Origin of the sequence: Kitasatospora sp. NPDC059160, from assembly GCF_042755465.1 — a bacterium.
Taxonomy (GTDB): domain Bacteria; phylum Actinomycetota; class Actinomycetes; order Streptomycetales; family Streptomycetaceae; genus Kitasatospora.
On sequence record NZ_JBHZCN010000016.1, the window covers coordinates 1 to 97,874 of the forward strand.

The following is a 97,874-nucleotide window of genomic DNA, read 5'->3' on the forward strand; positions in this document are numbered from 1 at the left end:
TCGTACTGGACGTACTTGGGCGATTCGGGCGTGCGTCCAGGCGGGATGCCCGGCGTCGCGCGCCTGGCAAGATCCGCCGGACAGGCCCTAGGCCGCGGCACGGATCACGGTGCCCTGCCCGCCCTGCACGCTGACCGTCTGCCGGGCCGCCGCCGGCCCGGTCCAGGCCGCCGACCTCCTGCTGCACCGCTGAACACCCCACCGCCGGAGCGTGGGGAACGCGCGATGAGCATCACCCCCGGAGGCTCCGAGCCCCGGAACCCAGGTCCCCCGGCCTCGGAGCGACACCCCACCGACGTCGAGAAGTCCGTGCACCGGTTGCCCTGCCGCTGAGCCCATGAGCCCCGCAGGCCCGGTGGCCCCACCCGGCGCCGACCGGGAGCGTCAGCCCCGATCGGCGGCCGCGGCCCGCACCTTGAGCGCCGCGTCGATCCCCCGCACGAACTGGTCGAGGTCGTCCGGCGTGCGGGAGGTGATGAGACGCCAGCCGTTCGTGTCGTCCGTGACGAGCGCGGCGTCCGTCCAGTCGGCGCCGGCGTTGGCGAGGTCGGTGCGCAGCGACGGGTAGGAGGTGAGCTCCTTTCCGTACACCACGCCGGCCTCGACCAGCACCCACGGACCGTGGCAGATCGCGGCGACCGGGCGGCCGGAGGTGGTGAAGGCGAGGACGAGGTCGACGGCTTTCCGGTGCGTCCGGAGGGCGTCAGCGTTGAGGGTGCCGCCCGGGACGAGGAGCAGGTCGTAGGCGTCCGCGTCCACGTCGTCGAGGGTGTGCGTCGGTTCCACCGTCTCGCCGCGCTTCTCGTCCCCGACGAGGGTGCGGATGTCGTCCCGGCTCGGGGCGGCGATGTCGACGTGGACGCCGTCGTCACGCAGGTGCCGTACCGGGACGAGGAGTTCGTCCTGTTCGACACCGTGGTTGGTCACGATCGCGAGGACCTTGGTGTGGTTGTTCACGGCTGCCTCCTGTGGCCTCTTCCGGGCCCGGGCCGTCGTCGCCCGGGCCCCCGGACCGCTGCGGGTACCCGGTCTCCGGGCCCCCACCCGGGATTCGCCGGGCCAGGTTCGGGTAGCCGCGCGGCAGCGGCGAACCCCGGCGTCCGCCCCGAGGACCAGGAGGAAGCGGTGAGTGTGAGACGAAGCTCGTGGGCCATAGCGATGCGCGGCCGGCACGGACACGAACGCACGGATCCCGACGGAGCGAGGCCGTTCCCGCCCTCCGTCGTCCGTCCGCACTCCAGGCGGTCCGCCACGGTCGCGGACGCACCGGCGGTCGACCGCCGGAACCCGGACGTTCCGCAGGGGCCGGCCCCGGAACCGGAGCCGCCGGCAGCCGACGCCGTCGCACCGTGAGGCCGACCCCGCCCACCACCGGAGCCCCGGGGGCTCCGCCGTGCCGCCGCGTCCCCCTGTCGTGCCGTCAGTCCTCGCCGGGGTCGCCGTAGCGGGCCCGCCACTCGCGCGCCCTGGCGTTGTGCCACTCGACGCCCTGGGCGGCCTGCTGGATCGAAAGACCGCTGAGCTCGGCGACCGTGCTGAGCGGGACGGGCTCGCCGTCGCACTCTGCGAGCGCGCGGCAGACCTTGCCGGCCCACAGCTCCTCCGGCACGAACGGGCGCTTGCGGTACTGCGCGATCAGATCAGCCAGGTGGTTGACGGTGCAGGCGGTCAGCGCCCGTTCGCCGTCCAGGCTCTGGTCGCTGACGTGCAGCGCGGAGGAATCCGGCACGAGCACGCCGAGCAGGTCGCCCTCGTCGACGGCCCGGCCGCAGAGGTCGCAGAGGTCGAGTGTTCCGGGGATGCCGTCGGACTGGTCGTCCGCTGGGGGGCCGATGTCCTCCATGCGGCGCGCCTACCCGCCGGGTCACAGACCAACCACCTGCCCGAGCAGCGGGGGACGTCGCACCCGGTGACGCCGCAGAACGGTCGCAGCGGTCAGTCGGTGAGCACGGCGGCAGGGTCGATCCGCCCCTCCACGAGGGCGCGGGCCGCGTCGGCGACGCCGGTGCCGCTGCGGCGGGCGTGGTCCCGGAGCGCGTCGAAGGCGCCGTCCATGTCGAGGCCGCCGGCCTCCGCGAGGACGCCCTTGGCCCGCTCGATGGCAGTGCGGTCCGCCGGCGAGGCGCTGATCTCCTCGGCGGCGGTCTGCTCCCGCCCGTAGCGGCGCTGGAGCAGCGCGATCACGGCCAGGTCGGCCAGCGGCTTCAGAACGTCCGGGCCGTCCTCGCCGGGCTCGATCCCGGGGTGGACGTCGAAGACGTTGAGCGCGCCGACGACCCTGCCGTCCAGGCGCAGCGGCACCGCGCGAACCGAGCGGAACCCGAGGTCGAGGGCGCGCGGCACGAAGCGGGGCCAGCGGGCCCCGGCCCGGTCGAGGTCCCGGACGACGACCTGTTCGCCGGTGCGGTGGCAGTCCAGGCAGGGCCCCTCGCCGATGGCGATCTGCAGGGCCTCCAGGCGGCGGACCCGGTCGTTGGAGTAGGCGATGTCGCGCAGCTCGCCACGGCGGTCCGCGACGACGAGACCGGTGCCCGCCGTCCCGCTGAGCGCCGTGCACACTTCGGTGAGCCGGTGCAGGAACTCGACGGTGTCGTAGCCGGGACCGATCAGCGATTCGGTGAGCCCGGCGAACGCCTCGTTCACGCGGGCCTCGCGCGTCATGACCGCCTCCAGTTCCCTTCGGGGCCAGGCTACGCCCGCGCCGGGCCGTCGGTCATCCGTCATCGGTCCTCCTCGGTGAACCGCAGCCGTCGCTCCACGACGTCGTGCGCAACCTCGTCGACCTCGCGGTCGTGGGCGAAGGCGTGGGCGCGGAGCCGGTCGAGGACCTCCTCGGCAGGTGCCCCCAGCTGCACCATGATCATGCCGACCGCCTGGTCCACCTCGACGCCGTTCAGCGGCGGGTCGTCGAGCCACGGCTGGACGGGCACCTCGCCCGAGGGCGTCATGAAGGAGCCGACGATGGCGAGGGTCACGCTGGTGGCGGCGACCTGGATGTCGGCGACCTCACCGGCCGCCGGGAGCCCGGGGGTGGCGCGGTACAGGCTGAGCACGCCGATGCCGGAGGACCCGAGGTGGAGCGGCGAGGCGTAGACGCTGCGAAGGCCCCGGTGGTCGACGACGGCGGTCGAGGCGAGGTCCGTCACCAGGACCGGCCAGCGCACCTCCGCCCGTGCGAGCAGGTCGGCGACGGCCACCGGCCGACGGCTGCGGAAGGCGTCCACGCCGGGGCCCTCGCCAAGGCTGAACTGCCGCTCCTCCAGGTGGCGGGCCCGGCCGTCGCCGGCCCAGACGCCGGCCCGATGGCCGGTGTCGGCCATGAGGGTGATCGAGGCGGCCTCCACGGACAGGGCGTCGACACATGCCGCGCAGAGGCGTTCGGGCAGAGAGGGGCGGCCCGGGCCGTTGACGGCCTCGGCCATGATCTGCGCGATCCGCGTCAGATCGGCCATTTCCGCGCCTCGTTCTCCTCGCCTGCGGCCGACCCGGGCCCTCCGGCTGCCGTCCCGGTCGTCATGGTCGTCCTGGTCGTCGGGTTCTCCCGCACCACGGCGGCTCGCGCCGCGGCATGATCACCGAAGTACAGGTGTCCGGGCCGTCACCACGGGACCACCATCCGTTGCGCGTCTACCCGGATCGGTCCGGCGCACACCCGGGAACGGGTTTCGGCTGCCCCGCCCCGGCAAGCCGCCCGGTATGAACGCTCCCCTGAATCCCTCAGCCCTGCTGAACTCCTCATCCCTGCGCGCGGACCGGTGGGCCCGCCGGCTGCGGCGGGCGCTCGACGCGCCGTCGCACTGGGAGGTCCTCGACCGCCCGGCCGGGCCGATCGCCGATGCTGTGGAGGCCCTCCCGCTCGGCCCGTACCGCGACGCGCTGCACGGCGTCTGGCTCGGGCACCCGCTGCACCCGGTGCTGGTCCAGGTGCCGATCGGCTGCTGGACGTCCGCCGCGCTGCTGGACTTCCTCCCGGGTGCCCGGCGCCCGGCCGACGCCATGGTCACCGTCGGGCTGCTGGGCGCCGCCCCGGCCGCGCTGGCCGGCTGGGTGGACTGGGCCCGGCTGGACGCGCCACGCCGCCGCACCGGTCTGGTGCACGCGCTCGCCAACACCGTCGGCGTGCTGCTGTACGCGGGCTCGCTGTCGGCCCGCTGCCGGGGCCGCCGCGCCCGCGGGCGGCTGCTCGGGCTGGCAGGCCTCTGTGCCGTCACGGCCGGCGGCACGCTCGGCGGTCACCTGGCGTACGCGCAGGCCGCCGGACCCGACCGGACCGCCGCCGTGCCCCGGCTGGCGCCCGCGGACTGGGTCGGACTCGGGCCATTGAACGACTTCCCGCCGGGCGAGCCCGTCCGCAGGACGGCGGGCGGGGTGCCCGTGGTCGTGGTCCGGGTGGGCGAGCGCTGCCACGTGCTCGCGGAGCGCTGCTCCCACCTCTCCGGCCCGCTCGCCGAAGGCACGGTGACCGACGGCTGCCTGCGCTGCCCGTGGCACGGCAGCGAGTTCCGCCTCCGGGACGGCCAGGTCGCCGCCGGCCCGGCCACCGCGCCGCAACCGGTGTTCGAGACCCGGGTGCTGTCCGGGCACCTGGAGGTGCGGCTGCCGGGAGCCGGCTGACCCGTTGATGGAGCCGACGGCTGACCGGCCGTCACCGTTCCGCACCCCGATCAGGGGCTGTCGCCGGGCGATCGAGCAGTCGGATCGAGAGGTCGGAGGATCCATGGCCGACGTCGTCTCCTCACCTCGCGGCACACGCCGCCCGGCCGGTGCACCGTGCCGACGGTTCCGGCGCACGGCCGAGCGACAGTGGCTCGCGATGCGCCACCGGAGCGACTACCGGGAACCGCCCGCCCGGCTCTGCCGGCAAGGGGCCGGCCGCTCACCGGGCCCCTGCACGGCGCAGGCGCGCAGCACCGCGCAGGCGAGGGCGAGGGCGAGGGCCCAGCAGCCGGTCACCGTCAGCGCGAGAGGCGCGGCCGTGGTCCGGAGGCCGGCCGCGAGCAGGCCCAGGGAGAGCAGCCCGAGCGCCAGGACCGTCCGGGTCCGTGCACCCCGGGTGGCCTCCAGGGCCCGGCTGCGCAGCCCGAACACGATTCGACGCCCCAGGGCACCGCGCCGCCGCCCACGCCAAGCCGCTGCCCGCCGCTGCCGTCCGTCCATGACGTCCTGCCTCCTCGCACGCCCGTCCCCCGGTCCGCCGGTCCGGGTTCCCCGTCGGGGCGCGGACTAACGCACGACCTCGTGTCGCGCTCGGAGGCGGACGGCGAGGAGGCAACTGTCGTCCGCGGGGTTGGGGCCGCCCAGCCGGTCCGCGAGGTGGTCGAGCAGCCCGACGAGGTCGGCGGCGGGGTACTCCTCGGCGGCGCGCAGCAGGCGGTCGGGGCGGCCGGTGTCGGCGTCCCGGCGGTTCAGCAGGCCGTCCGTCCAGAGCAGGACGGTGTCGCCGGGGTCCAGCGGCTGGACGGTGTCGCGGTAGCGGCTCTCGGGCAGCGCTCCGAGGACCGTGCCGGTGGGCCCGGCGGCCGGCGCGGCGGCCCCGCCCCGGAGCAGGGCGGGCGGCGCGTGCCCGGCGGCGCTCCAGGTGAGCGTGCGGGCGGCCGGGTCGAGCAGGGCGCACAGCACGCTGGCGATCCGGCGGCCGCCCCGGTGGCAGAGCAGCACGTTGAAGCGGTCGAGCGACCGGGCTGGGCCGGCGCCGACGATGCAGAGCCCGCGCAGCGCGTACCGCAGCTCGGACATGCCGACGGCGGCGGCCAGGCCGTGGCCGCTGACGTCGCCGACCGCGAGCAGCACCGGACCGCCGGGTAGGGCGGTGAGGTCGTACCAGTCGCCGCCCACCCGGCGGTGGTCGCCGGCCGGCAGGTAGCGGGCGGCGTGGTCCAGGCCCGCGAGCGGCGGGTCCGGCTCGTCCGGCGCTCCCATCAGGGCGTTCTGCAGGGCCTGGGTGGTGCGGTGCTCGGCCGCGGCCCGGCGCTGCTGCTCCGCGAGCCTCGTCCGCACTCCGAGCAGGACCTGCTCGGTACGGTGCCGCTCGGTCACGTCCTGGAGGACGCCCCGCACGGCGCACACCCGCCCGGTGGCCGGGTCGACGACCGCCTCCGCAGCGATCCGGACCGTCCGCGCCCCCGGCCCGGGCGGCCCGACCGCGACGTCCACGGCGGGCGGCCGCTGCCCGCCCAGCAGCAGCCGCACCAACGCCCCGACGACGGCCCGGTCGGACGGCCGGACCCGGGCCAGCACCTCGGCCGCGCCGACCGGGCCCGGCCGCCCGGGGTCGAGGCCCAGCAGCAACCGGGCCTCCGGCGAGAGCGACGGGCCCGGCTCCCCGGGCGACCACGCGAAGCTGCCGACGCCGGCCAACCGCTGGGCGTCGCCGGCTCCCGCCGCAGGCTCGGCGGCGCCGTCCGCGGCGCGCCAGGTGAGCAGCAGCCCGTCGAGGAACGGCACCGCCCGCAGGGTGAGCGGCTCCCCCGGACCGGTGGGGCCGTCCGCCCTGGCCGGGTCGTCGGCGCCCGCGCGGTCGTACGTCCTCGTGAAGTCCTCGGTCCGGCCCTCGTACCGGGCGCCGGTGCCGGCCGCGTCCAGGATCCGCGCGAAGGGCCCGGCCGCGACCAGCCCGGGGAACACCTCGGTCAGGCGCCGGCCGATCATCGGGGCGGAGCCGGCCGCGGCGTTCGCGTACCTGATGCGCAGGTCGGTGACGGCCCCCTCGCTGCCGCCCTCCCGGACCACCGACAGCACCAGGACCGGCTCGAACATCGCGTCCAGCACGCCGCGGAACCAGTACTCCCCGCCCGGCACCACCAAGCCCGGCTCGCCGCCCCCGGCCGCGGCGACCCGCAGCAGGTGCCCCGCCGCCAGGCCGGCCAGCGCGTCGAGGTAGCGGGTGGCCGCCCGGGCCCGCTCGGGCGGGCCGTCCCAGCCGAGGCTCATCGCCCCGACGATCCGGTCCCCGCTGCGCAGCGGCACCGCGCAGGCCGTCCGCCCGGGGACGATCCGGCCGGTCTCGGGGGCTCGTCCTCCGGTGTCCTGCGCGTCGAACTCCCAGACCAGGCCGCCGCCGTGGGCGGCGGTGGCCAGCGGCACGCCGGTCTCCGGCGGGATCCGCCGCCACTGGCTGACCCGGCGCGGCTCCACTCCGTGGCTGCCGAGCAGCGTCAGGGCGCCGTCCGGCTCCAGCAGGCCGAGGACGACGGCGACGACGCCGAGCGGTGCCAGCGCCACCTCGTGCAGCAGCCGGGCCAGTTCCTCCGGGGTCTCCGCCGCGGCCAGTGCCGAGACGGCCAGGTGGTAGCGGGCGGCCAGGCCGGGTACCGGGGCCGGGCGGAGGGCGCCGGGCGCCGCCGGGACGGGCCCGGCGGCGGGCTCGACGGGTGCGGGCGGATGCCGCACCGGGCGGACGAACTCCTCGACGGCCTCCTGGAGCGCCGTGTCCGCGGCGAGGTCCGTGATGGGTGCCGCGAGGCCGACCAGCCCGGCGGCGATGTCCGCGACCCGCCGGTTGGTGTCCTGGGAGAGCCGTACCAGGTGGCCGAAGGCCTCGTCCGGCGTGCAGCCCAGTCGCTCGGTGAGCATGCCCTTGGCCTGCTCGATCACGCCCCGGGTGCGCATCGCGCGGCGCAGCCCCTCGGCCTCCGCGCGCAGCCGGTCCACCGCCTCGCGCAGCACAGTGGTCTCGTCGGCCCGGGCGGTCACGGAGGCGCGCCGGTCAGCCACAGGCCGCCGCCACGTCCGGGTAGAGCGGCAGCACCGCCGACACCCCGCTCAGTTCCACGACGTCCCGTACCCGCGGCGCGGCGCCCGCCAGCCGGAGCCCTCCCCCGCCCTCCCGCACCCGCCGGGCGGCGCCGAGCAGGGCGTTGAGGCCGCTGGAGTCGACGAAGCCGACCGCGGCCAGGTCCACGACCAGCCGGGGCGCACCGCCGTCGACCAGCACGTCGAAGAGCCTCCGCAGCTCGGGGGCCGCGAAGTCGTCGAGATCACCGCTGAGCGGAACGACCTTCCAGCCGTTGACCTCGGGAAAGTCCTTCATCCGGATCACCCTCACCACGTGGGCCCCCCTCCAGGCTAGGACCTGAGGAGCCGCTTGGAGCCGGCCCGGGCGGGCAGACGCACCCTCGCGGGCCCGATCCGTGGCGGGTCCGCGCACCGCCGCGCGGAGGAGGACGGCATGAACCCGGTCGAACGCGGGCTGCGCTCGGTGGACGGCTTCCAGCAGCGCCACCGGCCCACCGCCCTGGTCGTCGGCGTGGTCAGGAAGTACGGCGACGACCGCGGCGGGCTGCTCGCCGCGCTGATCAGCTACTACGGCTTCCTCGCCCTGATCCCGCTGCTGCTCCTGCTGAGCACCGTCCTGGGCTTCGTCCTGCACGGCAACCCCGGCGCGCAGAGGTCCGTCCTCGACTCCGCGCTCGCCGACTTCCCGATCATCGGGGACCAGCTCCGCCAGAACGTCCACTCGCTGCGGGGCAGCGGCTTCGCCCTCGCCGTCGGCATGCTGTTCCTGCTCTACGGCGCGCTGGGCGTCGCCCAGGTGCTCCAGCACGCGATGGCCGAGATCTGGAACGTCCCGGGGGTGCGCCGCCCCGGCTACTGGCCGCGGCTGGCCCGCAGCCTGCTGCTCCTGGTGGTGCTCGGCGCCGGCCTGGTACTCGGCACGGGGGCCGCCTCGGTCGTCGCCTCCTCGCTCGGCGGGCCCGCCGCCCGGGTGGGCGGACTGCTCGTCTCCGCGCTGCTGAACGCCGCCCTGTGCCTGGTCTGCTTCCGGGTGCTCACCCCGCGCGGGATCCCGACCCGCGCGCTCCGGCCCGGCTGCGCGATCGCGGGCCCGCTGTTCACCGTCCTCCAGGCCTTCGGCTCCCTGCTCGTCGTGCACGAGCTGCGCCACGCCGGCCAGGTGTACGGCTTCTTCGCCACCGTGATCGGCCTGCTGTCCTGGCTCTACCTGGCCGCGCAGATCACCGTGTACGCCGCCGAGACGAATGTCGTCCTGGCCCGCCGACTGTGGCCGCGCAGCCTGCTCCAGCCGCCGCTCACCGACGCCGACGAACAGGTGCTCGGCGCGATCGCCCGGCAGGAGGAGCGGCGCCCCGAACAACGGGTCGACGTGGAGTTCACCGACCACGCCTCGGAGCAGAACGGCGCCCCCGGTGCGGAAGGTCGTGGCGGTGAGCCCGCCGGACGAGGTGAGCCCTCCGGATGATCCGGAAGGGTCTCACTCGCCCCGCCCGTCGGGGTGCCACTCGACGAGGGCGATCGTGGCGTCGTCGCGCAGCCGGTGGTCCTGGTGGGCGAGCAGCGCGTGGATCAGGTGGCGCAACGCCTCGGGGGCCGGTTCGCCGCTGGCCATGTGCCGGACGACGGTGTCGGTCAGGCGCTCCTCACCGAAGGTCTCACCGGTAACCGAGCGGGCGTCGGTCACTCCGTCGGTGTGGACCAGGAGCCGGTCGCCGGGCTGGAGCCTGAGGTGGTGGACGGCCGGCTGTTCGCGCTCCTGGAAGCCGAGTCCGAGCGGGAGTTCGGCGCGCCGCCGCAGGGCGTCGGCGACCACGTGCCGGCCGCGGATCAGCAGCGGCGTCGGGTGACCGCAGTTGACCCAGGTGAGCTCACCGGTGGCCGCGTCCAGGTCGGCGACGACGGCGGTCAGCAGCCGGTCCGGGATCCAGCGGCAGAGCGTGCGGTCGATGGCCTGCGCGATCTCCGCGAGGCCTCCGCCGGCCCGGCGGGTGCTGCGGCAGGCGGCCAGGGCCACCGAACTGGCGCCGCCGGAGGCGAGGTCGTGCCCCATCGCGTCGAACACGGACAGGTGGAGCCGCCCGGCCGCGACCGAGTGGTCGAAGGCGTCCCCGCCGACCTCGTAGGCGGGTTCGAGGACCGCGCTGGAGGTGACGTCGCGGGTGCCGATGGTGCGGGGCGGCAGGAAGGCCCAGAGGAGTTCGGCCTGGAGGCTCATCGGGCGGTCGCGCGTCGTTCGGACGATCATGTCGCTGAACGCGCCCTTGGAGACCACGAGCAGCGCCACCAGGGCCGCCAGCGACTCCCAGCGGACGAGCACGTCCGGTTCCGGCTGTGGGAGCGCGACCCGCAGGACGCCGATCCGCTCGATCCCGTCGACCAGCGGGAACCAGGCGACGGGCGACGGACCGGCGGAGAACTGGGTGCAGCGCAGCCGGTAGGCGCGCCCCGCGAGCGTGGACTCGATGTCGAGGCGCTCGCCCGGGTCCGGGCCCGACGGTTCGGGCAGCGGTGCGAGCTGCCGTTGCTGGACGTCGGCCAGGAACACCCGCGCCCCGGTGCCGCCCAGCCCGCGGACCGCCTCCTCCACCACACCCGGCAGCTCCCCCGGCCCGCTCGCCCGGGACCGGGCCAGCGCCCGCGCCAGGACCCGGCCCAACGTCTCCTCGTCACACGTCGGCATGTCGCACCTCCGATCACGGTCGCGCCTACCCACTGGCAGCCGGTCCGCACCCGCTCCGGGGCCACCTCCCGGCTCGGCCCGCCGGGCCCGTCCGGCGACCCGCTGCCCGGGCCGCCCGACGCCCCGGAGGTTTCGGCGTGCCGGACCGGGTTAGCCGCTCCGACGAGGAGCCCGAGCCCGCCACGAACGGAGGCTGCCATGACCGCGTTCGGCTACTTCCTGTCCTGCGAGGAGTTCACCCCCGCCCAACTGGTCGAACAGGCCCGGATGGCCGAGGAAGCCGGTTTCACCCGGCTCGCCGTCTCCGACCACTACCACCCGTGGAACGACGCCCAGGGCAGCAGCCCGTTCGTCTGGGGCGTGATCGGCGCGCTCTCGCAGGTGACCCGGCTGCCGGTGACGACGCTGGTCACCTGCCCCACCGTCCGGCTCCACCCGGCCGTCGTCGCGCAGGCGGCGGCGACGGCGGACGTGCAGCTGGCGGGCGGCCTGCGGCTGGGTGTCGGCACTGGCGAGGCGCTCAACGAACACGTCCTGGGCGACCGCTGGCCGCCGTTCGGCGTGCGCGCGGAGATGCTGGAGGAGGCCGTCGCCGTGATGCGAGAGCTCTTCACCGGCGAGGTCGTCAATCACCGCGGCACCCACTACACCGTCGAGAACGCCAAGCTCTACACCGCGCCGGAGAACGGCGAACTGCCCGTGTACGCCTCCGCGTTCGGCCCCAAGGCGGCCGAGACGGCAGCCGGGTTCGCGGACGGGCTGGTCACCATGGCCCCGGACGCCGAACTGATCGGCCGCTACCGGGCGGCAGGTGGCGACGGCCCCGTCCTCGGCGGCGTCAAGGTGTGCTGGTCGCAGGACCGCGAGCGCGCGGTCGAGACCGTCCACCGGCTCTGGCCCAGCGAGTTGCTCCCCGGCGAGCTGGCCCAGGTCCTGCCCACGCCGCGCCACTTCGAGCCGTCGAGGCCGTGCGCCTGGGCGAGGGCGGCGGCGCGCAGCCAGACGGTCAGGCCGCCGCAGCGGGTGGCGTCGGCCTGGAGGCAGTCGACGGCGGGGACCATGCGGGCGAAGTACGGGAGGTCGTAGCCGTACTCGCCGGCGGTGACGTCGGGGGTGACGGCGTCGCGGACGCGGCCCAGACCGGTGAGGTCGTCGGAGGAGACGGGCTCCTCGAACCAGGTGACGCCTTCGTCGGCGAGGGCGTGACCGATCCGCACGGCCTGCTTGCGCCGGTAGCCCCCGTTGGCGTCGGCATAGAGCTCGGTGCGGTCGCCGACGGCGGCGCGGGCAGCACGCACCCGCTCCAGGTCGCGGCGCTCCCGGGTGCCCCAGGACTCACCGATCTTGATCTTGACCCGGGGGATGCCCTGCTCCTCGCTCCAGCCGCGCAGCTGCCGCTCCTGCCGGGCGGCCGAGTAGGTGGTGAAGCCGCCGCTGCCGTACACCGGTACGGGGCGGGCGGCGCCGCCGAGCAGCCGGGCGAGCGGCAGTCCGAGCAGATGGCCGCGCAGGTCCCACAGGGCCAGGTCGAGGGCGGATACCGCCCCGGAGACCAGCCCCGGGCGGCCCGCGTTCCGGACCGCCCGGCTCATGGCCTCCTGGGCCCCGTCGGTGTCGTGCGGGTCACGCCCGGTGAGCAACGGGGCCAGTTCCTCGCGGATCACGGCGGCGGTGGCGGGCGCGCCGTAGGTCCAGCCGAGACCGGTGCACGGGCCGCTGACGGCCTCGGCCAGGACGAGCGTCGTCCTGGCCCAGGCGAGGGTGCCGTCGGCCTCGGGGGCGTCGGTGGGAACGGTGTAGACGCTCACGCCGGTCCGCTCGATCTCGGTCATGCCCGGCCCGCGGTTCGGTCCGCGGAGCCGGGGCCGCTCCCGTCCGGCGGGTCCTCGAACGGCTCGTCCGACCAGCCGGGCGCGTCATGGTCCTCCAGCCGTTCGCGCAGCCCGTTCAGCGTGGTGCTGAGCAGTCGGGAGACGTGCATCTGGGAGACGCCGATGCGGGCCGCGATCTCGGACTGGGTCAGGCCGTCCCAGAAGCGCAGTTTCAGCACGGTCTGCTCGCGTTCGGGGAGGTGGGCGAGCAGGGGGCGGACGGCGGTGCGGAAGTCGGCGAGGTCGATGCCGGGGTCGCAGTCGCCGAGGCGGTCGAGCAGCGCGCTGCCGCTGTCGTCGGTGTCCTGCTCGCGCAGCGCGTCCAGGGAGTTGGGGCGGTAGACCCGGCCGGCCACGAGTCCTTCGGTGGCCTGCGCCACGGTGAGGTGGAGGTCCTCGGCGATCTCCACCGGGTTCGGGAGGCGCCCGAGCTCCTGCTCCAGCCGGTCGGAGCCGCGGGCGACGCTCAGATAGAGCTCCTGCATGCTGCGCGGCACCCGGACGGGCCAGGAGGTGTCGCGGAAGAAGCGCTTGATCTCGCCGGCGATGGTGGGGATGGCGTAGGTGACGAACTCGACGCCGCGCTGCGGGTCGTAGCCGTCGACGGCCTTGATCAGGCCGATCGTGCCGACCTGGAGGATGTCCTCCATGTCCTCGGCGCGGTGCCGGAAGCGGGCCGCGATGAAGCGCACCAGCGGCATGTTCAGTTCGATGATCGTGCCGCGGACGTAGCTGTACGCAGCGCTCTCGCGGGCCAGGCCGATCAGCCGCTGGAACAGCGCGTCGCTCAGCTCGCGCGCTTCGGTCTTGCCCATCGCGCGCAGCTCGGCCTCGGTGAACCGGGGCGGCAGCTCGGACGGGGAGGGCTCGGACGGGAGGCCGGCGGTCGTCCGCACGGCACGGTGAACGGTCTCCGGAAGGGTGGACACTTGCTTCTCCTGGGCATCGGGGTGAACGCCCAGCTCCGCGAACGGGACCGCTCGCGTGCTGTGGACTTCTTCCCCCAGGACCTGTACCCGGCTTCTTCAAGCGAAGGTCCCGGTGGCACCCGGTGGGTGCCGGCGCGGCCACCGGATTCGGCTACGACCGCTGCAACAGGTGTTCTACCCCCACATATGACATGGAATTCACGTTTCAGCTGACTTTTTCTGATTCGTCCGATTCCCCGTGCCGGCAGACGGTTCGATTCCGTGTACAGGGAGGTCACGGTGCGGTCGGGGGCACCGCCTGCTGCTCGCCCACGGCGCGCGTTTGCCCGTGCCCGGCGCGGCTACACGCACGGACGGGCGGGGGCGGAAAGGAGACCGGCAGGAGACGGAGACCCGGGGCTGCGGTCCGACGCAGGGCGCGCCCCCGTGTCCCTCCCGGAGGCGACCCCTCATGGCGACGACGAACACAGGACGGACCGGGCGCGCCCACGCGCCGCGGACCGGGCGGCGGGAGTCCCCCGACGAACGGGCCGACCGGCGCTGGACCGACCTGCTCCAGGAGGTGCGGGTCGCCCAGACCGGCTCCCAGGTGCTGTTCGGCTTCCTGCTGAGCGTGGTCTTCATGGCCCGTTTCCCCCAGCTCGACGGGTTCGGGCGGGGGCTGTACGTGGTCACCGTCGTGCTCGGCGCTCTCGCCACCGGCGCGCTCACCGCACCGGTCGCCTACCACCGGATCTTCGCCGGGCACCGCCTCAAGCCCCAACTGGTCGACGCGGCCGCACGGTTGGTCGCGACCGGCCTGATCCTCCTGTCGCTCACCATCGGCTCCGCGCTGCTGCTCCTGCTACGGGTGGCGGCCGGATCCGCGGTAGCGGCCGGCATCGTCGGAGCCGTGCTGCTCTGGTTCGCCTTCTGCTGGTTCCTGCTGCCGGTCCGGCACCTGCGCCGCACCGACGGGCACTGCGCGCCACCGCTCGCCGATCCCGGCGCGCAGGACCCGCCCGGGCATGAGCCGTGACCGCTACGGCCCTGGCGCCGCAACCCGGGTGTCCCGGCCGCGAGGTTTCGGCTCCCCACCTCCGGCAAGACGCCCGCCATGAGGATCCGTACGCGCTCCGAACCCCGTACCGTCGTCATCACCGGCGCGACCGCAGGCGTCGGCCGGGCCTGCGTCCGCGCCTTCGCCACCGGCGGCGACCGCCTCGTCCTGGTCGCCCGCGGCTCGGCCGGGCTGCACGCCGCGGCCGCCGAGGCCCTGGCCGCCGGCTCACCGGTACGCACCGTCCTGGCCGACGTCTCCGACCCGGAAGCCTGCGAGGGGGCGGCCGCCCACGCGGAAGCCGAGTTCGGCCCGATCGACGTCTGGGTCAACGACGCCTTCGTGTCGGTGTTCGCGCCGTTCACCGAGATCACCCCCGAGGAGTTCAGCCGGGTCACCGAGGTCACCTACCTCGGGTACGTCAACGCCACCCGCGCCGCACTGCGCCGGATGCTGCCGCGCGACCACGGCACGATCGTGCAGGTCGGCTCGGCCATCGCCTACCGGGGCATCCCGCTGCAGACCGCCTACAGCGGCGCCAAGCACGCCATCCAGGGCTGGCACGAGGCGCTGCGCTGCGAACTGCTCGCCACCGCCTCGGGGGTGCGGGTGACCATGGTGCAACTGCCCGCCGTCAACACCCCACAGTTCGACTGGGTGCTCAACCGGCTGCGCGGCCGGGCCCGGCCCGTCCCCCCGGTTCACCAGCCCGAGCTCGCCGCCCGCGCCGTCCGGTACGCCGCCGACCACCCCGGGCGCCGGGAGTACTGGGTCGGCGCCAGCACCGCCGCCACCCTGCTCGCCAACGCGGTCGCTCCCGGCCCGCTCGACCGCTACCTCGCGCGCAACGGCGTCGACGCCCAGCAGGACGACCAGCCGCGCCGGGACCAGGACCCCGACAACCTGTGGACACCCGCCGACGACGACGCCGACCACGGCGCGCACGGGCGCTTCGACGCCGAGGCCCGCGAACGCAGTGCCCAGCTGTGGGCCTCCCAGCACCACGGGCTGCTCGCCGCCGGCGGGGCGGCCCTGCTCGGCGCCGCGGCGGTCGGTGCCCTGGCCCGGGGGCGGTGACGAGCGGTGACCGGGCAGATGAACTCATGGCCCCGGAAACCGCGTTGACCGAACGCCCCCCCGTAGCCGCGCATGGAACCGCGTTCCCCGGGCAGGCGCCGCAAGGGACGGACTTGCCCCCACCGGCGAAACGACGAACGCCATGGGCTTCTCCCGAAAGCCAGGCGACATGGCCGAGACGGCCCGCGCCAGAACGGCCGCCGGGACGTTCGAGGAGGTGAACAGGATGAACGACGGGAAGGACCGCGTGCCGGTCGAGTCGGTACCCCCGGTCGAGACGCCCGAGTCACGGATGACCGGCGAGGGCGGACCGCCGCCCGAGCACGAGGAGGAGAAGGGACCGCAGGACGGCCCCGAGTACGAAGTCACCGAGCCGGCCCACGAGTCCGCGCCACCCGAGCGGGGGCGACGGGCCGGCCGATGATCACAGGATCCGCTGCCGCACTGCGGCAACCGGGTGGTCCGACAAGGTGATCCCGCACGCGACGGCGTTGCGCGCGGGATCCTCCCGTCGGCCGAACGGTACACCTGGGGCCGCTCGCCATGGTGGCGTGCCCGGCAACGACACATGGGGGTGGTGCGATGCGATCGATGTTCGAACTCATGCTCTGGTGGGGGATGTTGCTGCTCCTCAACACCGTGTTCATCAGCTCGGTGACACCGCTGGAGATCGCGGTCGGCGGCGGCGTCGCGCTGCTCGGTGCGGTCGGCGCCCTCGCCGTCCGGCGCGCCTCCGGCGCCACGCCCGGCGGCCCGGCCCGACTCGCCCGCTCCACCCTGGCATTCCCCTGGACCCTGCTGGCCGACACCGGCCGACTGGTGCTCCTCCTGACGTCGCCCGCCCGCCGACAGGAGGCCGGCTTCCGCACCGTCCGCCTCTCCACCGGTACCGGACCGGCCTGGGCCGCAGCCCTGCTGTCCTCGACCCCCGGCGCGTACGTCGTCTCCCACGAGGGCGGCTGGGATGACGGCGACTCGGGCGGCGGCGTCGCGCTGACCGTACACAGCCTCGGCGGGCGGACCTCGGCGCTGGAAGCCGCCCTGACGGGCAGCGGCCGGTGAACGCCTGGCTGCTGGCGGCGACCCTGCTCGCCGCCGCCGGATTCGGCCCGTGCCTGCTGGTCGGGCTGCGCGGCGAGCCCCACGAGCGCCTGGCCGGACTCAACCTCGCCGCCGCGGTGTGCTCCACCGTCCTGCTGCTGCTCGCCCAGGGCTACGGCCGCCCCTCTTACACCGACCTCGCCCTCGACCTGGCGGTGCTCGCGCCGGCCGGGACACTCGTGTTCACCCGTCTCCTCGCCGGATCGGACGCCGGGAAGCACAGCGGGGAGGAGCGCCGATGAGCCGCCACGTCCTCGCCGTGGTCCTGCTCTGCGCGGGCACCGCCGTCCTTCTGCTGTCCGCCCTCGCGCTGGTCGTGCTGCCCGGCCCGCACCTGCGGCTGCACGCGCTCTCCCCCGCCGCCACCCTCGGCGCCCCACTCGTCGCGCTCGCGCTGGCGATCGACACCGGGCCGGGGCGGGCGGCGGTGAAACTCCTGGTCATCGGCGCGCTGCTGGCCGCGGGGGGCACGGTGACCACCATGGCCATCGGCCGCACCACCCTCCGTGCCGAGCAGCACTCGGACCGGGGGGCCGGACGGTGACCGACGCCCTCATCGTGATCGCCCTGCTGCTCACGGCCGTCACCGCGACCGCCGCCGCGCTCACCCGCGACCCCGTCCGGCAGGCCGCCGTCCTCGCTCTGCTCGGGTTGAGCCTCGCCCTGCTGTTCACCGTGCTCCAGGCACCCGACGTCGCACTGTCCCAGCTGGGCGTCGGCAGTGCGATCACCCCGCTGCTCATCCTGCTGACCGTCCGCAAGGTGAGCCGCAAGGAACACACCGACGACGACCGTCCGGACCGCACCGAGTGAGCCGCACCACGCGCCTGCGGCTCTTCCTGACCGCGGCCGCCGTCCTCGCCGCCGCCCTGGTCGTCGCCGCCGAGCAGCTCCCGGGCTTCGGAGGCACCCAACACCCTTACGGCGAAAGGGCGGTGGCAGCCGGTCTGGCCCGCCGGACCGCCAACATCGTCTCCGCCGTCAACTTCGACCAGCGCGCCTTCGACACCCTCGGCGAGGAGTCGATCCTGTTCGGCTCGGTGCTCGGCGCGGGGATACTGCTGCGCCTGGCCCGGGACGAGCACAAGCGCCGGGCCGCCGCCGAGCGGGTGCTGCCCGCCACCCGGCTGTTCGGCGCCACCCTCCTCCCGGTCGCGGTGCTGACCGGCGGATATCTCGTCGCCCACGGCCAGTTGAGCCCCGGCGGAGGCTTCCAGGGCGGCGTCGTGCTCACCACCGCCCTGCACCTGGCCTACGTCGCCGCCGACTACCGGGTGCTGAAACGGATCCGCCCGCTGGCCGCCCTCGACGTCACGGACGCGATCGCCGCCGGCTCCTACGCCGCGCTGGGCCTGATCGGCCTAATCCAGGGCGCCGGCTACCTGGCCAACACCCTGCCGCTCGGCACCTTCAACGAACTCTCCTCCAGCGGACTGGTGGCCGTCATCAATGCCGCCGTCGGCGTGGAGGTCGGCTCCGCCGTCGTGGTGCTGCTGGCGCACTTCCTCGACCAGGCCGTGGAGGTCACCCCCCGAAGGAGCCCCCGATGACCGTCTTCCCCTACTTGGTGGCCGCCTGGATCCTGCTCGCCGGCCTGTACGGCCTGGTCACCAGCCGCAACCTGGTGCAGGCGGTCGGCTGCCTGGCCGTCGCGCAGTGCTCGACCTACGTGCTGCTGCTCGCCGTCGGCTACCGCCGGGGCGCCACCGCGCCCGTCTACTCCGACCTGCCGACCGACGCGCCGGTCGTCGACCCGGTGGTCCAGGCGCTCGCGCTCACCGACGTCGTCGTCGGCGCGACCGTCACCGCGCTCCTCCTCTCCCTCGTGATCCAACTGCGCAAGCGGCACGGCACGGTGGACCCGGAGGACCTCACCGGACTGCGAGGGTGACGCGCCGGTGAGCACCGCCGACCTCCTACCGCTGGCCGTCGCCGTCCCCCTGCTGGGCGCGGCGCTGCTGGCCGTCGCCGGACGGTGGCTGCCCCGCCCCGGCCGCGACGCGCTCGCCACCGCCTGCTCGGCCGTCGACGTCGGCTGCCTGGCCCTGCTGTGGTGCCGTACCGCCCCGGACGGCCGCGCCGTCTCCTGGCTCGGCGGCTGGACTCCGAGCCAGGGCCACGGCGTCGGCATCGTGCTGGTCGCCGACCGGCTCGGCAGCGGCCTCGCGCTGCTCGCCGCCGTGCTCGTGCTCGCCGTGTTCTGCTACGCCTGGCGGTACTTCGACGAGCCGTCGGGCGAGCACGGCGGGATGTTCCCCGCTCTCCTCCTGCTGTTCCAGGCCGGGATGTGCGGCTTCGCGCTCACCGGCGACCTCTTCGACGCCTTCGTCTTCTTCGAGCTGATGGGCGCCGTCGCCTACGCGCTCACCGGCTACCGGATCGAGGACCCGCGCCCGTTGCAGGGCGCCCTCGCCTTCGGGCTCGTCAACTCGGCGGCGGCGTACGTCTCGCTGCTCGGCATCGGCCTGCTCTACGCCCGGACCGGGGAACTGGGCATGGCCCGGATCGGCGCCGTGCTGGACGAGCGCGCGGCCGCCGGACACGGCCGGGACGCACTGGTCGTCGTGGCCTTCGTCCTGGTCCTCGCCGGCCCGCTGGTCAAGGCCGCGACCGCGCCGTTCCACTTCTGGCTGCCGGACGCCCACGCGGTGGCGCCCAGCCCGGTGTGCATGCTGCTCTCCGGCGTCATGGTCGAACTCGGCGTCTACGGGGTGGCCCGGATCCACCGGGTGGTCTTCGCCGGGGCGGGAGGACTGCCGGACGCCGCCGTCCGGGACACCCTGCTCGCCGCCGGGGTGCTGACCGCGCTGGTCGGCGGCGTGATGTGCTGGCAGCAGCGCCACCTGAAACGGATGCTCGCCTTCTCCACGGTCGGGCACGTCGGCCTCTTCCTGGTCGGCGCGGCGCTGCTCACCCCGGCCGGCCTCGCCGGGACGGCCGTCTACGTGGCCGGGCACGCCGGTGCCAAGGCCGCCCTGTTCGGCCTCACCGGCGTCCTCCTCGACCGGTACGGCTCGGTGGACGAGCACGGCCTGCACGGCCGGGCCCGCGAACTGCGGCTGCCCGGCGCGTTGTTCGTCCTCGGCGCACTGGCCCTCGCCGGGCTCCCGCCGTTCGGCACCGCGCTGGGCAAGGCCGTCACCGAGGAGGCCGCCGGACGCTGGGGTGGTTGGCTGCCCGCCGTGTTCGTCCTGGTGTCGGCCCTCACCGGCGGCGCGGTGCTGCGCGCAGGCCTGCGGGTCTTCGGCGGGATCGGCTCCCCGCCGAAGGAGCACCCCGAGGTCGCCGCGACCACCGGGGAGGGTGAGGAGCCGGAGATCGGCGACCCGAGCCGACGGGTGCCGGTGCCGATGGTCGCCGTCCCCGCCGGCCTGCTGGCGGCCTGCCTGGCCGTCGGCGTCGTCCCCGGAGTCGGCCGGGCCCTCGCGACGGCGGCCGCGGCCTTCACCGACCGCGCCGGCTACCTGGCCGACACTCTCGGCCACCCCGCACCCGCCGCCCTGCCCACCCCCGAGGCGGGCTGGACTCCCGCCGGGGTCCTGCTCGGCCTGCTCTCCGCCGCCCTGGCCGCCGCCTTCGCCACCGCCGCCCTGAACCGCGACCCCCGACGCGGCTCCGGAGTCCTGTACCGGGCCACCGTCCTGCCGCTGCGCCGTCTGCACTCCGGCCTGCTCGGCGACTACATCGCCTGGCTGACCGTCGGCCTGGCCGCCCTCCTGGTCGCACTGGTCGCCCAGCTGTGACCGGGACGGCTCGCGGGCCCGTCCGGCGTCGACTTCCCGTGGCACGGCCACCCTGGCAGGTGCCGGGGCGACTGGCGGGCGAACCGGCCCCCCGGCCGCCCCGAAGGGCTCTCACCGGAGTCATCGAGGGTCACCGGCGCGGCGAACCGCCGTTCTCGCGGCCGACCGGGACCGGCCGCCCCTCGACGGCGACCCGGCTGACCACCGTGTCGAGGTCCGTCCCGAGGCGCTGGGCCGCCCTCGCGAGCAGCGTCAGGGCGGTGTGCGGGGTCACCCCGAACCGCTCCGTGGTGACGCCGATCGCCACGCCGGTGGCGTGCCGGCGGTCGAGCAGGTCGGCGACCGCGCGGGCCAGGGCGGAGCGGTCGAGCGCGATTGAGGCGTGGAGCGCGAGGACCGCCACCAGCCCCGGTGTGGGGCCCGCGGGTTCCGCGGGCGAACCGAGGTAGACGCTGAGGGCGGTGCACCCGTGCGGGTGGGTGCGCAGGTGTGCGGCGACCACCGTCCGCGCCCCGCAGCGCCGGGCCCGGTCCGCGAACCGGCCGGGGCGGCCCGGGTCCAGTCCGAGGACCACCTGTCCGCTGCCCTGGTGGCGGATCCGCGCCAGCGGCCCGGTGCCCGCCTCGCTCTGGGCCCGTTCGAGGGCCAGGAGCTGTGGGGAGCTCGCTGCCAGGACGTCGACGGAACCGTCGTCGTGCCAGGCGCTCACGGCGGCGCCCACGCAGTCCGGGACGGTGGTCCTGGCCAGCTGGAGGACGTCGGGCAGGGTGGAGAACGGCCGGGACCGTCCGTTCTCGCGGGCCGCCAGCTCGCCGAGTACGGTCAGCAGCGGGCCGGACTCGCCGGCGGCCGTCGTCTCGTCGGTCACCGCCTCCGGGCCGGGTTTCCCACGGTCCAGGCCGATCAGGACCCTCGCGCGGGCGACGGCTCGGGCGGGTTCCGTCTCGCCGGTGTACACCGCGATGGTGTAGCAGACGTCGTGCAGCCTCTGCTCGGCCTCCGCGGACCGCAGCGCCGACAGGGCGTCGTACTCCGCGACCAGATGGGCGAGCGCGGCCACGTCCACCAGGGACATGGGCACCTCCGGATGTACGTACGGCTCCGGACTCCGGCCGACGGACGTCGGCCGACCGGCACCGCAGCCGGGGCGGGACCGCCACACCCGGTTCTCCACCGCCACGGCGGCTTCGCGGGCTGGAGTTGATCACCGCAGTACAGGCAGCCCGAGCGCCTCCGCCGCGCGTCCGGCCACGCGCGTCTACCCGGCGCGGCCCCGCGCACACGCCCGACGGATCGCTCCGACCCCATGGAACGGGGCAGAACGGTTTCGCCGCCCCGGACCCGGAAAGCCGCCTGTCATGAAGGTCATCCCCGTATCCCCCGCGCCAACGTCCCCGAAAGGGGGCCGAGCGGCATGCTGCTGATCAGACCGCCGGGCGTCTACCGACCCCAGGGCGACACCGAGTTGCTGGTCTCCTGCCTGCACCGCGAGCGCCTCCGCAGCGGCAGCCGGGTGCTCGACCTCTGCACCGGGACGGGAGCGGTCGCCCTCGCGGCCGCCGAGGACGGCGCCCGGGTGACGGCGGTGGACCTCTCCGGCCGTGCCGTGGCCACGGCCTGGCTCAACGCCAAGCTGCACCGCAGCGGCATCCGGCTGCACCGGGGCGACCTGCTGGCCCCGGTCGCGGAGCTCAGCTTCGACCTGATCACCGCCAATCCGCCCTACGTCCCGGCCGCGGCCACCGCGGCCCCCACGGGTGCCGGAACCGGGCCCGGGCTCGCGTGGGACGCGGGACCGGACGGACGGCTCGTGCTGGACCGGATCTGCCGGGAGGCACCCCGGCGGCTGGCCCGCGGGGGCGTCCTGCTCCTCGTCCAGTCCTCCCTCGCGAACGTGCCGGCCACCCTGGCGTCCCTGGGCACGGCCGGACTGCGGACGACGGTGGCGGCTCGTCGCCGACAGGCCTTCGGGCCGGTGATGGCAGCGCGGGCCGCACGCTTCGAGCGGCTCGGGCTGATCGCCCCGGGCCAGCGGCACGAAGTCCTGGTGGTGGTGCGCGGTGTCCGGGAACGCTGACCGGTCGACAACCCGGGTGGTCGTGGTGCCGGGCGGTCCGCTGCTCGTCGAGGGACCGGTGGAAGTGGTCCTGCCGGACGGAGAGGTCCGGGTGTCCGAGCGACCGGTCGTGGCACTGTGCGCGTGCCACCGGAGCCGGTGCTACCCGTTCTGCGACACCAGTCACCGACGCCCCCGCAGGCCGCGCTCGAACAACAGGGACACCTCAAGCAGCGGGGACACCAGCGGGAAGCGCGGCGGGAAGGGCTGAGCGCAGCGACGTACGGCCGGCTCGCCAGCAGCCGAGCACGTGGTCGGCGAACCGGCCCTCGACGACCTGTGCGGCCGCCAGCCCGAAGGCGATACCCGCTGCCAACTCGGGCTCACTCAGAATCAGTTGCTCCACGACCCCGTGCCGGACCAGCTGCTCGTGGACGGCGTCGGCCTCCACGTGCTCCCGGTAGAACAGTGTCCCGTCCGGCCCGCCGCCCAGCCGCTCCAGTGCGGCCGCCAGCCGCGCGGACCCGGGCGAGGAGGTGATCTCCAGGGCGGCGAACTGCCCGACGGCGGCGCCGCGCAGCGCCCGGTGCAGGCCGAAGAGCGTCATCAGGTTGACCACTGCGAGGGCGGGAGCCGGTACGAGGTCCAGGTAGTGCGCGTAGCCCGGTTCGAGGCCGAACGCCGCCATCATCCGGGCGTACAGGCCCGCGTGGGCACGTTCGGGACGGCCGGCACCGTACTCGTCGTAGACGATCGCCATCAGGACGGCCTGCGCCGGCCCGTGGATCCTCGGCAGCATCCACAGCTGCGGATCGGCCTCCTTGAGGTGGTAGACCGAACGGTGCACCAGGTACTCACGGACGTGCCGAAGCCTGCCCTCGTCACGCAGGAAGTGCGACGGCCCGGTGTCGTCCGGGGATTCCGCCAACAGCTGGTCGAGGGCTTCCCGCACCGGCCGGACGGGCTCCGCCTCGGCGCGCACCGCGGCGAGGAACGATCGCTCCAACTCCCTCCGCAGGTGCAGCAGTTCCGGCTCCCACTCCCAGCCCGGCAGGACCCCGTCCAGCCCCCGGTCATGGAGCTCGTAGCACAGGTGCAGCGCGAACTGGTGGTCCTCGCCCCAAGGTTCGCCGTACGACCCCGGCGACACCAGCAACCGCCCCGCCCCCGGCGGCCCCGCCGTCACCAACCCCAGCACCGCCGCCGACAACGGCCCCCGAACCCCGTACGCCGTGCCCCGCTCATCTCCGTCCATCACTTCCCGCCTCCTCCCGCACCAGTCAGATCTCATCCTCCATGCGGATCGCGTCTCTGAGATCCTGCACGGCCTCGCTCCGATCACCACCCTCCTCCGCGACCAGGGCTGCGGCGATGGCATCGAGCTTGCGCTGGATCGCGTGCTCGGCCCGGCGTTCGGCGTTCTTGAGCAGCGCGAGCAGCAGCAGGGTGACGGCCGACATCATGTCGCCGACGAGGAGCTGCCACGAGGTCGAGAGTCCCGCGGCGTGCACCGCGACGAAGCCCGCCACGAGCAGGACGCACAGCGCGTAGAACAGCGGGGAACTGGTCAGGTTGGACGCGCGCTCCGCCAGCCGCGCGAACCGCCCCCGGCCGCGCTCGGCCGGGTGGTCGAGCGTCATGGTCCCTCACCCGCCCGGCGCGGTTCGGTCGGTGTTCCGCGCCGTGCAAGCGGTGGACCGCGAAGGCCCGTCGTCCGCCTCCCGGCTCAGGACCAGGGTCGGTTCGGGGTGTTCGGTGCGCTGGTCCACCACGCCTCCCGGGCTGTCGTCGGTGCCTCCGGCCGGAGTGCTCCGGCCGGAACGCTCCGGCGGGTACCCAGCCGGCCCCCGTTCACTCCGCACGGGTCCCGACTGCTCCAGTGCCGTTTGACCTCCTCCCCCGGGGGCAGACGCGGGTCGAGCCCGTCCCCGGACGAGGCCCGACAAGGAAACCGGTCCGAGCGGTCCGACCAGCCGCCCGGACCGCTCGCGTGCCGTCGGCACGAACCGGCGACGCAGAACTGGAGTAGCGATCATGGGAACCCCGCCGAACGATCCGGTGCCGCCCAGCCCCACCCCGCTCCCCGGGCCAGGCCCGCAGCCGGGTCCGTTGCCCGGGCCGGTCCCCGGGCCAGGCGGCCCGGACCCGGTCCCGCCCGCGCCGCCCCGGCCGGAGCCCGACCCACAGCCCGCGCCGGTTCCCCCGCCCGATCCGATCACCTGACGACCCGCCGGAGCAGACGCGGACGGCCCGCCTGCGCGCTGCCCGTCGTCCCCCGCCGCAAGCAACGACGCCCTCGGCTCCCGCCACCCTCCGGTTTCCCGCCCACCGCACCGGGCACGCGCGCCGCATGAAGACGTCCAGCTCTGCTCGGGCGGCCAGGCGCCGCCGCTACCTGCTCTGCCCACCACGCCACTTCGCCGTCGAGTACGCCATCAACCCGTGGATGGACCCGGCCCGGCCGGTCGAGCCGGCTGCCGCGCTCCAGCAGTGGAACGGGCTGCGCGCCGTCCTGCTCGACCTCGGACACCGGGTCGAACTCCTCACCCCCGTACGAGGGTTGCCGGACATGGTGTTCACCGCGAACGGCGCCACGGTGGTCGACGGCCGGGTCCTGGTCGCCCGCTTTCGGCACCACCAGCGCGCAGCGGAGGCCGACGCGCACCGACGCTGGTTCGTCGCGGCGGGCTACCGGCCGGTCCACACGGCGGGGCCGGTCAACGAGGGCGAGGGCGACTTCCTGCTCGCGGGGCCGCGGATCCTGGCTGCCACCGGCTTCCGCACGAGTCGGGCGGCACACCGCGAGGCCCGCCGGCTGCTGGACCGTCCGGTGGTCACGCTGACCCTGGTCGACCCGCGGTTCTACCACCTCGACACCGCGCTCGCCGTCCTCGACGACGACCGGATCATGTACTACCCGCCCGCGTTCGCCCCGGCCAGCAGGCGCCTGCTGCACGTGCTCTACCCGCGGGCGATCCTCGCCTCCGAGGCGGACGCGGTGGCGTTCGGGCTCAACGCCGTCAGCGACGGCCGCCACGTCGTCCTGCCCGCCGCCGCCCGCGGACTGGCGGACCGCCTGCATGCCGAGGGGTACGTCCCCGTCCCGGTCCGCATGCCCGAACTCCTCAAAGGCGGCGGCGGCCCGAAGTGCTGCGTACTCGAACTGCGCCCCGCCTGACCGCCTGCTGTGCCTACCCGGCTCACCAGAAGCACCCGGATCCGGGCGGGCGCGGATCGCACGGGTTTGCGCCCCCGGTAGTCGGACAGACGCCGGAGCATCGAACCGTCACCGACCGAGGAGGTACGGCCGATGCACCGTGGCAACGGCACCATGACCGGGCGAACCGCCCTGGTGACCGGCTCCTCCCGGGGCCTCGGCCTGCTGATCGCGGGTGAACTCGCGGACCGCGGGTGCCGGGTGATGCTGTGCGGCCGCGACGAGTTCGCGCTGGAGCGGGCCGTACGACGGCTGAACGGCCGCCCCGGCGAGGTCGCCGCCACCGCTTGCGACCTCGTGGACGCGCAGGCGCCGCTCCGACTGGTCCGCGCGGTCCGCGAACGCTTCGGCGCCGACGTGGACCTGCTGGTCAACAACGCCGGCCTGATCCAGGTCGGCCCGGTCTCCGCGATGCAGGAGCAGGACTTCCGGCGGGCCCACGAGCTGATGACGATGGCACCGCTGCGGCTGGTCCAGGCGGTGCTCCCGTCGATGCGGGCCCGTGGCACGGGCTCGATCGTCATGGTCTCCTCGCTCGCCGGGCGTGTCCCGGCGCCGCACCTGCTGCCGTACGTGGCGGCCAAGTTCGCGCTCACCGGCCTGTCCGAGGGGCTCGCGGCGGAGCTCTCGCCGCACGGGATCCGGGTCACCACGGTCCTCCCGGGCCTGATGCGCACGGGTTCGCACACCGCCGCCGAGTTCGCCGGGCAGGCCGGGCAGGAGTACGCCTGGTTCGCCGCCGCCGCGTCGCTGCCCCTGGTGTCGATGGACGCCGAGCGGGCCGCCCGGCGGATCGTCCGCGCCGTCGAGGGCGGCCGGCGCGAGCTGGTCCTGACCCCCCTCGCCAAGGCCGGCGTGCTCGCCCACGGCGTCGCGCCGGCCACCACCGGCCGCCTGCTCGCACTGGCGTCCCGGCTGCTGCCGCCGGCCGGCGGCGCCCCCGAGCACGGGGTGCCGGGCGTGCGCGCTGCCGCCCGGCACCGACCGGGCGGCCCGGTGCACCGGCTCACCGTGCTCGGACGCCGGGCCGGACGGGCCGACAACCAGCCGACCACGTCCTGAGGGAGTCGCCATGAAGGCCGTGACATGGCACGGACGCCGTGACGTCCGCGTCGAATCCGTCCCCGACCCGGTGATCGAGAAGCCGACGGACGTCCTGGTCGAGGTCACCACCACCGGGCTGTGCGGATCGGACCTGCACCTCTACGAGGTCCTGGGCGCCTTCCTCGACGTGGGCGACATCCTCGGCCACGAGGCGATGGGCGTCGTCCTCGACGTGGGACCCGCCGTCCACGCGGTGTCGGCGGGAGACCGCGTAGTGGTGCCGTTCAACATCTCCTGCGGCACCTGCTACATGTGCGTCCAGGGCCTGCACTCGCAGTGCGAGACCACCCAGGTGCACGAGTACGGCACCGGAGCGGCGCTGTTCGGCTACACCAAGCTCTACGGACAGGTGCCCGGCGGCCAGGCGCAGTACCTGCGCGTGCCGTTCGGCAACACGCTGCCCGTCGTCGTCCCGCACGGGCCGCCGGACGACCGCTACGTGCTGCTGTCCGACGTGCTGCCCACCGCCTGGCAGGCCGTGGAGTACGCGGCGATCCCGCCCGGCGGCAGCGTCGCGGTGCTCGGCCTCGGCCCGATCGGGGACATGTGCACGCGCATCGCGCGCCACCGCGGCGCAGGCACCGTGATCGGGGTGGACCTGGTGCCCGAACGGCTGGAGCGCGCCCGGGAGCGCGGCGTCGACGTGCTCGACCTGGCCCGGCTCGGCGCCCGGGTCGTCGACGCCGTCCGGGAGCGCACCGGCGGCCGGGGCCCGCACGCCGTGATCGACGCGGTGGGCATGGAGGCCCACGGCTCGCCCGCCGCGACGGCCGCGCAGCGCATGACGTCCCTGCTGCCGGGCGCCCTGGCCTCCCGGCTGATGGCCCGGGTCGGCCTCGACCGGCTCCACGCGCTCCACCTCGCGGTGGACCTGGTCCGGCGCGGCGGTACGGTCTCGCTCTCCGGCGTCTACGGCGGCATGACCGATCCGCTGCCGCTGCTGACCATGTTCGACAAGCAGTTGCAGCTGCGGATGGGCCAGGCGAACGTCCTGCGCTGGATGGACGACCTGCTGCCGCTCGTCAACGACGGCGATCCGCTCGGCGTCGAGGACTTCGCCACCCACCACCTGCCGCTGAGTGAGGCCCCCAGCGCCTACGAGATGTTCCAACACAAGGACGACGGCATGGTCAAGGTGCTGTTCCAGCCCTGACACCGTCGCCGAGGCGTCCTTGCCGACGAAGGAGGAGACCATGCCGGCCGGTTCGAGCAGGAAGCGTGAGCGCCAGTACGAGCACATCAAGGAGAGCGCCCTGGACCGGGGGGAGAGCGAGAAGCGGGCCAAGGAGATCGCCGCCCGCACGGTGAACAAGGAACGGGCGCGGCACGGCGAGTCCAGGACGGCCAGCCGCTCCTCGATCCACGACATCTCGTCCGCCCGGCGCGGCGGCCTGCGGTCCCACTCGGGTTCCCAAGGACCGACCAAGGAGCAGCTCTACAACGAGGCCAAGCAGCGCAACATCCACGGCCGCTCGAAGATGAACAAGGAGGAACTCGCCGACGCACTCGGACACTGACACACCCGCTCGACAGCTCGACGACCGCCGCGCGGGCCGCCCAGCGGGGTCCGGGGCGGGCCCGGATCGCGAGCAGGACGAAACCGGCCGGTAGTGCGTAGCCGGCCCCCCAGCCGCTGCCCCGGGCTCCGGACGACCCGGGGCAGCGCCCGGTTCGGACGGCCGGGGCCGAACCGCGTTTCGCAACAGCGTGTGCCCGGACGCGGGGCAGGCAGCTGTGCCGACGTCTCCGGGCCGCCACGTTTTGTCCCTCTTCTGACGGTTACCCGCACTTGGTGGGTGCTCCCGCCACGCCCGACGACCGCCGCCGGGACCAGCTGCGGGGACCACGGAGGAAAGATCATGAAGGTTGCCGACTACCTGTTGCGACGGCTGCGCGAGTGGGAGGTCGAGCACGTCTTCGCCTACCCCGGCGACGGCATCAACGGACTGCTCGCCGCGTGGGGCCGGGCCGAGGACCGGCCGCGGTTCATCCAGGCCCGTCACGAGGAGATGGCCGCCTTCCAGGCCGTGGGGTACACCAAGTTCTCCGGCCGTACCGGGGTGTGCGCGGCCACCTCCGGTCCCGGCGCGATCCACCTGCTCAACGGGCTGTACGACGCGAAGCTCGACCACGTGCCGGTGGTGGCGATCGTGGGGCAGACCGACCGCAGCGCCATGGGCGGCTCCTACCAGCAGGAGGTGGACCTGCTGTCGCTCTACAAGGACGTGGCCTCGGAGTTCTGCGAGATGGTCACCGTCCCCGCACAGCTGCCCAACGTCCTGGACCGGGCGATCCGCATCGCCACCACCCGCCGCACCGTGACCGCGCTGATCGTCCCCGCCGACGTGCAGGAACTCGACTACGAGCCGCCCGCCCACGTCTTCAAGCAGGTCCCCTCCAGTCTCGGGGTCCCCCACTACGCGCCGGTGCCGGGGGACGACGACCTGGCCCGGGCCGCAGAGGTCCTGAACGCGGGCGAGAAGGTCGCCGTGCTCGTAGGCCAGGGCGCGCGCCGGGCCCGCCCCGAGGTCGAGCAGGTCGCGGAACTCCTCGGTGCCGGCGTCACCAAGGCCCTGCTCGGCAAGGACGTCCTCCCCGACACGCTGCCGTACGTCACCGGCTCGATCGGCCTGCTCGGCACCCGGCCCTCCTACGAGATGATGCGCGACTGCGACACCCTGCTCGTGGTCGGATCGAGCTTCCCCTACAGCCAGTTCCTGCCCGCCTTCGACCAGGCCAGGGCGGTGCAGATCGACCTGGACCCGTCCATGGTCGGCCTGCGCTACCCGTTCGAGGTGAACGTCGTCGGCGACGCCGCCGAGACGCTGCGCCGGCTGCTCCCGCTGCTGGAGCGCAAGGAGGACCGCACCTGGCGCAAGACGGTCGAGGAGAACACCGAGCGCTGGTGGGAGGTCATGCAGCGCCGAGCCGAGGTGACCGCGGACCCGGTCAACCCGGAGTACGTGCTGCACACCCTGGACGCGTTGCTGCCCGAGGACGTCATGCTGTCCTCCGACTCCGGGTCGGCCGCCAACTGGTACGCCCGCCACCTGCGGATGCGCGGCAGCATGCGCGGCTCGCTCTCCGGCACGCTGGCCACGATGGGCCCCGGCGTGCCGTACGCGATCGGCGCCAAGTTCGCCCACCCCGATCGGCCGGCCATCGCCGTCGTCGGCGACGGCGCCATGCAGATGAACGGCCTGGCCGAGCTGATCACCGCCGCCAAGTACTACCACGAGTGGACGGATCCGCGTCTGGTCGTGGCGGTGCTGAACAACCAGGACCTGAACCAGGTCACCTGGGAGATGCGCGCCATGCAGGGCGCCCCGCAGTTCGAGCCCTCCCAGCACCTGCCCGACGTCCGCTACGCCGACGTCGCCCGGTCGTTCGGCCTCGACGGCGTACGGGTCGAGCGGCCCGAGGACGTGGGGCCCGCCTGGAGCCGGGCGCTGGCGGCGGACCGACCGTTCGTCATCGACTTCCGCACCGACCCGGCGGTGCCGCCGATCCCGCCGCACGCGACCTGGGACCAGGTCAAGGCCGCCGCCTCCGCCGTGCTGCACGGCGACAGCGACCGGGCCGCCGTCGTCCGCCAGGGGGTCAAGGCCAAGGTCCAGGAGTTCCTGCCCGGCGGCCGGAGCTGACCATGACCGACGCGCGGAAGGTGGACGTGGACCTGGCGGCCCTGGAACGGGCGCTGCGGGAGGAGGTGGACGGCGAGGTCCGCTTCGACCCGGGCAGCCGCGGCGCGTACGCGACCGACGGCTCCAACTACCGGCAGGTGCCGCTCGCCGTGGTGGTGCCCCGGACGGTCGAGGCGGGCGCGACGGCGCTCGCGGTGTGCTCGCGCTTCGCCGCGCCGGTGCTGTCCCGCGGCAGCGGCACCGGCCTGGGCGGACAGTGCACCAACACCGCCGTCGTCATCGACTGGACGAAGTACTGCAACCGCCTGCTGTCGGTGGATCCGCCCGCACGGACCTGCGTCGTGGAGCCCGGCATCGTGCTGGACGAACTGAACCGGCAACTCGCCCCGCACGGGCTCATGTTCGGTCCCAAGCCGTCCACCCACACGCACTGCGCGCTGGGCGGGATGATCGGCAACAACAGCTGCGGCGCCTCCGCCCAGGCCTACGGCAAGACCGTCGACACCGTCCGACGCCTGGAAGTGCTCACCTACGACGGCGTCCGCTTCTGGGCCGGCCCCACCGACGACCAGGAGTACCGGCGGATCGTGGGCGCCGGCGGTCCGCGGGCCCGTCTCTACCGAGGCATGAAGGACCTCGTCGACCGCAACCTGGCCGCCATCCGGCGCGGCTACCCCAAGATCCCCCGCCGGGTCTCCGGCTACGACCTGGACTCACTGCTGCCGGAGAACGGCTTCGACGTGGCCAGGGCCCTGGTCGGCAGCGAGGGCACCCTGGTGGCCGTCCTGCGGGCCGAACTCGAACTGGTCCCGGTGCCGGCCGCCGAAGCCCTGCTGGTGCTCGGGTTCGACGACATCTACCGGGCGGCCGACGCCGTCCCCGAACTGCTCGCCCACAGCCGGCCCAGCCAGCTGGAGGCCGTCGACGGGCGGATGGCCCAGCTCATGCGCGAGGAGCGCGCCTACCTCGACTCCCTGGAGCGGCTGCCCGAGGGCGACAACTGGCTGCTGCTCCAGTTCACCGGCGACACCGAGGCGGAGGCCGACGGCAAGGCCCGGGACCTGCTGCGCGCCCTCGGCCGCTCCGAGGACGACCCGTCCGTGGCACTCTCGGACGACCCGCCGCGCGAGCAGGAGATGCTCAGGGCCCGGGAGGCCGGGCTGGGCGTGACCGCCCGGCCCCCGGACGGCGCCGAGACCTGGGAGGGTTGGGAGGACTCCGCCGTCGCGCCCGAGAAACTGGGCGACTACCTGCGCGACCTGGAACGGCTCTTCGACCGCTACGGCTACCAGCAGGCCTCCCTGTACGGACACTTCGGGCAGGGCTGCGTCCACACCCGGATCCCGTTCGAACTGCGCGAGGGCCGCGGGGTCGAGGCGTTCCGGGCCTTCCTGTTCGACGCGGCCGACCTGGTCGCCTCCTACGGCGGTTCGCTGTCCGGGGAACACGGTGACGGCCAGGCCCGCGGCGAACTGCTGCCCCGGATGTTCGGCGCGCCGCTGGTCGAGGCGATGGGCGAGCTCAAGTCCCTCTTCGACCCGGGCGACCGGATGAACCCGGGCAAGGTCGTCCGCCCGTACCGCGTCGACGACAACCTGCGCCTCGGCGCCCGCTGGCGCCCTGAACCGCACCGCGCGACGCAGTTCGCGTACCCCGACGACGACGGCGACTTCGGGCAGGCCGTCCTGCGGTGCGTCGGCATCGGCAACTGCCGCACCCACCGGGGCGGGGTGATGTGCCCCTCGTACCGCGCGACCCTGGAGGAGGAGCACTCCACCCGCGGACGGGCCCGGCTGCTGTTCGAGATGCTCGGCGGGGTTCTTCGGCCATCCCGAGGTCTACATCGTGGCGCTGCCGTTCATCTCCCTGGCCTCGCTGCTGATCGCCGTGCCGACCGGGGTGAAGTTCTTGAACTGGGTCGGCACCATGTGGAACGGCTCGCTGTCCTTCGAGACCCCGATGCTGTTCTCCCTGGGCTTCCTGGCGACCTTCCTACTCGGCGGCCTGACCGGGGTGCTGCTGGCCCCGCCGCCCATCGACTTCCACGTGACCGACAGCTATTTCGTCGTCGCCCATCTGGACGGCCCGGTGGTCGGCGGTGAGCTGGTCCAGCAGGTCTTCGTCGGAGTGCGCGGCTCAGCCCTCCAGGGCGTCGGCTATGCGGTGCAGCACGCCGCCGGCGGACGGGCGGCGCGGCGCGGTCTCGCGTACGGCCTGCATCCGCTCGCCGATCTCCTGGAGCTCCTTGCGGCCGAGGGCGGCCCGGACCATCGGGAACCACGATGCCTCTTCCTGCTCGATGTGCCGTTCGACGGCGTCGATCAGGACGGCGGTCTTCGCGTCGTAGCCCTCGTCGCCGGGCGACATCCGGCTCAGCTCCTCGCAGAGCACGTCGGCGACGTGGTGTTCCTCCTTGGCCCGGTCCATGTCCTCGGCGAGCCCGGGTACCTCCTGGCGGATCCGGGGGTAGACCAGTTCGTCCTCCAGATAGGTGTGCACGGTCAGCGCCTCGATGATCCGCCGGACCGCATCGGTCCGTGCCCGGTCGTCGCCGTCCTGGGCCAGCCCCCGGTATTCGCGGAACAGACCGCGGACCTCCTTGTGGTCCTCCCGCAGCAGGACGATCGCATCGTTCGACATCGCAGGGCTCCTTCGTCCTCGGCCCCCTGTGTGAACCGGGCGTGTCCCCTGGCAGGGCGGCACCAAACGCGGGCCGTCGGCGGAGCCACCACAGGTGGATCCGCACGGACCGCGCGGTTTACCGCGGCCCTTCCCGGGCAGGCGCACGGTACGTCCCGGCTCCGGAGTGACCACCGGGACGGCCATCGTCACCCGCTGTGGCGGCCGGCACCCCAGGTCGGCCGCCACAGCGGTGCGCTCACCCCGGGCCGGACACGTCGAACGATGCACGAATCCTTTCTCGTGCGTCGGCAATGGTGAAAGACGGGTCCTATCGTGGAGGCATGGACAGCGGCAGGACGACCGACCGGCAGTGGACGTTCCTGACCAACCACGCCCGCGTCCTCGTGCAGATCGCCCGCGACCCGGGCATCCGGGTGCGCGACATCGCCACCTGCTGCCTGCTCACCGAACGAGCCGTCCAACGCATCATCAGCGACCTCGAACAGGCCGGATACCTCAGCCACGAACGCCGCGGCCGCGCCAACCACTACCGCGTGATCGCCGCCAAACAGCTGCGGCACCCCGCCGACGCCGGCCCGACTGTCGCCGAACTCCTCGCCGCCCTGCTGCACCGACCTGCCGACGGCCAGCAGGAAACGGACGGCCATCGGGGCCAGGCGCCGACCACGCCGGAGTCCTCCGGACCGTGACCATGCACGCCTGATGCCGGGCGGGGCCCGCGCCGTCCCGGACGAACCGCGCCGGTGTGACGGACCGATCCGGACGCCGTATCAGGTCCGGCTCTGCCCCGTAACCCGGTTACCCCGTCGGACCGGGCCAGGCGCAGACGCGCTGGGCCGGGTAGCGGGCCCGGTGGCCATCCGCAGGGGCGAGGGTCCAGCCCCGAGCGGGGGCGCCATTGCGAGCACATCAAGGAGAGCCTGCTCGACCACAGGTGGACGAGGAACAGGCCGAGGAGACCGCGGCCACACGGTTGACAAGGAACGTGCCCGACACGGGAGTCGAAGACCGGGAGCCGCAGCTCGACGCACGACATCCCGTCCGGCCGGCGAGGCGGGCCACCGGCGCCCGAGCCGCCGAGTACCGCAGCGGGTGAATCCGCCCTCCGGACACCACCCACAACGGAAGGAGCCCGGAACCATGACCCGCCAACCACCGAACGAGGACGGGTTCACCGTTCAGGTCCACCCGTGGGCCGAAGGAACCGTCCTGGCGCCGTACGGCGAGCTCGACCTGGAAACCGTCGCCGACCTGGAGGCTGCCCTCACCCCGGCGCTGGCCCAGCCCGGCAGGGTCATCGTGGTCGACTGCGCCGGCCTGGAGTTCTGCGACTCCACCGGACTCAACCTCCTGCTCCGGGCCCGGGCCCGCGCGACGGCGGACGGCAGCCGCATCGAGCTGGCCTGCCCCCGGCCGATGATTCGGCGCATGCTCGAACTCACCGGCGTCACGCACGTTCCCGATCCGCGACACCGTCCCCGGCTGATGAGGGAAGGCACCTGACGGCCGGCTGACCACCGTCGAACCGGAGCCGAACCGGCCGAAGAGGCCAGTTCCCGGCCGGTCCGAAGGTCGGCGTTCGCCCGCGCCCTGCGGCCTGATACCTGTCACGGCTGTCACCCTTCGGCCTCCGGTGGCACAGTGGGATCAGGCGACGGCGCTGCCGCCGTCGGGCCGGGGCGCAGTGCACGGCGCCTGGCCGAAGGGCGATCCGGACGGTGGGACGGATGGACGAGCAACTGGCGGCGGGCGGAGAGCAGGCGCTCCGGCAGCTCCTGGCCGGGCTGACGGCCGTCCGCGACGGCGACTTTCGCATCCGGTTGACTCCGGGAATGCCCGGAGTGCTGTCGGAGATCGCGGAGGTCTTCAACGGCATGGCCGACCAGCTGGCCCGGGTGACCTCCGAAGTGACCCGGGTGGCCCGCGAGGTCGGCACCGAGGGGCGTCTCGGCGGCCAGGCGCAGGTGCCGGGAGTGTCGGGCACCTGGTCGGACCTGACCGACTCGGTGAACGCGATGGCGGGCAATCTGACCGGGCAGGTGCGCAACATCGCCCAGGTGACCACCGCGGTGGCCCGCGGTGACCTCACTCAGAAGATCGACGTCGACGCCCGCGGGGAGATCCTGGAGCTCAAGAACACCGTCAACACGATGGTCGACCAGCTGTCCGCCTTCGCCGACGAGGTCACCAGAGTCGCCCGCGAGGTCGGCACCGAGGGCCGCCTGGGCGGACAGGCCCGGGTCGAGGGCGTCGCGGGGACCTGGCGCGACCTGACCGACTCGGTGAACTTCATGGCCGGGAACCTCACCGCCCAGGTCCGCAACATCGCCCAGGTCGCCACGGCCGTCGCCGAGGGTGACCTCACCCGCAAGATCGACGTCGACGCCCGCGGGGAGATCCTGGAGCTCAAGACGACCCTCAACACGATGGTCGACCAGCTGTCCGCCTTCGCCGACGAGGTCACCAGAGTCGCCCGGGAGGTCGGCACCGAGGGCCGCCTGGGCGGACAGGCGGACGTACGCGACGTCTCCGGGACGTGGCGCGACCTCACCGAGTCCGTGAACGTCATGGCGGACAACCTGACCGCCCAGGTCCGCTCGATCGCCGAGGTGACCACGGCGGTCGCCGGGGGCGACCTCACGCAGAAGATCCGGGTGGATGCCCGCGGGGAGATCCTGGAGCTCAAGGAGACCATCAACACGATGGTCGACCAGCTGTCCGCGTTCGCCGACGAGGTGACCAGGGTGGCCCGGGAGGTCGGCACCGCCGGCAACCTGGGCGGGCAGGCCACCGTCCGGGGCGTCTCCGGCACCTGGAGGGACCTCACCGAGAACGTGAACGTGATGGCCTCCAACCTGACCGGCCAGGTGCGCTCGATGTCGGAGGTCGCGACGGCCGTCGCGCGCGGTGATCTCTCGAAGAAGATCACCGTGGAGGCCAAGGGCGAGGTCGCGGCCCTCGCGGGCGCGATCAACACCATGGTCGACACCCTGTCGGTGTTCGCCGACGAGGTGACCAGGGTCGCCCGCGAGGTCGGCACCGAGGGCATCCTCGGCGGTCAGGCCCGGGTGCCGAACGTCGCCGGCACCTGGAAGGACCTCACCGACAACGTCAACTCCATGGCGCACAACCTCACCAGCCAGGTGCGCAACATCGCCCAGGTGACCACGGCGGTCGCCGAGGGCGACCTGACCCGCAAGATCGACGTGGACGCCCGCGGCGAGATCCTGCGGTTGAAGACCACCGTCAACACCATGGTCGATCAGCTGAGCTCCTTCGCCGCAGAGGTCACCAGGGTCGCCCGCGAAGTCGGCAGCGAAGGCCGGCTCGGCGGCCAGGCAGAGGTCGAAGGCGTCTCGGGCACCTGGAAGCGCCTCACCGAGAACGTCAACGAACTGGCCGGCAACCTGACCCGGCAGGTCCGCGCCATCGCCGAGGTCACCAGCGCCGTCGCAGCCGGCGACCTCACCCGCTCGATCAGCGTGGACGCCTCCGGCGAGGTCGCCGACCTCAAGGACAACATCAACGCCATGGTCGGGTCCCTGCGCGACACCACCCTGGCCAACCAGGAACAGGACTGGTTGAAGACCAACCTGGCCCGTTTCTCCGCCGCCGTCCAGGGTCGACGTGACGTCCGGGCCGTCGCCGACATGATCACCGACGAACTGACCGCCCTGGTCGGCGCCCAGTACGGCGCCTTCTACCTCGCCGAGGAGACCGAGGACCACCCCGAGCTCGTCCTCATCAGTGCCTACGGCCGCTCCCTCGCGGACCTCCCGGAACAGCGCCTGCGGCTCGGGGACTCCCTGGTCGGCCAGGCCGCCCGAAGTCGGCGGATCATCGCCGTCGACGACCTGCCGGCCGGCTACGCCGTCATCGGTTCCGGAGCCGGGCGGGCGGACGCCCGGTACCTGGTCGTCCTGCCCATCACCTTGGAGGAACGGCTCCTCGGCGTCCTGGAGTTCGCCTCCGTCCACCCGTTCACCCCGGTCCACCTCGACTTCCTGGAGCAGTTCACCGAGTCCTGCGGCGTCAACATCGGCACCCTGCTCGCCAACGCCCGCACCGACGAACTGCTCGCCGAGTCCCAGCGACTGACCGCCGAACTCCGGGCCCGGTCCGAGCAGTTGCAGAAGGGGCAGGAGGAGCTGCAACGCTCCAACACCGAACTGGGCGAGCAGGCCGCCCTGCTCGCCCAACGCAACGGCGACATCGAGGCCAAGAACCTGGAGATCGAGCAGGCCCGTCAGGAACTGGAGGAACGCGCCCGGCAGTTGAGCCTGACCTCGACGTACAAGTCCGAGTTCCTGGCCAACATGAGCCACGAACTGCGCACCCCGCTCAACAGCCTGCTCATCCTCGCCCAACTGCTCGCCCAGAACACCGGCGGCAACCTCACCGCCAAACAGGTCGAGTACGCGGGCGTCATCCACTCCGCCGGCACCGACCTGCTCCAGCTCATCAACGACATCCTCGACCTCTCCAAGGTCGAGGCCGGAAAGATGGAGATCACTCCCGAGCCCTTCCTCGTGCGCGAACTCCTGGAGTACGTGGAATCCACCTTCAAACCCCTTGCGGACCAGAAGGGACTCCACTTCGAGGTCTCCCTGGACCGCAGCATTCCCGACGAACTCGTCGCCGACCAGGCCAGGCTGCGCCAGGTACTGCGCAACCTGCTCTCCAACGCCGTCAAGTTCACCGACACCGGCCGGGTCGAGCTCCGGATCGAGCGTGCCGAGGGAGCGGACGTGCCGCCCGAGCTCCGCCGGACAACCGCGGTGGCCTTCCACGTCGAGGACACCGGCATCGGCATCGACACCGCCCACCTGGAAACCATCTTCGGCGCCTTCCAGCAGGAGGACGGCACCACCAGCCGCCGCTTCGGCGGCACCGGCCTCGGCCTGTCCATCAGCCGCGAACTCGCCCGGCTCCTCGGCGGAAGCCTCGACGTCACCTCCACACCCGGACGAGGCAGCCGCTTCACGCTCTACCTGCCGGTCACCGAGCCGCAGCAGGAGAACGGCGACCCCGCCGATCCGCTGATCCTCGTGGTCGAACCCGACCCGCCGGGCCTGCTCACCCTTCTCACCCGAACCGCCGTCGAATCCGTGGGCGCGACCGAGGCGGCGGCAAAGGTCGTCAGCGCCGAACACGCACCGGGGCTGCGGGCGGCCCTGTCCGGACCCGGCCCGCAGTGCGTCATCCTCGACATCTCCCGCTCCGGCGAACTCGCACCGACCCTGCTGGAGGAGCTGGCGGACGGTACTCCCGTCCTCGGCTACGCAGGCGACCGGACGCGCCGGCCCCCCGGTGACGCGATCGGAGGCATCGACCTCGTCCACGGACTGGACGACCTGCACGACCGGGTGATCCAGCTGCTCGGCGGGCGCCGTCCCGTACAGCAGAGCCCCGCACCGGCATCCGCCACCGCGGACGAAGCGGTCGCCGGGCGGACCGTCCTGATCGTCGACGACGACATCCGCAACGTCTTCGCCTTGGCCGAGGCCCTCGAACAGGGCGGTCTGAACGTGCTGCACGCCCCGGACGGCAACGCCGGTCTCGCCCTGCTGCGAGCACACCCCGAAACCGCGCTCGTCCTGATGGACGTGATGATGCCCGGGCTGGACGGCTACGCCGCCATCGCCGCCATCCGTGCCGACGAACGCTTCGCCCACCTGCCGGTCGTCACCGTCACGGCGAAGGCCATGCCCGGGGACCGGGAGAAGAGCCTCGCGGCGGGCGCCGACGACCACGTCACCAAGCCGGTCGACACCGGCAGCCTGCTCGACCGGATCCGACAGTGGACGGACCTTCCGTGACCGCCGAGGAGGAGCCCGGGAGGACCACCGCCCGGGCCTTGGCCGCGACCGTCCGCCGACTCCAGGACGCCGCCGCGCGAACCCGGGAGGAGGCCCGACGCAGAACGGTCGTCGACGTGGCCACGGGCATGCTGGCCGAACGGCTCGGGCTCGTGCCCGCCGAAGCCTCCGCACGCCTGGCCCGGCTCGCCCGCGAGGCCGGCGTACCGGTCCCGACCCTGGCCGCCGACATCGCCCGCATCCACGACGCCACGCCCGAGGCCCCCGAGGGCGGCCTGGCCGCCCCGCCGCACCTGACGCCCGCCCTCGCGGCCGAAACCGACCTCCAACGGGCCGCCGACGCGGTCCTGGAACAGACGGACCCGCTCGGCGTCCGCGGCGTGGCACTCTGGCAGCGGCTGCCCGGCGGAGCGCTCGCCCTCGCGGCGCACGCCGGGCTCACCGCCGACGAAGCCGCCGTCTGGAGCCGGGTCCCGCCCCGCGTCGACACCCCCGCGCAGCATGTCGTCCAAGGCGGAACGGCCCTGTGGCCCGGCGACCGGGCCGCAGCACTTCCTTCGATCGGTGCCGCAAACGCGCGGGCCGTGCTGCCGCTGCTGGACGGGGGCCGCTGCCGTGGCGCGTTCGAGGTGCTGTGGTCCGGGCCCGCTCCCGCCCTCGGTCCGTCCCACCGCCGACTGCTGGTCGGGCTCGCCGACCTCTGCGCGACCCTCCTCGGCCCCGTACAGGAGCCCGAACCGGCCGACGAACTCGCCGTCCTGCTGGAGGGGCTGCTCTCTCCCGCGCTGCTGCTGGAACCGGTCATCCGGGGCGGGCAGGCCACTGATTTCACGCTCGTGCGGGTCAACACCCGCTTCGACGACCCGCTGGGCCGCCCCCGGCAGGCGCTGGAGGGTGCCTCTCTCCTGGAGACCTACCCGCTCGCCTGCGCCACCGGGCTCTTCGAACGGCTGCTGCGGGCCCACCGCACCGGCATCCCCCTGCCCGGCGAGTCCGTCAAACTGGGCTTCACCACGGGACGACTCGCGCTTCCCGCCGACACCCAGCTGGCCATCGCCCCGTTCGGTGGCCGGCTGGTGGTCGGATGGCAGCTGGGGACCTCACCGTCCGACGACGACCAGCAGGTCGCACTACTGCGCCAGGCACAACGGCTGGCCCGCGTCGCCGGATTCGAGGAACTCCCCGGCCAGGACGTGATCCGCTGGAGCGACGGCCTGCGAGAACTCTTCGGCCTGCCGCCCGAAGCCGCACCCGTCCCACTGCGCCACCTGACCCGGCTCGTCCACCCGGACGACGAACCCGCCGTACGGCGCCTGGTCGACACGGTCCGACAACGACACCGCACCGCCTCAGGGGTCTTCCGCCTCGCCCTCCCGGACGGCACGCACCGCTACGCCCACGTGATCGCCGAGCCGCTGCTCGACGACGACGGCCGGCTCCTCGCAATCCGCGGCGCCTACCACGACGTCTCCGCGCAGCACCGGACCGAGGTCGCGCTCGACGCCACCCAGGAGCGCCTCGCCGACAGCGAGAAGCAGGCCTCTGAGGGTGAGCAGCTGGCGCTGCGGCTGCAGCAGGCCATCCTGCCCAGCGCACCGCCTCCGCTCGCCGCGATGGGGCTGCGCGCCACCGTACGCTACCGGCCGGCCGCACAGCGCGACCGGGTGGGCGGGGACTGGTACGACGTGCTGCCGCTGCCGGACGAGCGGGTACTGCTCGCGGTCGGCGATGTGGCCGGCCACGGCGTCGGCGCTGCCACCGGCATGGTCGCCCTGCGGCACGCGCTGCGCGGTCTGGCCGTCACGGGTGCCGGGCCGGGCCGACTGCTGGAGTGGGCGAACGCTGTCGCACTGCGCGAGCCGGGCCAGGTGACCGCCACAGCCGCCTGTGTGCTCTTCGACCCGGCGGCAGGCCAGCTGCGCTGGGCCCGCGCGGGCCATCTGCCGCCGGTCCGGTTCAGTGGCGAGGGAGCGGAACTCCTGCCACTGCCCCACGGGGTACTGCTCGGCGCTCTGCAGGAGGCCCGCTACGAGGAGCGGACCGTGCGGCTCGGCACCCACGACGTACTGCTGCTCTACACCGACGGCCTGGTCGAACGGCGGGACCGCCCGGCCGAGGAGTCCGTGGACGAGCTGATCCGGGCCGCCGGGCCGCCCGGCCCCGACCTGGAGCACTACCTCGACCGGCTGCTGGCCCTCAGCTCGGCCGACACCCAGGACGACACCTGCCTGATCGCCGTCCGGGTCGAATAGGTCGCACAGAGCGGGCGGCGGCGTGTGCGCGCAGCGTTAGGAGCGGACGGGTCCGGGTAGGCGCGGCCGAGTGAGGGGGTGGCCGAGACCGGGACCGAAAGGGACTCCCATGTTGCTACTGCTAGGACTACTGCTGACGGCGGCGTCCGGCACATTCGCCGGACTGCTGATCGCGGACAACCTCTCCGGTGGACCCGAGTACCAGGTCACGGTGCTGGGCAACGACCTCGTGACGCTCAACAGCCTCGGCGTCTTCCTGTCCGGCGTCGCCCTCGCCCTGCTCTTCTGCCTCGGCCTCGCCCTGATCGGGCTGACCAGGCGGGCCCCGCGCGGCCGGCCGCGGCCGATCACCCACCGGGCACCGTACCGCCGGGCCCGCCCGGCGCAGCCCATCGGGCCTGTCGAGCCGCTCGCCCCGCCGGTGGAGGCGGAAACCCCGACACCGGAACGGCGGGCCGCCGAACAGGGTGGTCGGGCCGCCGGGATGCCGGAGGCCGAACCCGCACGAGGCGGCCGGATCCGGCACCTGTTCGGACACTGACAACAGAGGAGTGGCAGAGCCCGGACGACACGGCGGAGGAGCTCGGGAGGTGCTGACGGATGACCAGGGCACCGCTGGCCGCCGCTTCGCGCGCTCACGGCGGGGTACGGGCTCGAGGACTGCGGCTGTCGCGGCACGCGGGGGCCTCGGCCGAGGCCCGGGCCCTGACCGTCGCCTTCCTGGCCGACGTGGCCGATCCCGTCATGGCAGTCGACGCCGCGCTCCTGGTGGCCGAACTGGTGGGCAACGCCGTACGCCACACGGGTCAGCCGGGCTGGCTCCTCCTTGTCCGCCGCCCCGACCTCCTACGGATCGAGGTCAGCGACTCCAGCCCCCGTCCGCCGGTGCCGCGTCGCCCGCGCGGCCCCGGTGAACCGGGCGGCCACGGCCTGTTGCTGCTGGACCGCCTCGCACTGCGCTGGGGCTGGCGTCGGTGGGGCCCGGGAAAGGTCGTCTGGTGCGAGCTGCGGATTCCGGCTGGTTGACGGTCCCTGCCAGGCGCCCGGAGCACTCCAGCAGCATCACGTGCACGAACGCCTGCGGCAGGTTGCCCCGCCCACGCCTTGCCTCCGGAACGCACGGACTCGGCCACCCCACGCAACCCCGGCGCGTCCCGGTCGGTTCGTCCCGGCATCCGCGCTTACGACGGCGCGGGCCGGGCAGGCGCTGGGGCGGCCGGGAGGGACCCGGTCGGTGACCCCGAGGAGGCACAGGATGAGCATGGTCAAGGAGTCCGTCGAGGTCGGCGTCCCGCTGCGCACCGCCTACAACCAGTGGACGCAGTTCGAGGAGTTCCCCCGGTTCATGGAGGGTGTCGACTCGGTGACCCAGCTGGACGACCGGCACAACCACTGGCGCACGAGCATCGGCGGCGTCAGCCGTGAGTTCGACACCGAGATCGTCGACCAGCTGGCCGACGAGCGGATCGCCTGGCGCACCATGGACGGGGAGGTGCAACAGAAGGGCGTCGTGACCTTCGAGCGGCTCGACGACCGGCACACCCGCGTCAACATGGCCATCGACTTCCAGCCCGAAGGCATGGCGGAGAGGGCCGGCGACCTGTTCGGCGTCGTGGACCGCAGGGTGAAGGGAGACCTTCACCGGTTCAAGGAGTTCATCGAGCAGCGCGGCCGGGAGGAAGGCGGCTGGCGGGGCAGGATCTCCCCCGCCTGAGGTCCCGACCTCGACCACGACGTCCGGTGGTGCCCGAACGAGCGGGCACCACCGGACGCGGTTGCGCAGAGTCAGCGCTGTGGGAAACGATGCTGCTCGACGAGGCGGGCGAAGTCCCCCCAGAACGCCGGCCCGGTTGCCTCGTCGGCACCGCGGACCGCTACACCCGCCGTCGCGTTCGGAAGGTCGAGGCCGGCCATGCGGGACAGCTCGACGCCGGATCCCAGCAGCGCGACGGGCTTGCCGTGGCGCAGCGTCTCGGCGAGGAACCGGACCGCGTCCGGATCGACGTGACGGGCCAGGTCGCCGAAGTCGGGGACCACCAGCGCGTCGTACAGGACCGAGGCGACGGTCGGCAGCGGCCGGTCCACCGGCACCCGGGCGCCGTCGTGCGCGAGCACGTGGCCGCCGTGCGCGGCCAGTGTCTCCACCACGGCGCCCCGGGCACCCAACTGCTCATGGGCGGAACGGATCTGTTCCCCGTCCACGCCCGGAGCCGCCAGTACGGCGACCTTGCGGGTGCGGATGCCGGAACCGCGCAGGTTCTCCAGGCTCAGCGCGGGGGAAGTCCGAGGCCCGGCCGTACCGCTACCGGCCGATGCCGTCGCCCTGTCTGCGGGCTCGGCCTCGGGTTCGGGCTCGCCGATCCGCCGGGCGACCTCAGCGGCCAGCCCTCCGTCCACGTGCACCAGGTTGCCGACCATGCGGCGGCGGACCTCGTCGCTGCCCAGCTTGCCGAGTTCGAAGGCGAAGGCGGCGGTGATGTGCTGCTGTTCCCAGTCGCTCATGCTGTGCCAGAACAGAGCGGCCTGGCTGTAGTGGTCGGCGAAGCTGGGACTGCGGCGGCGCACGGCCGCGCCGTCGATCCGCTCCTGGTAGTGCTCGAACACCCCCTCGGGCAAGCGGCCGCCGCCCATCGTGAAGGGGCAGCCGCCGCCCACGGAGTTCGGGGTGTAGCTGGTTCCGTCGTGGACGACCTGCTGGCCGTAGCCGTCGCGGTGGTTGGTGCGCACGTCGGCAAGCGGGCGGTTGACCGGCAGCTGGGTGAAGTTGGGGCCGCCCAGGCGGATCAGCTGGGTGTCCAGGTACGAGAAGTTGCGGCCCTGGAGCAGCGGGTCGTTGGTGAAGTCGATGCCCGGGACGACGTTGGCGGTGTGGAAGGCCACCTGCTCGGTCTCGGCGAAGAAGTTCTGCGGGTTGCGGTCCAGGACCATCCGCCCGACCGGGCGCACCGGGACGAGTTCCTCCGGGACCAGCTTGGTCGGGTCCAGCAGGTCGAAGGGGAAGGCGAACTCGTCCTCCTCCGGAATGAGTTGGACGCCGAGTTCGTACTCGGGGAAGTCGCCGGCCGCGATCGCCTCCCACAGGTCGCGGCGGTGGAAGTCGGGATCGCGTCCGGCGGTGAGCTGGGCCTCGTCCCAGACCTGGGAGTAGGTGCCGAGCTTCGGCGTCCAGTGGAACTTCACGAAGGTGCCCCGGCCCCCGGCGTCGACGAGGCGGAAGGTGTGCACGCCGAAGCCCTGCATCATCCGGTAGCTGCGGGGAATGGCCCGGTCGGACATCACCCACATCAGCATGTGGGTGCTCTCGGGCTGGAGTGAACAGAAGTCCCAGAAGGTGTCGTGGGCGGAGGCGCCGGTGGGGATCTCGTCCGCCGGCTCGGGTTTCACCGCGTGGACGAAGTCGGGGAACTTGGCCGCGTCCTGGATGAAGAAGACCGGCATGTTGTTGCCCACGAGGTCGTAATTGCCGTGCCTGGTGTAGAACTTGGTGGCGAAGCCGCGGACGTCCCGCACCGTGTCGGCGGACCCGCGCGGGCCCTGCACCGTCGAGAAGCGTACGAAGACCGGCGTGCGGCGGCCGGGTTCCTGGAGGAAGTCGGCGCAGGTGGACTCTGCCAGCGACGCGTACGGTTCGAAGAAGCCGTACGCTCCCGCGCCGCGTGCGTGCACCACCCGCTCCGGGATGCGCTCGTGGTCGAAGTGGGTGAGTTTCTCCCGCAGCTGGAAGTCCTCCAGCAGGGTGGGTCCCCGGTCGGCGACGGTGAGGGAGTTGTCGGTGTCGTCGACACCCACCCCCTGATCGGTGGTGAGCGGGCCGTCCGGGTCCACCGCGCGGACGGCGTCCAGCGCGCAGTCCTTTTCGTCGCGCTCCGGCTCCTCGGACCGCTGGCGTTCGGGAGTCTCGGTGACGAGCGGGGAATCCGGCTCGTGCTCGGGCTCGGCGGGTGGTTCTGGAGCCGGGGTCTCCGTGACCAGGGGCGAATGCGCGGGGTCGGGGTTCTGAGGGGTTGCGGGATCGGTGCTCATCTCGTGTTCTCCGTCCTGGTGTCGGTGCCGGACCGCCGCGAGCGCACCCCAGGCACCAGAGGTCGGCCGGACCAGCGCGGGATCTCCATTGCGGGCGAGTGCTGGCGACGCGCGCCGTCGCGCCCGAAGCCGCGACGCCTCTGACGTCCGAGGCGAGCGGGCCGTGGGTGAACCGCCGGGGCTCGGCCGAGTCGACGTAGCTGACCGGGGCCTGGGCCGCGCAGCGGTTGGTACGGGTTCCGCCGGATACGCCATGCCCCTGCGGGTTGCCGCCCCCGCCGGAGCCAAACGGTGACTGTCCGGTTGATCGCGGCGGCCAGCTGCGGACGCCTCGCGTTCGACCCGTCACTGAGGGGCCACGACATCTACCGCGACGCGGCCTCCTGAAGCCCGGCCCGGGCGAAGTGCAGCAGGTCGGAGAGCGCGAGCGCGGACAGGCCCGCACTGACGAGCCGGGTCACCTCCGGAGCGAGGACCTGGCCCGCCGTGAGACCCGTGGAGATCCACAGACCGGCGCAGAACGGACAGGTGACCAGCTCGCCGATGGCGCGACGAACGCCCGTGCCCCGGACGTCCTCCGCCAGTTCGGCCGGACCGGCCTGGCCGCGGAAGCGGGCGAACGGCAGCCGGACCGGACTGGTCACCGGATCCTTCGCCACCAGCCGGGACAGCCTGTGCACGGCGCCGGCGGTGAGCAGAACGTCCCACGGGCCAGGTGTCGGCAGCGGCCGTCTCGCCCGTCGGGCGGAGGCCGTGAGCACTCCGACGCAGCCCAGGTAGCCGACCATGACGGCGAGGTAACCGCCGATCGGCTGCTCACCGTCCGGCTCGTACGCCCGGCGTTCACGGCGGAGCGACGATCCAAGGGCATCCAGGCCAGACCTTCCGGAGCCGCTCACGGTCGGATCGGGGTACGCGTGGAGGCCGGTCACCATCGGTACCACCGGCGACCACCGGCGGCTCCGCCGCCCGTGAAGACGAAGCCGAGAACCCAGACGACGAGAACGGCCAGGGCGATCCACCACAGAATGTGGATCGCGAAGCCGGCGCCGCCCAGGATCAGTGCGAGCAGCAGGACGAGGACGAGGAGAAGCATGGGAGTCGGCCCTTCTCACGGTTGGCTGGATGTTCCGGACATCGCGCCTGCCCGATTCGACCCGAATCAAGCCGGGTCCTGGAACCGATCCGTCGTCCTCTGTCGCACCGCTCCCTCCTCCCCTCCAGATGCCACCGTGACCGAGCGCGCGAACCATGGACGTTCCCCGTCTCGCACCCGAGCGACACCATCGTGACCTCCGACGAAGTGACCTCAGAAGCCTGGGCGGCCCCTCCGCGGCGGCTGGGTTCAGGGCTGGGTGGGGCGGGTGGTGGTGTGCCAGGCGTGGTAGCCGCCGAGGAGGTCGGAGACGTCGGGGTGGCCGTGGTGGCGCAGGAGGCTGGCGGCGATGGAGGAGCGGTGGCCGCTGGCGCAGTGGATGACGAGGGGGTGGTCGGTGGGGATCTCGGCGAGGCGGGTGGGGAGTTCGGTCAGGGGGATGTGGAGGGAGCCTTCGATGGCGCCGGTTTCGCGTTCGCCGCAGGTGCGGACGTCCAGGACGGTGGGGGGCTGGTCGGTGGTGAGGGCGGTGCGGAGCTGGTCGGCGGTGAGGCGGCTGGCGGGGGTGAGGTGGTCGGCGAGGGCGGGTAGGGCGGTGTCGGGGTTGCGCAGGTAGCCGGCGATGCGGTCGAAGCCGATGCGGGCGAGGCGGGTGATGACCTCGTTCTCGCGGTCCTGGGGGGCGATGATCGCGATGTCGCTGTCGGGGGTGAGGACGGTGCCGGCCTGTTCGGCGAAGCGGCCGTCGATGGGGACGTTGACGGCGCCGCGCAGGTGTCCGGCGGCGAAGTCCTGGGGGCTGCGGGCGTCGAGGACGACGGCGCCGGCGGTGCGGGCCTCCTTGAGGCCTTCGGGGCACAGCGGGCGGGCTGCGGTGCAGGGGTCGAGCAGGGGGTGGTCCTGGCGGTTGAGGGCGGCGTCGTGGCCGAAGTAGGCGGGGGCGGTGGACTGGCCGGCGGTGACGATGCGGACGAAGGTGTCCTGGTCCATGGGCCGGCAGGCGTAGTTGGTGCGGCGCTGGGTGCCGATGGTGGAGCGCTTCTCGGTGGAGAGGTTCTTGCCGCAGGCCGAGCCGGCGCCGTGGGCGGGGAAGACCAGGGTCTCGTCGGGCAGGCCCATCAGCTTGCGGTGGACGCTGTCGTAGAGCATCGCGCCGAGCTCCTCGGCGGTGACGCCGACCGAGGCGAGCAGGTCGGGCCGGCCGACGTCGCCGATGAACAGCGCGTCGCCGGTGAGCACCCCGTACGGGACGGCGTCGTCGGGCTGCTCGAAGACCAGGATGCTGATCGACTCGGGCGTGTGGCCGGGGGTCTCCATGATCTGCAGGGCGACGTCGCCCAGTTCGATCCGCTCGCCGTCGGCGAGCTTGCGGATCGGGTACTCGGTCTCGGCCCGCTGCCCGTAGCCGATCCAGGCGCCGGTGCGGGCGGCCAGTTCGAGGTGGCCGGCCAGGAAGTCGGCGTGGAAGTGGGTGTTGATGACGGCCTCGACGGTGAAGCCGTGGGCCTCGGCGTCGGCGACGTACTCCTCCACGTCACGGCGCGGGTCGACGACGACGGCGCGGCCGGTGCGCTCGTCGGCGATCAGGTACGAGGCCTGGGAGAGGCAGTCGAGGTAGAACTGGGCGAAGTACATGGGGTTTTCCTCCTGGGCGACGCCGGGCGCCACGGTGCGGGCGCGGGTTTCTCAGATACCCCCCTCGGTATTTCTACCAGCATACGGCCGCCATGGCCGAATACGGACGGGGGTATCGCCGAAGGATTTCGATAATACCCCCGGGGGTACTATGGTGGGCGTCGACGGGGGAACCGGCCCGCCGCCTCCCCGGGCATCATCGCCCGGGCCCGGCCGAGCCGACGAGAGACCCGCACCACCTCGCGCACCACCGCCACCGCCCGCACCGGGCGGCGGCACCGTGCGACCGCGGCACCCCCGACCCGCCGGACCACCGCGGCCCGGCCCGCACCACTGGAGAAGCCCGTGCCCCAGCTGCCGCCCACCCCTGGCCCGCCCACCGCCGGCCCGTCCGCCCCCGGCCTGGCCACCCCCGGGCCGAGCGCCCCCGCGCGGTCCGCGCCCGCCCGGGCCGGCCTGCCGACCGCCGAGCCCAACGGCACTACGGGGCACGTGATATGACCACGCTCCTGCTGGCGCTGGCCGCCGGCGCGGTGGTCGGGCTGGCCCTCGGCGGCCTCGGTGGCGGCGGCAGCATGCTGGCCGTGCCCGCCCTGGTCTACCTGCTCGGCTTCTCCCCCGCGCTGGCCACCACGGCGAGCCTGGTGATCGTCGCCGCGACCTCGCTGACCGGCCTGCTCGCCCACGCCCGGGCCGGACGGGTGCGCTGGCGCACCGGTGCGCTGTTCGCCGCCGCCGGGCTGCCCGCCGCCGCGGCGGGCGGGGCGCTCTCGGCCCGTCTGCCGGGCGCGCTGCTGACCGGCGCCTTCGCGGTGCTGGCCGCGCTGGCCGCGTGGCGGATGCTGCTGCCGGCCAGGACCGACCGGCAGGAACGTTCCGCCGCCGGGCCGGGCCGCTCGACCGCGGCGGGTGCCGGCCTCGGCGCCGTCACCGGACTGCTCGGCGTCGGCGGCGGCTTCCTCGCCGTCCCCGCGCTGGTCTCGGTGCTCGCCTTCACCATGGCCGAGGCGGTCGGCACCAGCCTGCTGGTGATCACCGCCAACTCCCTCGCCGCCCTGCTCCCCCGCCTCGGCGCCGCCGGCTCGATCGACTGGGCCGTCGCCGCGCCCTTCACCGGTGCCGCGATCCTCGGCGCCTGGGACGGCAAGCGGCTCGCCGACAAGCTCAGCGGACGCGCCCTCCAGCGGGCCTTCGCGATCGCCCTGCTCGGCGTCGCCGCCCTGATGCTGGTCACCACGCTGACGTGACCGGCCCTCCCGCCCCGGCCGCCTCCCCCGGGCGTGCCGGTCCCCCCACCCCTCCCGTCCCGAGAGGACACCGCTTCCCCATGACCACCCCGCTCACCGTCGACCAGTTGGAGCCGCGCCTCGGCCGGCTCACCCTCATCGACGTCCGCTCCCCCGGCGAGTACGCCGCCGGACACATCCCGGGCGCCCTGAACATCCCGCTCGACCGGCTCGACCACGCGCTGCCCGCCCTGCGCAGCGCGGCCGCACGGTCCCAACTCGCCGTCGTCTGCGCGGCCGGGCAGCGGGCCCTGAACGCCTGCGCGCGGCTCGACGAAGCCGGGATCACCGCTCTCGTCGTCACCGGCGGCACCAACGCCTGGACGGACGCGGGCCGCCCCGTCGAGCGGGTGGCCGGCGCCCGCCCGGTGTGGGCGATGGACCGTCAGGTCCGGCTGGTGGCCGGCTCGATCGTGCTGCTCGGCCTGCTGGCCGACCGGGCCCGACCGGGCGCCCGCTGGATCTCCGCCGCGGTCGGCGGTGGGCTGGTCCTGTCCGCGCTGACCGACAGCTGCGCGCTGGGGACGGCACTGGGCAGGCTCCCGTACAACCGCCCCCGCCCGGGCACGCCGACCCTCGACGACACGCTCGCCGCGATCGGCGGCTGAGCCCCTGCCCCGGTGGGTGCGGCCGCGCCCAGCGGGGCCTGCCAGGGCCCGCCGATCCGCCGGCCCGAGGTCCCCTGCCCACCCCCGGGGCGGGGGACCTCGTCGTCAGGCGCAGGCGCCCAACTCCACCACCACGCCCACCCCGGGCCGGTACCGCGCCAGGTCCGCGAAGAACCGCTCCGCGTCGACGGCCGTCTCCGGCGGGTGGACGCCCGGTGTGCGCACCGTGCCGTCCAGCAGCTGGGCCAGCCCGAGCGCGGCCGGGACGCCGGTACCCTCGGCCATGTCGGCCAGCAGCGCGTCCGCGCCGGTCAACCGGGCCAGGGCGCTCGCCCGGCGGCCGTCCACCGTCCCGGTCGCGGCGGCGAAGAAACCGGGCAGGCTGCCCGGGGAGCCGAAGCGGACCGCCCGGGAGCCCGCCCGCAGCATGCGGCGCAGCGAGGGCCGGTCTAGGGCGAGGGCGGCGGTCTCGTTGCTGAGCCGCCCCGCGTCGAGGTCGCGGCGCAGCACGTCCAGGTAGGCGGCGGTGCCCGCCCTGACCACCATCAGGCTGGCCGCGTCGCCGCCCGGCCGGAGGGTGCGGTGCAGGGTGACCGGTTCCGGGTGCCCGACGGTGTACGCGGTGCCCCGGTGGCCGCCGGGCAGGTCGAGCGCGACCTGTTCGAGCGGTGGCCGCCGGGTGAGCCGCCCGCCGCGTACGACGGCGACGGTGCCGCTGACCTGCTGCATCCAGTGCACGGCGGCGGCCGCCGGGGCGCCGTCGCGGCTCAGCAGCGGGGTGTCGCCCGAATCGGGGCCGGTGACGGAATCGGGGCCGACGTCGACGGGCCAGGCGGTGTGGAGGTCGGTGAGGGTGTCGAGGAGGGCGGCGGCCCGGACGGCGAGCAGGTTGCTGACGCCGGGGCTGGCGCCCATGCCGATCACCGCGCGGACTCCGGCGGCGCGCGCCTCCCGGTCCAACTCCAGCATGGCGACGGTGGGTTCCCAGTCGTCGCAGATGTCGAGGTAGTCCGTCCCGGTGCGGATCGCGGCGCGCAGCACGTCGAGTCCGAAGCGGTAGTACGGCCCGACGGTGTTGAGCACTGCGTCCGCCCCGTCGAGGGCGGTGTCCAGTTCGGCCCGGTCGGTGACGTCGACCCGCCGGGCCCGGACGGTCACGCCCGCGCCCGAGGCGTGGTCGGCGAGCCCGGCGGCGGTGCGGCGGGCGGCGTCCGGGGCGCGGTCGGCGATCACCAGTTCCCGGACGCCGGGGAGCCGAGCAGTGACCCGGGCGGCGACGCGGCCCATCGCACCGGCTCCGCCGAGGGCGAGCACCTTCATGTCGGTCGTCCCTTCCGTCGCTGAACTATCGTGTCCATTACGAACGTATCATCTACGAACGTTGTGACTGTGAACGACAGCTGCGTGGATACGGGCCCGGCCCAGCCACCGCCCGCCGGGACGCGACCGTCAGGGCACGACCGTCAGGAACCGGCCTCCGGCCCGGTGGGCTCCGGCAGGACGGGCTCCGGCAGGGTGCGGAACAGCGCCCAGCTCAGCAGCGGCATCGCCACCAGCGGCACCAGCGCCGTCCGCAGCGAGGTCGCGTCCGCGAGGCCGCCGATCAGCGGGCTGGCCAGCCCGCCGATGCTCACCGTCAGCCCGAGGGTGATCCCGCTCGCCGTGCCGATCCGCGAGGGCAGGTAGTCCTGCCCCAGCGTGACCTGGAGCGAGAACGGCACGTACAGGCCCGCCGAGGTCAGCGCCACGCACCCGTACAGCGCGGGGCCGGGTACCACCAGCACCCCGGCGACCGCCACCGCCGCCACCAGGTACGACCAGCGCGACACGGCGACCCGCCCCCACCGCTCGGCCAGTGCCCCGCCCAGCACCGAGCCCACCGCGCCGCCCGCGTACAGCACCACCAGCGCCGCCGTGCCCGCCGCCGAACCGCCGCCGAGGCGCTGGGTGGCGTACAGCGACAGGAAGGTGCTCAGCCCGGTGAAAGCGATCGAGCGGCAGACCACGGCCAGCGACAGCCGGACGAAGGCGGCCCGGTCGTCGCGGCCGGTCCGCTCCACCGGGCCCGCCCCGGCGGCCCGCTGCCGGGCCAGCTCCCGCAGCACCGGCAGGCACAGCAGCGCCCCCGCCAGGGCCGGCAGCAGGAGCAGCGGGCTCAGCCGCAACCCGCCGAGGCCGACCACGCCGGCGACCAGCAGCGGGGCCGCCGCGAAGCCCAGGTTGCCGCCCAGCGAGAACCAGGCCATCCCCCGGTGCCCGGACCCCCGGGCCACCGCCCGCGCCACCCGGGCCGACTCCGGGTGGTACGCGGCCACCCCGACGCCGGAGAGTGCCACCCAGGCGAGCGTCGGCCCGTACGCGTCGTCCAGTCCGCAGAGCGCGATGCCCGCGCCGCCGACCAGGGTGCTGACCGGCAGCAGCCAGGGCAGCGGCCACCGGTCGGTCAGTGCCCCGAACAGCGGCTGGGCCACCGAGGAGAGCAGCGAGGCGGCCAGCACCACGCCGGAGACGGCGGCGTAGCCGTAGCCGCGCTCGGCGACCAGGAAGGGGACCAGGGCCGCCACCGCGCCCTGGTAGACGTCCACGCAGGAGTGCCCGACGGAGAGCAGGGTGATCGAGGTCCGCCCCGACAGCCCTCCCGTCGGTCCGGCCGCCCGCTTCGTCGGTGTCGTTGTCGTCGCCGTCGCTGTCACTGGGGTCCTTGGAGTGCTCACCCGGACATGCTGGAACCGGAACCTCCTGTCGGACTTCCGATAATCTGCCAGGTGATGCCGAAAATCCGCCACGATCCCGTCGCCCCCACCCGGGCCGAGCTGCTCGCCCCCGGCACCGGGATCGACGCCCACCGCCACGACGACCACCAGATCGCCTACGCCGCCCGCGGCGTGGTCGCCATCACCACCGACGCCGGATCCTGGGTCGCCCCGAGCACCCGCGCGCTCTGGATCCCGGCCGGCACCGTGCACGCCCACCAGGCGCACGGCGAACTCGAACTCCACCTCGTCGGCCTGCCCGCCACCGAGAACCCGCTCGGCCTCGACCGGCCCACCGTCCTCGCCGTCGGCCCGCTGCTGCGCGAACTGATCGTCGCCTACACCCGCGCCCCGGCCCAGGACGGCCCCGAACGCTCCCGGCTGCGCGCCGTCCTGCTCGACCAGCTGCGCGCCTCCCCCCAGCAGCCGCTGCACCTGCCCACCCCCGCCGCGCCGCTGCTCCGGGCCCTGTGCGCGCTGCTGCACGCCGACCCGGCCGACCACCGCACCCTCGCCGAACTCGGCCGGGCCGTCGGCGCCAGCGACCGGACGCTGTCCCGGCTGTTCCGCGCCGACCTCGGCATGACCTTCCCCCAGTGGCGCACCCAACTCCGGCTGCACCACGCCCTGGTGCTGCTCGCCGAGGGGCAGCCGGTCACCGCCGTCGCCCACCGCTGCGGCTGGTCCTCCGCCAGCGCGTTCATCGACGTCCACCGCCGCACCTTCGGCCACACCCCGGGGCACGGCCCCGACGGCCGTCCGGCGCGCTGACCGAGCTCTCACCGGGCCCCTGCCCGGCCACCCGACCGAGCCCCCTGGCCGACCACCGTCGTGTGCCGAGCGCCCGGTTGTCCGTGCCGGGTGGCAGGCTTGGGGGCATGTGCGGCCGATTCGTCTCCACCACCACGCCCCAGGACCTCGTCTCACTGCTCGGAGAGCTCCGGTGGGACCCGGCCGAAACCCTCGCGCCGAGCTGGAACGTCGCCCCCACCGACGCCGTCCCGGCCGTCCTGGAACGCGTCGACCGGGAGACCGGTGAGCTGCTGCGCCAGCTCCGCCCGCTGCGCTGGGGCCTCGTGCCGTCCTGGTCCAAGGACCCGTCCGGCGGCGCCCGGATGATCAACGCTCGCTCGGAGACCGTCGACAGCAAGCCCGCCTTCCGCAAGGCCTTCCGGGCCCGCCGCTGCGTCATCCCCGCCGACGGCTACTACGAGTGGCGCGAGGTGCCCGCCACCGCCGACCGCAAGAAGTACAAGCAGCCGTACTTCCTCAGCACCGGCGCCACCATGCTGATGGCCGGCCTGTACGAGTTCTGGCGCGACCCCGCCCGCGCCGAGGACGACCCGCTCGCCTGGCTCGCCACCGCCACGGTCGTCACCACCGACGCCACCGACTCGGCCGGGCGGGTGCACGACCGGATGCCGCTCACCGTCGCCCCCGACGACGTCCCCGCCTGGCTCTCGCCCGACCGCACCGACCCGGCCGAACTCCACCACCTGATGCGCCGCCCCGCCGACGGCGCGCTGCGGGTGCGAGCCGTCCCACCCGTCGTCAACAGCGTCCGCAACAACGGCCCCGAGCTGCTCGCCGCCGCCCCGGACCCGCTGGGGCTCGCCGACTGACGGACCGCCCGCCCAGGTTCCGCTGACAGCGCGTCCGGCCTGCACTACGGTAGGCGGGCAGAGCAGCAGGGCACGGGGGCGAGGGCGGCGCAGTGTTGATGTCCATGACGGCACACGGGCGTCCCGAGCACGGCATGCCCGGCCCGGAGCCCTACGAGCAGCGCCGCCGCCCCGGCTCACCGTTCGCCGGCGGCGGCGACCCGCACGTCGCCGTCCTCCCGCCCGAGGCCGCCCGGGCCGCGCTGACCGTCCGGGCCACCACCGCGACCCCCAACCTCCCGCCCCGGGCCGCCGGCCGACTCATCGGCAGGGAGGGCGAGTTGCGCGCCGTCGCCGACGCCCTCGGGCACGCGGACGGCGGCGGACTGGTCACCCAGGCCACCACCCTGCACGGCCTCGGCGGCGTCGGGAAGACCAGCCTGGCCCTGCACCACGCCTACGCCCGGGCCGGGGACTACCGGCTGATCTGGTGGATCACCGCCGAGTCCGAGGGCCAGCTCGCCGAGGCCTTCGCCGGGCTCGCCGTCCACCTCCACCCCTCCTGGGCGCTCACCGCCCCGCCCGGCCAGCAGGTCGAGTGGGCCATCGCCTGGCTGCGCGCCCACGACCGCTGGCTGCTCGTCTACGACAACGCCGAGGACCCGGCCCACCTGACCCCGTACGTCGGCCGACTCCTCGGCCGCGGCCACCAGTTGGTCACCAGCCGGCGCGCGAGCGGCTGGCACCCCGGGATCCGGCCGGTGCGCGTCGACGTCCTCGACGCCCCCGAGGCCGCCCGGCTGCTGTGCGCCACGGCCTACACCGGCGACACCCTGGACGCCGCCGAGCAGGACGAGGCCCGGGCGCTGGCCGACGAACTCGGCCACCTGCCGATCGCCCTCGCCCAGGCCGGCGCCTACGTCCAGCAGACCGGCACCACCTTCGCCGCCTACCGCGAACTCCTGCGCGCCACCGGCCCGGTGGGGCCGGGCGCCGAGTCCACCGTGGCCCGGCTCTGGCGGACCACGCTGCGCACCGTCCAGCACACCGCGCCGTTCGCCGTCGAGCTGCTGCGCACCCTCGCCTGGTACGCCCCCGAGGCGCTGCCGCGCGAGGTGCTCACCCCGTACGGCTCCCGCCGGCCCGAGGAGGTCGACCGGGCGCTGCGGCTGCTCGCCGACTACCACCTGATCACCCTCGGCGAGACCGTCGCCGTCCACCGGCTGCTCCAGGCCGTACTGCGCGGGGCCGACGGCGACCGCACCTTCCGGCAGCGCGCCGAGCACCACCTCGCGGCGGCCGCCGCCCGGCTCTGGCCCACGGGCGGCCCCGGCCTGCGCCGCGCCCTGCTGCCGCACGTCCGGGAACTGGCCGACAGCGGCCCGGCCGACCGGCCGACGGCCGGCACCGTCGCCCTGTACCAGCTGGCGGCGGCCGAACTCACCGACCGGGCCCAGCGGGTGTACGCCGTACGGCTGGTCGAGGCGGTGGCGGACGGGCAGCGGCGGATGCTCGGCGCGGACCACCCGGACACCCTCACCACCCAGGGGCGGCTCGGCCGGCTCCAGGCCAAGACCGGCGACCCGGCCCGGGCCGTCGCACTCTGCCTGGACGTGGTCGCCCGGCGCACCCGCCTCCAGGGCGCGGACCACCCGGCCACCCTCACCGACCGGCACAGCCTCGCCGAGAGCCACCGCCGGGCCGGTCAGCACGAACTCTCCGTCGCGGAGTTCCGCGCCGTCGTCGCCGAGCGGGCGCGGGTGCTGGGGGCGGACCACGCCCACACCATGCACAGCCGGGCGAGCCTCGCGTACGCCCTCCAGATGGCGGGACGGCACCGGGAGTCGATCGCCGAGTACGAACAGCTGGTGGCGGACGCGACGCGGATGCGGGGACCGGGCCACCGGATCGTGTCGACCCGGCGCAGCGGCCTCGCCTTCGCCCGGCTCGCGGCCGGACACTACGACCTGGCCATCGCCGGGTACGAGCAGGTGGTCGCCGACCGCACCCGGCTGCTCGGCCCCGACCACCCCGACACCCTGAACAGCCGCGGCTGGCTCGCCGCCGCCCACTCCGACGCGGGCGACCACCTCGCGGCGGCGGCCGGCTACGAGGCGCTCGTCGCGGACCGCGCCCGGGTGCAGGGCCGGGAGCACCCCCAGACGCTGTTCGCGCGCAAGCGCCTGGCCTCGGTGCACCGCAAGTCCGGCCTCGCCGCCGTCGCCGTGGCCGACTTCGAGGACCTGGTGCCCGCGTACACCCGGGTGCTCGGCCCGGACCACCCGCACACCCTGAACGCGCGCAGCGGCCTCGCCCGCGCCCACCGGGAGGCGGGCACGCCCGACCGCTCGGTCGAGCAGCACCGGGCGCTGGTCCGCCACCGCGCCCGCGTCCAGGGCGAGAACCACCCGGACACCCTGGAGGAGCGCAGCTTCCTCGGCTACGCGCTGCGGGTCGCCGGCCGGCCCGAGCTGGAGGTCGAGGAGCTGGAACGCCTGGTGGCCGACCGGGTCAGGATCCAGGGCCCCGACCACCCCGACACCCTGGACGAGCGCTCGGGCCTCGCCCGGGCGCTGAACGCCGCCGGCCACCCGCGCGCGGCGCTCGCCCTGCGCGAGCGGCTCGTCGCCGACCGGCAACGGGTGCACGGCGCGGAGCACTTCGAGACCTTCGACGCCCGGCTGCGGCTGGCCCGCTCCCTCGACGAGGCCGGACAGCGCCGACGGGCGGCCGAGGAGTGCGACCGCCTGGTCGCCGACCGGCAACGGACCGTCGGCCCCGACCATCCGGACGTGCTCACCACCCGGTGGTGGCAGGCCTCGATCCGCTCCAACGCCTGCGACTACCGCAGGGCGCTGACCCTGTTCCGGCTGCTGCTGGCCGACCGGACCAGGCTCCAGGGCCCCGACCACCCCGCCGTGCTCAACACCCGCTTCTGGCTGGCCACCACCCACCGCAACCTCGGCCGGCACCGCGAGGCCCTGGCCCAGTACGAGGCGCTGCTGGCCGACCGCGTCCGCATCCAGGGCCCGGACCACTCCGACGTCCTGAACACCCGCTTCTGGCTGGGCCACAGCCACCAGTCCCTGGGCGACCACCGCCGCGCCCTGGAGGTGTACGAGGCCCTGGTGGCCGACCACGTCCGGATCCTCGGGCCGGAGCACCCGGACAGCATCGACGCCCGGGTCAGCTGCCTCGCGCTCCACCTGAACACCAGGGACCACCGCCGGGCGGTCGAGCTGGCCGAGTCCCTGGTGCGGGACCGGACCAGGCTCCAGGGCGCCGACCACCCGGAGGCCCTGACCGCCCGCCACTGGCTGGCGACCGCGCACCAGAACGCGGGCTCCCACCGCCGGGCCGACCGGCTGTTCGCCGCCCTGGTCGAGCACCGCACCCGCGTCCAGGGCGCCGACCACCCCGACACGCTGCTGGCCCGTTACACCCGCGCGTCCGCCTGCCAGACCGCCAACGACCCGCAAAGCGCCGTACCGCTGTTCGAGGCGCTGGTCGCCGACTGCGACCGGGTCCTCGGGCCCGAGCACCCGGACACCCTCAACATCCGCATCGGGCAGGCCCTCAGCTGCCACGAGGCCGGCGACCACCCACGGGCGGCCCGGCTGTTCGAGACGCTCGCCGCCGACCTCGTCCGGGTCCTGGGCCCGGACCACCCCACCACCGTCCGGTGCCGGCGCGAGCGGGCCTCGGCCTGGCGGGGATCCGACGAACACCCCAGCGCCATCGCCGAGTTCACCTCGTTGGTGGCGGACCTCACCCGGGTCCACGGCCCGGACCACCCGCACACCCTGGAGCTGCGCCGGGAGCTGGCCCGCTCGTACTCCCGGGCCGGCGACCACCGCCGCGCCGCGGAGTCGTTCGCGGCCCTGGTCGCCGACCGCACCCGGATCCTGGGCCCGGACTACCGGGACACCCTCGACGCCCGCTGGTGGCAGGCCCTCGCCCAGAGCGAGGCCGGCCACCACCGCAGGGCGGGCGACCTGTTCGCCGCCCTGGTCGCCGACCGCGCCCGGGTGCTCGGCGCCGACCACCCGGACACCCTGAACGCCCGCTGGTGGGAGGCGGCCTCGCGCCGCTCGGACGGCGACCTCGACCGGGCCCGGCAGCTGTGCGAGCAGCTGCTCGCCGACCGCCTACGGCTCGACGGCCCGGACCACCCGGAGACCCTCGACGCCCGGCTCCTCCTCGCCTGGGCCCACCGGACCGCCGGCGACCACCTGCTCAGCATCCGGCTCAGCGAGGCCCTGCTGCTCGACCGGATCCGGATCCACGGCCCCGACCACCCGGCCGTGCTGACCGCCCGGAGCATCCTCGCCGCCGACCTCGCGTACGCCGGACTGCGCCGACGGGCCGCCACCGACCGGGAGCAACTGGCCGCCGACCACGACCGCGTCCTCGGGCCGGAGCACCCCGACACCCTCGCCGTCCGATCCCTGCTCGCCCAGGAACTCGCCAAGACCGGCGAACTCGACCGGGCCACCGCGCTCCTCACCGACCTGGTCGCCGCCCGGCGCCGTCTCCAGGACCGGGACCACCCGGACACCCTGGAGGAGCGGGACGAACTCGCCTACACCCACCGCCTCGCCGGACGCCACCGCCAGGAGATCGCCGAGGTCCGGGCGCTCCTCGCCGACCACGAACGCGTCGACGGCCCGGACCACCCCGACACGCTCACCGCCCGCCACCGCCTGGGCCACGCCCTGCGGCACGGCTGGCAGCACGACCGCGCCGACGCGCTCTACCGGGCCCTGCTCGCCGATTGCGACCGGATCCTGGGAGCCGACCACCCCGACGTGCTCGACGTCCGGGACAGCCTCGCGCGCAACCTCGCCGCGGCCGGCCGCCACTCCGAGGCCACCGCCGCCTACCGCGACGCGCTCGCCCACGCGCTCGCCGCGCACGGGCCCGGGCACTCCTTCGTCCGCGAGCTCCGACGCGACCTCGCCAGATCCCTGCTGCTGGCCGGGGAGAGCGCCGCGGCCGTGGCCGAACTCGCCCCACTGGCGGACGAGTGGACCCGGCTCACCGGCCCCGGCCTGCCCGAGCTGGTCCACGCCGGCTGTGTCCTCGCCTTCGCCCACCACCTGGACGGGCAGCGCGAAACCGCACTCCGGCTGGCCGGCGACCTGGTCGCCACCGCGACCGCCGCCCTCGGCGACCCGGACGACGCGACCGTGCCGGCCCGTCTGACCGAGGCGCTCCTGCTCGCCGACGGCCCGCGCCCACTGCGGGCCGTCGTCCGGCTGGAGGAGCTGGCGGAGGCCTGCGCCGAGAGCCGGGGCCCGCGCAGCCCGCTCACCCTGGAGGTCCGCCAGGGCCTCGCCCACGCCCGGCTGCGCGCCGGGGACGCCGACGGGGCGGTCCGCGTGTACGAGCGGATCGTCGCCGACCGGCTCCCGGCCGGGGGCGCCGCGCCGACCGCCGCCCTCCTGGCCGGGCACGCGAGCGCCGACGACGTGGCCGTCAGCCTCGGCGCCCTGCGCACCGGGCCGGTGCCGGTCACGCCCAGCCTCGCCGTCGGCCTGGCGGCGGCCCTCGCCGCGGACGGGCGCCGCGACACCGCCCGGGAGCTGCTGGCGGCGGTCTGCGTCGGGCGCGAGGCCCTGATGGACCCCGGCCACCCGCTGGCGGCCGAGGCCCGTGCCGCGCTGACCGGGCTCGACCGCGCCGAGCGGGTGCCCCTCGGCGCGGTCGCCGGCGCGCCCGTCCCCGGCGCGCCCGCCCAGGTCGGGCTCGGCCGGGGTGCGCCGCAACTGCTCCCCCGCCGTAGCCGCGGCTCGGTGCACCGCGCCGTCGACCCGCCCGCGCCCCGGCCCGCCTGGCGGCCCCGGCTCACCCTCGTCGAGGACCCCGCCGTGGGCGTCACCACCCACCTGGAGTTCCACCTCGAACCCGCCGACGGCTCCGTGCCCGCCGCCCTCCCCGAGCTGCGCCTGGTCGCCGCAGTGTCCCCCGAGGCCGTGCTCGACCCGCCCGTCACCGACCACGTCCCCGCCGGTGCGCCCGCCCGCTTCGCCCTCACCCCGGCCGTGGCCGGCCCGCACACCGTCCGGATCACCGTCTTCGACCGGGGCCACGGCGCCGTCCTCCAGGACCTCTCCGCCGTCCTGGACGTCCCCGCCGAGAGCCCCGCCGAGGCCGGGGCCGCCGTCCCGGCCGAACCCGAAGACCAGGAGCAGGAGTAGATCGACGTGCCCCGGGACCTCCAAGTCGCCGTCCGCCAGAACCCCTCGGCCGACTACACCCGGCTGCCCCGGCAGCTCGGCCCCGCCGACGGCCTCCCGCTCAAGGGCCCGGCCCCGCTGGACCTGATCGTCTCGCTTCGCCGGCACGGCGACGAGCTCCACATCAGCGCCTTCCGCCCCGGCGAGCGCACCCCCGGGAGCCGGATCCACCGGGCCCGGCTGGCCGTCTCCGCGCCGACCCTCCTCGGCAAGGCCGCCCGGCTGCGCTCCGTCTGGCGCGACCGGCTGATCGGCTACAACCCGGACCCGTACCACCCCTACCCCTTCGCCACCGCCGTCGACTTCACCCCGCTCGCCGAGGCCGCCGAACGCACGGTCGCCGAACTCGCCGAGGAGGGGCGGTACTTCCTGGAGAAGATGTTCGAGGGCGGCGACCGCAGCCTGGTCCAGTTCCGCGACTACCTGAACCGCACCCTCACCGAGCACGGCTCACTGCGGATCAGCTTCGACTCGGACCTCCACCTCCCCTGGCCGATGCTCGCCGTCGAGGGCCACCAGCCGGACGACTGGGCCGACTTCCTCGGCCACCGCCACCAGGTCGAGCAGACCGGCGCCGCCTACCCGCCGATCCAGCCGCCCTCCTCCCCCCGCACCAAACCCGTCACCAGTCTCAACACCGACGACCAGCTCACCGGGATCGGCCGGGCGCCCGAGGTCCGCAAGCTGTTGGAGGACCGCTCCCAGCTGACCGTGCGCACCGAGTCGGACCGGCTGTTGGAGGCGCTGTCCGCGGCCGTGCTGGACGAGGACGTCATGTACTTCTGGTGCCACGGCCAGTTCGTCGCCAACGACTCCCCGTACGAGCAGCTCGCCGTGCGGCTCTCCGACGACCGGCACATCGACGCCGACCTGGTGCGCCGCCACCGCCGCCGCCACCTCGACCGGCCGGACGCCGTGTTCCGGCCGTTCGTGCTGCTGAACGCCTGCCACACCGGGCAGTCCGCGGCCGCCGAACTCGACCACCTGGGGCGGGCGTTGGTCGACCTCGGCGCGGACGGCGTGCTCGGGCCGCAGCTCCAGATCCCGCAGGAGTTCGCCGCCGAGTACGCCTTCGCCTTCCTCGACCACTACCTGACCGGCGAGTTCACGGCCGGCGAGATCACCCAGCAGCTGGTGCGGTGGTTCGCCCGCGAGTACCGCAACCCGCTGGCGCTCGCCTACTCCCTGCACTGCGGCATCGACAGCATCCTGGAGCTCAACCCGTGACCGCCCCCCTGCACCCGGCCTCGACGGCCACCGTACGGCCCGCGACCGTCGACCTGGACGAGCACGGCCGACTGCTCGTCCCCGGCACCACCACCCCCGTCCCCGAGGCCCGGGTCGCCGACCACCTGGCCCGCCACCTGCGGATCCCCGAGTGGGCGACCGACCTGTACGTCTACGTGCACGGCTGGCAGACCAGCCCGGCCGCCGCCGACCGCTCGGCCGCCGCCCTGGTCGAGCGGGCGGCCGCCCTGCACCGCGCCGCACCCGCCGGCTACCCCGGGCTGGCCGCCGGCTTCCGCCCCTGGTGCGTGGTGGTGCGCTGGCCCTCCTCCAGCCTGCCGACCCTGCACGGCTACCGGCGGATCCGCGAGCGGGCGCACGCGATGAGCGCCCGGGGCCAGGCCGGGCGCATCCTCGGCCACCTGCTCGGCTACCTCGACACCGGCCGGGGCCGACCGGACGCCCCGCGGGTGCTGGCCAACCGCCACGGCCAGTACCTCCACCTCCTCGGGCACTCCTTCGGCGGCCGCTTCCTCTGCGAGGCCGTCCAGTACGCGGCCGACCGCCCGGCCGGGCCCCCGGTGCTCAGCTGGACCGCCCGGCCCGGCGACCCGGGCCGCCCGTTCACCGTCGACAGCGCCCTGGTCTTCCAGATGGCCGCGCCCCGGGACGCCTTCACCCGGCTCTTCCCCCGGCTGTTCCTCGGCCCCGGCCGGGCCGGCGCCCCGCTGCGCGGCCCACTGGTACTCACCCACTCCCGCTGGGACCGCGCCACCGGCTTCTGGCACCTGCGCGCCGAGGGACACCCGGGCATCGGCCACTCCGGCACCGGCGCCGCCCCCGTCCCCCAGTTCACCACCCGGCTGCGGCCCACCGACTCCCCGTACCCGCACACCGACCTCGACCACCCGATCGTCAACATCGACGCCGGCCACCGCTACCGCGGCAGCCTCGCCGCCCGCCGCCTCCACCCCTCCGGCGCCCACTCCGACTTCCAGCACCCGGAGTCCGCGCACCTGCTGCTCAGCCTGGCCTCGCACTCCCGCTAGGACGGGCCCAGCCGCGGTCCGGCGCCGGTCAGCGCTGGCGGACGGCGGTGAACCCGCAGACCGGTGTGCAGAGCGTGACGATGCCGCTGTAGCGGTAGTTGGTGCGCCCCCGCGAGACGGTGTGCATCGTCAGCTTCTCGCGCAGGGTCAGCTGGTGGCAGCGCGGGCAGGCGGCGTCGACCTGCTTGCCCCAGGGACGGTTGGGGTTGAGCTTGCTGATCGCCACCCCCATCAGGACCACGGACAGGCCGGTGCCGATGAAGCCGACCGCCTGCCACACGCCCTTCCCGGACTCCCGGCGGTCGATCATCTCGTCGTAGCTGAACGTGCCCCCGCCGCCGCGGTTGGAGATGATCTGGCAGGTGTTCTGCCTGGTCATGGTCTGGCCGTCGCAGTCCGGGGCGCTGGTCGGATCGGCCTTGCCGACGACCAGCGCCAGGAAGAGACCGAGGCCGGCCAGCAGGACCAGCAGCACCAGCGCCGTGGTCCGGCTGCGCCCGGTCTGCAGGCGCGTGCGCTCCTTCACCGCCGTCTCCACCACCGCGTGCGCCATGTTGCCGCCGTCGACCGCCACCACGTGTCTCCTGTTGTCCGCGTTCCGTGCTCCGTCGTTCCCCGGCGGACCGGGGCAGACACGAACCCACCATCATCAGGTCGTTGCCGTGCGGTACTTGGCGAGAGCTTGACCCTGTCGTGACCGCTTCGACGCCGGGGCGGGGCCGGGGCGAGGCCGGGGCTCAGCTCCGGACCGCCGGGGACGCCAGGTAGGCGGCGGCCTTCCCCGGGTCAAGCAGCCACTCCTCGACGTCCTCCGGGTGGTCGAAGCAGTTGGCGAACCGGTCGGCCACGGCCTGGAACCGGCCGGCCGCGCCGAACAGTTCGACGGCGTGCGGGGGCGCGGGGCGCAGCATCGCGTTCGACCAGTCGGTGACGGCCCGGCCGGTCTCCGCCCAGAAGCGGTCGAAGGCGGCCTGCTGGAAGTCCCGGTCGAGGGGCTTGTCGCCGTGCGCGAGGATCGCCTCCAGGTACCGGGCGGCGCACTTGGCGGCGGCGTTGGCGCCCTGCCCGGTGATCGGGTCGTTGGTGACGACCACGTCGGCGACGCCCAGCACCGCGCCGCCGCCAGGCAGTTCGCCGACCGGTCGGCGGACCACCGGGGCGAAGCGGCCCGCCAGGGTGGCGCCGGCGTCGGTGAGTTCGACGCCGGAGCGGGCGCGGTCGTACTCCCAAGGAGTGAAGGCCTTCATCAACTCCAGCGTCACCCGCAGGTGTTCACCAGGCGCGCGGAGCCCGTCGAAGGCGTCCGCCGGACCGCCCGGCTGGGCCTCCCAGAGCAGGATGTCGCAGGGCCCGGCCGCCGTCAGGGCCGGCACGACGAAGAACTCGCCGACGCCGGGCACCAGGTTGCAGCGCACCGCCGGGAACTCCTGGTCGGGGCGCGGCGCCAGCCCGTACACATAGCTCGCGGCGAGCGCGCGCTGCGGACGCCGGAACGGGGAGCGCTCCTCGTCGCGCTCGAACAGCGAGGCCAGTCCGCCCTTTCCGGTGGCGACCAGCACCAGGTCGTAGGAGCCGGCGAGGTGTTCGACGTCGGCGGCGCTCACCTGCCGCACCTCCATCCGGCCGCCGCGCTCGGCGTAGAGCTCCAACCAGGTGGACATCTTCAACCGCTGGTCGACGGAGTGGGCGGGGGCCGCGAGCCGTCCGGTCCAGTCGATCACCCTGGTCGCGTCCGGGCCGCCGACCGACAGGCCGATGCCCTCGATCCGGGGCGCCGCACCGGCCCACAGGTCCAGGCCGAGGGCGCGCTCGTGGCGCAGCGCGGAGTCGAACATGCACTGGCTGGACAGCACCCGCCCGTCCCGCACCTCCTGGGCGTCACGGTCGGCCAGCAGCGTGACGTCGTAGCCGTGGGACTGCAGTCCGAGGGCCAGTTGGAGGCCGGCCTGCCCGGCGCCGATGATCAGAATCCTGCGCATCGCCCCTGCTCTCCTGGTGGTCCGTCCGGCCCGGACCGCCCGTCGGCCCGGCTGCCAGGGTTTGGATACCAGTCCGGAGCGTCCGCGTCCACGGCGCGGACGGGACGGGCGCGCGCCGGGCGGGCGCTCGGGAGCGGGCGGAGGAGCGGGCGCAGGCACGAACGGAAGCGCGGGCGCGGGCGGCGACAGCCGGCGCGGGAGCGGACGGCGGGAGCAGGCGGCAAGCTGGTGGGGACAGCGCGTGCGGGCCCGCCCCGCGCCGACCTCCCGCCGAAGGATCGCCATGGCTGCCACCCCTGCCTCCACCCCGGCTCCCGCTCCCGCCCCGGCCGACGGCATCGTGCGGGCCGTCCGGATCGCCGCCCCGGGCGGGGCTCCCGAGCTGGTCGAGGTCCCACTACGCACCCCCGGCGCCGGTTCCGTCCGGATCACCGTCGAGGCGTGCGGCGTCTGCCACTCGGACCTGCTGATCGCGGCCGGCCAGCTGCCCGGCACCACCTTCCCGGTCACCCCCGGTCACGAGATCGCAGGCCGGATCGACGCCCTCGGCGAGGGCGTCGAGGGCTGGCAGGTGGGCGACCGGGTCGCGGTCGGCTGGTTCGGCGGCAGCTGCGGGCACTGCGAGGCCTGCCGCGACGGCGACGCCATCCTCTGCCCCCACCTCCAGGTCCCCGGCGCGGCCTACCCCGGCGGCTACGCCGACTCCGTCATCGTGCCCGCCGACGCGCTCGCGGCGGTGCCCGACGGACTGACCGCCGTCGAGGCCGCGCCGCTGGCCTGCGCCGGCGTGACCGTGTTCAACGCCCTCCGCCGCTCCGCCGCCCGCCCGGGCGACACCGTGGCGGTGCTCGGCCTCGGCGGCCTCGGCCACCTGGGCGTCCAGTTCGCCCACGCCATGGGCCTGCGCACGGTCGCCGTCGCGCGCGGCGCGGAGAAGGGGCCGCTGGCGTACCGGCTCGGCGCGGACCACTACGTGGACAGCACCGCCGGGAACGTCGCCGAGGCCCTCCAGGCGCTCGGCGGGGTCAAGGTCGTGCTGGCCACCGTCACCGACGCCGACGCCATGTCCGCCACCGTCGACGGCCTGGGCCGCCGCGGCGAGCTCGTCATCGTCGGGGTGTCCCCCGCCCCGCTCGCGATCAGCCCGCTGCAACTGATCGCCGCGGACCGCAAGGTCTACGCCCACTCCTCCGGCGCGGCCCTCGACACCCGGGACACCCTGCGCTTCGCCGAGCGCACCGGCGTCCGGGCCTGGGTCGAGGAGCTCCCGCTGGAGGAGACCGCCGCCGCCGTGGCGAGGATGAGCAGCGGGCGGGCCCGGTTCCGGATGGTCGTCACCACGGGCCGCTGACCCGACGGCCGCCCCTCGGGTAGGTCAAGCGTTGGCAAAGACCCCGCCGTCGAACGCCCGATCGACGACGCTTAGGCTGGTCCGCGCCCGAACGACCCGCCGGGCGGCCGCCCGGGTACCCGGCCGGCCGCGCCGGTGCGTCGGCGGGCCCACGAACACCGGAAATCACAGGACGTACCAGGGGGACGCAGCAGCATGCACCGGGACCACGAAGAGCACGAACCGTACGAGTCGTACGAGCCGTACGGAGAAGACGGGTACGACGACCACCTCGTCCACGCAGACGGCCACCCGCAGGCCCCGCAGCGCCGGCGCTCCCGCCGGATCTGGCTGGTGGCGGTCGGCGGGGTGTTCACGGCACTGGTCGTCGTCGCGGGCTACGGCGCCTACAACGTGCTGAGCGCCGTGTCCGGCGGCTCCACCGACACCGGCGGCGGGGCCGCCTCCACGACCGCCAAGGAGCCGCAGGCGCCGCCCACCGCCGAACAGGCCGACGCCGTGGCCAAGGACTTCCTGGCGGCCTGGGGCCGCGGCGACCTCACCGTCGCGGCCGGGCTCACCGATCGCCCGGAGGCCGCCCGGATGGCGCTCGCCTCGTTCCACGACAACGTGTCCGCCCGCGCCCTCACCCTGACCGGGACGGGCCCCGCGCCCGCCGGCACGCCGAGCGAGCCCGCCGTCGGCTACCGGGTGCGGGCGGAGTTCGACGGCACCGCGCAGGCCTGGGAGTACGAGAGCGCCCTCGGCGCGGTGCGTGCCTCCGACGGGCGGGTGCTGGTGCGCTGGGCGCCGACCGTGGTCCACCCCAAGCTGGCCGCGGGCCGGACCCTCGCCGTGAAGGCCCTGCCGAACCCGGTGTCCAAGCCCACCGACCGCAAGGGGCGGCCGCTGGACGCGTTCCCGTCGCTGCAGTCCGTGCTGCCCCAGATCGCCCCGCCCGACGGCGCGAAGGCCGTCACCGGGCAGGCCGTGGTGCTCTCCGGCGGCGGGCAGGAGGCGGAGGAGCTGTTCGTGCTGACCCCGCCGAGCGCCCCGCAGGTCAAGCTCACCCTGGACGCCGACCTCCAGCAGGTCGCCGAGGAGGCGGTGAAGCAGCAGTCCGCGAACGGCAAGCCCGCCTCGCTGGTGGCCGTCCAGCCGAGCACCGGCAACATCCTGGCGATGGCCTACGCCCCGCAGGGCGGCTTCAACCGCGCGGTCGGCGGCGGGCAGGCGCCCGGTTCGACGATGAAGGTGATCACCGCGGCCGCGCTGCTGGAGGCCGGGGTCACCCCGGACACCGCGGCGCCCTGCAAGGAGACCACCAACTCGCCCCGGACCTGGCACAACGACGAGCCCGGCAACCACCTCGACTACAGCCTCAGCGACGACTTCATCCACTCCTGCAACACCGGCTTCATCGACAAGGGCCTGGAGAAGCTCCAGCTCGGCACGCTGGGCTCGGTCGCCCGCGACCAGTTCGGCCTCGGCCTCCAGTGGCGGATCGGCATCCCGAGCCGCGACGCCACCATCCCGGTGCCGGGCAACAAGGACGAGGCGGCGGCCGCGTACATCGGCCAGGGGCAGATCCAGGTGAACTCGCTGCTGATGGCCTCCGTCGCGGCCACCGTGCAGAGCGGAACCTTCCGTCAGCCGGTGCTCCGCGAGGACGTCAAGCGGGTGACCGCCCCTGGGAAGCTGCCCTCCGACGTCGCCCAGGGGCTGCGCTCGATGATGGCCAGGACCGCGACCCAGGGCACCGCCCGCACCCCGATGTCCGGCCTCGGCGGCCAGATCGGCGCCAAGACCGGCACCGTCGAGGCCGGCTCGGGCCAGGCCACCAACAGCTGGTTCATCGCCTACCGCAACGACCTCGCCGTCGCGGCCGAGGTCGAGGGCGGCGGCCACGGCAACAGCGCCGCCGGCGTCGCGGCCGCCCAGGTGCTCAAGGCGGGCGGCAAGGGCTGACGGGGCCGGCGCTCGGAGCCGCCGCGACGGCGCGGCCGGACCGGCTCCCCACGCTAACGGTCGGCCTCCACCGGCGCGGACCCGGTCTGCGGACGGGCCGCCCCGGGCGCCTCGGGCGCCCCGGGGCGGCTCCGCTCGGCCCAGGCGGCCACCGGTGGTCCGGCCGCGCCCAGGGCGGCGAAGAACACGCCGAGGAGCAGCCAGCCCGGCTGTCCGAGCGCCAGGACCGCGCCGGTCAGGGCCGCCGGGGCGAGCGCCTGGCCCGCGTTGAAGCCGATCCCGAACAGGCCCTGGTACTGCCCCTGGGCATGGTCGGGCGCCAGGCCGAAGGCCAGCGCGTAGCCGCCCGAGGACTCCCACACCTCGCCGACGCTGTGGATGCCCACCGCGAGCACGGCGAGCACCGGGGCGACCCACACCGGGACGTCGGCGGTCAGCGCCATCAGCGGACAGCTGACCAGGAACAGCAGCCCGGCGAGCCGGAAGGCCCGACCTCCCTGCCGCGGGGTCTCCACCCTGGACCCGAGCCGGCTCTGGAGCAGCGCGCAGACACCGCTGTTGACGGCGTAGACCGCCGCCACCGTCCAGCGCGGCGCGTCGGTGTGGGCGCTCAGCCAGATCGGCAGCAGCAGGGAGACGGTCTGGTACTGGAAGCCCATGGCGCTGTAGAGCGCGACGAAGGACACGTACGGCCGGTCCGCCAGGACGGACCACCGGCGGTGCTCCGCGGGCCGCGGCAGCGGCGGGTAGTCCGGGACGCCCAGGAGGCCGATCAGCCCGGCGCCCGCGAAGCTGGCGGCGTTGGCGAGGATCAGCGCGGTGTAGGCGGCACGGGTGTCGATCTGGATGGCGACGGCCGCGCCCAGGGTCCCCGCGACCACGCCGAGGTTGACGTAGGTGCGCAGCCTGGCCCGGAAAGCGGCCGGGCGCTCACCGCCCGCCCGCGCGACGAGCGCACCGCCCGCCGCGCTACTCGCCGTGGCGGCCAGCCGGTCCAGTGTGGCGACGAGCGTGAACGCCGCCCAGCCGTCGATCAGGACGAAGGCCGCCATGGTCACGGCCTGCAGTGCCACGCTCACCAGCCAGACGGTGCGGGCACCGTGACGGTCGGCCAGGTTGCCCGCCGGTATGCCCGCGGCCAGCCCGCACAGGCCCGCGATCGTCAGCCCCGCACCGACCTGGACGGCGGGCAGGTGCACCACGAGCGTGAAGTAGAGCATGGCCGCGGTGTTGAACAGGCCGTTGCCCACCCTGCTGACGAAACTGGCCGCGATCAGGGCTCGTTGCGGCCCCGAGGTCGCACGGTCATCGGTCCGTTTCTCTGATCTCCTCATGATCATGCCGATCAGGCTAACAGCGGCGTTCCGCGGTGCCGATCGGCCCCGAACGGACTCCGAACGGGCGCCGCCGGAAAAGCACTTGCCCGAACGAGGCGCCGGTGCCAGCATCTGAGCCATGATCACGAGAATCGAGCCGGCCACCCACTGGTGAGCGCCGTACCCGGGCACCCGTCGCCCGACCATTGCCTCGGCCGAGGAATCCGGGTGCACCGAGGCCCAACGCACCTCCCTCCTCACCGCCCGCCTCGCCCTCCCCGACGTCGACGGAGGTCGCGGCGCGGGCCGTGACGGCGGCCCGACCGGTCGGGCATCATGGCGCGATGCCCGAACTGATCACTCCGACCGTACGGCTGCAGGCCTCGTTCCTGGCCGTGGTGGCCGAGTTCCACGCCGAACCCGGCCAGGCCGTCCCCTGGTTCGTCAAGGATGTCGACCCGGCCGCGCTGACCGACCCGGGTCCGGACGCCTTCGCCGCGTACGTCGCACGCGTGCTCGCCGAGCGGACCGAGGCGGGGATGCGCAGGGACGCGGGGGTGCCGATGACCACCCTGTGGTGGGCCGAGGGTGACCAGCTGCTGGGGCGCCTGGCCATCCGCCACCGCCTCACCCCGAACCTGGAGCGCATCGGCGGCCACATCGGCTACGACGTCCGCCCCGGCGCCCGCCGACGGGGCCACGCGACCGCGATGCTCGCCGCGGCACTGCCGGTGGCCGCCGAACTCGGCATCACCGGCGCGCTGCTGACCTGCGACGAGACCAACACGGCCTCCCGCCGCGTGATCGAGGCCAACGGCGGACGCCTGACCGCCACGGAGGGGAACAAGCTCCGCTACCTCCTACCGACCACCTGACCCCCGCGCCCCGCTCGCCCGTCAGTCCCCGCGGACCGGCCGGACGATCCGCTCGACGACGGCCGCGGCCTCCGCCGGGTGCTCCGCCAGCCACCGCCCGAGCCGCTCCTCCACGGCCCGTGCCACGCAGGCCCGCACGGCCGTGTTGCCCAGCCGGTCACGGAGGGATCCCTCGAACTCCGGCCGCTCCAAGGTCACCGACACGACCGCCGTCAGGCCCTCGACAACCCGGTCGGCGCCGAGGTCGGCGCAAGGCATGGTCAGCAGCCGCCGCTCGCGCGCGCGTAGGCGGTGACCGCCGCCACCACCCCGTCCAGGAAGCCCAGCTGATGGGTGCCGCCGCCAGGCGTGGGGCGGCAGTTGGCGAAGCTCCGGACCCGCTGCTCCGGTGCGCGGTGCCACCGCCAGGCCACCTCCATCCTCCCGGCCATCCCCGGCTCCTCCTGCGTGAAGCCGACGACCTCCGGACGAATCGGCTCGTCACCCCGCCCGTCGAGGGAGTCCAGGAAGGTGACGAAGTCCCGTGCCCCGCCCGGGAACCGGAACCGCTCCGCGCGGGGCTCGCCGGGGTACCGCTCGTCGGTCAGCGAGACGTCCAGGCCCCGGTTGAGGAAGGCGAGTTCGCGGAAGCGTTCCGCCAGAGCCTCGTAGGAGAACTCCGTCGCCCCGAAGATCTCGGCATCGGGCCGGAAGGTGACGGTGGTGCCGCTCCCGACCACCGGCCCGGCCTGGGCCAGCGGAGCGAGCGCGATCCCGCACGCGTACTCCTGGACCCAGCGGACCCCGTCGCGCCGCACCTCGGCCGTGAGTCGGCTCGCCAGGGCGTTGGTGACGGCAGGCCCCAGATCAGGGTTGCCCAGCACCACATCGTAGTGGCCACCGACTCCCAGCCGGGTCAGCACGCTCTCCAGACCGGGCCCGTCCGCGCCCCCGGCGTCGTCGACGCGGACACCCGGCCCGTCGTCGGCGATCCGCACCGCACCCCCGGGCAGGAGGGTGACGTCCACGCGGCTCGCCCGGCCGTCGAGGACGTCGTTCACCGCCCGGTCGGAGACTGCGAACACCAGCTGCCGCAGGCCCCGTTCAGCCGTCGATCCGACGAACATCCTCGGCCGCTTCCGGACGGCCTCCGGCCATTCGTACACCTGGATCCGCGCGCCCACGTAGGCATTGGTCTCCGTGCTCACGATGTCCCCTCCGAAAGTGTCCGTCAGAACTCCCCCAGCCTACGAGATTTCCAGCAGAACACCAGGTCAGAGCGGGTGGACCAGAGCCGCATCCAGCCGCCTGAGCACCCGTCGGCAGGCGTTGGACCCAGGTATCGCGAACCGCCACCGGAGTGCCGTCGCACCGCCGACGACGGCGCACACGGCACCGTTCCGGGCGGACCCGGGGTCCCCGATTCCGAGAATTTCCGCCTGCGGGCCGGGGCTCCGTGCTGTGGCTCCGCGCCACTGTCCCGCTCAGTCGATCGCGACCGCCTCGGCGCCGTTCTGCGCCGCGCCCTCGGCGACTGAGCCCGCCCCGGGCGCGCTCCCCGGCCACCCGGCGGCGTCTGTTCGGCCCCCGTAAACAGCGAAGGCGGGGAGGTCAGAGCCTCCCCGCCACTATCAAGGTACCGCGCCAGGGGGGCCTTGCGGCAAGGCCCCCCTCGGGGCGCACAATCGTCGACCGAGGCCGGAACCTGGCGATTCGCGCGGTTCGCACCGTACGTTGGCCGGTGTCCCGAACTGTCGGCCTCGTTCGACACTCACTGGGGGAATGTTCCGATGATCGACGTGATCGTGGTCGGCGGCGGGCCGACCGGCCTGATGCTGGCGATCGAACTGCGGCTGCAGGGCGTCCGGGTGGTCGTCCTGGAGCGGCTGGCCGAGCCGACCCCGGAGTCCCGGGGCCAGGGCCTGCACGTGCGCAGCGTGGAGATGATGGACCAGCGTGGGCTGCTGGACCGGTTCCTCGCGGAGGGCCGGAAGTTCCGGATCGGCGGCTTCTTCGGCCACATCCACAAGCCGTGGCCGGAGACCATGGACACCGCCCACGACTACGGCCTGTCCGTCGAGCAGCCGGTCACCGAGCGGCTGCTCGGCGCGTACGCCGCCGAGCTCGGCGCGGAGGTCCGGCGCGGCCAGGAGGTGGCCGGGCTCGACCAGGACGACGACGGGGTCACGGTCGAGCTGGCGGACGGCACCCGGCTGCGCTCGCGCTACCTGGTCGGCTGCGACGGCGGCCGCAGCACGGTGCGCCGCCGGCTGGGCGTCGCCTTCCCCGGCGAGCCGTCCCGGGTCGACACCCTGCTCGCCGAGCTGTCGCTGGCCGAGGACCCGGCGACCGTCGAGGAGGTGGTCGCCCGGGTCCGCCGGACCGAGCTGCGGTTCGGCGCCGTCCCCCGGGGCGAGGGGCTGTACCGGGTGATCGTGCCCGCCCCGGGCGTCGCCGAGGACCGTGCCGACGGCCCGACCCTGGAGGAGTTCCGGCAGCAGCTGCGCGCCGTCGCCGGCACCGATTTCGGGGCGCACTCGCCCCGCTGGCTGTCCCGCTTCGGCGACGCGACCCGGCAGGCGGAGCACTACCGGGTCGGCCGGGCCTTCCTGGCCGGCGACGCGGCGCACATCCACCCGCCCACCGGCGGGCAGGGCCTCAACCTCGGCATCCAGGACGCCTACAACCTCGGCTGGAAGCTCGCCGCGGCCGTCCACGGCCGGGCCCCCGAAGGGCTCCTGGACAGCTACCACGCCGAGCGCCACCCGGTGGGCGCCCGGGTACTGGCCAACACCCGCGCCCAGATGACGCTGCTGGGCTCCGAGCCCGGTGCGGTCGCGCTGCGGGAACTGCTCTCCACGCTGATGGACTTCGAGGAGGTGAACCGCTACATGACCGAGATGGTCTTCGGTGTCGGTGTCCGCTACGACTTCGGTGCGGGTCCCGAGCTGCTCGGGCGGCGGCTGCGGGACGTCCGGTTGAAGAGCGGCCGCCTGTACGAGCGGATGCACGGCGGACGGGCCCTGCTCCTCGACGCCACCGGGGGCGCCCTCGACGCGACCGGCTGGGCCGACCGCGTCGACCACGTCACCGACCCCGGTGAGGACTTCGACGCCCCCGCCGTCCTGCTCCGCCCGGACGGGTACGTGGCCTGGCTCGGCGCGGACCAGCCGACGCTGGACGCGGCACTGACCCGCTGGTTCGGCCCCGCCACCGCCTGAGCGGCCCCGGAGGACGCTCACTCGCCCGGCGGCTCCGGCGACTCCAGCGGCTCCGACGGCCCCGGGTCGATCCTGAGCAGCGAGTGCTGCACCGTGCCGTCCGGCTGGTACACGGTGCGGTACAGGTACGGGTGGTCCGAGCCGGGGAGCAGCACGACGCCCTCCTCCACCAGCGGCCGCTGGTCGGCGATGGCCCGGAGGCGGTGGTCGGCGTCGGCCGGGAACTCCGGCTCCGGCGGGCGGCGGTGGCGTCCGGCCACGGCGGCGCTCCGTTCTCTCCTGGTGATTCCGGTCGTCCCCCGGTCCTTCCCGTCCTTCCTGCCCCTTCCCCTGCTCCCGGACCGTGACGCGCCCCGCCCGCCCGTTCAGGCCGGGCGGGCGGGGCGGGCGGGGCGGACGGATGGACGGGGCCGACGGGCGGCGCACCGGGCCGGGGTGACTACATCGGGGCGAGCTTGATCATCGCGAATGGTGCGCCCTGCGGGTCGGCGACCACCGTCATCCGGCCGGCCACCATGTCGAAGGGCGGGGCGAGGACGGTGCCGCCGCGCTTGACCACGACGTCGGCACAGGAGTCCACGTCGTCCACCGCGAAGTAGCTCAGCCAGTGCGCCGGGGTGCCGGGCGGGTCGTTGGCGAGCAGCGAGACCCCGCCGACGGGGCGGCCGCCGACCCGCAGTTCCCAGTAGGAGTCCGCGCCCTCCGCCGGCTCGATCTCGATGCCGAAGGCCTCGCCGTAGAAGGCGGTGGCGCCGGGGACGTCACTGGTGTGGAGCTCGTTCCAGGTCAGCGCGCCGGGCTCGTTGACCACCTGGGCGCCGGAGAACTCGCCCGGCTGCCAGACGCCGAACACCGCGCCCTGCGGGTCGGCGGCGATCAGCATCCGGCCCAGCGGGCCGACGTCCATCACCGGGGCCAGCAGGGTGCCGCCCGCCCCGACGATGGCGTCCTGGGTGGCCTGGGCATCGGTGGTGGCCAGGTAGCTGGTCCACACGGTGGGCGGCTCTGGCATGCCCTCGGGGGACATCGCCGGGCCGATGCCGGCTGCCGCCTTTCCGTTGAGCTCGCAGACGGCGTAGCCGCCGAACTCGGCCGGGCCGGGCTGCCCCTGCCAGCCGAAGAGGTCGCGGTAGAAGTCCAGCGCGGCCTGCTGGTCCTTCGCCATCAGATCGACCCAGCACGGGGTGCCGGTCACGTACGGGGTGGTGACTTCGGGCATGCTCGCTCTTTCCTCTTCCTCGTGAGGTCCCCCGCCAGTCACCCTCGCGTCCCGTCCGGGGATCCGCCACCCGACACTCCGCCGCCACGCCGCCGCCACAGCGCCGCCGCGGACCCCGCCGGACCCCCTCCCCTCCACCGCCCGACCTTCACCCGTTCGGCGCAACAGGGGCTCACGAACGAGCCGGACGGGCCCCCGACCACGGGGTTTGACCGGGGCCACTCATTGTTGTGACGCTGGGCCAACACAGCGTGCACCGTTGGCTCCTGGGGAGACCGTGGACGAATCGCTCCGAATCCTTGTCACCGACGCCGATCGAGGCGCCACCACCTCCCTGCTCGCCTGGCTGCGGGCGGAGGACGAGTTGCGCGGCCGGGTCGAGCTGGAGGCCGCGCCGCCGCAGCCCGGCTCCTTGGGCACCCTCGCCGACGTGCTCACCGTCGCCGTCGGTGCCGGCGGGGCGGTGTCCGGCCTGACCAGCGCGCTGATCGCGTGGATCCGGCGCCGGGCCGGCGAGACGGTGGTCCAGGTGACCCGCGCGGACGGCAGCTCGGTCGAACTGCGGGCGACGGCGGTGCACGGCCTCGACGCGGACGGCGTCGCCGCCCTCGTCCGCGAGGTGGGCGCGTCGCTGGCCGAGCGCCCCGGACCGGCCGCCCTGCCCGCCGAAGGCGGCGCGCAGCCCGACGGCGCGCACCCGGGCAACGCGCAGCCCGGCAACGAGTAACCCGGAGATGCCCGACAAGGCGGTGAGCGGCGGCGGACTGCCCCTGGGCCTCCCCGGTGCCCGGGCCCTGGTCATCGGGACCGGCACCCACGTCCCCGGTTCCGTCCTGCCCGACGTCCCGGCCGCGGCCGCCACCGTGCACGCCGTCGCGCGGGCGCTGGTCGAGCACTGCGGCCTCGCCCCCGAGCACGTCCGGACCGTGCTCGACCCGGAGGACCCCGTTGTGCTCGGCGAGGCGCTCACCGCCGCCGCGGAGTCGGCGGACTCCGTGCTGCTCGTGTACTACGTCGGCCACGGCCTGGTCGACGACGACAACGAGCTGTACCTGGCGACCCGCGTCACCGAGCACCTCACCCGCGGCCTCGCCTACAAGGGGCTGCGCTACGCCACCCTGCGCCGCACGCTGGCCGGCTCCCGGGCCCGCTCGGTCGTGCTGGTCCTGGACTGCTGCTTCTCCGGCCGAGCCGCGCCCGTCGGCCGGGCGGGCCGTGCCTTCGAGGCCGCCCACCCCGGCGGCGGCTTCGTCCTGGCCTCCGCCGCTCCGGAGGAGCTCGCCCTCGCCCCGCTCGGCGCGGCGTACACCGCGTTCAGCGGCGAGCTGCTGCGCCTGCTGTGCGAGGGCGACCCGGTCGGCCCGCCGCAGCTGACCCTGGACGACGTCCACCGGGCCCTGTCCCGCACGCTCCGCGACCGGGGCTTCCCGGCGCCGCGCCGCCAGGCCGAGGGGCGGGCCGGCGAGCTGGTCCTGGCGCCCAATCCGGCCTACGACCCGCCGGTCGGTCCCCACCCGCCCGAGCCCCACCCCGGCGCCTGCCCGTACCGGGGCCTGGCCGCGTACGGCGCGGAGGACGCCCCGTACTTCTTCGGCCGCGAGGAGCTGACCGAGCGGCTGGTCTCCCGCGTCGCCACGCGGCTCGCCGGGGGCGGACCGCTGATGGTGGTCGGCCCGTCCGGCGCCGGGAAGTCCTCGCTGCTGCGCGCCGGGTTGCTGCCCGCGCTCGACCACGGGCTGCCCGGGGCGCTCCAGGCCTGGCGCTGGCCGCGCGTGGTGCTGACCCCGGGCGAGCGGCCGGTGACACGGCTCGCCCACGCCCTGTCCGAACTGGCCGAACTGGCCGAACTGGGTGAACCGGGTGAACCGGGTGAACCGGACGGGCCCCGCCACCGCGATCCCGAGGCGATCCGCGCCGAGCTGATGGCCGCGCCGGAGTCGGTCCTCGCCCGGCTGCCCGCCGACGGGACCCGGCCCGTCCTGGTGGTGGACCAGTTCGAGGAGCTGTTCACCGCCTGCACCGACGAGCGCGAGCGGGAGGTCTTCGTCGCGGCCCTGTCCGCCGCCTGCACCCGGGGCCCGGAGCCGGACGCCTTCCCCCGGGCGGTGGTGCTACTGGGGCTGCGCGCCGACTTCTACGGCCACTGCGCGGCGTACCCGGCACTGGCGGAGGCGCTGCAGGACGGCCAGGTGCTGGTCGGCCCGATGCGGACCGGCGAACTGCGCGACGCCGTCGAGAAGCCCGCGCTGCTCGCCGGACTGAGCCTGGAACCCGGCCTGGTCGACCTGCTGCTGCGCGACCTGCGCACCGGCGGCGACCGCCCGCGCGGGCCCGGGGCCGCGCTGCCCCTGCTGTCGTACGCGCTGCTGGCCACCTGGCAGAAGCGCGCGGGCCGGGTGCTCACCCTGGCGGGCTACCAGGCCTCGGGCGGCATCTGGGGCGCGGTCGCCCAGACCGCGCAGGCCACCTACGACGCCCTGGACACCGACGGTCGCCGGGCCGCCCGGCAGCTCCTGCTGCGCATGGTGCACGTGGTCGACGGCGCCGAGGACACCCGCCGCCGGGTCCCGCTCGCCGAGCTCGGCCTCGACGCGGACCCGGCCGCACAGGCCGCCCTCCGCGCGCTCGTCGGGGCCCGGCTGGTCGTCGCCGACGACGGCCACGCCGAACTCGCCCACGAGGCGGTGCTGCGCGCCTGGCAGCAGCTGCGGGACTGGATCGAGCACGACCGGGCCGGCCTGCAGCTGCGCCAGCGGCTGCACGACGCGGCGGACGCCTGGGAGCGGGACGGGCGCGACGAAGGAGCCCTGTACCGGGGCGTCCGGTTGGCCGCCGCCGTGCAGTGGGTCGAGGAGTCGGCCCAGCGGCACGGGACCACCCCCGTGGCGCGGGAGTTCGTCGCCGCCGGGCAGGCCCGGCAGGCCGCCGAACGCCGCGCCGAACGACGCCGCACCACCCGGCTGCGCGCCCTGTCCGGCGTGCTGGCCGTGCTGTTGACGGTGGCGGTCGCCGGGGTCGGCACGGCGGCCTGGCAGAACCGGATCGCCCATGAGCAGCGGGACCTCCTCGCCTCCAAGGTGGGGGCCCAGGCGGCCGGCCGGATCCGGACCACCGATCCGACCTTGGCACTCCAACTCGCCCTGTCCGCACGGCACATCGCGGACACCCCGGAGGCGCGCGGCAGCCTGTTCGACTCGGCGCTGGCACCGTACTCCACGCCGGTCGCCGAACCCACCGGCACCGTACGGAACCTCGCCCACAGTGCCGAACGGCACCTGCTGGCCAGTACGGGCAGCGACCGGAGCGTCCGGCTCTGGGACCTCTCGGACCCCCGCGAGACGAAGTCCCTCTCGACCACGCCGACCAACACCAACCACCCGGGCCTCGCGCTGAGCCCGGACGGCCGGCTGCTCGCGGCCGAGGACACGGACACGTCGGTGCGCCTGTGGAACGTGACCGACCCCACCCGTCCGGAGGCCCTCGCCCTCCTGCCCGACAGCTCCGGCGCGCTCGCCCTCAGCCCGGACGGGCACCGGCTGGCCGTGCTCGGCCAGACCGGTTCCTCGCTCTGGGACCTCACCGACCCGCGGCACCCCGTCCGGTCCGCTGCCCTGCCCACCGCCACCGGTACGCCGCAGTCCGGCGCGTTCAGCTCGGACGGCCGGCTGCTCGCGCTCCTGCACGGCGAGTCCGAGGACTCGACCACCGTCCAGCTGTGGAACGTCGCCGACCCGTCCAAACCCGCGCTCACCGGCAGCATCGCCGACAGCCACGGACTCGGCCTGGCGTTCAGCCCCCGGGCACCGTTGTTGGCCCTCGGCAGGAACGGCCGGGGCGTGGGCCTGTGGGACACCACCGACCCGGCCAAGCCCGCCCCCGTCAACCAGGCCTCCTACGACACCTCGGCCCCGGTGGCGATCGACTCCCAGCAGACCGTGGCGGCCCTGGTCTTCGCCCCGGACGGCCGGACCCTGGCGTTCGGCTCCTCCCGTTCGGACGAGTACTTCACCGGCCACGCCGAGACGGTGGACCTCCGCGACCCGCACTCCCCGGTCGGCGTCGTCGACTACCCCACCTCGGAGACCGTGTACGCGGTCGCGCTCGACGACCGCGGCTCGTCCCTGCTCAGCGCCGGCACGACCCTCCGGCGCTGGCACCCGGCACCGGCCACCGTGCTGTCCGACACCGGCGCCTACGGGAACTTCACCCAGGACGGCCGAACCCTCGCCTGGGCCTTCGACCCACCGCCCGGGCGCAGTACCGACGGCGCCCGGCAGTACCGCCTGTGGCGGACCGACGGCCCCTACGACACCCGGCAGGCCGGGACGCTGACGGGTCTGAACGGGGGGACGGTCCGCGCCGTCGACGACCACACCCTGCTCACCTACAGCGACGTCGCGGCCCCCCTCCTGTGGGACGTCTCCGACCCGGACCACCCCCGCCGGGGCGGCACGCTCAACGCGCTCTCCGAACCCCTGGACCACACCGGTGTGCTCTCCGACTTCATGACGGACCTGGACGCCCGGAACGGACTGGTCGTGGCCAACGGCCGCGACGGCCGGATCCACGTGTGGGACGCCTCCGACGCGAGCGCCCCGAAGGAGCTCTCCACCTTCCCCTCCCCCCAGCCGCCCGGCCAGCTCCACCTCGTCAACCGCAAGCTGGTCTCCCTGGACCGGATGAACAGCCACCGGATCAGCGTCTGGGACCTCGGCGACCCCGCGCATCCGACGGCCGCCCCGCCGATCGACCTCGACACCAACGTGGCCCAGGCGGACGAGGCCCAGAACCGGCTCGCGATCGCCCTGGCCAAGATCCCCGGCTCCAACCCCAAGACCATCCAGCTCTGGGACCTCGCCGACCCCCGGCACCCCGAGCACGGCGCCCTCCCGGAAGCGCCCGTCACCGACTTCGCGTTCAGCCACGACGGGCGCACCCTCGCGGTGTCGAACGACAGCACCGTCGACCTGTGGGACGTCAGCGACGTCCACCACCCGCAGCGGGCCGGCTCCCTCGTCGCCCAGAAGCAGTTCAACCTCGAGTTCAGCCCGGACAACCGGCTGCTCATCAGCAGGGCCCTGGCCGAACGGGACACCCTCCTCAACGGCGGGCAGATCCACCTCTGGGAGGTCGCCGACCCGCACGCCCCGACCGAGATCGCCGTGCAGGCCCCCAAGCACTACGTCCCCGCCCTCGGGTTCAGCCCCGACGGCAGGAGCCTCCTGATCAGCCAAGCCGCCGGGGACAACGACCCGAGCCGGGTCACCATCCTCGACCCCGACATCGACCGCCTCACCCGCCACCTCTGCGACGTCGCGGGCGCCACCATCACCGAGGCCCAGTGGAAGCAGTACTTCCCCGGCACCCCCTACGACCGGCCCTGCGGCTGACACCCACCCCGACGTTCTCCGCCCCACCACACTCCCCGGGAGCCGCCATGGACACCGTCACCCCCCGAACCGGCGAGGAGGCGGCCGCCCTGGCCGCGCTCGGCAGCCGGGTGCTCGCCGAGGCGGGGCACGGGGACATGGTCTGGGGGCACCTGGCGGTCCGCGATCCGGACGGGCGCGGGGTGTGGATGAAGGCCTCGGGCTGGGGCCTGGAGGAGATCGACCGGGACCGGGTGCTGCTGGTCTCCTGGGACGGCGAGCGACTCGCGGGCGGCGAGCGGCTCGACGGCGGCGGTCGGGTGCACCTGGAGTACCCGATCCACACCGAGGTGCTGAAGGCCCGCCCGGACGTGCACGTCTCGCTGCACACCCACTCGGGCACCGTCAACGCCTTCTCCTCGCTGGGCGAGCCCTTGCGGCCACTGAGCCACGACGGGGTGCCCTTCGCCGAGCACGGCCTGCCGCGTTTCGGCGCGACCGCCGACCTGGTCCGCACCGCGGAGCTGGGCCGGGCCCTGGCCGCCGACCTCGGTGCCGCCCGGGCCTGTCTGATGCCGCAGCACGGCCTGCTCACCGTCGGCCGGGACGTCGCCCACGCGGTGATGTACGCCGTACTGCTGGAACGGGCCTGCGGCCTCCAGCTCACCGCTCGCGCGGCGGGCGGCCCGCGTCACTGGACCGGCCACCGGGAGAGTCTGGAGAAGGACGCGTCCGTCTGGCCGTCCAGCCAGATCGAGGCCGGCTGGCGCTACTGGGTACGGCGGACCGATCACCCCTGACCTCAGGGGACGTGAACCTCTGTCGGCTTCGACTCCGGGTGCTCTCACGCTGAATGGAAGTCAACTCACCTACCCCGTCGACCATTCGGTGCCCCGGGCGGATCAGGGCGCGTCGGTACGGAGGGCGGCGCTGGTCGCCAGGGTGGTGTAGGGCATGGTGAAGCGGCCGCCCAGGGCGTCGACGGCCGCGCCGACCGCGTCCAGGACCTCGGCCAGCGGGGCGGGTCGGAGCCCGGTGAGGCCGCCGGTGGTGGGGAGCAGGTCCAACCACTGGTCGCGTGTGTAGGACCGCTCCCAGGCGAAGCTCCACTGCTCCGGTTCGGCGAACCGCCCGGTCGCGCGGATGTCGTCGGCGGTCCTCGCGTACCCCGCGCGGTACAGCTCCAGCGGACGCCGGGCCGGCCGGTCGCCGAAGGGGGAGTCGGGCACCACCCGCCGGAAGGCCGCGGCGAACGGCTCGGCCACCTCGGCCGGCGGCTCGAAGACGTGGCCGAAGATCGTCAGGCGGCCCTTCGGGCGCAGCAGCCGGGCCGCCTTCGCCGCGTCGACGGCCGGGTCGACCCAGTGCCACGCCTGGCCGACGACCACGGCATCGAAGGTCCGACCGGCCGGCTCCCAGTCCTCGAAGGTCGCCACCTCGACCCGCAGGCCGCGGGCCCGCGCCAGGGCGGCCATCCGCGGGTCCGGGTCGATCCCGAGCACGGCGCAGCCGGCGGCCTGCAACTGACGGGCCGCGATGCCGGTGCCGCAGCCGACGTCGAGCACATCGACCACGTCGGGCACATCGGGCCCGGGGCTCCCCGCGACGATGCGCGCCACCAGTTCGTCGGGGTACGGAGGGCGGGCCCGGTCGTAGCGCTGCGCCTCCGCTCCGAAGGACTCGGCCACCTGCCGAGCCCGGTGGGGTTGCACCGACGCCGCCAACTGCGCCTGTTCCGGGCGCCCTTGCTGTCCGTGCGGTAAAGTGGGCATGCGCCCACCGTAGTGGGCAAGCGCCCACATGCCAAGCGACCGCCAGACTTCTGGCACCGGAGGGGGTCCGCACGTGCCGACCGGGGTACACCTGCGCGACGCGCGCCAGCAGCTGTTCGACGCCGCCGAACGCATCCTGCTGCGGGACGGCCCGAACGGGCTCACCAGCCGGGCCGTCACCGACGAGGCGGCCTGCGCCAAGGGTGTGCTGCACCGGCACTTCGCCGACTTCGACGCCTTCCTCACCGAACTGGTGATCGACCGGGCCGCGCAGCTCGAAGCCCACGCCCGGGCCCTGCGCGACTCCGTCGGCACCGGCACCGTGGCCGACAACCTCACCACCGCGCTGACCAGCCTGTTCGGCCCGGTCCCGGTGGCGATCATCCCGCTCATCACCTTCCGGGACGAGCTGCGCGCACGCCTGCGGCAGGCCATGCCGGGCGGCGGCATCGCGATCCTCTCCCAGGTCGCCACGGCGGTCTCCGCCTACCTGACGGAGGAACGCGCGGCGGGCCGCATCGCGGCCGACGCCGACATCGACTCGCTCACCCTCTCCCTCGTCGGCGGCGGCCACCTCCTCTTCGCGGACCGGGACCCCGGCCCACCCGCCCTGGAGACCGTCCACCAGCTGGTGACCACCGCCCTCGCCGACGTCCTCCACCGACGGCCCCGCTGACATGGCGATCGAAACGGAAGCGGTACAAACGCAGTTGGCGAGCGCGGGGCAGGCCGCCCTGGGCGGGGTCGAGGACGTCCGGGGCGAGAGCCTGGAAGCCCTGCTCGCTCGCGACCGGCGGGCCGCGGCGCCGGTGCTGGCCCGGCTCGGCGAGGCGCTGTAGGCGATGCGCGGCCACCGCGCGCCCGGCTACGGCAAGGTGGCGGTGGTCGACGAGGGCGGCCGCTCGCACGGGAGGTCCTGCGAGGAGGTCGTCCTCACCCGCGCCCGGCGGGACCTCGCCGAGGCGGCCGCGCGCGATCCCCGCGTGGCGCAGGCCCGTGACCAGCTGGCGGCGCGGCTGTCGGCGCTGGCCGAGGCCGTCCGGCCACGCGCTGAACATGCTGTGGTGCACGGTGAGTTGGGGCCCGACCATGTCCTGGTCGACCCGGCCGGACAGCCCGTGGTGATCGACATCGAGGGCACGATGTACTTCGACGTCGAGTGGGAGCACGTCTTCCTGCGGATCCGGCTGCACGAGGACTACCGGCCACTGGAACCGGCCGGGCTGGACGAACACAGGCTCGCCCTCTACCTGCTGGCGCAGCGGCTCTCGCTGACCGCGGGCCCGCTCCGGCTGCTCGACGGGGACTTCCCCGACCGGGCGGCGATGGCGGCCATCGCCGAGTACAACCTGAACCGCGCGCTGGACCTGGCCCGCTGAGGGACGGTCCGGTGTGCGGCAGGGCCGCCACGCGGAGGGCCCGCCCGCACGTCGCACCCCCCGCGTGGCGGAAATCGTCACCTTCGTGTCCTTGCTGCCATCGGGCCGTACGGCCAAGCTGGAGGGGTGAGCAGTCCACGCATCGTCTTCGCGGTCTTCCCCGAGTTCCAGATCCTCGACCTGACCGGCCCCCACGAGGTCTTCACCCACGCCGGGCGCCTGACCGGCGGCGTCGTCATCGAGACGGTGGCCGCGACGCCCGGCCCGTTGCCCTCCAGCGGCGGACTCGCCGTCTCCCCGACCCTGACGATCGACGAGTTCGACCGACGCGCCGAGCACCGCGCGCACGGCGGTGCCCACGCCCCTGTGGACACCCTCGTGGCGGTCGGCGGGGCGGGCGTGCAGCAGGCCTGCGAGGACCGCCGCTTCGTCGACTGGTTCGCCCGCACCGCCCGCCACGCGCGCCGGACCGCCTCGGTCTGCACCGGGGCGTTCCTGCTCGGCGCCGCCGGGCTGCTGGACGGGCGGCGCGCGGTCACCCACTGGTCGCGCTGCACCGATCTGGCCGACCAGTACCCGCTGGCCACCGTGGACCCGGATCCGATCTTCGTGCGCGACGGCGAGCTGTGGACCTCGGCCGGGATCACCGCGAGCATGGACCTCGCGCTCGCCATGACGGAGGCCGACCACGGCCCGGAGGTGTCCCGCGCGATCGCCCGTCAGCTGGTGATGTTCGTCCAACGCCCGGGCGGGCAGGCGCAGTTCAGTGCCCAGCTGGCGGCCCAGCGGCCGGAGCGGGCCCCGCTGCGGGAGGTCCTCGACTGGATCTCCGACCACCCCGACGGCGACCTGGGCGTCCCCGCCCTGGCCGCCCGGGCCGCGATGAGCGAGCGGAACTTCACCCGGGTCTTCCGCGCGGAGACCGGCCGCACGCCCGCCGCGTACGTGGAGAGCGTCCGGATCGAGGCTGCCAGACGACTGCTGGAGAGCACCGCCGCGACCCTCGACGCCGTCGCCCACTCCTGCGGCTTCGGCACCGTCGAGACCCTGCACCGCAGCTTCCGGCGCACCCTGCGCGTCACCCCCGGCGAGTACCGCCGGCACTTCTCCCACTGGTGACGGCCCGTAGCGGGGCCTACGGCGCGAAGGTGAACTGCGGCCTCGGCTTGAGGCTCTTGAGGCACAGCAGGTACTTGTCGCTGCCGTGCTTGTAGGTGAAGTAGCTGTCGGCGTCGGGGTACTTCCGGCACTCCGTCTCACCGTCGTTGGAGTCGTCCGCCCGGCCCACGACCCGGGCGTCGGCCTGCGGGTCGGAGCAGGGAACCACCTTGAGGTCCGGGTTCTTGTCGTCCAGACCGGGGATGGCGATCACGTTGCTGTTGTGGACGCAGTCGCCGGCCTTGGCGAACTCCGGGTCGTCCTTCAGGAGCACGAAGAGCAGCGTGGCCAGGACGGCGGGGATGAGCACCCCGACGATCGTGGGCCGCAGGTAGACCGGCTTGCCCGGGTCCATCGGCGTGCTGGGGCCGCCGGGCAGCGGCTCGGCGAGCTTGTTGATCTTCGAGCGCTGCGGGATGTTGAGCAGCATGACGATCGGGTTGATGATCATCGACGGGATGCCCCACCAGCCCTGCCACAGGCTGTCGGAGGTCATCTCCCGGTGCGTGGCGATGCCGCAGTCGCGGCAGTACGGGCCCCGGCGCTTGAGGTAGCGCAGGACGACGATGAAGCCCTGGTGCCCGCGGATCGTGGCGTTCACGGCCGGGACGGAGCCGCAGACGGCGCAGGTGAGCTGCCCCTCGCCGTAACCGGGCGCCGCCCCCTCAATCGGGACGGCGGAGGCGGTCTCCGTGGGCGCAGCGGGAACGGCAGGCGCAGCAGGCGCGGTGGCTTCGGCGGGCCCGGTGGCGTCGGGCAGCTCGGCAGACTGAGTGGAAATGGTGGATCCCCCGTGGTGATCAAGAAAGTTCGCCGGGGAAACCTATCGCCCCTCGAACACCAAGACCGGACCATGGGGGCGCCAAGGAGCGGAAGGTCACCGAACCGTGATCCCAAATCGGTCGTTCGCCGTCGAATTCCGGCGACGCCCGTCCCAAGGCCCCGGGCTCCCCTGGCACCCCGAACTCCCCTGGCTCAGTGGTACCAGGTGCGGATCTTGGCCGCGGTCTCCCGGACGTCGGCGTTCCCGGCCCGGATCCGGGCGGCCAGTTCGACGGCCTGCTTGGAGTCGGCCGTGACGATGACGCCGGAGGCGCTCAGGTAGGAGGCGGCCACCACGGCGGCGAAGTGCTCGTTGGCGGACTCCAGCGCCGGGACCCGGATCAGCTGGTGCATCAGGGCGGCCGCCCGCTGGTGCACGGCGCCGTAGACCGGCACCTCCATCACCTCGTCGGCGTGCCGGGCCACGGCGGCGGCCAGGGTGCCGTAGTCGGTGACGTCCGGGTCGCTCGGCAGGAACTGGTGCGCGATGTCGAGCAGCCAGACCCGGTCGATCCGCAGGATCACGCGGCGTCCGCCGTGGCGTCGCGGGTGCTGCGCGGGTACGGCCCGAACTCCTCCTCGAACGCGGGCCCCCAGGCCTGGGCGAAGTGGGCGGCGGCGGTGAGGAACCGCTCGCGCCGCTCGTCCGCCTCCTCCGCCAGCACCTTGCGCGCGTAGTCGGGCAGGCTCATCCCGGCGGCCTCCGCGCGCTGCTCCAGGGCCTCGTGCACGGCGTCGTCCAGTCGGACGTTCAACTGCTTCATGGCGGTGAGCGTAGCCCCAGCTACGGATCGCTACAAGGCGGCCTCGGCACTCCGACCGCTGGCACGGGACGCCGCCGGGCCGTGTTCGACCCGGACCTCCAGGGCCGGCCAGTGCGCCGCCCACCGGGCCAGCCGCTCCGCGTCCGGGAGGCCCTGCGGGACCAACGCGGCGTCCGGGTGGAAGGTCACGCAGGTGCCGGTGGTGCCGTCGGGCTCGATCGGGTCGAGGCCGGTGACGGGGAGGCCGTGCTCGTAGCGCTGCGTCCAGGCGCCGTTGAGCCGGCGGTTGGTGTGGAGCAGCCGGGTGCTGAGCGCCGCGACCACCGACATGCCCCGGCGCGGGTGCCCGTCCGGGAGCAGCTCCGCGCCGGGGTCGTCGAAGAAGCGCAGGTCCTTGGTCGCCATGACCGGCTTCTTGACCGCCTCGCCGTGCTCGTCGACCCGGGTGTCGGTGCCCCGGCCGTCGTCGCGGACCGAGACCGCGCCGTCGGCGTGCAGGGTGACCACGCACCGGCCGGTGCCGCGCGCGGCCGCCTCGTCGCCCGGGTAGGCGAGTACCTCCAGCACCAGGTGCGCCACTCCGCCCGGTGCCAGGCCGCCCGCCCCCGCGCGGATCCCGGCGAGGTGCTCAGCGTCCACGGCGGCCGCCCAGTCGTGGGTGGTGTTGGTCCAGGTGTCCTTCGGGGTCGCGTCCATCCGAGGAGTATGCCCCAGCGCCCGGCGGCCGCCCACCATGGCTGTCCAGCACCGGCCGACCCCCAACACGCCGCGCCGGTAGGAAAGTTGCCGGACGGCCGCACGGGGGCGTCCGCTCACCCGGTGACGAGCCGTCGGCCGCTGATCTCGGCCGGGCGGATCCGGACCCAGCGGGGCCGGTCGCCGCCGGCCCAGGGGGCCGCGCCGGGCAGCCCGTCGAGGCGCTGCAGTTCGGCCGGGTCGTCGACGTACCGCGCCGTGCCGAGGGCGAGCACGCTCCAGCCGCGCCCCAGGTACTCGTCGATGCGGTCGACCTGGAAGGACACCTGTGCCCCCGACTCCGGCGCGGTGGCGGTGCGTTCACCGGTGCGGTAGGCGAAGGAGGCCTGGTCCACCACGTAGTTGACGGGGTAGACCGCCGGGCCCGGGCGCACCGGCAGGCCGATCCGGCCGATCCCGTGGGTGCCGACCAGCTCCCAGCACTCGGCGTCGGTGAGGTCGAGCAGGCGGGGTCGGGGGCCGGGCCCTTCGTGGCCGGGCGGGGCGTCCGCGCGGCCGGCCACGAGCTCCTCCCGACTGAGGCCGAGGGCGGCGGCGATCCGGACGAAGCCGCCGGGGTCGAAGGCGGGTCCGGCTTCGAGCAGGTGGCGCAGGTACTGCGGGGCCATCGCGGCCCGCTGGGCCAGGGCGTCCTCGGTGAGGCCGAGTTGACCGAGGCGTTCGGCGATCCGGCGAGCCACGACGGCGGGGTCGGGATCGGCGGTGGGATCGGCATCGGGGGTGCGGTCGGGATCGGGGGTGCGGTCGGGATCGGGAGTGTCGTTCACGGTGGTGGCTCCTCGGCTCGCCAAGGGGGGTGCCCGGACCGGTGTCCGGGCGGTGACCAGGCCGGATCCATCCAAGCGTCCGGCCCACCCCGAGTCGAGGAACGGCAGCGCCCCGTGCGTGTCGGAGAACCCCGGGGCGGGCCCGCGGGGCCCCGACCTTGATCACCCGTCCGCCGCCTGCGATCATCCCCCTGACGCGAACTCAAGTCCGCTTCGCGACAACGGGGAACAACGGGGAAGCAAGGAGACACATCCGTGATCGTCGTGACGGGTGCCACCGGTACGGTCGGCTCGAGGGTCGTCGTCGGACTGCGCGAACGCGGGCTGGCGGTGCGGGCCCTGGTGCGCGGCGGGTCGGCGGGCCCGGCCGAGTGGGACGCGGGGGTCGAGCGGGTCGCCGCCGACTTCACCGACCCGGCCTCGCTGGACGCCGCCCTGGACGGGGCCGACACCGTCTACCTGCTGGTCGCCGTGCATCCGGAGATGGCCCAGCACGAGCGCAACGTGATCGACGCCGCCGTGCGCACCGGCCGCCGGCCGCGGATCGTGCTGCACGCGGCCGCCGGCGTCGAGTACCGGCCGGAGGGGGTGCGCTTCGTCGGCTCGCACGTCACGGGCCTGGACCACCTCAAGGACTCCGGCCTGCCGTGGACCGTCCTCGGCCCGAACGGCTTCCACCAGAACTTCCTCGGCACGGCCCCGACCGTCAAGGCCGGCCACCTGGCCGTGCCGGGCGGCGAGGGCGCGGTGGCGTACGTGGACGCCCGGGACGTCGCGGCGGCCGCCGTCGAGGTGCTGGCCACCGAGGGCCACGAGGGCGCGGTCTACACCCTGACCGGCCCGGCCGCGCTCACCCACGACGAGGTGGCCGAGCAGCTGTCCGCCGCCGCGGGCCACCCGGTCGCCTACGCCGCGCTCACCCCGGAGGTCGCCCTCGACGGCCTGCTGAACATGGGCTGGGACCGGTGGCGGGCCGAGGGCATGGTCGAGCTGTACGGGCTGTACGCGGCCGGGCTGGCCTCGCCGGTCAGCCCGGACGTCGAGAAGCTGACCGGCCGTCCGCCCCGCTCCTTCGCCGAGTTCGCCGCCGAGCACGCGGACGCCTTCCGCGCCTGAGCCACCCGCGCCGTTCCCGTCCCCGGGCCCCCGGGGGCGGGAACGGGGACGGGGACGGACCACCTCTCCCGGCGCCACCGCAGATCGTCAACTCACCGTCAAGATCCCTGCACGGCCCTTACCGTGCCGTCCGGCCGGGCGCATACTGTGCTGCGCGCGGCGAGCGCCCGGCGACAGGGCCACACCGGACCCGGCCCGGCCGCACCGCGACGGGGAGCAGGTGGAACTGGCGTGGCAGCACTCGTGATCGTCGCCGTGGTCGTCCTCTTCTTGTTGACGACCGGCGTGCGGGTGGTCCAGCAGTACGAGCGCGGTGTGGTGTTCCGGCTCGGCCGGGTGCGCGGGACGGTCCGCGAGCCGGGCCTGACGCTGCTGATCCCGGTGCTCGACAAGATGCGCAAGGTGAACGTCCAGGTGGTCACCATGCCGGTGCCCACCCAGGAGGGCATCACCAAGGACAACGTGTCGGTGAGCGTCGACGCGGTGCTGTACTTCCGCGTGATCGAGCCGATCAGGGCCACCGTGGACGTGCAGAACTACAACTTCGCCATGCTGCAGGTCGCCCAGACCTCGCTGCGCTCGATCATCGGCAAGAGCGAGCTGGACGACCTGCTGTCCGGCCGGGAGAACCTCCACCACGACCTGGAGGTCATGCTGGAGAGCCCCGCGTCGGGCTGGGGCGTGCACATCGACCGGGTGGAGATCAAGGACGTCAGCCTGCCCGACTCGATGAAGCGCTCGATGGCCCGCCAGGCCGAGGCGGACCGCGAGCGCCGGGCCCGTATCATCACCGCGGACGGCGAGTTCCAGGCCGCCGCCAAGCTCGCCGAGGCGGCGGCCACGATGTCCGCGACGCCGGCGGCCCTCCAACTGCGCATGCTGCAGACGGTGGTCGAGGTGGCGGCGGAGAAGAACTCGACGCTGGTGCTGCCGTTCCCGGTGGAGATGCTGCGGTTCTTCGAGGCCTCCGCGAACCGGCTCGCCGAGGGGGCCCCACCGGCCCCCGCACCCGCCGTCCCCACGCAGGCACGCGACGCCGAACCCGCCGCTCCGGTCGACGGCAGCTGACGTCCGGCCGGCCCGGAAAGTTCCCGGGCCGGCCATAACTTGGCTCTATGAGGTCATAGATCGACACCGCCTACACCTCCGCGCGGCCAGCGGGTTGGCTGCAAGGGTCCAGACCATTCGGCCCGCTCCGTCCACCCGGAGGATTCACCCGCATGACCCGCTCGATCCGAGTCGCCATCGTCGGAGCCGGCCCCGCCGGGATCTACGCCGCCGACGCCCTGCTCAAGTCCGACGCCGCGAAGGCGCCCGGCGTCTCGATCGACCTGTTCGAACGGATGCCGGCCCCGTTCGGCCTGATCCGCTACGGCGTGGCCCCCGACCACCCGCGGATCAAGGGCATCGTCACCGCCCTGCACCAGGTCCTCGACAAGCCCCAGGTCCGCCTGTTCGGCAACGTCGACTACCCGACCGACCTCACCCTGGACGACCTGCACCGCCACTACGACGCCGTGGTCTTCTCCACCGGCGCGATGGCGGACCGCTCGCTCGACCTCCCGGGCATCGACCTGGACGGCTCCTACGGCGCCGCGGACTTCGTCTCCTGGTACGACGGCCACCCGGACGTGCCGCGCACCTGGCCGCTGGAGGCCGAGAAGGTCGCCGTCCTCGGCGTCGGCAACGTCGCCCTGGACGTCGCCCGAATCCTCGCCAAGACCGCCGACGAGCTGCTGCCCACCGAGATCCCCCCGAACGTGTACGAGGGCCTCAAGGGCAACCGCGCCGTCGAGGTCCACGTCTTCGGCCGCCGCGGCCCGGCCCAGGCCAAGTTCAGCCCGATGGAGCTGCGCGAGCTGGACCACTCGCCCACCATCGAGGTCATTGTCAACCCCGAGGACATCGAGTACGACGAGGGCTCGATCGCCGAGCGCCGCGCCGTCAAGCACGTCGACCTGGTCGCCGCCACCGTCGAGAACTGGGCGATCCGCGACGTCGGCGACCGCCCCCACCGGGTCTACCTGCACTTCTTCGAGTCCCCGGTCGAGGTCCTCGGCGAGGACGGCAAGGTCGTCGGCCTGCGCACCGAGCGCACCGAGCTCGACGGCACCGGCAACGTGCGCGGCACCGGCCGGCACACCGACTGGGACGTCCAGTCGGTCTACCGCGCCGTCGGCTACTACTCCGACGAGCTGCCCAAGCTGCCCTTCGACCCGGTCTCCGGCACCGTCCCGCACCAGGCCGGCCGCGTCCTGGACGGCGACGGCTCGCACGTCACCGCCGTCTACGTCACCGGCTGGATCAAGCGCGGCCCGGTCGGCCTGATCGGCCACACCAAGGGCGACGCCAACGAGACCGTCGCCTGCCTGCTGGAGGACCACGCCACCGGCCGGCTGCCCGGCGCCACCGAGCCCGACCCGGCGGCGATCGAGGAGCACCTGCGCGCCCGCAGTGTCCGCTACACCACCTGGGACGGCTGGAAGCAGCTCGACGCCCACGAGCGGGAGCTCGGGCAGGCCGAGGACCGCGAGCGCGTCAAGGTCGTCGAGCGCGAGGACATGCTGCGCCACAGCGGGGCCTGAGGCACGTCGGCGGTCACCGGCGGACGATCGGCAGCAGCACCTCGTCGACGATCTCCGCCGGGTCCAGTTCCACGGCGCCCCCGCCGCACAGCTTGATCCGGTAGAGCATCAGCGCCGGCACCACGTCGGTGACCAGCGGGCTGACCGCCCCGGGGCGGACCTCGCCCCGGGCGGTGCCCCGGTCGAGCACCTCGGCGATCAGCGCTGTGGTCGGGTCGACCACCCGCTCCTGCACCAGCTCCAGGAAGACCCGGGCCCGCTGGTGGTCGATCTCGCTCATGATGGCGCGGACGGCGGCGCCCAGGTCGCTGAACATCGCGGCGCGCAGCCCGGCCACCACCTCCAGGAGGTCCCCGCGCAGGCTCCCGGTGTCCGGGGCCGGCCGGGCCGGCGGCAGGGCGGCCCGCAGGGCGTCCATCACCAGCTCCTCCTTGGAGGACCACCGCCGGTAGAGGGCGGCCTTGCCGGTCTGCGCCGCGGCGGCCACGCCCTCCATGGTCAGCCGGGCGTAGCCGTCGGTGGTGAGCTGCTGGAGGGCCGCCCCGTAGATGGCGCTCTCCAGCGCCTCCCCGCGCCGACGGACCGGGGTGCCGGCCGCGTGCACGGTCCCGCCCTCGGCGGTTCGGACTTCAGCGGACATCGCTGCACACCTTCCGGGGACTCCCTGTTCACCAGGCCTACCGCCAATGTTAGTGAACGAATCCGTTCCCTCCCAAGCACCGTACGCGGTTCGGCCCCCGGCGCCGGCCTGCGGCTCCGGGGGCCGGCGGGGCACGGGCTCAGCGGTCGGCCTGGTAGGCGTTGAGCTTGCTCAGCGGGCCGTGGCTGCCGTCCTGGTAGACCGGCTGCATCTGGACGTCGCCGTAGATCTGGAACAGCTTCTTCGCCGGGTCGGCGGCGGTCGGGTTGCAGTTCGGGAAGCCGGTGTACCAGTAGATGCTGGCCACGCCGTCGCCCTGCACGGGCGGCGAGCTTCATGGTCTCAAGTCCCTTTGCTCGATGGTGGAGTTCGTCCGGTGCCTCGACGAGGCCGCCGACGCCACCAACTAGCGCACCGGCCACCACCAGCCGCAAATCCCATGAAGCAATCAGCTGACCCGTCTACCTACGGACCGGTTCGTGCGCCGCCCCTGCTCTGTTGGAACGACTCCCGGGCCCGTCGCCCGGCCGTCGGCGGGCGGTTCCGCTACCAACGAGGGACGCCCCCCATCGAAAGGCGGCCCCCTTCGTGCCCGTCCCCACCACCTTCGACCAGAGCGCGACCGGCTACAGCCTCGCCCACGCCTACTGGCTGGCCAGGGCCTCGGACCTCGCCTACCAGAACGACGCCACCGTCGACCGGCAGGCCCGGGACTGGGGCTTCGACACCGTGCGCCACCACGACACCCGGTTCACCCCGCCGTTCCCGCTCCAGGACACCCAGGCCTACACCATGGCGAGCGACCGGATGATCGTGGTCGCCTTCCGCGGCACCGAGCCCAAGGAGCTCCGCGACTGGCTCACCGACTCCACCACCCCGCCCTGGCCGGGCCCCGCCGGCACCGGCTACGTCCACTACGGCTTCGCCGAGGCCCTGGACTCGGTCTTCCCGGACGTCCTCAAGACCCTCACCGAACTCCGCACCGACGGGCAGAGCGTCTGGCTCACCGGCCACAGCCTCGGCGGCGCCCTCGCCATGCTCGCCGCCGCCCGCCTCCACCTGGAGGACCCCCGGCTGACGGCCGACGGCGTGTACACCTTCGGCCAGCCCCGCACCTGCGACCGGCTGCTCACCGCCGCGTACGACCGGGCCTTCCAGGGCCGGAACTACCGCTTCGTCAACAACAACGACATCGTCCCCCAGCTGCCGCCCGAGCCGGCCTTCACCCACGTCGGCGCCCTGCGCTTCATCGACTCGACCGGGACGGTCCACGAGGGCGCCAGCGGCCTGCTCTCCGGCCTCGCCAACCGGGCCAAGGGCTTGACCTCCGCCGCCTTCGAGCCCACCGGCGAAGGCGTCCGCGACCACTTCATGCGCAACTACCTGACGGCATTGGAGAAGAACCTGTGACCGCCCGCCTCGCCAAGACCGCCCTCGCCCTGCTGCTCACCGTCGGCCTCGCCCCGGCCGCCGTGCCCGCGCACGCCGTCACGGCCGCCCGGGCCCCGGCCGCGCTCCTCCAGCCGCCGCTGCCGCTCGAAGCCTTCCCGCCGCAGGTAGCCCGGGCCTGCGACATCTGGCGCCAGCTGGAGTGGCCGGCCACCCCGCAGCCCATCACCTACCGCCTCCCGGACGGCGAGTTCATCCGCGGCGGCAACCCGTACGGCAACCGCAGCGGCGATCTGCCGCAGGCCACCACCTACCACGAGTACGACGTCAACCCCCGCCCCACCGCCAACACCCACCGGGACGCCGAGCGCATCGTCCGCGACACGGTCTCCAAGCGGGTCTACTACACCGCCGACCACTACGCCGACTTCCGCGAGATCTCCTACGGCTGCTGACCCGCAGCCCGCCCCGGGCACCCGCCGCCACCGCGGCGGGTGCCCGCTCCCGTGTGCGGCGCCCGTACGGGCGGCACGCCGTGCGGGGCGGGCGGGCCCCGGCGAGACTCGGTCGCAGGGCGGGGGCCAGCACCATGAGCTACCCGAAGGAGCGGTCATGCCGGAGCCCGAGCCGCCGGACACGCCCCCGCGGCAGGGCGGCGGCCCCACCCTGCGCGAGGTGCTGCTGCACCGCGGCTACCTCGGGCTGCTGCTGGTCGCGGTGCTGGTCGGCGTCCCGATCTCGCTGGTCGCCTTCGGGTTCGTCGGCCTGGAGCACGAACTCCAGCACTGGATCTGGGAGAGCCTGCCGGACGCCGCCGGCTTCGACCGGGCGCCCTGGTGGTGGCCGCTGCCCGCGCTGGCGCTGGCCGGGCTGCTGCTCGCCCCGATCGTCACCCGGCTGCCCGGGCGCGGCGGCCACGTGCCGGTGGACGGGCTCGGCGGCGCGCCCAGCCTGCCCCGGGACGTGCCGGGAGTGGTGCTGGCCGCGCTCGTCGGCCTGCCGCTCGGTGCGGTGCTCGGCCCGGAGGCGCCGCTGATGGCGCTGGGCGGCGGGCTCGCGCTGCTCGCCGTCCGGGCGCCCGCCCGGGCCCGGAACCCGCGGGTCGTCCCGGTGCTGGGCACAGCCGGGGCCGCGGCGGCGATCTCGACGATCTTCGGCAGCCCGCTGGTGGCCGCGGTGATGATGATCGAGGCGGCCGGGCTCGGCGGCCCCCAGCTGGTCGCGCTGGTCCTGCCCTGCCTGCTCGCCAGCGGCGTCGGCGCCCTGGTGTTCACCGGCTTCGGGCACTGGACCGGCCTGTCGATCGGCGCGCTCTCACTGCCGCACGTGCCCGCGACCGGCACCCCCGACCCCGGGGACTTCCTGTGGGGGGTGCCGCTGGCGGTCGCGGTCACGCTGGTCTGCGTGGCCGGGCAGACGCTGGGCCGACGGGTCAAGGCCTTCACGGACACCACGACCGCCCCGCGGACGGCGCTGCGCACCGCCGTCCGCACGGTCGGCTGCGCTGTCGCGGTCGGCGCCTGCCTCACCGCGTACGCGCTGCTCACCGGCCGCTCGCCGGAGGAGGCCGCGCTCTCCGGCCAGGCCACCCTGGGCGCACTCGCGGCCGACCCGGCGGCCTGGCCGATCGGCGCGCTGCTGGCGCTGGTGCTGTGCAAGACGCTCGGCTGGGGCATCGCGCTGGGCAGCCTGCGCGGCGGGCCGATCTTCCCCGCCGTCCTGATCGGCGCCGCCCTCGGTGTGGCCTGCGCGCCGCTGCCGGGCCTGGGCACCGCACCGGCGCTGGCCGCCGGGCTGGCCGCCTCCGGCGCGGCCGTGACCAGGCTGCCGGTGACCAGTACCGTGCTTGCCACGATGCTGCTGGGCGGGCAGGCGGCGAACGCGATGCCGCTGCTGATCGTCTCCGCCGTGACGGCCTTCCTCACCGCCGAACTGCTGCGCGGCCGGGCCCGCCCCGCCCCGGAGGCAGCGACCCCGGCGCCGGTCCACCCGGCCTGACCCCTCGGTCCGCGGACTCGTCAACGTTCGGTGCCGTGGCTACCCCTCCGGGGGACGGAAGGTGAACATTCGCCGATTCCCCGGCCCCGCACCCGGCGCGTGGGCGATAACGGAGGGGCTCCTGGCCGACCCCATCCGAGGAACCGCCCATGCCCATCGCCCAGTACGGCGTGCTCGCCGCCACCGCCGTCGACCGCCGCCGCGAGGGCGCCACCGGCACCCCGCACTACCAGATCCACCTGCGCGACGCCGCCGGCACCGACTACCGCGCGGCCGTCAACGTGCTCTCCCAGCAAGCCCCTTCGAACCTGCTCTACTTCGCCGACGAGAACTTCCGGCACCCGGTGACCGCCCTCCTCCCGGCCGCCGGCAGCGGCTGGACGGCGCTGGACTCCCGCCCGGGCACGGCGAGTCTGGACTTCGTCCGCGGCAAGCTGTTCGACCACGCGGCGATGCACGTGCTGCCGCCCGACCTCCCCGGCCCGGACAACGACCTCGCCGACCTGCTCGACCACTACGTGCAGCACGCCATCGCCGACCCGAACGCCGCCCTGTACGTGTTCGGCCAGCGCTTCGGGCCCGAACCCGGCGTCCCCGACAAGGTGTTCGGCTTCCTGCCCGGCAACGGCGTGCACGACGTGCACATGAACCAGGGCAACAGCGGCCAGTTCCGCGGGGACGACGGGGTGTACCAGGACGGCGCCCTGCTGATCCACCTGCCGGACGAGAACCGCTGGACGGCGGTGTTCCTCGCCTTCCAGTCGCAGTCCTGGCACACCGACGACCGCACCGGCCACGGCCTGCCGGGCTCCGTCCCGCACCCCGGCCGGGCGCCGCAGGACTCCCCCAACAGCCAGGTGTAGCCGCCTCCGCCGGATCAGGTGGTGATCGGCGGATTGGGCCGGGTCAGCCCGCGGTCGTAGGCGAAGATCACGGCCTGCACCCGGTCCCGGGCGCCGATCTTCGCCAGCACCCGGCTGACGTGCGTCTTGACGGTCGATTCGGCCAGCACCAGCCGCTGGGCGATCTCGTTGTTCGTCCAGCCCTGGGCGATGGCCACCAGGATCTCCCGCTCGCGCTCGGTCAGCGCCTCCAGCCGCGGGTCCTCGACGGGCGCCGCGCCGACCGGGCGGACCGGCAGGTGGTGGGCGTAGGCGTCGAGCAGCCGCCGGGTGATCGCCGGGGCCACCACGGCGTCGCCCTCGGCGACGGCGCGGATCCCGGCGAGCAGTTCCTCCGGCCGCGCATCCTTGAGCAGGAAGCCGCTGGCCCCGGCGCGCAGCGCGGCGTGCGCGTACTCGTCCAGGTCGAAGGTGGTGAGGACCAGGATGCGCGAGCGCCCGCCCCCGGCGACGATCCGGCGGGTGGCCTCGATGCCGTCCATGCCGGGCATCCGGATGTCCATCAGGACGACGTCGGGCCGCAGGTCGGCGGCGAGCCGGACGGCCTCGGCGCCGTGCGCGGCCTCGCCGACCACCTCGGTGTCGGGCTGGCTCTCCAGCAGCATTCGGAAGCCGTAGCGCTGCAGTGGCTGGTCGTCCACGATGAGGACGGTGGTCACGGGTGGCCGCCTGTCGGGTCGGGGGTGAGGTCCAGGACGGCCTCCACGGTCCATCCTGCCCCAGGGCCGGGGCCCGCCGTGACGCTCCCGCCGTACAGGGCGGCGCGTTCGCGCATCCCGGCCAGGCCGTGGCCCTCGCCGTCCGGTCGCGTCGGCGGGCGGGTGCCGCCGGGCGGGCCGGCGTCCTGGACGCGCACCCGCAGCCGGGTGGCGTCGACGGTCAGGGTGACGTGCGCCCGGGTGTCCGCTCCGGCGTGCTTGAGGGTGTTGGTGAGGGCCTCCTGGACGATCCGGTAGGCCATCAGCTGGACGCCGCGGTCCAGCCGGTCCGGGTCGCCGGAGACGGTGTACACCACCTGGGGGCCGGCCGCGCGGATCCGGGCGCACAGGCCGTCCACGTCGGCGATGCCGGGCTGGGGGTTGAACTCGGCGGCCTGGTCGGCCTGGTCGCGCAGCACGCCGAGCATCCGGCGCAGCTCGCCGAGCGCCTGGCGGCTGGTCTCGCCGATCAGTTGCAGCGCCTCCCGGCCGCGCTCGGGGTGGGTCTGGGCGGCGTAGGCGCCGCCGTCGGCCAGGGTGACGATCACGGACAGGTTGTGGCCGATGATGTCGTGCATCTCGCGGGCCACCCGGGTGCGTTCGGTGGCGGTGGCCAGCCGGCTGCGCTGGTCGCGCTCGATCTCCAGCCGGGCCGCCCGCTCGCGCAGCCCGGCCAGCTGGGCGCGGCGGATGCGCACCGCGATGCCCAGGGCGACGCCCGCGGTGGCGGCGCTGACCAGGAAGAACAGGGCGTCCCCGACCGGCAGTCCACCGCCCGAGACCTCGACCGCGGCCAGCGCCATCGCCCCGACCATCAGCAGGCAGGACCAGGCCAGGTGCCGCAGCCGGCCGTGCAGGGCCAGGCTGTAGAGCGCCACCAGCAGGGCCGCGTCGGCGCGCAGGCCCACGCCCAGCGACCACTGCAGGACGAACACCGCCATGATCACCGCGAAGGCCACCGTGGGCCGGCGGCGGCGCCACAGCAGCGGCAGCACCAGGCCGGCCTGGAGGAGCAGCGTCCACGGCAGCGGCAGCCGGACCAGGTTGAGCCGGTGCTCGTGCGGCCCGGTGTCCCCGTGGCCGGCGTCCCCGTGGCCGGGGAACAGGTCGGGCAGGCCGAACATCAGGAACACCACGGCGAGCACGGCGGCGTCCAGCACCCACGGGTGCGCGCGGTCCGCCTCGCGCAGCCGCTGGCCGATCCGGGCCAGCCGGGCGAACAGCGGGTGGCCGGACAGCGCGTCGGTGGTCGCGAACGGGCCGGCGGAGGCGGAGTGGTCCTCGCTCACCGGGGGTTCTCCCTGCTGGTCGGGGGCGGACGGACGGAACGGTGCGGCGCCGGTGAAGGACCGGCGCCCCCCCCCGCGCCAAGCGCGTATAAACAAAAGAACCAGCCGACCACAAAAGCAGTTTAGATAACGGTGGTAGCCGTATAAAAAAAAAAAG

At 74.4% G+C, this 97,874-nt stretch carries 87 protein-coding genes and 4 pseudogenes; 54 read left to right on the forward strand and 37 right to left on the reverse strand.

Translation table 11 applies throughout. The annotated features are described in order from the left end of the window. Positions 1 to 384: 384 nt before the first annotated feature. From ACFXOZ_RS09300 to ACFXOZ_RS09315, 4 genes are all read right to left on the reverse strand, one after another. Complete coding sequence (locus ACFXOZ_RS09300; RefSeq protein ID WP_380522098.1) at positions 385 to 957, reverse strand: type 1 glutamine amidotransferase domain-containing protein; 573 nt, start codon at positions 955 to 957, stop codon at positions 385 to 387. 463 nt (positions 958 to 1,420) lie between these two features. Then, a complete protein-coding gene (locus ACFXOZ_RS09305; protein ID WP_380588791.1) occupies positions 1,421 to 1,843 on the reverse strand; it encodes a hypothetical protein in 423 nt (140 codons plus the stop codon). A 92-nt stretch (positions 1,844 to 1,935) separates the two neighbouring features. After that, positions 1,936 to 2,724: a GAF and ANTAR domain-containing protein gene (locus ACFXOZ_RS09310; protein ID WP_380588794.1), complete on the reverse strand. Its 789-nt coding sequence runs from the start codon at positions 2,722 to 2,724 to the stop codon at positions 1,936 to 1,938. Next, the gene (locus tag ACFXOZ_RS09315; RefSeq protein ID WP_380588797.1) at positions 2,721 to 3,452 is read right to left on the reverse strand and encodes a GAF domain-containing protein; all 732 of its coding nucleotides are present in this window, start codon (positions 3,450 to 3,452) and stop codon (positions 2,721 to 2,723) included. The genes ACFXOZ_RS09310 and ACFXOZ_RS09315 overlap by 4 nt, the downstream gene beginning before the upstream one ends. A 244-nt stretch (positions 3,453 to 3,696) precedes the next feature. Here ACFXOZ_RS09315 and ACFXOZ_RS09320 point away from each other — a divergent pair, with 244 nt between their 5' ends. After that, a complete protein-coding gene (locus ACFXOZ_RS09320; protein ID WP_380588800.1) occupies positions 3,697 to 4,614 on the forward strand; it encodes a Rieske 2Fe-2S domain-containing protein in 918 nt (305 codons plus the stop codon). Positions 4,615 to 4,830: 216 nt separating this feature from the next. Here ACFXOZ_RS09320 and ACFXOZ_RS09325 read toward each other — a convergent pair whose 3' ends face one another. The 3 genes from ACFXOZ_RS09325 to ACFXOZ_RS09335 all read right to left on the reverse strand — a co-directional run bounded on the left by ACFXOZ_RS09325 (position 4,831) and on the right by ACFXOZ_RS09335 (position 8,029). Next, positions 4,831 to 5,088, reverse strand: a complete 258-nt coding sequence (locus ACFXOZ_RS09325) for a hypothetical protein (protein WP_380522108.1) — start codon at positions 5,086 to 5,088, stop codon at positions 4,831 to 4,833. Positions 5,089 to 5,223: 135 nt separating this feature from the next. Continuing rightward, positions 5,224 to 7,713 carry a SpoIIE family protein phosphatase gene (locus ACFXOZ_RS09330; protein ID WP_380588803.1) on the reverse strand — a complete coding sequence of 830 codons (2,490 nt, stop codon included), beginning with the start codon at positions 7,711 to 7,713 and terminating at the stop codon, positions 5,224 to 5,226. Next, on the reverse strand, positions 7,706 to 8,029 hold the full coding sequence (locus ACFXOZ_RS09335; RefSeq protein WP_380522114.1) for an STAS domain-containing protein: 324 nt from the start codon (positions 8,027 to 8,029) through the stop codon (positions 7,706 to 7,708). The genes ACFXOZ_RS09330 and ACFXOZ_RS09335 overlap by 8 nt, the downstream gene beginning before the upstream one ends. 138 nt (positions 8,030 to 8,167) lie before the next feature. On the opposite strand from ACFXOZ_RS09335, the gene ACFXOZ_RS09340 reads away from it, so the two are divergent. After that, on the forward strand, positions 8,168 to 9,199 hold the full coding sequence (locus ACFXOZ_RS09340; protein WP_380522116.1) for a YihY/virulence factor BrkB family protein: 1,032 nt from the start codon (positions 8,168 to 8,170) through the stop codon (positions 9,197 to 9,199). 12 nt (positions 9,200 to 9,211) lie between these two features. Here ACFXOZ_RS09340 and ACFXOZ_RS09345 read toward each other — a convergent pair whose 3' ends face one another. Then, a complete protein-coding gene (locus ACFXOZ_RS09345; protein ID WP_380522119.1) occupies positions 9,212 to 10,414 on the reverse strand; it encodes a PP2C family protein-serine/threonine phosphatase in 1,203 nt (400 codons plus the stop codon). Between the two features lie 198 nt (positions 10,415 to 10,612). Here ACFXOZ_RS09345 and ACFXOZ_RS09350 point away from each other — a divergent pair, with 198 nt between their 5' ends. Then, on the forward strand, positions 10,613 to 11,500 hold the full coding sequence (locus tag ACFXOZ_RS09350) for a TIGR03557 family F420-dependent LLM class oxidoreductase (RefSeq protein ID WP_380588806.1): 888 nt from the start codon (positions 10,613 to 10,615) through the stop codon (positions 11,498 to 11,500). Here the strand turns inward: ACFXOZ_RS09350 and ACFXOZ_RS09355 are convergent. Further along, positions 11,434 to 12,246, reverse strand: a pseudogene (locus ACFXOZ_RS09355) (enolase C-terminal domain-like protein); the annotation flags it as partial. The gene ACFXOZ_RS09350 and the pseudogene ACFXOZ_RS09355 overlap by 67 nt on opposite strands. After that, positions 12,243 to 13,214 (reverse strand): SigB/SigF/SigG family RNA polymerase sigma factor, encoded by a 972-nt coding sequence (locus tag ACFXOZ_RS09360; RefSeq protein WP_380522123.1) that lies wholly within the window; start codon positions 13,212 to 13,214, stop codon positions 12,243 to 12,245. The gene ACFXOZ_RS09360 and the pseudogene ACFXOZ_RS09355, both read right to left, overlap by 4 nt. 451 nt (positions 13,215 to 13,665) lie before the next feature. On the opposite strand from ACFXOZ_RS09360, the gene ACFXOZ_RS09365 reads away from it, so the two are divergent. The 10 genes from ACFXOZ_RS09365 (at position 13,666) to ACFXOZ_RS09410 (ending at position 20,174) form a co-directional block, all read left to right on the forward strand. Further along, entirely contained in the window at positions 13,666 to 14,232 is a 567-nt protein-coding gene (locus ACFXOZ_RS09365) for a DUF6328 family protein (RefSeq protein WP_380588809.1), read from the forward strand. A gap of 78 nt (positions 14,233 to 14,310) precedes the next feature. Beyond that, on the forward strand, positions 14,311 to 15,330 hold the full coding sequence (locus ACFXOZ_RS09370; RefSeq protein WP_380588811.1) for an SDR family oxidoreductase: 1,020 nt from the start codon (positions 14,311 to 14,313) through the stop codon (positions 15,328 to 15,330). A gap of 226 nt (positions 15,331 to 15,556) precedes the next feature. After that, positions 15,557 to 15,754: a hypothetical protein gene (locus ACFXOZ_RS09375; RefSeq protein ID WP_380522129.1), complete on the forward strand. Its 198-nt coding sequence runs from the start codon at positions 15,557 to 15,559 to the stop codon at positions 15,752 to 15,754. A gap of 167 nt (positions 15,755 to 15,921) precedes the next feature. Then, positions 15,922 to 16,392: a hypothetical protein gene (locus tag ACFXOZ_RS09380; RefSeq protein ID WP_380588814.1), complete on the forward strand. Its 471-nt coding sequence runs from the start codon at positions 15,922 to 15,924 to the stop codon at positions 16,390 to 16,392. Continuing rightward, positions 16,389 to 16,673, forward strand: a complete 285-nt coding sequence (locus ACFXOZ_RS09385) for a monovalent cation/H+ antiporter complex subunit F (protein WP_380522133.1) — start codon at positions 16,389 to 16,391, stop codon at positions 16,671 to 16,673. The genes ACFXOZ_RS09380 and ACFXOZ_RS09385 overlap by 4 nt, the downstream gene beginning before the upstream one ends. Continuing rightward, positions 16,670 to 16,975, forward strand: a complete 306-nt coding sequence (locus ACFXOZ_RS09390; RefSeq protein ID WP_380522134.1) for a monovalent cation/H(+) antiporter subunit G — start codon at positions 16,670 to 16,672, stop codon at positions 16,973 to 16,975. The genes ACFXOZ_RS09385 and ACFXOZ_RS09390 overlap by 4 nt, the downstream gene beginning before the upstream one ends. Next, positions 16,972 to 17,244, forward strand: coding sequence for a Na(+)/H(+) antiporter subunit B (locus tag ACFXOZ_RS09395; protein WP_380522136.1), 273 nt, complete (start codon positions 16,972 to 16,974; stop codon positions 17,242 to 17,244). The genes ACFXOZ_RS09390 and ACFXOZ_RS09395 overlap by 4 nt, the downstream gene beginning before the upstream one ends. Continuing rightward, positions 17,241 to 17,981 carry an MnhB domain-containing protein gene (locus tag ACFXOZ_RS09400; RefSeq protein WP_380522138.1) on the forward strand — a complete coding sequence of 247 codons (741 nt, stop codon included), beginning with the start codon at positions 17,241 to 17,243 and terminating at the stop codon, positions 17,979 to 17,981. Before ACFXOZ_RS09395 ends, ACFXOZ_RS09400 begins: the two co-directional genes overlap by 4 nt. Then, positions 17,978 to 18,322 (forward strand): sodium:proton antiporter, encoded by a 345-nt coding sequence (locus ACFXOZ_RS09405; protein WP_380522139.1) that lies wholly within the window; start codon positions 17,978 to 17,980, stop codon positions 18,320 to 18,322. The genes ACFXOZ_RS09400 and ACFXOZ_RS09405 overlap by 4 nt, the downstream gene beginning before the upstream one ends. Before the next feature lie 7 nt (positions 18,323 to 18,329). Next, the gene (locus ACFXOZ_RS09410) at positions 18,330 to 20,174 is read left to right on the forward strand and encodes a complex I subunit 5 family protein (protein WP_380588817.1); all 1,845 of its coding nucleotides are present in this window, start codon (positions 18,330 to 18,332) and stop codon (positions 20,172 to 20,174) included. 130 nt (positions 20,175 to 20,304) lie between these two features. Here the strand turns inward: ACFXOZ_RS09410 and ACFXOZ_RS09415 are convergent, their stop codons facing one another. Further along, positions 20,305 to 21,249: a DUF5133 domain-containing protein gene (locus ACFXOZ_RS09415; RefSeq protein ID WP_380588823.1), complete on the reverse strand. Its 945-nt coding sequence runs from the start codon at positions 21,247 to 21,249 to the stop codon at positions 20,305 to 20,307. A 339-nt stretch (positions 21,250 to 21,588) separates the two neighbouring features. On the opposite strand from ACFXOZ_RS09415, the gene ACFXOZ_RS09420 reads away from it, so the two are divergent. Then, positions 21,589 to 22,251, forward strand: a complete 663-nt coding sequence (locus ACFXOZ_RS09420) for a HemK2/MTQ2 family protein methyltransferase (protein WP_380588826.1) — start codon at positions 21,589 to 21,591, stop codon at positions 22,249 to 22,251. Positions 22,252 to 22,276: 25 nt separating this feature from the next. Beyond that, positions 22,277 to 22,501, forward strand: coding sequence for a CDGSH iron-sulfur domain-containing protein (locus ACFXOZ_RS09425; RefSeq protein WP_380522336.1), 225 nt, complete (start codon positions 22,277 to 22,279; stop codon positions 22,499 to 22,501). Here the strand turns inward: ACFXOZ_RS09425 and ACFXOZ_RS09430 are convergent. Together ACFXOZ_RS09430 and ACFXOZ_RS09435 are read right to left on the reverse strand one after the other, a co-directional pair. After that, on the reverse strand, positions 22,457 to 23,485 hold the full coding sequence (locus tag ACFXOZ_RS09430; protein WP_380522146.1) for an iron-containing redox enzyme family protein: 1,029 nt from the start codon (positions 23,483 to 23,485) through the stop codon (positions 22,457 to 22,459). The genes ACFXOZ_RS09425 and ACFXOZ_RS09430 overlap by 45 nt on opposite strands. Positions 23,486 to 23,510: 25 nt before the next feature. Further along, on the reverse strand, positions 23,511 to 23,870 hold the full coding sequence (locus tag ACFXOZ_RS09435; protein WP_380588828.1) for a low affinity iron permease family protein: 360 nt from the start codon (positions 23,868 to 23,870) through the stop codon (positions 23,511 to 23,513). 710 nt (positions 23,871 to 24,580) lie between these two features. Here ACFXOZ_RS09435 and ddaH point away from each other — a divergent pair. From ddaH to ACFXOZ_RS09470, 7 genes and pseudogenes are all read left to right on the forward strand, one after another. Continuing rightward, complete coding sequence (ddaH, locus tag ACFXOZ_RS09440) at positions 24,581 to 25,408, forward strand: dimethylargininase (RefSeq protein WP_380588831.1); 828 nt, start codon at positions 24,581 to 24,583, stop codon at positions 25,406 to 25,408. Positions 25,409 to 25,540: 132 nt separating this feature from the next. Continuing rightward, positions 25,541 to 26,509 (forward strand): SDR family NAD(P)-dependent oxidoreductase, encoded by a 969-nt coding sequence (locus ACFXOZ_RS09445; protein ID WP_380588834.1) that lies wholly within the window; start codon positions 25,541 to 25,543, stop codon positions 26,507 to 26,509. A gap of 10 nt (positions 26,510 to 26,519) precedes the next feature. Next, positions 26,520 to 27,704 (forward strand): alcohol dehydrogenase catalytic domain-containing protein, encoded by a 1,185-nt coding sequence (locus tag ACFXOZ_RS09450; RefSeq protein ID WP_380522157.1) that lies wholly within the window; start codon positions 26,520 to 26,522, stop codon positions 27,702 to 27,704. A 40-nt stretch (positions 27,705 to 27,744) separates the two neighbouring features. Continuing rightward, on the forward strand, positions 27,745 to 28,068 hold the full coding sequence (locus ACFXOZ_RS09455) for a plasmid stabilization protein (RefSeq protein ID WP_380522160.1): 324 nt from the start codon (positions 27,745 to 27,747) through the stop codon (positions 28,066 to 28,068). A gap of 342 nt (positions 28,069 to 28,410) precedes the next feature. Continuing rightward, positions 28,411 to 30,195 (forward strand): thiamine pyrophosphate-requiring protein, encoded by a 1,785-nt coding sequence (locus ACFXOZ_RS09460; RefSeq protein WP_380588837.1) that lies wholly within the window; start codon positions 28,411 to 28,413, stop codon positions 30,193 to 30,195. 2 nt (positions 30,196 to 30,197) lie between these two features. Beyond that, a pseudogene (locus ACFXOZ_RS09465) lies at positions 30,198 to 32,012 on the forward strand (FAD-linked oxidase C-terminal domain-containing protein); the annotation flags it as partial. Between the two features lie 28 nt (positions 32,013 to 32,040). After that, positions 32,041 to 32,322 (forward strand): annotated as a pseudogene (locus ACFXOZ_RS09470) (cbb3-type cytochrome c oxidase subunit I); the annotation flags it as partial. Positions 32,323 to 32,331: 9 nt separating this feature from the next. Here ACFXOZ_RS09470 and ACFXOZ_RS09475 read toward each other — a convergent pair. Next, complete coding sequence (locus ACFXOZ_RS09475) at positions 32,332 to 32,835, reverse strand: hemerythrin domain-containing protein (protein WP_380522165.1); 504 nt, start codon at positions 32,833 to 32,835, stop codon at positions 32,332 to 32,334. A gap of 323 nt (positions 32,836 to 33,158) precedes the next feature. Here ACFXOZ_RS09475 and ACFXOZ_RS09480 point away from each other — a divergent pair, with 323 nt between their 5' ends. The 7 genes from ACFXOZ_RS09480 (at position 33,159) to ACFXOZ_RS09510 (ending at position 42,623) form a co-directional block, all read left to right on the forward strand. Beyond that, on the forward strand, positions 33,159 to 33,527 hold the full coding sequence (locus ACFXOZ_RS09480; protein WP_380522167.1) for a helix-turn-helix transcriptional regulator: 369 nt from the start codon (positions 33,159 to 33,161) through the stop codon (positions 33,525 to 33,527). 451 nt (positions 33,528 to 33,978) lie between these two features. Beyond that, the gene (locus ACFXOZ_RS09485; RefSeq protein WP_380588840.1) at positions 33,979 to 34,341 is read left to right on the forward strand and encodes an STAS domain-containing protein; all 363 of its coding nucleotides are present in this window, start codon (positions 33,979 to 33,981) and stop codon (positions 34,339 to 34,341) included. A 224-nt stretch (positions 34,342 to 34,565) separates the two neighbouring features. Next, positions 34,566 to 38,657, forward strand: a complete 4,092-nt coding sequence (locus ACFXOZ_RS09490) for a HAMP domain-containing protein (RefSeq protein WP_380588843.1) — start codon at positions 34,566 to 34,568, stop codon at positions 38,655 to 38,657. Further along, positions 38,654 to 40,909 carry a SpoIIE family protein phosphatase gene (locus ACFXOZ_RS09495; protein WP_380588846.1) on the forward strand — a complete coding sequence of 752 codons (2,256 nt, stop codon included), beginning with the start codon at positions 38,654 to 38,656 and terminating at the stop codon, positions 40,907 to 40,909. Before ACFXOZ_RS09490 ends, ACFXOZ_RS09495 begins: the two co-directional genes overlap by 4 nt. A 109-nt stretch (positions 40,910 to 41,018) precedes the next feature. After that, a complete protein-coding gene (locus tag ACFXOZ_RS09500) occupies positions 41,019 to 41,450 on the forward strand; it encodes a hypothetical protein (protein ID WP_380588849.1) in 432 nt (143 codons plus the stop codon). A 59-nt stretch (positions 41,451 to 41,509) separates the two neighbouring features. Continuing rightward, positions 41,510 to 41,935, forward strand: a complete 426-nt coding sequence (locus ACFXOZ_RS09505; protein ID WP_380588851.1) for an ATP-binding protein — start codon at positions 41,510 to 41,512, stop codon at positions 41,933 to 41,935. Positions 41,936 to 42,164: 229 nt separating this feature from the next. Next, on the forward strand, positions 42,165 to 42,623 hold the full coding sequence (locus ACFXOZ_RS09510) for an SRPBCC family protein (RefSeq protein WP_380522181.1): 459 nt from the start codon (positions 42,165 to 42,167) through the stop codon (positions 42,621 to 42,623). A gap of 71 nt (positions 42,624 to 42,694) precedes the next feature. On the opposite strand, the gene ACFXOZ_RS09515 is transcribed toward ACFXOZ_RS09510, so the two are convergent. The 4 genes from ACFXOZ_RS09515 to ACFXOZ_RS09530 all read right to left on the reverse strand — a co-directional run bounded on the left by ACFXOZ_RS09515 (position 42,695) and on the right by ACFXOZ_RS09530 (position 47,663). Continuing rightward, positions 42,695 to 44,932 carry a catalase gene (locus ACFXOZ_RS09515; protein WP_380588854.1) on the reverse strand — a complete coding sequence of 746 codons (2,238 nt, stop codon included), beginning with the start codon at positions 44,930 to 44,932 and terminating at the stop codon, positions 42,695 to 42,697. A 365-nt stretch (positions 44,933 to 45,297) separates the two neighbouring features. Next, positions 45,298 to 45,831, reverse strand: a complete 534-nt coding sequence (locus ACFXOZ_RS09520) for a DUF1360 domain-containing protein (protein WP_380588857.1) — start codon at positions 45,829 to 45,831, stop codon at positions 45,298 to 45,300. 29 nt (positions 45,832 to 45,860) lie between these two features. Next, a complete protein-coding gene (locus ACFXOZ_RS09525; RefSeq protein ID WP_380522185.1) occupies positions 45,861 to 46,028 on the reverse strand; it encodes a hydrophobic protein in 168 nt (55 codons plus the stop codon). 249 nt (positions 46,029 to 46,277) lie between these two features. Continuing rightward, on the reverse strand, positions 46,278 to 47,663 hold the full coding sequence (locus ACFXOZ_RS09530; RefSeq protein ID WP_380588860.1) for a rhodanese-like domain-containing protein: 1,386 nt from the start codon (positions 47,661 to 47,663) through the stop codon (positions 46,278 to 46,280). Between the two features lie 345 nt (positions 47,664 to 48,008). Here ACFXOZ_RS09530 and ACFXOZ_RS09535 point away from each other — a divergent pair, with 345 nt between their 5' ends. From ACFXOZ_RS09535 to ACFXOZ_RS09545, 3 genes are all read left to right on the forward strand, one after another. Next, positions 48,009 to 48,164 (forward strand): hypothetical protein, encoded by a 156-nt coding sequence (locus ACFXOZ_RS09535; protein WP_380588863.1) that lies wholly within the window; start codon positions 48,009 to 48,011, stop codon positions 48,162 to 48,164. Beyond that, positions 48,161 to 48,910 (forward strand): sulfite exporter TauE/SafE family protein, encoded by a 750-nt coding sequence (locus ACFXOZ_RS09540; protein ID WP_380522189.1) that lies wholly within the window; start codon positions 48,161 to 48,163, stop codon positions 48,908 to 48,910. Before ACFXOZ_RS09535 ends, ACFXOZ_RS09540 begins: the two co-directional genes overlap by 4 nt. A gap of 80 nt (positions 48,911 to 48,990) precedes the next feature. Further along, positions 48,991 to 49,557: a rhodanese-like domain-containing protein gene (locus ACFXOZ_RS09545; protein WP_380588866.1), complete on the forward strand. Its 567-nt coding sequence runs from the start codon at positions 48,991 to 48,993 to the stop codon at positions 49,555 to 49,557. Positions 49,558 to 49,662: 105 nt separating this feature from the next. On the opposite strand, the gene ACFXOZ_RS09550 is transcribed toward ACFXOZ_RS09545, so the two are convergent. Together ACFXOZ_RS09550 and ACFXOZ_RS09555 are read right to left on the reverse strand one after the other, a co-directional pair. Then, positions 49,663 to 50,877 carry a saccharopine dehydrogenase family protein gene (locus ACFXOZ_RS09550; protein ID WP_380588868.1) on the reverse strand — a complete coding sequence of 405 codons (1,215 nt, stop codon included), beginning with the start codon at positions 50,875 to 50,877 and terminating at the stop codon, positions 49,663 to 49,665. 143 nt (positions 50,878 to 51,020) lie between these two features. Then, positions 51,021 to 52,190: an MFS transporter gene (locus tag ACFXOZ_RS09555; protein WP_380588967.1), complete on the reverse strand. Its 1,170-nt coding sequence runs from the start codon at positions 52,188 to 52,190 to the stop codon at positions 51,021 to 51,023. 135 nt (positions 52,191 to 52,325) lie between these two features. Here ACFXOZ_RS09555 and ACFXOZ_RS09560 point away from each other — a divergent pair, with 135 nt between their 5' ends. The 5 genes from ACFXOZ_RS09560 (at position 52,326) to ACFXOZ_RS09580 (ending at position 62,426) form a co-directional block, all read left to right on the forward strand. Then, positions 52,326 to 53,081: an AraC family transcriptional regulator gene (locus ACFXOZ_RS09560; protein WP_380400052.1), complete on the forward strand. Its 756-nt coding sequence runs from the start codon at positions 52,326 to 52,328 to the stop codon at positions 53,079 to 53,081. A gap of 107 nt (positions 53,082 to 53,188) precedes the next feature. Further along, on the forward strand, positions 53,189 to 53,932 hold the full coding sequence (locus tag ACFXOZ_RS09565; protein WP_380588871.1) for an SOS response-associated peptidase: 744 nt from the start codon (positions 53,189 to 53,191) through the stop codon (positions 53,930 to 53,932). 104 nt (positions 53,933 to 54,036) lie between these two features. Further along, a complete protein-coding gene (locus tag ACFXOZ_RS09570; protein ID WP_380588874.1) occupies positions 54,037 to 60,111 on the forward strand; it encodes a tetratricopeptide repeat protein in 6,075 nt (2,024 codons plus the stop codon). Positions 60,112 to 60,117: 6 nt separating this feature from the next. After that, complete coding sequence (locus tag ACFXOZ_RS09575) at positions 60,118 to 61,377, forward strand: CHAT domain-containing protein (RefSeq protein ID WP_380588877.1); 1,260 nt, start codon at positions 60,118 to 60,120, stop codon at positions 61,375 to 61,377. Continuing rightward, positions 61,374 to 62,426, forward strand: coding sequence for a hypothetical protein (locus ACFXOZ_RS09580; protein WP_380522201.1), 1,053 nt, complete (start codon positions 61,374 to 61,376; stop codon positions 62,424 to 62,426). Before ACFXOZ_RS09575 ends, ACFXOZ_RS09580 begins: the two co-directional genes overlap by 4 nt. A gap of 28 nt (positions 62,427 to 62,454) precedes the next feature. Here the strand turns inward: ACFXOZ_RS09580 and ACFXOZ_RS09585 are convergent, their stop codons facing one another. Continuing rightward, the gene (locus ACFXOZ_RS09585; protein WP_380522203.1) at positions 62,455 to 63,000 is read right to left on the reverse strand and encodes a hypothetical protein; all 546 of its coding nucleotides are present in this window, start codon (positions 62,998 to 63,000) and stop codon (positions 62,455 to 62,457) included. A 163-nt stretch (positions 63,001 to 63,163) separates the two neighbouring features. Next, positions 63,164 to 64,405, reverse strand: coding sequence for a styrene monooxygenase/indole monooxygenase family protein (locus tag ACFXOZ_RS09590; RefSeq protein ID WP_380588880.1), 1,242 nt, complete (start codon positions 64,403 to 64,405; stop codon positions 63,164 to 63,166). Positions 64,406 to 64,688: 283 nt separating this feature from the next. On the opposite strand from ACFXOZ_RS09590, the gene ACFXOZ_RS09595 reads away from it, so the two are divergent. Both ACFXOZ_RS09595 and ACFXOZ_RS09600 read left to right on the forward strand, forming a co-directional pair. Beyond that, complete coding sequence (locus ACFXOZ_RS09595) at positions 64,689 to 65,756, forward strand: alcohol dehydrogenase catalytic domain-containing protein (RefSeq protein ID WP_380588882.1); 1,068 nt, start codon at positions 64,689 to 64,691, stop codon at positions 65,754 to 65,756. A gap of 195 nt (positions 65,757 to 65,951) precedes the next feature. Next, positions 65,952 to 67,703, forward strand: a complete 1,752-nt coding sequence (locus ACFXOZ_RS09600) for a penicillin-binding transpeptidase domain-containing protein (RefSeq protein ID WP_380522209.1) — start codon at positions 65,952 to 65,954, stop codon at positions 67,701 to 67,703. A 53-nt stretch (positions 67,704 to 67,756) separates the two neighbouring features. Here ACFXOZ_RS09600 and ACFXOZ_RS09605 read toward each other — a convergent pair whose 3' ends face one another. Next, positions 67,757 to 69,043 carry an MFS transporter gene (locus ACFXOZ_RS09605; protein ID WP_380588884.1) on the reverse strand — a complete coding sequence of 429 codons (1,287 nt, stop codon included), beginning with the start codon at positions 69,041 to 69,043 and terminating at the stop codon, positions 67,757 to 67,759. 320 nt (positions 69,044 to 69,363) lie between these two features. Here ACFXOZ_RS09605 and ACFXOZ_RS09610 point away from each other — a divergent pair, with 320 nt between their 5' ends. Continuing rightward, the gene (locus tag ACFXOZ_RS09610; RefSeq protein WP_380588887.1) at positions 69,364 to 69,894 is read left to right on the forward strand and encodes a GNAT family N-acetyltransferase; all 531 of its coding nucleotides are present in this window, start codon (positions 69,364 to 69,366) and stop codon (positions 69,892 to 69,894) included. Positions 69,895 to 69,915: 21 nt separating this feature from the next. Here the strand turns inward: ACFXOZ_RS09610 and ACFXOZ_RS09615 are convergent, their stop codons facing one another. Continuing rightward, positions 69,916 to 70,152 (reverse strand): hypothetical protein, encoded by a 237-nt coding sequence (locus ACFXOZ_RS09615; protein ID WP_380522216.1) that lies wholly within the window; start codon positions 70,150 to 70,152, stop codon positions 69,916 to 69,918. 2 nt (positions 70,153 to 70,154) lie between these two features. Then, positions 70,155 to 71,081 (reverse strand): DNA gyrase subunit B, encoded by a 927-nt coding sequence (locus tag ACFXOZ_RS09620; protein ID WP_380588890.1) that lies wholly within the window; start codon positions 71,079 to 71,081, stop codon positions 70,155 to 70,157. 582 nt (positions 71,082 to 71,663) lie between these two features. Between ACFXOZ_RS09620 and rox the strand changes: the two genes are divergently transcribed. Continuing rightward, positions 71,664 to 73,094 carry a rifampin monooxygenase gene (gene rox / locus ACFXOZ_RS09625; RefSeq protein WP_380588892.1) on the forward strand — a complete coding sequence of 477 codons (1,431 nt, stop codon included), beginning with the start codon at positions 71,664 to 71,666 and terminating at the stop codon, positions 73,092 to 73,094. A gap of 17 nt (positions 73,095 to 73,111) precedes the next feature. On the opposite strand, the gene ACFXOZ_RS09630 is transcribed toward rox, so the two are convergent. Together ACFXOZ_RS09630 and ACFXOZ_RS09635 are read right to left on the reverse strand one after the other, a co-directional pair. Then, entirely contained in the window at positions 73,112 to 73,354 is a 243-nt protein-coding gene (locus tag ACFXOZ_RS09630; protein ID WP_380588895.1) for a hypothetical protein, read from the reverse strand. A 179-nt stretch (positions 73,355 to 73,533) separates the two neighbouring features. Next, positions 73,534 to 74,313, reverse strand: coding sequence for a VOC family protein (locus ACFXOZ_RS09635; RefSeq protein ID WP_380522224.1), 780 nt, complete (start codon positions 74,311 to 74,313; stop codon positions 73,534 to 73,536). Positions 74,314 to 74,590: 277 nt separating this feature from the next. Between ACFXOZ_RS09635 and ACFXOZ_RS09640 the strand changes: the two genes are divergently transcribed. From ACFXOZ_RS09640 to ACFXOZ_RS09650, 3 genes are read left to right on the forward strand one after another with little or no spacing between them, the layout of a single operon-like run. Then, positions 74,591 to 75,040 (forward strand): hypothetical protein, encoded by a 450-nt coding sequence (locus tag ACFXOZ_RS09640; protein WP_380588898.1) that lies wholly within the window; start codon positions 74,591 to 74,593, stop codon positions 75,038 to 75,040. Between the two features lie 7 nt (positions 75,041 to 75,047). Next, positions 75,048 to 79,703, forward strand: coding sequence for an AAA family ATPase (locus tag ACFXOZ_RS09645; RefSeq protein WP_380588901.1), 4,656 nt, complete (start codon positions 75,048 to 75,050; stop codon positions 79,701 to 79,703). A gap of 47 nt (positions 79,704 to 79,750) precedes the next feature. Then, positions 79,751 to 80,482 carry a class II aldolase/adducin family protein gene (locus ACFXOZ_RS09650; protein ID WP_380522231.1) on the forward strand — a complete coding sequence of 244 codons (732 nt, stop codon included), beginning with the start codon at positions 79,751 to 79,753 and terminating at the stop codon, positions 80,480 to 80,482. Positions 80,483 to 80,584: 102 nt separating this feature from the next. On the opposite strand, the gene ACFXOZ_RS09655 is transcribed toward ACFXOZ_RS09650, so the two are convergent. Beyond that, on the reverse strand, positions 80,585 to 81,454 hold the full coding sequence (locus ACFXOZ_RS09655; protein ID WP_380588904.1) for a class I SAM-dependent methyltransferase: 870 nt from the start codon (positions 81,452 to 81,454) through the stop codon (positions 80,585 to 80,587). Between the two features lie 73 nt (positions 81,455 to 81,527). Here ACFXOZ_RS09655 and ACFXOZ_RS09660 point away from each other — a divergent pair, with 73 nt between their 5' ends. The 3 genes and pseudogenes from ACFXOZ_RS09660 to ACFXOZ_RS09670 all read left to right on the forward strand — a co-directional run bounded on the left by ACFXOZ_RS09660 (position 81,528) and on the right by ACFXOZ_RS09670 (position 83,952). Beyond that, positions 81,528 to 82,130, forward strand: a complete 603-nt coding sequence (locus ACFXOZ_RS09660; RefSeq protein ID WP_380588907.1) for a TetR family transcriptional regulator — start codon at positions 81,528 to 81,530, stop codon at positions 82,128 to 82,130. Between the two features lie 58 nt (positions 82,131 to 82,188). Then, positions 82,189 to 82,833 (forward strand): annotated as a pseudogene (locus tag ACFXOZ_RS09665) (phosphotransferase); the annotation flags it as partial. Between the two features lie 126 nt (positions 82,834 to 82,959). Beyond that, positions 82,960 to 83,952 carry a GlxA family transcriptional regulator gene (locus ACFXOZ_RS09670; protein WP_380588910.1) on the forward strand — a complete coding sequence of 331 codons (993 nt, stop codon included), beginning with the start codon at positions 82,960 to 82,962 and terminating at the stop codon, positions 83,950 to 83,952. Between the two features lie 16 nt (positions 83,953 to 83,968). Here the strand turns inward: ACFXOZ_RS09670 and ACFXOZ_RS09675 are convergent, their stop codons facing one another. From ACFXOZ_RS09675 to ACFXOZ_RS09695, 5 genes are all read right to left on the reverse strand, one after another. Beyond that, positions 83,969 to 84,592 carry a hypothetical protein gene (locus ACFXOZ_RS09675; RefSeq protein WP_380588913.1) on the reverse strand — a complete coding sequence of 208 codons (624 nt, stop codon included), beginning with the start codon at positions 84,590 to 84,592 and terminating at the stop codon, positions 83,969 to 83,971. 374 nt (positions 84,593 to 84,966) lie between these two features. Next, positions 84,967 to 85,338, reverse strand: a complete 372-nt coding sequence (locus ACFXOZ_RS09680) for a fic family toxin-antitoxin system, toxin component (RefSeq protein ID WP_380399960.1) — start codon at positions 85,336 to 85,338, stop codon at positions 84,967 to 84,969. Continuing rightward, positions 85,335 to 85,577 carry a plasmid mobilization protein gene (locus tag ACFXOZ_RS09685; RefSeq protein WP_350508867.1) on the reverse strand — a complete coding sequence of 81 codons (243 nt, stop codon included), beginning with the start codon at positions 85,575 to 85,577 and terminating at the stop codon, positions 85,335 to 85,337. Before ACFXOZ_RS09685 ends, ACFXOZ_RS09680 begins: the two co-directional genes overlap by 4 nt. A gap of 30 nt (positions 85,578 to 85,607) precedes the next feature. Continuing rightward, the gene (locus ACFXOZ_RS09690) at positions 85,608 to 86,273 is read right to left on the reverse strand and encodes an ATP-binding protein (protein ID WP_380522242.1); all 666 of its coding nucleotides are present in this window, start codon (positions 86,271 to 86,273) and stop codon (positions 85,608 to 85,610) included. Between the two features lie 116 nt (positions 86,274 to 86,389). Further along, positions 86,390 to 87,100, reverse strand: a complete 711-nt coding sequence (locus ACFXOZ_RS09695; protein ID WP_380522244.1) for a helix-turn-helix domain-containing protein — start codon at positions 87,098 to 87,100, stop codon at positions 86,390 to 86,392. A gap of 255 nt (positions 87,101 to 87,355) precedes the next feature. Here ACFXOZ_RS09695 and ACFXOZ_RS09700 point away from each other — a divergent pair, with 255 nt between their 5' ends. The 3 genes from ACFXOZ_RS09700 to ACFXOZ_RS09710 all read left to right on the forward strand — a co-directional run bounded on the left by ACFXOZ_RS09700 (position 87,356) and on the right by ACFXOZ_RS09710 (position 90,801). Continuing rightward, positions 87,356 to 88,216, forward strand: a complete 861-nt coding sequence (locus ACFXOZ_RS09700) for an NAD(P)H-binding protein (protein ID WP_380588916.1) — start codon at positions 87,356 to 87,358, stop codon at positions 88,214 to 88,216. A 231-nt stretch (positions 88,217 to 88,447) separates the two neighbouring features. Beyond that, on the forward strand, positions 88,448 to 89,284 hold the full coding sequence (locus tag ACFXOZ_RS09705) for a slipin family protein (protein ID WP_380522248.1): 837 nt from the start codon (positions 88,448 to 88,450) through the stop codon (positions 89,282 to 89,284). 152 nt (positions 89,285 to 89,436) lie between these two features. Continuing rightward, positions 89,437 to 90,801, forward strand: a complete 1,365-nt coding sequence (locus ACFXOZ_RS09710; RefSeq protein ID WP_380588919.1) for an FAD-dependent oxidoreductase — start codon at positions 89,437 to 89,439, stop codon at positions 90,799 to 90,801. 13 nt (positions 90,802 to 90,814) lie between these two features. On the opposite strand, the gene ACFXOZ_RS09715 is transcribed toward ACFXOZ_RS09710, so the two are convergent. Both ACFXOZ_RS09715 and ACFXOZ_RS09720 read right to left on the reverse strand, forming a co-directional pair. Further along, positions 90,815 to 91,441, reverse strand: coding sequence for a TetR-like C-terminal domain-containing protein (locus ACFXOZ_RS09715; protein WP_380399971.1), 627 nt, complete (start codon positions 91,439 to 91,441; stop codon positions 90,815 to 90,817). A 139-nt stretch (positions 91,442 to 91,580) separates the two neighbouring features. Beyond that, a complete protein-coding gene (locus ACFXOZ_RS09720) occupies positions 91,581 to 91,748 on the reverse strand; it encodes a hypothetical protein (RefSeq protein WP_380588922.1) in 168 nt (55 codons plus the stop codon). Positions 91,749 to 92,029: 281 nt separating this feature from the next. On the opposite strand from ACFXOZ_RS09720, the gene ACFXOZ_RS09725 reads away from it, so the two are divergent. From ACFXOZ_RS09725 to ACFXOZ_RS09740, 4 genes are all read left to right on the forward strand, one after another. Further along, a complete protein-coding gene (locus ACFXOZ_RS09725) occupies positions 92,030 to 92,851 on the forward strand; it encodes a lipase family protein (protein ID WP_380588925.1) in 822 nt (273 codons plus the stop codon). Beyond that, positions 92,848 to 93,285, forward strand: coding sequence for a ribonuclease domain-containing protein (locus tag ACFXOZ_RS09730; protein ID WP_380588928.1), 438 nt, complete (start codon positions 92,848 to 92,850; stop codon positions 93,283 to 93,285). Before ACFXOZ_RS09725 ends, ACFXOZ_RS09730 begins: the two co-directional genes overlap by 4 nt. 157 nt (positions 93,286 to 93,442) lie before the next feature. Then, on the forward strand, positions 93,443 to 94,828 hold the full coding sequence (locus ACFXOZ_RS09735) for a chloride channel protein (protein ID WP_380588931.1): 1,386 nt from the start codon (positions 93,443 to 93,445) through the stop codon (positions 94,826 to 94,828). Positions 94,829 to 94,977: 149 nt separating this feature from the next. Next, the gene (locus ACFXOZ_RS09740) at positions 94,978 to 95,691 is read left to right on the forward strand and encodes a DUF2278 family protein (protein WP_380588934.1); all 714 of its coding nucleotides are present in this window, start codon (positions 94,978 to 94,980) and stop codon (positions 95,689 to 95,691) included. Positions 95,692 to 95,705: 14 nt separating this feature from the next. On the opposite strand, the gene ACFXOZ_RS09745 is transcribed toward ACFXOZ_RS09740, so the two are convergent. Together ACFXOZ_RS09745 and ACFXOZ_RS09750 are read right to left on the reverse strand one after the other, a co-directional pair. Beyond that, complete coding sequence (locus ACFXOZ_RS09745) at positions 95,706 to 96,389, reverse strand: response regulator (protein WP_380588937.1); 684 nt, start codon at positions 96,387 to 96,389, stop codon at positions 95,706 to 95,708. Continuing rightward, positions 96,386 to 97,717 carry a histidine kinase gene (locus ACFXOZ_RS09750; protein ID WP_380588940.1) on the reverse strand — a complete coding sequence of 444 codons (1,332 nt, stop codon included), beginning with the start codon at positions 97,715 to 97,717 and terminating at the stop codon, positions 96,386 to 96,388. Before ACFXOZ_RS09750 ends, ACFXOZ_RS09745 begins: the two co-directional genes overlap by 4 nt. Positions 97,718 to 97,874: the final 157 nt, after the last annotated feature.

What these genes read in the sequence shown, in the direction of transcription:
- ACFXOZ_RS09335 (WP_380522114.1), bottom strand. Translation starts at nt 8,029, where the DNA reads ATGAAGGACTTTCCCGAGGTCAACGGCTGGAAGGTCGTTCCGCTCAGC.
- ACFXOZ_RS09525 (WP_380522185.1), bottom strand. Translation starts at nt 46,028, where the DNA reads ATGCTTCTCCTCGTCCTCGTCCTGCTGCTCGCACTGATCCTGGGCGGC.
- ACFXOZ_RS09595 (WP_380588882.1), top strand. Translation starts at nt 64,689, where the DNA reads ATGGCTGCCACCCCTGCCTCCACCCCGGCTCCCGCTCCCGCCCCGGCC.
- ACFXOZ_RS09605 (WP_380588884.1), bottom strand. Translation starts at nt 69,043, where the DNA reads ATGATCATGAGGAGATCAGAGAAACGGACCGATGACCGTGCGACCTCG.
- ACFXOZ_RS09490 (WP_380588843.1), top strand. Translation starts at nt 34,566, where the DNA reads ATGGACGAGCAACTGGCGGCGGGCGGAGAGCAGGCGCTCCGGCAGCTC.
- ACFXOZ_RS09515 (WP_380588854.1), bottom strand. Translation starts at nt 44,932, where the DNA reads ATGAGCACCGATCCCGCAACCCCTCAGAACCCCGACCCCGCGCATTCG.
- ACFXOZ_RS09375 (WP_380522129.1), top strand. Translation starts at nt 15,557, where the DNA reads ATGAACGACGGGAAGGACCGCGTGCCGGTCGAGTCGGTACCCCCGGTC.
- ACFXOZ_RS09455 (WP_380522160.1), top strand. Translation starts at nt 27,745, where the DNA reads ATGCCGGCCGGTTCGAGCAGGAAGCGTGAGCGCCAGTACGAGCACATC.
- ACFXOZ_RS09305 (WP_380588791.1), bottom strand. Translation starts at nt 1,843, where the DNA reads ATGGAGGACATCGGCCCCCCAGCGGACGACCAGTCCGACGGCATCCCC.
- ACFXOZ_RS09545 (WP_380588866.1), top strand. Translation starts at nt 48,991, where the DNA reads ATGACCACCCCGCTCACCGTCGACCAGTTGGAGCCGCGCCTCGGCCGG.
- ACFXOZ_RS09390 (WP_380522134.1), top strand. Translation starts at nt 16,670, where the DNA reads ATGAGCCGCCACGTCCTCGCCGTGGTCCTGCTCTGCGCGGGCACCGCC.
- ACFXOZ_RS09380 (WP_380588814.1), top strand. Translation starts at nt 15,922, where the DNA reads ATGTTCGAACTCATGCTCTGGTGGGGGATGTTGCTGCTCCTCAACACC.
- ACFXOZ_RS09740 (WP_380588934.1), top strand. Translation starts at nt 94,978, where the DNA reads ATGCCCATCGCCCAGTACGGCGTGCTCGCCGCCACCGCCGTCGACCGC.
- ACFXOZ_RS09310 (WP_380588794.1), bottom strand. Translation starts at nt 2,724, where the DNA reads ATGACGGATGACCGACGGCCCGGCGCGGGCGTAGCCTGGCCCCGAAGG.
- ACFXOZ_RS09560 (WP_380400052.1), top strand. Translation starts at nt 52,326, where the DNA reads ATGCCGAAAATCCGCCACGATCCCGTCGCCCCCACCCGGGCCGAGCTG.
- ACFXOZ_RS09615 (WP_380522216.1), bottom strand. Translation starts at nt 70,152, where the DNA reads ATGCCTTGCGCCGACCTCGGCGCCGACCGGGTTGTCGAGGGCCTGACG.
- ACFXOZ_RS09345 (WP_380522119.1), bottom strand. Translation starts at nt 10,414, where the DNA reads ATGCCGACGTGTGACGAGGAGACGTTGGGCCGGGTCCTGGCGCGGGCG.
- ACFXOZ_RS09550 (WP_380588868.1), bottom strand. Translation starts at nt 50,877, where the DNA reads ATGAAGGTGCTCGCCCTCGGCGGAGCCGGTGCGATGGGCCGCGTCGCC.
- ACFXOZ_RS09320 (WP_380588800.1), top strand. Translation starts at nt 3,697, where the DNA reads ATGAACGCTCCCCTGAATCCCTCAGCCCTGCTGAACTCCTCATCCCTG.
- ACFXOZ_RS09570 (WP_380588874.1), top strand. Translation starts at nt 54,037, where the DNA reads ATGACGGCACACGGGCGTCCCGAGCACGGCATGCCCGGCCCGGAGCCC.
- ACFXOZ_RS09475 (WP_380522165.1), bottom strand. Translation starts at nt 32,835, where the DNA reads ATGTCGAACGATGCGATCGTCCTGCTGCGGGAGGACCACAAGGAGGTC.
- ACFXOZ_RS09480 (WP_380522167.1), top strand. Translation starts at nt 33,159, where the DNA reads ATGGACAGCGGCAGGACGACCGACCGGCAGTGGACGTTCCTGACCAAC.
- ACFXOZ_RS09315 (WP_380588797.1), bottom strand. Translation starts at nt 3,452, where the DNA reads ATGGCCGATCTGACGCGGATCGCGCAGATCATGGCCGAGGCCGTCAAC.
- ACFXOZ_RS09610 (WP_380588887.1), top strand. Translation starts at nt 69,364, where the DNA reads ATGCCCGAACTGATCACTCCGACCGTACGGCTGCAGGCCTCGTTCCTG.
- ACFXOZ_RS09435 (WP_380588828.1), bottom strand. Translation starts at nt 23,870, where the DNA reads ATGACGCTCGACCACCCGGCCGAGCGCGGCCGGGGGCGGTTCGCGCGG.
- ACFXOZ_RS09655 (WP_380588904.1), bottom strand. Translation starts at nt 81,454, where the DNA reads ATGCCCACTTTACCGCACGGACAGCAAGGGCGCCCGGAACAGGCGCAG.
- ACFXOZ_RS09510 (WP_380522181.1), top strand. Translation starts at nt 42,165, where the DNA reads ATGAGCATGGTCAAGGAGTCCGTCGAGGTCGGCGTCCCGCTGCGCACC.
- ACFXOZ_RS09450 (WP_380522157.1), top strand. Translation starts at nt 26,520, where the DNA reads ATGAAGGCCGTGACATGGCACGGACGCCGTGACGTCCGCGTCGAATCC.
- ACFXOZ_RS09485 (WP_380588840.1), top strand. Translation starts at nt 33,979, where the DNA reads ATGACCCGCCAACCACCGAACGAGGACGGGTTCACCGTTCAGGTCCAC.
- ACFXOZ_RS09690 (WP_380522242.1), bottom strand. Translation starts at nt 86,273, where the DNA reads ATGGACGCGACCCCGAAGGACACCTGGACCAACACCACCCACGACTGG.
- ACFXOZ_RS09645 (WP_380588901.1), top strand. Translation starts at nt 75,048, where the DNA reads ATGCCCGACAAGGCGGTGAGCGGCGGCGGACTGCCCCTGGGCCTCCCC.
- ACFXOZ_RS09420 (WP_380588826.1), top strand. Translation starts at nt 21,589, where the DNA reads ATGCTGCTGATCAGACCGCCGGGCGTCTACCGACCCCAGGGCGACACC.
- ACFXOZ_RS09540 (WP_380522189.1), top strand. Translation starts at nt 48,161, where the DNA reads ATGACCACGCTCCTGCTGGCGCTGGCCGCCGGCGCGGTGGTCGGGCTG.
- ACFXOZ_RS09715 (WP_380399971.1), bottom strand. Translation starts at nt 91,441, where the DNA reads ATGTCCGCTGAAGTCCGAACCGCCGAGGGCGGGACCGTGCACGCGGCC.
- ACFXOZ_RS09590 (WP_380588880.1), bottom strand. Translation starts at nt 64,405, where the DNA reads ATGCGCAGGATTCTGATCATCGGCGCCGGGCAGGCCGGCCTCCAACTG.
- rox (WP_380588892.1), top strand. Translation starts at nt 71,664, where the DNA reads ATGATCGACGTGATCGTGGTCGGCGGCGGGCCGACCGGCCTGATGCTG.
- ACFXOZ_RS09635 (WP_380522224.1), bottom strand. Translation starts at nt 74,313, where the DNA reads ATGCCCGAAGTCACCACCCCGTACGTGACCGGCACCCCGTGCTGGGTC.
- ACFXOZ_RS09735 (WP_380588931.1), top strand. Translation starts at nt 93,443, where the DNA reads ATGCCGGAGCCCGAGCCGCCGGACACGCCCCCGCGGCAGGGCGGCGGC.
- ACFXOZ_RS09505 (WP_380588851.1), top strand. Translation starts at nt 41,510, where the DNA reads ATGACCAGGGCACCGCTGGCCGCCGCTTCGCGCGCTCACGGCGGGGTA.
- ACFXOZ_RS09685 (WP_350508867.1), bottom strand. Translation starts at nt 85,577, where the DNA reads ATGAAGCAGTTGAACGTCCGACTGGACGACGCCGTGCACGAGGCCCTG.
- ACFXOZ_RS09650 (WP_380522231.1), top strand. Translation starts at nt 79,751, where the DNA reads ATGGACACCGTCACCCCCCGAACCGGCGAGGAGGCGGCCGCCCTGGCC.
- ddaH (WP_380588831.1), top strand. Translation starts at nt 24,581, where the DNA reads ATGAAGACGTCCAGCTCTGCTCGGGCGGCCAGGCGCCGCCGCTACCTG.
- ACFXOZ_RS09710 (WP_380588919.1), top strand. Translation starts at nt 89,437, where the DNA reads ATGACCCGCTCGATCCGAGTCGCCATCGTCGGAGCCGGCCCCGCCGGG.
- ACFXOZ_RS09415 (WP_380588823.1), bottom strand. Translation starts at nt 21,249, where the DNA reads ATGTCCCTGGTGGACGTGGCCGCGCTCGCCCATCTGGTCGCGGAGTAC.
- ACFXOZ_RS09600 (WP_380522209.1), top strand. Translation starts at nt 65,952, where the DNA reads ATGCACCGGGACCACGAAGAGCACGAACCGTACGAGTCGTACGAGCCG.
- ACFXOZ_RS09460 (WP_380588837.1), top strand. Translation starts at nt 28,411, where the DNA reads ATGAAGGTTGCCGACTACCTGTTGCGACGGCTGCGCGAGTGGGAGGTC.
- ACFXOZ_RS09405 (WP_380522139.1), top strand. Translation starts at nt 17,978, where the DNA reads ATGACCGTCTTCCCCTACTTGGTGGCCGCCTGGATCCTGCTCGCCGGC.
- ACFXOZ_RS09565 (WP_380588871.1), top strand. Translation starts at nt 53,189, where the DNA reads ATGTGCGGCCGATTCGTCTCCACCACCACGCCCCAGGACCTCGTCTCA.
- ACFXOZ_RS09445 (WP_380588834.1), top strand. Translation starts at nt 25,541, where the DNA reads ATGCACCGTGGCAACGGCACCATGACCGGGCGAACCGCCCTGGTGACC.
- ACFXOZ_RS09500 (WP_380588849.1), top strand. Translation starts at nt 41,019, where the DNA reads ATGTTGCTACTGCTAGGACTACTGCTGACGGCGGCGTCCGGCACATTC.
- ACFXOZ_RS09365 (WP_380588809.1), top strand. Translation starts at nt 13,666, where the DNA reads ATGGCGACGACGAACACAGGACGGACCGGGCGCGCCCACGCGCCGCGG.
- ACFXOZ_RS09350 (WP_380588806.1), top strand. Translation starts at nt 10,613, where the DNA reads ATGACCGCGTTCGGCTACTTCCTGTCCTGCGAGGAGTTCACCCCCGCC.
- ACFXOZ_RS09370 (WP_380588811.1), top strand. Translation starts at nt 14,311, where the DNA reads ATGAGGATCCGTACGCGCTCCGAACCCCGTACCGTCGTCATCACCGGC.
- ACFXOZ_RS09430 (WP_380522146.1), bottom strand. Translation starts at nt 23,485, where the DNA reads ATGGACGGAGATGAGCGGGGCACGGCGTACGGGGTTCGGGGGCCGTTG.
- ACFXOZ_RS09530 (WP_380588860.1), bottom strand. Translation starts at nt 47,663, where the DNA reads ATGTACTTCGCCCAGTTCTACCTCGACTGCCTCTCCCAGGCCTCGTAC.
- ACFXOZ_RS09340 (WP_380522116.1), top strand. Translation starts at nt 8,168, where the DNA reads ATGAACCCGGTCGAACGCGGGCTGCGCTCGGTGGACGGCTTCCAGCAG.